The sequence below is a fragment of the Alkalihalobacillus sp. MEB130 genome (genome assembly GCF_032335535.1).
Classification (GTDB): domain Bacteria; phylum Bacillota; class Bacilli; order Bacillales; family Bacillaceae_D; genus Halalkalibacter.
In genome coordinates, this window is the sequence record NZ_JAOANA010000021.1 from 1 (window position 1) to 83,513 (window position 83,513).

Genomic DNA, 83,513 nt, shown 5'->3' on the forward strand with positions numbered 1-83,513 from the left:
TGTGGACGGGATAAGTGCTGAAAGCATCTAAGCATGAAGCCCCCCTCAAGATGAGATTTCCCATGGAGTTAATCCAGTAAGACCCCTTAGAGATGATGAGGTTGATAGGTCTGGTGTGGAAGCGTGGCGACACGTGGAGCTGACAGATACTAATCGGTCGAGGACTTATCCAATATATTCTTGAAACGTTTCTATTACGCATTATCTAGTTTTGAGAGAGCTATCTCAAATGTGAACTACGATAACCTTTTGGTAATCCGATGTTCAATATATAGTCTGGTGGCGATAGCGAAGAGGTCACACTCGTTCCCATGCCGAACACGATCGTTAAGCTCTTTTGCGCCGATGGTAGTTGGGGGCTTCCCCCTGTGAGAGTAGGACGTTGCCAGGCAGATAAAAGACAATCCATTGGATTGTCTTTTTTTGTGCGCATAAACTAAATGTTCAGGCGCTGAAGAGCACTGTTCCGGAGGAACAGCACCTTCTTCAAATAAGCCGATGATTACATCGTGAGTAAACTTCTCCCGAAACAACATCATGTCCCCCTGTGAGACGAACCCTTTCTCTTCGTAACACGACGTGGGACACTTCCGAGAAATCACTTCATGGAAATCATCCTCGTAGAAGAGAAAGGGTGAGTCCGAGCTGTTTCTCTTCGTAATACAACGTGAGATCGACCTAAGAGACACTTCATGCCCATCTTCCCCGTAGAAGAGAAATAGCGAGCCAGGACGTTGCCAGGCAGAAAAAAACCAATTCAATGGTGAAGTGTTTTTTTATGCATGAACAAAATGTTCAAGGCACTGAAGAGCGCTGTTCCTGAGAAACAGCATCTTCTACACTAAGCCGACGGTTACATCGTGATTATACTACTTGGAATACATCATGTTCCCCTGTGAGACGAACCCTTATCCCTTCGTAACACGACATGAGATACTTGCAGCTAGAGAAATAAGAAACATTAAAAAAAGCGAATCACATTATAGTAATTCGCTTTGAGCCGAAGTGTTTGGAACATGGGAGATTAATACTGCATGGCTTCTGCGATTGTTTCGTACGTTAAGCCTAAACCGTCTTCGACGATCACTCGAAGTTCAACCTCATTCAAATCCTGAACTTCGCCTTCCAAATCTACATAATTATGATAATTCAGGTACTCGCTGTATTCGTCGCTATGAAAATCTTGAGATCCAGCCAATAAATCAAACTCTCTGTTCACAGTACCATTAACATATAAAAAGGCTTTGGCTGTTTTTATTTTAAAGGACTCTTTGGAACCCGTCAGATTTAATTCTGCTTCGATTAAATTGTGAATATTCACGTTAAAATCGACATGCCCATTCTCGCTATAATGCAAATAAGCATCTGTCATAATTCGCGTATCAAGTAGTTGCTTGAATTCTAAATTTAATAAGGTCTCGCTTCGCTTACCTTCTGTTGAGCTGGCAAGTATTTGAGTTTCATAGTTGCCTCTCAGAGGAAATGTGTATTCAAGGGAGTAATTTAACCCGTTCCGATTCGTAACTTCCAGTTCAGTCCAATCCTTGGAATCGACCTCTCGGTACATAAATGATAGTTGCTCTTGTTCTGAAAGCTCGCGCACTCCCCATTCCAATAGTACTTTGATAGTGTTTTTCTCAAAATCAACATTCAGTATTTTATATTCTTTTTTCATGACCCATAATTGTTCTTGTAAAAATTCATCCATTTTCATTTCCACTTGAGAAGAAACAGTATGTACGGAATTGGAAATTTCTCGAACATCATCTTGCAAACTATTAAGTGTATGAAGCTGTTGATCAATGCGGGTAACCTGATTATAGTTCACTGCAGATAGGATAATGAGAATGGCAATAGCTGCACTAACAAGTATGAAATACGGTTTAATAATGCATCCCCCCTAGGTTTATAGATTTACAATCTCTGCTAAAGTTCCGCTTTTGTTAGAGTGTTCAAGTCAACTAAAGGAAAAAAGGTTTGGTACCCAATTATACCCTCCTTATTTTACCATTTTATAATGAAGGATTATATAAAAACTAACAAACACAAAGCCAATAATCCATCTGATCACTTAAAGAGAATGTGTCTTACTTTATGAAGCGTTAAGCTATGGAATTGGAAAAGCAGCCATTAGTATTAACCTTGTAACTGATACAAACGATGCTTACTCAAATGATCAAGCAACAAACGAGTGGAGTGGAGCTTGTTATTTCATTTATACATGGAACGATGCTGTAATTTCCATTACTAAGTAGAGAAAAAGAGTTAAGAAAAGAAGCATAGGCGGTTGCTTATGCTTCTTTAAGATACTGGCCGTTTGAATCCTATCTTGTTGTAGGATCTTTGTACGTGTCGATAATTGATTTTAATCGTTCTAATTCCTTGTTGTTCATAGAATGGATTCGACTAACCTCGTTTTTTAAGTACGTGATCGTATGGTCTTGCTCTTCTTCCTTTTCTCTATTTTCTTGCATGAAGTAAGAAGCAATCGAACTAGTGACCATCCCAAGTAGGCCAATTCCAAAGAGCATTAAAACGATAGCAATCAATCGCCCGACAATTGTAACGGGGGAAATGTCACCATAACCGACAGTCGTAGCAGTTACTATGGCCCACCAAACGGCATCCGTATAAGTTGGAATGGATGGTTCAAGCAATTGAATCGGAATGGCAGCAACAAAAATAAGAATAAAAAGTGTAGCAAGCACTCTGTCTAGATGATTGGTTCGTATTACTTGGTAGAAAGGCTTTAAATAATGGCTGATGATTGCAAAGGCTCTCAATAAACGAACTAGACGAGCTAATCGGGCCAGTCGAAAAATATTATCTAATGGAATAATCGCAATAATATCAAATGGGTTACGTTTAACATACTCCCACTTATTTTCACTGACGATAAAGCGTACACTAACATCCACAACAAAGATCATCCAAATATAATAATCTAGATTTTGAATGAATGGATTTTCGCTCATCATAAAAATGACAGAAGTTAAAGCTAACAGTGCCATAGCTATTTCATATGTAAACAAAATTTTCGGATGGATGGTTGCTTTTTTCATGCGAGATCATCCTTTTCTTCATGAATTAAACCTTATTCATTCCGGTGTATGTATTACTTTTACCAATTGAACAGTTTTGCATGTATGAATAAAATGATTGAGACAAAGAGGGGGGCTCTTCCCAATTTAATCGCACCTAATATGAATGGAAAGACAAGTTCAAGGTCGAAGCACTTTCTACTTTTTATATAACCTTTACTAAACGTAAAACAAGGGCAGTTGCTCGAGTCTTGCGTTATTTTCATTTGACCAACATTATAGCTTGCATGTTTTATGCTTGTTACAAATAAACTGGTTGAAAATTCCAATTATTCAACCCAACCTTTATTGATAATGGTAAAATTAAGAAAAGGTGTTGTGGAGGAGAGGGAATGACAAATGAACAAAAAGTTCAAGAGCTAGAAGAACGAATACAGAAATTGGAGAGTGAAGTCGGACGATTGACTGAGCTGGTGAAGGAAACGAAAGACTCTAAGGCAAAAGAAAGAGAGAAAGCTCCTATTCAGCCTAGAATAGCACCGAATAGACCCATTCAACACCCACGACCTAAAAAGGACATCGACTATGAAAGATTAATTGGGCAAGTATGGTTGCCAAGAATTTTTATTATTGTGCTGTTACTTGGGGTTTTATGGGGGTTCAAAGCGTTAATTGATGTTGGTGTGATTAATGAAATAGTCCGGGTTCTATTAGGATACGTAGCATCTGCTTTGTTGCTTTGGTTTGGGTATCATCAGTTTAGGCATAAGCGAAACACTCTTGGGCAAGTGTTGTATGGCGGAGCGATTGTGGTTTTGATCTTAAGTACGTTTGCTGGGAATGCTTTATATGGATTGATTCCTGGGTTTATAGCGTTTGTACTTAATGTGTTGTGGGTAGGAGCAGGAATCTATTTCGCTCATACACATAAATCTCAATCAATAGCAGTATTGTCATCCATTGCTGGTTTCTTCGTTCCTTTTTTAGTGCAAGGTACATCAACAAATGTGTATTTGTTTGTTGGCTATGAAATTTTATTTTTCCTTGGACTGCTTTATTTTGCTTTGCTAAAAGCTTATGTCACTCTTTACTATGTATCTACAATATTCCTGCATGTATCCCTACTAGCTTATTTAATGTTCACGGGTGATGGCAGTACATTTATTTTAGCTGGGGTCATTATTCAACACATCTTCTTACTAGGTGCTTTCTTCTTACGAAACGTGTTTGTCAACAAGCAAAAGGCTATGTTAGTAAGTAGTTTCGTTTTGACACATATTTGGGTAGCCTCAACTAGCCATTTTGATCAAGCGATCTTTCTTGTTGTTGCCTTTTTGATGTATGTTGGTTTCTCTTACGTACAAAGGAAAACAGATAACCTTCATGTGTTTATGCCGATTGCAACGTATGCGCTCGCGATGTTACTGGCTGATGTGTTCCGTTTTGAGTATATGAGTGTGTTCTTGCTTATTCAAGGTATGGTGGCGTTATATGTTGGATTCTTTACAAGAGCGAAATTGCAAATTGTATTTGCCTGCATTGTATACGCATTTGGTGCTATGATAACCATTTTTACACCCATTTCTAGCGTGGCTTCATATGAGACTATTGCTTGGATTATTCTAATTGGAAGCATGATTGCTTTAAGAGAGTTGATTTCTTTCTTTCAGGCAACTTTTAAAAAGTCATACGACTATAAAGCAATGCTGAATTTTTTATTTGGTAGTACGGCTTTGTTGATTTTAGCTTTTATTACACAGATAGGGAATGTGGCCACTGCCGATTACGCACAAACGGTTCAGAACGTTACGGTCTCAGTACTCTGGGCTAGTTATGCGATTGTAGGGGTAGTTTTAGGGGTACTGAAAGACAGTAAGTATGTCCGCCTGCTTGGTGTTGCTTTGCTGTTCTTAACGTTATTAAAAGTCATCTTTATCGACATTGAAGCAATCTCCATTTTTGTTCGAGCGATCTTATTTATTGGATTGGGCGCCGTTGGTGTAGCACTTTCTAGGTTGTTTTATAAAAAGTAACGGTTGACCAACGTTTCGTATAACAAGGAAAAAATACTCGGAAAGTAACATGGTAACTCCGTAATGGGGGCGGGATGTTACTTTTCTTTGTGTTCATTCATACTAAAGTCAGATATACTAGTAATCTACTAAATGTTTTTAGACTCCTAGAAAAACAAGAAAGGTGTTATATGATGTATGTTACATAATCCAACTGGAAAAGAACGGTTAGCTTTAGCTTTTCTGCTCGGGATGCTTGCTGTATTAGGACCGCTTAATATAGATATGTATTTACCGAGTTTTCCTGAAATAGCTGATGATTTAGGAGCTCGTGCTTCTCTTGTACAACTAAGTTTAACTGCTTGTTTGATTGGACTTGCCGTTGGTCAGGTCGTTGTAGGGCCCATTAGTGATGCGCAGGGTAGAAAGAAACCGTTATTAATTTCGCTCTTTTTATTTGCGCTCGCTTCTCTTCTTTGTGCTTTGGCTTCGAATATTTTTGTGTTGGTTATCGCGCGCTTTTTGCAAGGTTTTACAGCGGCAGCGGGAGTTGTGATTTCACGTGCGGTTGTCCGTGATGTGTTTAGTGGGCGTGAATTGACAAAGTTCTTTGCACTATTAATGGTCATTAATGCAGTTGCGCCAATGGCTGCACCCATTGCTGGAGGAGCTATTTTGCTTTTGCCTTTTGCAAGCTGGAATACGATTTTTTATTTTTTAAGTTTGATTGGTCTTTTGATTGTGTTGGTCGTTGCCATGAAATTAAAGGAGACTTTACCCGCGGAAAAACGAATTCCTAGTACAGTAGGGCATTCTGTAAGGACGATGGGGAGCTTGTGTAAAGATCGATCGTTTATTGGATATGCATTAACGGTTGGATTCATTCATGGTGGAAGTTTTGCGTATGTAGCCGGAACGCCTTTTGTGTATCAGGGAATATACGAAGTGTCGCCTCAAGTATTTAGTGTGTTATTTGGAATCAATGGCTTAGCCATTATTTTGGGAAGCTTTATCATTGGACGCTTCGGGGGAATCGTGCATGAAAGAACGTTGCTGCAAATCGGCGTTTTAGTTGCGGTAAGTGCAACCTTATTCTTGCTCATGATGACGGTAATCCAAGGCCCATTGGCGACTCTTGTCATTCCGATCTTTATATACATGACGTCCATGGGGATGATTACAACCAGTACATTTACACTGGCGATGGAACACCAAGGACATCGTGCAGGAAGTGCTAGTGCGTTGTTAGGAACGTTCTCATTAGTGATTGGATCCATGGTCTCGCCGCTTGTTGGAATGAATGAATCAACGGCTATACCAATGGGGTTCATTTTATTTGTTACTTCGTTAATTGGCTCTGCTGCGTTTTTTCTATTGACAAAGAAACAACAGGACGTAATGAGGATGGAAAGGAAAGTCGAAGGAAGATAGAGGCAAGATTCCGCACTCACTTGAACTTTTATACATTCTTACCAAGTAGGCGGATAAACTATTATCGATATTAATTTGGAGGGGAACTCATATGAGACTTATGTTTTCGATTTTGTTTGCAGTATTGTTAACCATTACCGGTTGTGGAGCGAATAATGAGGCGGTGGAAGATCCGGTTCAAGACCCAGCCCAAGAGGAGACGCCTGCTGATACACAAGATGATGTAGAAGAAGGTGTTGAAGAACCATATGTCACCATTGTACTAAGTCAAGATGATCAAGAAAATGTAGTAAGTGAGAATACGGTATCGTTTGAAGAAGGCCAAACACTTATGGATGTGATGCAGGAACATTATGAAATTACAACTGCGTATGAAGGAGCTTTTATATCTGGTATAAACGGAATAGAATCAGACGATGAAACATCTAGTTATTGGCTCTATACGATAAACGGGGAAGAGGCGTTAGTAGGTGCTAATGAGTATGAACTTGAGCATGAGGACATGATCCATTTTCATTACGCGTCACTTGAATAAAAGAAATGCCGATTCGTCGAATCACGTTGCTCGCCATGTTAAGTGCGCTTTGTGTAGTTGGGCGTATGGCATTTGTCCATATTCCTAATGTACAGCCAGTCACGTCTATTATTATTATAACAGCCATGTTCCTTGGACCTAGTAATGGCCTCATTTTAGGGTTCATTAGTACAGTGTTGACGAATATGGCTTTAGGAACAGGAATTTGGACCGTTTGGCAAATTGTTTCTTGGTCTCTGATCGGTCTCGTATCAGGTTGGCTTGGACGTGCTCATTCTAAATGGGGTATTCCATTTATTTTGCTCATCATGTACGCTGGTTTTTGTGGCTATTTATATGGCTTTGTTATCTCGTTAAATATGTTGGTGATTACTGAACGTTTTTTAGCTTACTATTTAGCAGGATTGCCATTTGATACAAATCATGCGATTGGGAATATGGTTTTCTTCGCTCTTTTGTATCCTATTTTAAGTAAGATTTTAATGCATTATTTGAACAAAGGTTCATTTACTTCGGTATAATGTTGAGCATAAAAGAGGGACTTCTTTTAAGAAGTCCTCTTTCTTTTCTGGGAATGAAAAGAACTGAAATATTGCAGGAAAAGTGGCTGGAGCGCAATGGAACGAACATATGGAGAACAGTACTTCATCATTACAAAGAATGCGAAGAACAGCCGTTTGACTAAAAGGGAGGATGACGTGATGAAGTTTTCAGAACACCTGCGTAAAAATGTAGAGTCGATTTGGGAGGCAAGCTTTGACCACCCATTTGTTCGAGGAGTAGCAGATGGTTCATTGCCACTAGAGTGTTTTACATATTATGTGCAACAAGATTCTTTTTACCTTTCTCGATTTGCCCAAGTACAAGCCATTGGGGCGGCGAAAGCACTGGATTTTCATACAACATCACAAATGGCCTTTCATGCTAAATCCACGTTTGATGCAGAGCATATGTTACATGAAGATTTTGCAAAAGATTTAGGACTAGAAAAAAATAACGAAGGTCATATGGCAGAAGAGCCTGCACCAACCGCTGTCGCTTACACAAATCATCTATTCTCTGTCGCGTATAAGGGGTCTTTAGGAGAGGTCCTTGCAGCGATTCTTCCATGCTACTGGTTGTACTGGGAAATTGGAGAGAGATATAAAGGATCGACACCAGGACATCCTGTTTACCAAAAGTGGATTGATACGTACGGAGATGAATGGTTTGGAACATTGGTGAAAGAACAAATTACTCGTTTGGATGATTGGGCTGAACATGCTTCGGATGAGGAGAAGCAACGAATGGAAACTATTTTTATGAGAAGCAGCCAGTATGAGTATCTGTTTTGGGAAATGGCTTATTCACAGGAAAAGTGGCCGGTGTGATGAGGTTGAATCGGTTATTGCGATAAAAAAGAGCGACATCTGTGTGTAGGTAAGAGCAATCCGCAGAAAATGAGGGGAAGTTGTCCTCATAATTTTAGAAAAATTAATAATAATAACTGTAACGAAAAGGGGGAAAGTGAAATGATGAGTTCAATGATCAACCATATTTTCTGGATTGCTTCTGTATTTAATTGGGGAAGAAGAGTGCAACAGCTAGTTGGATCGAGAAATAATCGTGGTGGAATGTCATTTTTATTACTGGGTTTAGTGGTTGGAGTGACTGCTTCCCTATTGCTTGATAGTCGAGAAAGTAACTTTTAACAAATAAGTTGTTAGGAAAGGGAGAAGTAACGTTGTCGAGAAGAGAGAAAGAGCGAACGGCAGCGTCAAAAGGAGAAAGTAGCGTCGTCGGAAGAGGAAAAGGTGAACCGCCTGACAAAAGGATCTGGAATAAGCATGTAATCGGACTTCATTCAAAAAAGAAGGGGAAATGAATGCCTCTGTCGAATATGGGACATCATAATCGACTAATTGGATAAGAGAGATTTGAAGGGGCGATTCGATATGAGTGAAAAGGGTTTTTTTGGTGAATACGGAGGAAGTTATTTGCCAGAGGATTTGGCAAAAGTATTAGAAATTCTTGATGAACAATTTGAGCAGTATCGAGATGATCCGGACTTTATAAGCGAGTTTCACTATTATTTACGAGAGTTTGTTGGGCGCGAAAATCCGTTAACATTTGCTAAAAATTTAACAGAGCAAGTGGGTGGTGCAAAAATTTACTTAAAACGAGAAGATTTAAATCATACGGGAGCGCATAAAATCAACAATGCGATCGGACAAATTTTATTAGCGAAACGTATGGGCGCTACAAGAATTATTGCTGAAACAGGAGCTGGGCAACATGGTGTCGCTACGGCAACAGCCTGCTCCATCTTTGGCATTGATTGCACGATCTATATGGGAAAACTTGATACAGAACGCCAAGCATTAAATGTATTTCGAATGGAATTGCTTGGAGCAAAAGTCGTTCCGGTTGATCAGGGACAAGGCAGGTTAAAAGATGCCGTTGATGCGGCGTTAGCCGATTTAGTTGAAAACTATCAAAATACGTTTTACTTACTTGGATCAGCAGTAGGACCGCATCCGTTTCCAACAATGGTCAAATATTTTCAATCGGTTATTAGTGAAGAAGCGAAGCGACAAATTCTTGAGAAAGAAGGAAAGCTACCAACGGCTGTTGTTGCTGTGGCAGGCGGTGGAAGCAATGCAATTGGGGCATTTGCTCACTTTATTGACGAAAAAAGTGTTCGCTTAGTAGGGGTTGAGCCAGCCGAGGCACCAACGTTAACAGAAGGAGTTCCTGCGGTAATTCATGGATTTAAATGTCTCACTTTATTAGATGAAAACGGCGAGCCAAAGCCTACGTATTCCATTGCAGCAGGTCTTGACTATCCAGGAATTGGTCCGGAACACAGTTATTTAAAAGAAACAGGTCGGGCTGAATACGCAACGGTTACGGGAGAAGAAGCATTAGAGTGGTTCCAAAAGCTTTCTAAAATGGAGGGAATTATCCCTGCTTTAGAGAGCGCGCATGCCGTGGCTCATGCCGTTAAACTAGCGAAAGAGCTAACAAAGGATGATGTAATGATTGTAAACTTGTCAGGTAGAGGCGATAAAGACGTTCAGCAAGTTTATAACATGCTTCATCAATCATGATTCGTTCCACCCTGATATTTAGGTAGAGGCTTGTATATAAGATTTTCTTATTGATGCAATCTGAAGCTATTTTCCCCTCTTTATAACTAAAAAAAGGAATAATCTTACTATTTGTCTCATTATATAGAAGGAAGAAAGAAGTTTAAGTTAGTTTAAGTTAGTTTAATAGTGGGAATATTCAAAATAATACCTTGTGGAATATGTGAAAATATGGTATGTTTTAAAAACAAACTAAATAAAAAGTAATGGACAGAGTATATAAGAGATCATCCATTCTAAATTTATTTCTAACCCTTCTTTGGGGTGGGTTAGGGGTTTTTTTAGAATTGGTGATCTCTTTTTATTTTGCTTAGGGGAGGAAAAAAATTGGTCACGAAGCCATTAATAATCGCGCATCGAGGGGCATCGGGTGTATCTCCTGAGAACACAATTGCTTCGTTTTTGTTAGGAGTAAAACAAGGATGTGAGGGAATTGAATTAGACGTTCAGCTATCAAAAGATGGAGAATTTGTTGTCATTCATGATTACTCTCTTTATCGGACGACGAATGGTACAGGGTATGTCAACGAGAACAACGTGAGTGACTTGAAGAAGTTAGATGCAGGAAGTTGGTTTCACAAGAAGTATGCAGGGGAAAGAATCCCGTTACTTGAAGAGGTGTTTCTGCATGTCCCGACGAATATAATACTAAATTTGGAAATTAAGTATAGATCAGACAGAAAAGGAGGAGATGAAGAAAAACTGCTAAAGCTAGTTGAAAGGTATGGAAGGTTAGACCAAGTTGTATTTTCTTCTTTTAACCATAAAGCTCTTTACCGTTTGAAACAATTAAACAGTCATGCCAAAATTGGGTTGCTTTATGCTTCTAATTTAGTGAATCATGTGAAGTTAATAAAGACGTTTGGACTTCCATGTTATTCTTTACATCCACACTATCAAACAATTGATTTAGAAGACCTAATTGAAGCCAAACAAGCAGGTATGAATGTGTTTATTTGGACCGTTAACGAAGAAGAAGACGTAAAAAAACTCATCCATCCAAGCGTGACAGGAATTATCACGGACTATCCAGGTAAAGTGAAACAGCAGATAGAGAACTTTATAACGTAACCTTTAATTGAAAGCGCATACAAATATCGTGCCGTTACATGCTATTTTTTTTTAAAAGGAGGGGTCCAGTGAGTATGAATCCAAATTTGCAACAGCCAGACGTTTCCACCAATTCTAACAAACCATTAGATAAGAAACGAAAAAAGCGAGTGAAAGAGTGGAAGCTTTTTGGGGAAGGAATGGTTTATTTATTTCCTGCACTATTAATTTTAGGAGTTTTCCTTTTTTATCCGATGGTCAAAACCCTCTACTATAGTTTCTTCATTACGAATCCAAGAGGAGATACGGTTGTGTTTGTTGGTCTTGAACATTATATCGAACTCTTTAAATCTTCCAACTTTCAAAATAGCTTGATACAAACATTGAAATTCGTCCTTTATACTGTGCCAACAGGTGTGATCATTGCTTTATTTTTGGCTGTTATTGCAAATGAGAAAGTAAAGGGGATTGAATTTTTCCGTGTTATTTTCTCTTCTACGCTAGGTGTGTCGGTCGCAGCCGGAGCGAGTATTTGGTTATTTATGTTTCATCCGAGTATTGGAGTATTTAATAATATCGTTCAAACCTTAGGATTGGAGGCTATTCCTTGGTTAACTTCTAGGCAATGGGCTTTAATTTCTGTATCAGTGACAACCATTTGGATGGGGATTGGTTTTAATTTTATTATTCTTTTAGGTGGCTTGCAAAATATATCTCAAGATTTGTATGAAAGTGCTTTGATAGATGGGGCGGGGTATTTTGCAAGGTTATTTAAAATAACGATCCCAATGTTGTCACCAACCTTGTTTTTTGTTGTGACGGTTACGTTAATTAACTCATTTCAATCATTTGGACAGATTCATATTTTAACTGGTGGGGGACCGAACGAGGCGACGAATATTATTGTTTACTCTATATACAAAGAAGCATTTGAATTCTCAAGGTTTGGAACAGCAAGTGCTCAAGCCATCGTTCTATTTTTCTTCATTTTAGTATTTACTGTATTGCAATTTAAAGTTGGTGAAAAGAAGGTGCATTACCAATGATGAAAAAGATCATCACATACACCCTGTTACTAGTATCTGCTTTCGTTATCTTTTTTCCTATACTTTTTGCGTTAGTGGCGAGTTTTCTAACACCTTCACAACTAAATAGTGGTAACTATATTCCAACATCGATAAGTTTTGCCAACTATCTAAAAGTTTTTCAGGATGTTCCGCTTTTGCAATTTTTAATTAACAGTTTTATCGTGTCTTCAGCTGTTACTGTTGGTCAGTTGCTGTTATGTAGTTTAGCTGCGTATGCGATTGTTTTTATTCCGTTTAAAGGGCGTAATTTGGTTTTCTTTCTATTTCTATCAACGTTGTTAATTCCTTGGGAGGCAGCGATGATTCCCAACTTTGTTACGATTTTAAACTTAGGGTGGCTTAATAGTTACTTAGCTTTAACGGTTCCATTTATTACAACGGCTTTTGGTATTTTCTTGTTGCGTCAACATTTCAAGACGATTCCGCGTGAATTGTATGAATCGGCTCAGATTGATGGTTGCTCACGTTTACGTTTTTATTGGTCGTTTGCTTTGCCTTTATCAGGGCCGATGCTAAGTGCTTTAGGTATTTATGCTTTTTTAACAACATGGAATATGTATTTATGGCCGTTGCTTGTGACAAGTAACAATGATGCGAGAACGGTACAAATAGGGATTCGAATGATGATTTCTCAGGAGTCTGCTACTTCATGGAATACGATTATGGCTGGGGTCATTATTATTTTAATTCCGACTTTGCTTTTACTGTTCCTAGGAATCAAACAAATTCGTCGAGGTTTGATGTCAGGAGCATTGAAAGGATAAATAACAAATAGGGGGAAAAAAGATGGGGAAAAGGTGGTTTCATCATTCGTTATTCGTTGTTTTTGCCTTTGTGTTGCTAACGGTGGTCACAGCTTGTGGCAATAGTTCAAATGAAGCTCAGACTACAGAAGACGGAAAGATTATTGTTGACTTTTGGTATGCATTAGGTGGAAATCTAGGTCAATCCGTTGAGGAGATGGTAGATAACTTTAACAATAGTCAAGACGATATTCAAGTCAATGCCGTGTTTCAAGGAAGCTATGAAGAGTCGTTAACACAAGTGAGACAACTAGCTGGGACGAGTGAGGCCCCTGCTCTAGTCCAAGTGTTTGAAGTAGGAACGAAATATATGATTGAAAGTGGCTACACAGAGCCAATGCAAACATTCATTGATAAAGATAATTTTGATCTGTCTCTGCTTGAAGACAACATATTATCTTATTATCAAGTTGATGGAGATTTACACTCTATGCCATTTAATACATCGAACTCGATTATGGTTTATAACAAAGACATGTTTAAAGAAGCAGGGTTAGACCCTGAAAGTCCTCCAAGAACGTTCTCGGAAGTAAGAGAAGCGGCTAAAGTGCTAAATGATCACTATAATGGGCAAGTGGATGGCTTTTCGGTAATCACACATGGTTGGTTTACAGAGCAAATGATTGCCAATCAAGGTGGATTATTTGTTGATGCAGATAACGGGCGAGCAGGAGAACCAACACAAGCTCTCATAAATGAAGAGCCAGGTCAACGCTGGTTCGAGTGGTTAGCAGACATGAAACAAGATGGCACATTAGGTGATTATGGCCGTGAATGGGATGATCATCGTGCTGCGTTTTTAGCTGGAACGGTTGCTATGTATCTCGATTCAACAGCTTCATTAGCTGGAACAGTTAACAATGCTGAATTTGAAGTGGGAACAGCTTTTATGCCAACGGCTGATGGCATGGATCCTCATGGAGTCATTGTTGGGGGAGCTTCCATTTGGATGATTAGTGATATCCCTGAAGAAGTTCAACAAGCTGCATGGGAATTTGTGAAATATACAGCACAACCAGAAGTTCAAGCTAAATGGGCGGCGGACACAGGTTACTTCCCAATTACGAAAGCTGCGTATGATGAAGACGTGTTGCAACAAAGATATGCCGAGTATCCTCAATTCTTAACAGCTGTTGAACAACTTCAAAATACAACGTTAACACCTGCCACACAAGGGGCGTTAATTGGGGTATTCCCGGAAGCTCGTGAGCGTGTCGTTAATGCCGTAGAAAGCTTACATGATGGAGCAGACCCAATAGAGGCAATCAACCTAGCAAACGATGAGATTAATAGGGAATTGGAAAATTATCGCAGAGCTAATCAGTAATTAGGTAGTTGATGGAATAAGGCTGGACAAAACTAAGGTGTTTAACTGAGAATACGAACGGTTCACAATTTTAGCGGAAGAAATATACGTAGACTCCTGTGGGATCGAAGGCAAGGGTGAGACCCCACAGTGCGTAAGCACGAGGAGGCTCACCAGCCACCCACGGAAAGCGAAGTATATTTCTGGAGCGATTACTTGTATTAACTATCGTAGCGTTCGGATTTCTCATCACCCAAAACTCTTTTGTCCCAGCCTCTTTTCCTCTTTTTTAATCAATCTATTAGACGGAAAAAAGGACTGGTACGATGAGTAGATCCATTGTTGATTTAGTAGAGTCTCAAGTGATTGCTTCGATTGGAAATTCGAATTCAGAAAGTTATTCGAATTTAATTGAGACCGCAGTGAAAAGTCAATCCAATATCGTTTTTATTATGAAAGGCGATCTGTTATCAACAGGAGAACACATTCGGCAATTTAAAGAGGCAGGGAAGTCTGTCTTTATTCATATGGATTTTATTGAAGGTCTATCGAACAATAAAGGTGGGGTCCGGTTCGTCTCAAAGGAATGGGAGCCCGATGGCATCATAACAACGAAAAATCAAGTAATTCCGATTGCCAAACAAGCAGGTTTGCTAACGATTCAGCGTTCTTTTATGATCGATTATAATGCATTTGATCGGACGGTAGCGATGCATCATTCATTGCGACCAGATGCTATTGAAGTGCTTCCTGGGATTATTCCAAGGGTGATTCATGAATTAACGGAAAAAATAGAACTGCCAATTATTGCAGGTGGGCTTATCAAAGAAAAGGAAGAAATTATGGAGGCACTCTCTGCGGGTGCTTTAGCAACTTCAGTAGGAGATCCATCTCTTTGGAATATAGGAATTTAATTATCATGCAAGGGAGATTATAGAGAATCCCACAGAGCCAAAACGGTAGTCTCTGCGTCTGTGGGGTTCTTTTCTATATCTTAGATTTCTAAGAAAGGTGGGGAATGATATGCGAAGTAGTTTGAGATCTTTTACGGATGCCATAACGGACATTCAAAAACAAATCGCTGAAATGGGAAAACTAACAAAACAAGAGTTATTTTTAGCCGTTGGTTCGTTAGTTGTGGAGAATGAAGAGAATAGAAAAGAAGTATATCAATTAGATAAACTCGTTGATCATTACGATGAAAGCATTCATTCATCCATTTTGCAGTTAATAACAATTCAGCCTCCTTTGCCACAGGAATTAAAGATGTTATCTACGATGATACGTATCTCTAGAGAATATGAAAGAATAGGAGATCAAGCAGTCAATATTGCTGACATTGCTCAGTTTTCAAAAATGAAGGTTCGCTCTAAAACATTTGCGATGATTCGTGACATGTCAGCGATTACGACTATGATGGTAGCTGCGAGCATAGAATTATTGATAACAAAGAATGGTGAAATAATTGAGACGATTGTCAGACAAGAGGAGGAGGTGGATCAGTTTTTTCGCGAAATTCAACATCACATCGTTTCAGAGATGCAGCGAGATTCTGCACAAATTGACACGCTTGCTAATCTATTGTTAGTCAATCGCTTTCTTGAACGGACTGCCGATCATGTTGTAAATGTGACACGGCAAGTGGAAAGAAATAACGTCTGGGGGGGTTAGAATGGGGTGGATCACCGAATTAGTTATGGGGGTGTTAGGTGGCATAGGTGTTTTTTTATATGGAATGTATGTTGCGAGTGAAGGATTAAAAAAATCAGCATCACAAAGGTTGAAGTTCTTTTTGAGCAAAGTGACGAAAAACCAATTGTACGGCTCATTTGCAGGAATTGTGCTTGCTGCTGTTCTTCAATCTTCTAGTGCAGCAACTGTGATGATTGTTGGGTTTGTGAATGCGGGACTCATTACATTGCGGCGGGCGATGGGCATTATGCTCGGTTCCGCTATTGGTACGACGATCACGGTTCAACTCATTGCCTTTAAAATTACCGATTATGCTCTAGTATTTATCGCTTTTGGAGTATTTCTCTTTTTTATTTCCTCGCACAATGTAAAGGTAATAGGAAGTATTATATTAGGATTTGGCTTTGTGTTTTTTGGTATGGGGATGATTACGGATGCAATGCAGCCAATTCAAGAGAATCCTGAATTTGCTCATCTTTTCTTCTATTTAACAGATAACCTCGTTGTGACGGTTTTTGTTGCTTTGATTTTTACAGCCATCATTCAAAATAGTGCAGCAACGATTGCCATTGCAATGACATTAGCAGCCTCTGGTTCACTTACCATTGAAGCAGCAATTGCGATTGTTTATGGAGCCAATATAGGAACCGTTGTGACAGCTCTTATTTCAAGCATTAATGCCTCAAAAGATGCGCAACGTACTGCAGTTGCTCATGCCATTTTTAAGATAATTGGAGTTTTGTTTTTTCTACCATTTACCCAGTTGTTTGTTTATTTATTAGAACTTTCAGGTGGAGATATCGAAAGGCAAATTGCGAATGCGCATACGATTTTTAACATCGTGAATTTGGTTTTGTTGTTGCCATTTTGTAATAAATTTGCTGATTGGATGGTTTTACTTCTTCCTGAAAAGAAAAAAGCGCCGAAATTTGTGAAATATATAGAGAAAGACAGTCTTGAAAATCCGACCGTGGCCCTTGTCCAAACCAAAAAAGAACTAGGCCATATGGCTAGATTAATAGATGTACAAATGCTTAAAAATCTAGAATTTTTGATAAAAGAGGCTAATTCAGCTAGTCGCCAAGCTGTCATTACTTGTGAAAAGGCCATAGATGATTTATATAGACATGTGTACCATCACCTTCAAAACATTACGAAAAAAGACCTTTCAGACGACGAGTCGACGGAGAGTTTGAAATATCTTTATATTAATAACGATTTAGAAGGAATTTCTGATTCGTTTCAGCAAATTGCGATAACGACTACGAAATTAGACGAAGTTAGCTTGACGGACTGGGAAATTGACGGAATTTCTCAGTTATACAATGAAGTAGTAGAGAGTTATCAGACAGTTATGGAAGCATTTGATGAGAATGATGAGAAAAAGGCTATGGAAGTTATGAATCGAAATCCTATGATTCAAAGGCTCGAAAAAAATCTACGGTTTGATCATTTTCAACATAGTCAAAATGAAAGCAGCCGGGTTAGTTCCATTTATGTTGATATTATGAATGAATTGCTACGTGTAAATCACCATATCGCGAATATTTCATATACCATAATTGGTATGGTGTAGATGTCTAGAAACCAGCCGCGATTTCAGGTGTGGCTGTGCCAGTATCTAGTAGCAGTCGTTCTTAGATAGAAAAGAGATAGGCCTTTGGTAAAGTCCTATCTCTTTCTATTGAGTATTCTTTTGTTTAATACACTTTGTCTTCGATCTCAATTCCGCTCGGTTTATAATGAAGTTTAATATTGGTTATACACTCTGAAGCACCAGCCTCTGTTCCGACATGTTGTGCTTTTTTTATAATCTCCAATACTTCATTAAGGTCTCCCTCGATCACCGTCTCCATTGGTCCAATATAAAATTCAAGACCAGATTCTTTCACTAAATTAAGGACTTCGGGAATGACACCATCGGTATGCATATCTTTTCCGTTCGGCAAAATTTGAAACCCAGCTGTAACTGTAGACATAGTAGAACCAGTCCTTTCTAAAATTGTTTTGGATTAGTTGCTTCGCAGTCTTTAGAGAATAGTAATGTTATCGCGAAAAGGTTCCATGGACCTATGTGTAGTTAGTAAGCCAACTGTAGCACCAACTACTACTTCGGTAACTGTACGAAGAACACACTTTTATGACGGTTCAAATGAATCAACTCTTTTGTGTGTCTATTCATTGGATACCCAGATTGAAAGTGAGTAAACATAATTTAATAGGGAGAGGGAACGCGGAAGGGAGAATGCTGATGTGGCACTTGCAATACATCTCCAACCTTACCCGTTTTACATACGTTATGTTATGCTAGTGTAAAGTAAAATAAATGAACGTTGGGAGTGTGAGAATTGAAGTATTTAAATCCTGTTATACCGGGCTTTTATCCAGATCCAAGTGTGGTAAAAGTGGGTGAAAGCGATTTTTACTTAGTAACGAGCTCATTTGAATATTTTCCCGGAATCCCCATTTTTCATAGTAAAGACCTGTTGCATTGGGAACAAATTGGTAGTGTGTTAACGAGAGAAAGTCAATTTAATTTAGAAGTTTCTAGAAGTTCAGGTGGTGTATTTGCCCCGACGATCCGCTATCAAGATGGACTTTTTTATGTCATTGTCACAGATGTTACAGGGATAGGGAATTTCTTTGTGACAGCAGAAGAACCAACCGGACCCTGGTCGGACCCTATTAGTATTCCTTATGGAAACATTGACCCTTCTTTAATGTTTGATGAGGATGGAACCGTTTACGTCAGCATTCAGAATGGCGAGGGGAAAGAATCTCATATTATTCAATACGAGATAGATTGTAAGACAGGAGAGGCTTTAACTGATCCGGTTGTGATCTTTGAAGGGGACGGTGGGCAGTGGACAGAAGCACCTCATTTATACAAAATAAATGGAATGTACTATCTCCTTTGTGCTTGTGGAGGGACGGGGGAGGATCATCGAGCCATTATAGCTAGAAGTGCCAAACCTTACGGACCTTATGAACTCTTAGAATGCCCAATCTTAACACATAACAAGTTGCCTGAACATCCGATTCAAAATATTGGACATGCGGATTTTGTTGAGGATGTAAACAATCAGTGGTGGGCGGTCTTTTTAGGGACAAGACCCGTTCATCAAAGGTATACAATATTAGGAAGAGAGACATTCTTAGCTCCTGTCAACTGGACAGAAGATGGATGGCCTGTTATTGATCAAAATGAAGGTCATGTCAGCGAGATTATGAATTCAAAGCGTTTACTTGAAGGTTCGAATATGAAAGAACACGTTGTAAACTTCGATGATTTTAATGAAGATATGTTGGCGAAATCATGGTTCCATTTACGAAAGAAGAAGGATGAAAGCTATTCATTGATCGAGCGAAAAGGGTGGCTCCGGTTATTTGGAACGGCTGATCATTTACATACTGAAAATGGTGTTCCGACGTTACTGTGTAAGCCACAACAGCATGTGAGAATGGAATTTAGTAGCATGCTAGGTTTTAGCCCTGCTCAGGATGGCGAAGAAGCCGGTTTGGTAGCTAGGTTGCATGAAGATGCCCATTATGAAATCGGTGTGAAACGAATCAATGGGGAAACAATCATATTTGCTTCTGTAACCATTCAAGGAGAGACAAAAGAAATAGGCAGAAACTCTTTCCATTCTTCCAATATCCATTTACGTATTCGCTCAGATGAGGAACAATACTATTTTGATTTTGCTCAAACAGAGGATGAATGGAAAACTCTTGGAACTTCACCAATTAAGTATTTATCCAAAGAAGAAAATGGCGGTTACGGAAAAGTGTTTACAGGTGTTTGCTTAGGTTTATATGCAACGGGAAATGGGAAAGAGAGCCTAAGTCCTGCATACTTTGATTGGGTGAATTATACTGGGATCACCTCATTAATCAACTAGCTGTTTTTAGGGCATGGACTCCCAATGTCGGTGAGATGGCAGAAAGGAAATGAAGTATCCGATATGTATTATTAAACGGGGAGATTTCTCGGCAATTTAGATATTGTCCATATTAAAAACGAACTAGACTTAAAAGAGTTTAGTTCGTTTTTAGTTAAAACATTCTTATATAAAAAAAAGAGCTTTTAATCGAGTTTTTTGAGAGTTTTATTATTTTGTACGTTGTTTAAGCAATGAGTACAACAGCCCATTTCTCCGTCAAACTTAAACCAAATTTTGCAGGATATACAACGTTTATGAAGCACATTGTTAATAAGAAGATCATATCCGTATGGTGTGATTTTCTTTACAATTTTCATAACTGCCTCCTACTAATAAGGTACATGATATGGGCAATATATGAAAGGACGACCCTTTTAGTGCATGGTTTTAATGATATACTTTAAAAAAAATTAAGAACAGGATAATTGAGCTAAAAATGTTGAGAACTTTTTTTCACTGTTTCATGATATTGATCAAACATAAGGCTTTGATAATGTTTGATGAGATCTCGAAATTCTCTATCAGTTAAAATGGATCCGTTTTTTTCGTTTCCAACAAATATTTCCGGTACAATAACGATACTGGGCTTCAACTGGTTTTTCCTTTCCTGAGTTAAGGTATTTTCCATTCTTTCCACCACCGTAATTTTTTCTTTGGTAAACACTTTTTCGTGTATACTAAAGTCTATTCAGACATTAACCTAAGTGTAAGGGGCAAATGTCCCGTTCCGAATTTTTTTCATTAAATTTTCTTTACAGAAGTTCCTATGATTTTTATGGTGTTCGAATCAATCTAATTCCTCCATCTCTATAAAACAATGAATCATATAGAATAGTAATAAAAAAGATAAAAAACGAAGCGAAGAGGTTTTCTCATCGCTTCGTTTTTTTATAGAGAAGGTGTCTTGGTGTCCATGTCAACTTTTGTCCTTTTACTATCAATCCATCCCCAGAAGGTAACGAGAAGCGGTCCTGAAATATTGTGCCAAACTGAGAAAAGCGCACTTGGTAACGCAGCTAAAGGTGAGAAATGCACAGTTGCAAGAGACGCACCAAGCCCCGAGTTCTGCATACCAACTTCAATGGAGATCGCTCTTCGTTTCGCTTCATCTAACCCAACAAGTTTTGCCGTAATATATCCTAGAGCTAACCCAACTGAGTTATGAAGCATGACGGCAGCAAAAAGCAATAACCCAGTCGTAGCAATGTTCTCCTTATTTCCGCCAACTACAGCTGAAACAATAGCTAGAATCGCAACGATTGAGATTAAAGGAAGAACAGTCACACTTTTATCAACAAAATTAGGTAATAATCTTCTTAAAATAATGCCTAATGCAATAGGTATGATAATCACTTTCACAATCGAAACAAACATGGCGCCCGCATCAACAGGTAACCATTGGTCAGCTAAAATAAACAAAATAAATGGAGTAAGGATAGGTGCTAGTAATGTTGAAATAGAAGTCATCGCGACTGAAACGGGCACATCTCCTTTAGCCAAATATACCATCACGTTGGATGCTGTTCCGCCTGGACAAGCACCTACTAACACAAGACCAGCTGCGAGTTCAGGAGGTAAATTTAAAGCGATGGCTATACCGAACGCAACAAGTGGCATAATCACAAATTGTGCTATAACCCCAATCACTACCGGAACAGGCTTCTTAAGAACAACTCCAAAATCAGATAATTTTAATGTTAGGCCCATACCAAACATGATGATCCCTAGTAATAACGTAATATGTGGTGCAATCCATGTGAAGGTAGTTGGTGACACAAAAGCAATCATACTGATAAAAATAACAATTACCGCAAAGTATTTACTTGCAAACTTGCTAAATAGATGCAGAACATTCAAATCTCATTCCCCCATACATTCTTTTTTAAAGAAAATTGTAACACTTTAAAGGAGAGAAATATAGGGAAAAATGGTAGAAAATTAGAAAAAACAAAAAGGGTACTGTTGTGAAGAAGTCTAACACTAGACAGATCTTTCCAACACGATGTGATAAGGTTTACACAAGATAGCACGCTCCTATGTTAATCGATTAAATTTCACATACCAAAATAAGTAGTTGTTTTAAATGAATTATTTTCGAGTAGCCGTCTCGATATTTGTACACACTAATATAACATAAACCTATCAAACGACTATTTATCGAGGGTAAAAATTTATGAACAAAACGTTAAGTGATTTACTGAAATCCTTAGACATACAAGGTGACAAGAACGTTGAAATTACGGGAATTCAACTTGATTCAAGAAAAGTAAAAGATGGAAACCTATTTGTTGCGGTTTCTGGATATGAATCAGATGGTCATACATTTATCCAATCAGCCATTGATAATGGAGCTGTTGCTATTATAGGGGAGAAGAATCTCAAGGAGAGGTTGTCGGTTCCCTATTTCCAAGTACATGATTCAAGAGAAGCATTATCAGTATTGGCCAATTTCTTCTACGACATGCCTCATACCAAACATAAAATGATCGGCATTACAGGGACAAACGGAAAAACGACAACCTCGTATATGTTACACCATATATTGAAACATAATGGTAAAACGGCTGCTAGGTTAGGAACGGTAGAATATGTGATAAATGGAGACATGAGAGAATCAAACTTAACTACCCCAGATACTGTTTTATTACAAGAAATGCTTCATGAAAGTGAAGATGAATATGTGGTTATGGAAGTTTCATCACACGGTTTAGACCAGTATCGCGTGCACGGTCCAATGTTTGATTATGCGCTTTTTACGAATTTGAGTCACGAACATCTAGATTATCACAAAGACCTAGAAAATTATTATGGAACGAAGAAAAGGTTATTTCAATGTTTAAAGAATGAAGGCAAAGGAATTGTTGGGACATATGGTTCATGGGGAGAGAGATTATATGAAGAATTAGCGGAAGAATTCATTCCTTCCATTTCCTTTGGTCAGTCAAAAGAGGTAGAATCGATTTTTTTAAAATCATTTCAAACTCTACCTAATGTAACGGTTGTCATTGATGACAATGGAGATGAATATGTGATCAAAATGAAAATTCAAGGTGAACACAATGTTTATAATGCGATAGGAAGTTATATATGTGCAAGAGAGATAGGACTTTCTCCTACAGATGTAGTAGAGGCATTAGAAACATTTGAGGGTGTGCCAGGGCGATTTGAAACAGTAAAGTTACTAAATGGCTCTAAGGCGTTCATTGATTATGCTCACACACCAGATGGACTTCAGTACGCATTAAAAACGGCGAAAGAATGCACAGATCGATATCTTTATCATATCTTTGGTTTTAGAGCGAAAAGAGATGGTTCTAAAAGAGAAACAATGGTTGAAATCAGTCAAAGCCATAGTGACTATGTATTCCTAACATTAGATGACTTGAATGGAACGGAAAAAGAAGATATGGTGGCAGAGTTAAGAGAACTAAGCAAGCCATATCCAAATATCGTTGTGATAGATGATAGAACTGAGGCCATTGCTCATGTTTTATCTCTATTGAAAAAAGGGGATGGCTTAATTATTACAGGAAAAGGGCCGGAGAATTATAGGGAAGAGTACCGTTATCAAACACGTAACGATCGAGAAACAATCTTGAAATGTATGGAAGGGAATGCGAGATAGGGTTTTTAGTCAAAGGGCGTAACTCGTGTTTATAGATTTACTATATCTCTACTCAAAAAACAACCATTTTCTTACGAGGTCACGGAGCTTTTTTCTGTGGCCTTTTTCTTACCTGGTTTTTTTTTGAGTAGTTTCTTTTCCGACATTATGCAGGAAAAAAACATCTTTTATCCTGCATGCTATATGTTTTTTTATTCAGATGTAAAAACTATAATGGTACCATAAAAGGATTTTGAAAGCGTTTTACAAAGATGGAGTTTTAATGGCTAGAGTAATTGGGTTATTTATTCTTATCAGAAGCTTATAGGAGGTACTTATGTCATCCAACGACAATAAAGATCGTAATGAATTACCATATTGGCCAATGGGTCCTTTTAAATTACGACTACCTTTTTTTCATTATCGACTTGAAAAACCAGAAATTATCCAAGGGTTTGTTTTATTTTCGATCGGTTTAAGCATTATCCCACTTTTACAAAATCAGGTTGGCATGTCTTATGAAGCAGCACTAGCTATTGTCATTGTTATGCACATCACGATGATTATGCAAACAGCTCTAGGCTCGCCTTTTGTTCCAGGACTAATCACGCCATTAATTCCACTAATTGTGTTATTTCTTGCTGATTTCGAGCCAGGGCCAGAAGCAATACAAGCTTTAGTTGCCGTGCAACTCTTAGTAGCATTTATTTTTTTATTGCTGGGCATTACGGGCTTAGGCAAAATATTAGTAAAGAAACTATCACAATCATTAAAGGCAGGTATTTTAATTGGTGCTGGTTTAGCAGCATTTATTGGGGAATTTGAGCCTGGTGGTAGAGTGGCCGAAACACCCATTTCTTTAATAATCGGTGGAGCGATCTGTTTATTCATTATGTTTTCTCCCACTTTTAAAACACTTTATCAAAAGAGTTCTATTGCAAGGTTTATTGCGAACTTTGGAATTATGCCTGCTATATTGGTAGCCATTGCTATAGGCTGGTTAGTAAAGGAATATCCTACCCCTTCGGTGGAATGGGGGATTACGACTCCAAACTTTGTTGAGTTGTGGAATTATACTCCTTTTGTTATTGGCTTTCCTAGTTTAGATGTGTTTGTACTTGCACTCCCCATTGCGATTTTGGGTTACATTATTGCCTACGGAGATATTATCGTTGGAACAACTTTAATCGAGCGAGCAGAAAAGTATAGAAAAGATGAAGTTATTGATAATAATGTTACGACGCTTCATTTTATTACGTTTATCAGAAATTTAATGCATGCACTTATTGCCCCACACCCTGGTTTAGCTGGACCAATTTTTACGGCAGGAACAGCTTCTATTGTTGAACGGTATACGTATGGTAAGAAGGCAATGCAATCCATCTTTTCTGGTACGAATACGTTAGTTCTTTCATTATTTGTTTCTTGCTTTGTACTGCCTCTTGTCTCGTTCTTTCAACCGTTTTTACCTATCGCTCTATCCATTACATTAATTTTAACAGGGTATTTATGTATAACATTAGGAATGGAGCAGGTGACGACGAATGTGGCCCGTGGGGTTGCGATTATCATGGCAGTTGTCTTAGCTGTATACGGAGCAGCTCATGCGCTGGTTGTCGGACTAGTTCTCTACTTTGTTATTGAAAAAGGTTGGTTTGCAACGACAAAAGAGCACGAGAAAGATGAAAAGAAAGCTAGTTAACACATTAGCTGTAGTACTATTATATTTGCCTTTTGGGAACGATAGTGAAATGCTTATTTACGAAAATGGTCTTCATGGAATATAGTAAGAGCCTGTTTTGATGAATTTATTTCTCAGAACAGGCTCTTTCCAGTTTAAAGGGACTATTCCAACAAATCAAATTATTTGAAAGAATTTCAGCGGAAGCAGCAGTAACAGGTGACTACAGTAGAACCTTTTTTATAGTAATGGAGGAGACATCTAAACGAACAAAGTTGCTGTTGTAAGAGCCAATAGGTGCTGTGGTAAAAAATGTATGAACAACCTAAACTCCCTTTCAAAAAATAAGCTTGACTATATACCCTTGTGGGTATATAGTGTGAATAGAAACATCATCTATTTCATTGGTTTAGGATGTAGCAAAAGGAGGGAGATTCATGGAGTACAATGACAAAATGAAAAATAGAGTGAAACGTGTAGAAGGACAAGTTAAAGCCATTCTTAGAATGATGGAAGAGGGGAAGGACTGCAGGGATCTTGTTGTTCAAATGTCAGCTGCACGAAATGCATTGGACCGAACAATTGGTCTAGTCGTAAGTACTAACTTAGAGCATTGTGTCCGCGAACAAATAGAAAAAGGTGAAAACACAGAAGCGCTTATTCAGGAAGCTGTAAATTTATTAGTGAAAAGCAGATAAAAAACATTGATTGACAGAGGTGAATGATGTCAATTACAATACCCCTATAGGTTTATGGGGGTGTGAGAAAACGAATTAGAATGCTATTGACAAATTTTTTTACTCTTTTATAATACCTTTAGAGGTATATGTATAAAAAATTTAGATTAGAAAAGGGTAAGTTATTTATTTTTTTTGGAGAAACAATACCTATACAGGTATATGTAAAAACAAAGGAGTGGACAAAACATGACAGCAAAGAAAAAAACGACAATTATTTTATTTAGTGGGGATTATGACAAAGCGATGGCTGCTTTTATTATCGCAAATGGAGCTGCCGCCTATGATCATGAAGTAACGATCTTCTCAACATTTTGGGGACTAAACGCCTTCAGAAAAGATCAACATGTATCAGTTAAAAAAGGATTCTTAGAAAAAATGTTTGCGAAAATGATGCCACGAGGCGTTGATAATATGGGGCTTTCCAATATGAATTTTGCAGGAATGGGACCGAAAATGATTAAGCATGTTATGAAAAAACACAATGCCATGCCATTACCTGATCTAGTTGAAATGGCGCAAGAGCAAGGCGTGAAACTAGTTGCTTGTACAATGACAATGGATCTATTAGGACTACAAAAAGAAGAGTTGATTGATGGCTTAGAGTACGCTGGTGTAGCTGCATATTTAGCTGATGCAGAAGAAGGAAATGTAAACTTATTTATTTAACCCAAGGGGGTATTTGGATTGGATTTAGTCATAAATATCTTATTTGTTCTTATAGTAGCATTCTTTTTAATCAATAAGTTATTGCCTGTTAAAGGTGTAAGACAAATTTCAACGAGTGATCTAAAAAAAGAATTAAAGAGAAAAGATGTTCAATTTATTGATGTTAGAACACCAGGTGAATTTTCTAGAAACAACATTAACACGTTCAAAAATATCCCACTCCATGACCTTTCTCAAAAAGCAAGCCAGTTATCAAAAGAAAAAGAGGTTGTTGTTATTTGCCAGAGTGGAATACGCAGTAATAAGACAACAAAATTATTAAGAAAAATGGGTTTTCAAAAAATCACAAACGTAAAAGGCGGTATGAGCGCTTGGAACTAACGTTAGGAGGAGATTCGTTATGAAAGAAATCACACCAAAAGAAGTAGAACGTCACGTTAATCCAAACATTATCGATGTTCGTGAAACGGATGAGGTAGCAGCGGGGCACATACCTGGGAGTGTAAATATTCCACTTGGATTACTAGAGTTTCGTCTACATGAACTAGACAAAACGAAAGAATATATTATGGTTTGTCGCTCTGGTGCTAGAAGTGGAAGAGCCACTGAGTTTTTGTCAGATCATGGGTTTCATGCTACTAATATGGTTGGAGGCATTATGAACTGGGAAGGGAACGTTCAGTAAATTTTTTTGAAGTTCATTATACCTGTATGGGTATCTATTTTGAGGAGGATTATTAATGGAAACGATAAAATTTGATCAACAAGTAGATGCAAAAGGATTAGCATGTCCGATGCCAATCGTTCGTACAAAAAAAGCGATGAATGATCTTGAACCAGGAAAAGTATTAGAAGTTCAAGCAACAGATAAAGGGTCAACTGCTGATATGAAAGCATGGGCACAGAGTACTGGACATCAATATCTAGGAACGGTTGAAGAGGGAGAAGTGCTAAAACATTATCTTCGTAAGGCGACTGGCGAAGAGAAAGAAGAGAAGAAACACCCACATGTTGTAAACAACGAGGAACTTCAAGCGAAATTAGTTAACAATGAAGATATCTTAGTGTTAGATGTACGTGAATCAGCTGAATATGCTTTCCAACATATTCCTGGTTCGAAATCGATCCCACTTGATGAACTTGAGAATCGTTTAAGTGAGGTAAGCACAGATCAGAAAATCTATGTTGTATGTCGTACTGGAAGCCGTAGTGATCTAGCCGCACAAAAGTTAACAAAAGCAGGATTTAAAAAAGTGATGAATGTCGTACCTGGCATGAGTGAATGGGGTCATCCTACAGATAGTGTGAATTAAAACTCGCTAAGAATGCGGATCTAACGTTAACCTGTTTATAAAATTTTTTAAACACTACTATACTATTGGGGGTATAAAGATGTCAGTAAAAGCAATGAACTCAAAAGAAGTAGCGAGAAAAGTAATCGAAAAGAAAGAGCTATTTATTCTAGATGTTCGTAATGAAGGGGATTTCGCTGATTGGAAAATTGAAGGAGAAAACTTTGATTACTTTAATATTCCTTACTTTGAACTATTAGATGGCGTAGAAGAAATCATGGATAAAATTCCAGCAGATAAAGAAGTAATCGTTGTGTGTGCGAAAGAAGGTTCTTCCATCATGGTAGCTGAAATGATATCAGATGAAGGAGTAGACGTTTCTTACCTTGAAGGTGGAATGAAGGCTTGGAGTGAGTATCTAGAACCAGTAAAAGTAGGCGACTTGAAAGATGGCGGTCAGTTGTATCAATTTGTCCGTCTAGGTAAAGGATGCCTGTCCTATATGGTTGTCTCAAATGGGGAAGCTGCCATTATCGATGCAACACGTATGGCCGATGTGTATGTAAATTTTGCGAATGATATCGGAGCGAACATTACACATGTATTTGATACACATTTGCACGCTGACCATATCTCAGGTGGAAGAAAAATTGCGGAAGCAACAGGTGCAACGTACTGGTTGCCTCCCAAGGATGCGGGTGAAGTGTTGTTTGAATATGCAGCACTTGAAGGCGGAAATAACGTAGTGATTGGAAATTCAACGATTAACATTCATGCATTATACTCACCTGGGCACACAATTGGGTCAACTTCCTTTGTGATCGATGAAAAATATCTATTATCTGGAGATATTTTATTCATCGATTCAATTGGAAGACCCGACCTAGCAGGTCTTGCAGAAGATTGGGTAGGAGATTTACGAGAGTCACTTTATAAGCGTTATAGAGAACTATCCGAAGAGTTAGTGGTTTTGCCAGCACACTTTATGATCATTGATGAGTTAAATGTAGATGGAAGTGTTGCCGAGAAGCTAGGCACACTATTCGCCGAAAATCATGGACTAAATATTGAAGATGAAAATGAGTTTCGATCACTTGTAACAGAAAACTTACCGCCACAACCAAACTCATACCAAGAAATTCGTGAAACCAATATGGGGAAAATCATGCCAGATGAAGATAAGCAACGTGAAATGGAAATTGGGCCAAACCGTTGTGCGGTTAGATAACCAGTATTAAAAAAACAAAAAATTAATGGAGGTATTATGATGAATTCAGATAAAGTATTAGACGCAAAAGGATTAGCTTGTCCAATGCCAATTGTAAGAACAAAGAAAGCGATGATGGAACTCGAGTCAGGTCAAGTGCTAGAAATCCATGCAACGGATAAAGGAGCAAAAAATGACCTAGCAGCATGGGCAAAGTCTAGTGGTCATGAGTTAGTATCTGATATAGAAGCAGATGGTGTATTTACATTCTGGATTAAAAAAGGCTATTAGATACGGAACTGGTTTGGGAGAGGACATTGAAAAGGTTGGTTTTTACCTTTTTAATGTCCTTAAGCAATGTGCGAAGCTATTGCCGTGTTTATAGCCATCTATGAGTGGATTTCTCATACCACATGCTCAACATGTTGAGCCATTGTTACTCAATCAGAGCTTCAAAAAGGTTGGTTTTTACCTTTTTGAAGGCAACGTTCTTTTCCTTTAAAAGGAGGTAGTTGTTAATGGATTTTGCTTTTATTATTACAATCTTTTTAATCGGTTTCATAGGGTCCTATATTTCAGGAATGTTAGGAATTGGCGGATCAATTATTAAATATCCGATGTTGTTATATATTCCGCCATTGGTTGGCTTAGCTGCTTTTAGTGCTCATGAGGTTTCAGGTATTAGTGCCATTCAAGTGTTCTTTGCGACAATGGGGGGAGTCTGGGCTTATCGCAAAGGTGGATACTTAAATAAAACCTTAATTATTTATATGGGTTCAGCTATTCTCATTGGTAGCTTTGTTGGTGGGTATGGATCAAAACTCATGTCAGAGGATGGAATGAACCTCGTTTACGGTATATTAGCGTTACTAGCAGCCGTGATGATGTTTATTCCAAAAAGGGGACTGGATGATGTTCCACTTGATCAAGTAACTTTTAATAAATGGGTAGCGACTTCCTTTGCATTCATTGTAGGAGTGGGGTCTGGAATTGTCGGTGCAGCAGGGGCATTTTTATTAGTCCCCATCATGCTTGTGATATTGAAAATTCCAACACGTATGACCATTGCTACTTCCTTAGCTGTTACGTTCATTTCATCTATTGGAGCAGCTGTTGGAAAAATCACAACAGGACAAATTGATTATTTTCCAGCCTTTATAATGATTGTGGCGAGTTTACTAGCCTCTCCACTAGGTGCAATAGCAGGGAAGAAGATGAATGCAAAGATTTTGCAAGTGGTATTAGCTGTATTGATTGCTGCAACAGCAGTGAAAATCTGGATAGACATCTTATAATACCAAGCCACTGAAAAGGTAAATAATTAAACACCTTATAACGATAAAGGTTAGGTAAATACACATTTTTACCGTACAAGTTGATGTCCAGTGATGAATGCATATGATGGTGTATGCCTAAAAGAAAAGGAGTGTTACCTGTGTACTTCAATCATCATATGCAAATGTTGGCTCACCATCCATATGATATGAATGTGTTTTATCCAATCCAAAATCAACAACTAGATTATGATGAAAGATTTTTCGGTCCAATGTTTCCACCTTTAGGAGGGGGACCTGGTTTCCCGGTTCCACCATCACCACCACCTACTGGTCAAGGGCAAGAGGCTGGACCACCGACTACACCACCACCAGCTTTTGTTCCCGCTCAAACACAACAAGTAGAAGCATTTGCTGTCGATCCAGGTAGTATTAGAAGATGCTTATTTAGATTTACGTACGTGTGGTTAAGAAATCGTCAGCAATTTTGGTTCTATCCAACATTTATTGGTAGAAGGTCTATTTCGGGATTTAGGTGGACTGGGTCTAGATGGGTCTATTTCGGAATTAGTCTACAAGAAATTCAATCGTTTACTTGTGTATAATGATAGATTCTTACAATATTTCTATTCAATTTTAAATGGTAGGCAAGGATCCCCTAAATCTCTAACTTTGATAAGAAGAGTGAAAAGGGGATCCTTGTTTTTTGATTCATTAAATGAGATCCGTCCTTCTTATGCTTTTTCTTTTTCGAACAGCCTAGGCTCCTGGGAGAGTAAGAAGGTTGGTGCTTTTTTACAAGTTTGTTACCAACTGTGGTGGAATCTATAACATTCGCGAGTATCGATGAAAATTGGAAATGCTCATTTGAAAGAAAGGAACTGTACATAAGCTGGTCATTGCAGTTATATCAACTGTTTTGTTATAAAAGGTCGAGGGTAAATCATGAATTTTGCATTTCCTTTTACTCTAGTTTTTACCAATGAGATTGAAAGTTGTACATGTTACATTTTAAGAGAAGGTACATCAACAAAACATTCCTTAGGAGGAAAAAAGATGAAAAAATTATTGGTTACAGCTTCTCTTGCTACAGCCTTACTTGCTACTAATTTTAGCGGACAGGTTGATGCAAGTGAGCACGTTCAAGTTAAAACGATTCATGTAAATGAATTCAATCAAGAAACATTAGACTGGTATAAAGAAATCTATGAATCATACGTACGCCAGTTTAAGCAACTACAACAGAATCCAAACAACGTAGAACAAGAAAAGTCTTTTGAAGAAGTACAACCTGAAGTTCATAATGAAAGGGAAGTAATAAATCCTTCAGTTGAAGAAGTACAGAAAGAAGTAACACAGGAAGAGCAGCAAATGGTTGATCTCGTCAATCAAGAAAGAGCTCAACGTGGATTAGCTCCTTTACAAATTAACGAACAACTAACCGAAGTAGCTAGAGTAAAAGCCCAAGATATGATCGATCATCAATATTTCTCGCATCAATCGCCAACTTACGGTTCTCCTTTTGATATGCTAACTCAATTTGATGTAAGCTATCGCACAGCTGGAGAAAACTTAGCTGGGAATCAGACGGTTGAAGCAGCACATCAAGCATTAATGAACTCTGACGGTCATAGAGCTAATATCCTAAATGCAGACTATGGGGAAGTAGGAATTGGGATTATCGAAGGTGGTCCATACGGAAAAATGTTTGTTCAATTATTTAAAGATTAAGAGTTCTTAAGGTAATTGAAAAGAGAAGCTCTCACACTTAGTGTTGCCACAGATATCTGTTAAAAAAACAGATATCTGTTTTTTTGTGCCTTGATTGCGTGAAAGGCTCATTTATTAACAAGGGACAAGCAGTTGATCATAGTTTGATAAGAGGAGGGAACTGAAAGGAAGGGGGGAGGGAAGTGAAGATGTTAGTACTCAAGTACGTTGTAGCTTTATTTGGTCTTTATTTTCTATACGCGTTCGTCACTGGAGTTCTCCTATTTATGTCTCAACCTATTGCCGAACATAATGGCTCCGAGAACCTAATGATGGAAGGAGAGAATAAAGGTCATTCCCAAGATAGAGTGGTACTAGTCGAGGAACGAGAGGAAGCTGGTATTGCGCGTTTGAACCTTATTGAAAATGCCCAGTCTTCGCTTGATATCGCTTATCATACGCTACACGAAGGGATAGCCAGTGATCTTTTCTTTGCAAGTATAATAGATGCAGCAGATCGAGGAGTACAAGTTCGATTCATCCTTGATGGAGTTCTGCACAATTTAAGAGGGAATAATAAAGCTGTTATATTTGCATTTGCCTCTCACCCAAATATTGAACTGAAGTTTTATGAGCCTTTTCATGCTCTTCAACCTTGGACATGGAACAATCGGCTTCACGATAAATTGCTAATTGTTGACAACGAACTTGCTATGATTGGTGGAAGAAATATAGGGGATTCTTATTTTGCACGACCAGGGTATGAGGGGGCAAAAAATGACCGAGATGTTGTCATTATAAATACAGAACCTGAAAATCAAGACACTAGTGTGTTAATTGAAATGAAAAAGTACTTTAATCTCGTTTGGCATCATCCCTATACAAAAGATTCAGCGACTCATGTATCTGAAAGACAAAGGCAAAAGGGCCTACAGAGAATGCAAGAACTTGAAAGGACAAAAGATCAACATGTTGATCTTTTTAACCGTAACATAGATTGGGTAGCTATTTCTGTGCCAACGAATAGAATCACGTTTCTGCATAACCCTATTGAGCGACTTAACAAAGAACCGATCGTTTGGAGGAAGATTCAATTTTTGATAGATCAGGCAGAAGAATCGATCTATATACAAAGTCCCTATATCATCCCAACAAAAAAGATGATAGATGAAAGTACAATGAGAGGGATTTCGGCAAAGGAGATCACCATATTAACCAATTCACTTGCTGCCACACCTAATGTGTTAGCTTATTCGGGATATATGCACCATCGAGTACAGATTGCTAGGTCTAATGTCGATTTGTATGAATTTCAGGGACCTAAGGAGTCCCTGCATACAAAAACATATTTATTCGATAAGAGGTATAGTGTAATTGGGTCATTTAACATTGATTCAAGAAGTGCTTATCTTAGTACTGAATCCGTCGTGGTCATTGATAGTACAGAGTTTGCAGAGCAGGTAGAGAAAAAAATGAACATGTACCTTAATCAAGAAAGCCTGTTGGTGTTAGACGATGGTTCTTATCAATATCATCCATGGATAGAAGAAAAAAAGCCCTCTTGTTTCAAGAGAGGATTAACGAAAGCATTGTCTTTTGTTACGCGGTATTTTCAGTACATGTTGTGAGCATGCGTATGAAAACAATCATTCAAATGTTATCATTACAGTAGAGATTAATTAAATGAAATAGGGGACGAGTAATGAGAACTGAAAAGGAAAAAATGTTAGCTGGAGAAATGTACAACCCTGCTGATCCAGTATTGATAAGGGATCGTGAGGAAGCAAGAAGAAAAGTGAGAATCTATAATCAAACAGTAGAAACAGAAGGAGAAAAACGAACTCAATTATTAAAGGAATTACTTGGTTCAACCGGACAAAACGTATATATGGAGCCAAATATCAGATTTGACTATGGCTATAATACTTATGTAGGAGAAAACTTCTTTGCGAACTTTGATTGTACGATTCTAGATGTGTGCGAAGTGCGATTTGGAGATAATTGTATGCTCGCACCTGGAGTACAAATCTATACGGCCACACATCCCTTAAACCCAATAGAACGTAATTCAGGTAAGGAGTACGCAAAACCAATTACGTTTGGAAACAATGTCTGGATTGGTGGAAGTGCCGTTATCAATCCAGGAGTCACAATAGGAGACAATGTTGTGATTGCATCAGGTGCAGTTGTTACTAAAGATGTACCAGCGAATGTAGTAGTGGGCGGCAATCCAGCCAAGATCATAAAAAAGATTGAGATCTAAGCTAATTCCTAAAGTGCGTGGGAGCTATTCTTCAGTTGGAGAACGATCTAGGAGTCAATGAAGGACAAAGCCGTGCAGAAAAGTAGAAGAAATGTCCTTCATAAAGGTAATGAAGGACAAAGCCGTGCAGAAATCTAGAGGAAATGTCCTTCATAAAGGTAATGAAGGACAAAGCCGTGCAGAAATCTAGAGGAAATGTCCTTCATAAAGGCAATGAAGGACAAAGCATTGCAGAAAAGTAGAAGAAATGTCCTTCAAAAAAATTATCTATTAATATAAAGAGTAGCAATCCTTAAAAACTGGGATTGCTCTTTTTTCTTGAGTTGAATTCTATATTGAATTAATTGTGTAAACACCCTTTATTGGTTTCTAAAAAAGGTGTAACAGAATTAAATATAGAACTAAAACATAACAAACTTAAAGTTGGTGATATCAGTGTTTTCTAATAACAAAAAAAGTCAATATGACAATGTTAAACAGTTCATTAAGTCTATTCATTCAATTCCCAAAAAGCAATCAACCTTGTTAATTGGTATAGATGGTTGTGGGGGTTCGGGCAAAAGTACATTAGCAGATAAACTAATATCGGAATGTTCTAATGTAACAGTTGTTCATATGGATGATTTTTATTTACCATCCTCGCAGCTTGTAAATACACAGCCAGAGAAAAAATCAGTTGGGGCAGATTTTGATTGGATACGTTTATTAAACCATGTTCTAGAACCAATTAGTCAAGACAAAGAGGGGCATTATCAGCGATATGACTGGGAGACGGATAAACTATCTGAATGGCATATTGTTCCCGTTGGCGGGATTGTAATAGTTGAGGGTGTTTATTCCATTCGCAATGAATTAGTAAGTAAATATGATTTCACTATTTGGGTGAATTGTCCACGAGAAGTCAGGCTTTCACGAGGTCTTGAAAGAGATGGTGAAGAGGCTCGTGAAATGTGGGAACATAATTGGATGATTTCAGAAGACCTTTATGTAGAAAAACATAAACCTTTTGAACGAGCGGACCTCATTGTTAACGGGTTTGCTAATTGCTGATTTAGGAAATTTCATTGTTGCTAAATTGAGAAAAACAAATGAGAATTGGCCTGTATTGTTGCTTTCATTTAAGCGATGATACAGGCTTTAGCGTTTTCGTATATTACCCACTGAACATAGCTTAAATTTGATTATCTCGCATGTTTACGTTAAAATATAAATCGTAATGATTACGATTATTAAAAATCTAGAGGTTTGAAAAAAACAAGGAAAGGTTGATGTGTCTGTCATTAAGTGTAATGGAACATGAAACAAGAATCACGGAAACAAGTCAATTGTAAAATCATAATCGTAAGCGATACTCGTACAACAGACAAGGATAAAAGTGGATGTCGATTCGAGAATGTTTAGAAAAAATAGGGGCATGTAGGAGGTATTTATGAAAAAAACCATTCCCGTAACTGTACTAAGTGGCTACCTTGGTTCTGGTAAAACAACATTACTCAATCATATTTTGAAAAACCGTGAAGGGCTCAAAGTGGCTGTCATTGTAAACGACATGAGTGAGGTAAACATTGACGCGGAACTAGTTAAACAAGGTGGGGAATTATCTAGAACCGAAGAAAAATTAGTCGAGATGTCAAATGGATGTATTTGTTGCACGCTTAGAGAAGATTTGCTAATTGAAGTTGAAAAATTAGCTCTGGCAGGAAATATTGATTATATTGTAATTGAATCAACAGGTATTAGTGAACCCACTCCCGTAGCCCAAACATTTTCATATATAGATGAGGAGTTAAATATTGATTTAACAAAATTTTGCCGCTTGGACACGATGGCAACTGTAGTGGACGCGAATCGTTTTTGGCACGACTTTCGTTCAGGAGATAGTTTGCTAGATCGAAAGGAATCATTAGGGGAGGAAGATAAAAGAGAGATAGCCGACTTACTTATTGATCAAATCGAATTTTGTGATGTGCTAATCATAAATAAATGTGATCTTGTATCAGAAGACGAATTACAAAAATTAGAACAAGTACTTAGGACATTGCAACCAAAAGCAAAATTGATTCGAACAATACATGCAAAGGTGGATCCAAAAGAAATTTTAAATACACATTTATTTAATTTTGAAGAAGCGAGTAACTCAGCCGGATGGATTCGTGAGTTAACCGAAGGCCATGAACAACATACACCTGAGACAGAAGAGTATGGGATTTCCTCTTTTGTGTACATGAGAAGAGAACCATTTCACTCCGTACGTTTTCAAAATTGGGTTCATTCAATGCCTGGTACTATTGTCAGGGCGAAAGGCATTGCATGGTGTTCAACAAGAAATAACCTAGCGCTATTACTGTCACAAGCAGGTCCTTCGGTTACAATTGAACCTGTTTCTTACTGGGTTGCAAGTCTTCCGGCTGCTGAGCAAAAGAAAATACTAAAGGATAACCCTCATTTACTTGAAGAGTGGGATGTAGAATTTGGTGATAGGCATACCAAACTGGTATTCATAGGAACTGAGCTAGACAAAGATGAAATTACAAGGGAATTAGACGATTGTTTGTTAACGGATACTGAATTCACAACAGATTGGAAATCACTAGAGGATCCGTTTGAGTGGAATTTGCAAAAGGCATAAGAGGAAGTAGGGATTACATTATACGGAAAGGGACTCGATGCGACGAGTTCTTTTTTTTACCAAAACAATATATAAATAAGAATGATTACGGTTTGTGTTCAGTAGAATAGAGAAGTAAATAATAATAGGGGGAGTCGAATTGTCTAAAATACCTGTGTTTGTTTTGAGTGGATTTCTCGGTAGCGGAAAGACAACACTCTTAGAGCGTCTACTAGAGGAGTCCGTAAACCGAAGTCTTAAAACAGCTGTTTTAATGAATGAAATTGGAAAGACGGATACGGATGGTAGAATTCTGTTAGGAAAAAGTCAAATGATTGAGAAGTTATTAGATGGGTGCATTTGCTGCAATAAAAAAAGCGAAGTCGTTCAATGTATGAATACATTGCTTAACTTAAAGCCTGATGTGATTTTCATTGAATTGACTGGTGTTGCCAATCCCGAAGAAGTAGCGGATTCATTAACAGAGCCCGAGCTAATCAATCATGTATATTTAGAAAAAGTGATTTCATTAATTGATGCAGAACATATTCTTTCTTAAAATAGTATATTTGAATCTGATCGTGAGCTTGTAAGAACAACGAGAAAGCAAATAGAGGTTGCTGATCTACTTATCGTTAATAAAACGGATCTAGTTTCTGAATCTAAAAAGCAAAAGATAAACAAGCTTCTAATGAAACAAAATCCAACTTCTCAGATTACTTTTGCAACATTTAGTAACGTCGAATTATCTCCCTTATTTGACCATTTAAAATCTTCGTCAGTAAAGGTCAATGTAAGAATAAAAAAGGCTAACCAATCAGGTCATCACGAGCATACACATAACTCCTACTCTAAAATCAAAAGCATTACCTTGCCACTCGTCTCTACTACAACTTCGTTAGAAATTGAAAAGTTCTTACAAAAGTGGAAAAACAATCTTCTACGAGCAAAAGGCTATGTAAGCCTTAAAGATGGTACATATCTTATGCAACATGCGATGAAACGTGTAAGTTGGGAGCGTTCAACTTATAATGGTGATCATTATTTAGTATTGATCGGGATGCATCTAAATGAGGATGAAATAAAAGAGGAATGGAGACGCCTAGTTCAGAAAATAAAGGTTTAATAATGGGTAAAAAGAGGAGCTGCTGTAAAGCTCCTTTTTATTATAAATCGTAATCATTATTATTTGTCCTCATTAAGGCCACTTGTCCGCATATACATTTAATAAATAAAAGATGGAGGATAGGTAACATATATGCGGACCCCAAAAAATTCTACAGAAATAGTCGGTTTTATTTTGATAGGAATGGCAGTTTTGGTGATATCATTTAACGATCGTTTTACTGTAACGACTCTCTTACTACCTGAATCTTTGTTAACGTTTAATATGATATTTCTTAGTATATTAATTGAAGCCATTCCTTTTGTATTAATTGGTGTCTTTATTGCTGGAATGATTCAGATATTTGTTACCGAAGAACATCTTAAGAAGTTAATACCGAAAAACCCATTTTTAGCGGTTTTGACTAGCTGCTTACTTGGGGCTTTGTTTCCCGCTTGTGAGTGTGGAATTGTCCCAATTGTCCGTCGTTTGATAGCTAAAGGAGTTCCTCTTTTTGCTGGAGTGGGTTTTCTACTTACAGGTCCATTAATTAATCCAATAGTTGTATTTTCAACGTATATGGCTTTTGGAGAAGACCTGAGAATGGCATTATTAAGAATGGGGTTAGGGCTAGGAATAGCAATCATCATTACAGCATTCATCTTAGTTCTCTTTCAAACCAATCAATTAAAAAGAACCAAAGGTGAAACAAATGAACAGGTATCTACCCAAAAGCAACCTATTGGAAGCCGTCTGAAGGCGATGCTTGAGCATGCTATTGATGAGTTCTTTGATATGGGCAAGTTTCTAATTATGGGTGCAATGTTAGCAGCGTTTGTCCAAACGTATATTGCAACTAAGTCAATCCTTGGTTTAGGAGAGGGAATCCTTGCTTCCACACTTGTCATGATGGGACTCGCTTACTTACTGTCGTTGTGTTCTGAGGCAGATGCGTTTATAGCTGCTTCTTTTCGTCACCTTTTTCCACAAACCTCTTTGCTTGGTTTTTTAATTTATGGTCCAATGCTAGATTTGAAAAATACAATCATGATGATGGCTGTTTTTAAGATACGTTTTGTACTAGTTCTTATGATTATCATTACTGGTACTGTACTTGGAGTTTTACTTTTCGTGCATCCATGGGTCTAGAGGGGGAGAAAGTTATTATACATATACAAGTGAGGCAAATGCTTAAGGCAATCGTGTTACTTCTTTTTGCTGTATTTATCTTCATTCTGCATGAAACAGGGGAAATTACTAGATTTATAAACCCTAATTATCTCTCTTTTAGTCAAGTAGCCTCCGTTCTATTTCTATTTTTATTTTTTATCCAAGTACCTAGGATTTTTACTGCGCGACACAATGAGCACGATCATAGTCAATGCGGTCCTTGGGGATGTAGTCATGAAAATGATGAGGGGAGAGTAACAGCAAAAACGATAATTGCTTACGGTATCATCATACTACCGCTTCTTACAGGCTTTCTTCTCCCGTACAAAGACTTTGGTGCCGCAGAAGCACTAAACCGAGGAGTTCATTATTCTAGCCATGACCATAGCCATATTGATGGGCATGGGGAGTTAAACAATCCTCATGAGAAACTAGTAATGGAAATGTTAAAGGAATCAGTTCTTAAAGTCGATAATGAGAATTTTGGTAGTTATTTAGGGGCGATTACTTCATCTCCTGCAAATTTCAAGGGGAAGCCAATTGAAATCGAAGGGTTCATACTAAAGGATGATTTGCTGGCTAATAATCTTATAGTGATTACTAGATTTCTTGTGACTCATTGTGTGGCTGATGCTCATGCAGTCGGGCTTGTTATTGATAAAGGAGCAACTTTAGGAATGGAAGAAAACACATGGATTTGTGTAAGAGGAGAATTAGATGTGAAAGAGAGTAGTGATCATTTGCTGATTCCTGTTATAAGAGTGAATAGTTGGGAAGAAATTCAAGCTCCTATAGAACCGTATATATATCCTTAATTTTAAAATAGATGAGTAAAAAAGAAGGAAAAAGGTAAATCACTACCTTTTTCCAACGTTTTAGTAAGCTATTTTATTTTCATATGTTATTTGTAAACAATCATTTAGCATTTTTTCAATCTCTTCTTGATTCACCTCAGACCCAATGAATAGGAACTCCGTTAGAACATCCTTTTGATTAGTGAAATAGAACTCATTTGTATCAACTTGTATCGATGATCCTACTTGAGAAATGCAATGTAATTCTTGTGTAGAGAGATTGTAGCATCTTCCTTTCATACGAAACACATCACTAGGAATCTTAGTGAAAAATTGTTCTAAAAGTCTAAAATCAACAGGGAAAACGCTCTTATAAACAAACGTATCAATCCCATATTGACCGATAACTTGTAAGGATCTTCTTGATGAGAAAAGTTTGATTTGATCGTTATATAGTTGTTTCGCTTCTTCTTCTATGTTATAGAAAGTCCCTTTATGCTCATTTTGGTACTCCACTTCCTTAAGGCGTTCTACAACTGCGTTTGGTTGTAAGTTTTGTATGAACACGGATATTTCGCCTACTCGCTCATGAGAAAGCTCATCTGTATTGGTCAAATAAATCGCCTCAGCGTGCTCCAGCTGATGAATAAGTGTCTCACCAAACGTATATTCAATTGAGATTTCAGAATCAAATTCATTCACTTCAATGGCGTGTTCGGAAAAATAAGTAAACCAAAAATCCCTTGCGTTTATGATGTGAATATGGGACATTACCAAGCTAGTTAGCCTTGCACTTAGAGATGCTAAACTTGCAAACAGAGTATCAACATGTGAGATAGGATAAATATCTAAAATAATCTCGTCGGTATGATTGGTGTGAAATTCGTCTTCAAGTGTATAGATCAGATTGGTTATCGTATTTATCTCCAAGTGATGAACAGCCTCACTAATAAAGTGTGTAAGTGAAAAGGGATCTTCTTCTGAACGTAATGCTAACTGAACATCGGTAGGGCGGAAGAGAATCACTTTACGGTTGTTCGGGTTCTTTTCTTGCATTTTTCTAATTACATCACATTTATCTTTTAAAGAAAAGCCTGTTATAACGGTTAGAGTTTTTTGTTTTGCCAATCTGAACACATCCTATATTTCTTGAATTTTTACCAACTAGATTTTTTTACACCCGGAACTTGCCCTTTGTGGGCGAGCTCTCTAAAAGCAATCCTTGAAAGTTTAAATTTACGAAGAACACCTCGAGGTCGTCCTGTCAACTCACATCTTCTCGTTAAACGACTTGGCGCTGAATCCCGTGGAAGTTTACTGAGGGCGACGTAATCTCCTTTCTCCTTCAGTTCACGCCTTTTTTCTGCATATCGTGCTACAAGCTCTTGTCTTTTCATTTCCTTAGCAACTTTTGATTTTTTGGCCATGTTAGCAACCACCTTTCATCGATAATCATAATCATTACGATTTAAATAATAAAGGAAAAGAAGGTTGAAGTAAAGTTTTTTGGTGAGTATATCGTAAGTTTTTTAGTTTATGGGGTGATGGAGTGATTGATAAAATGGGTATAGAAGCAAAGATGTCCGACGGAAAATGGGCACCTACAATGATTCTGTTAATGGTAATCGGAAAAGAATATATATGGAATTTGTTGTTGACAAGATAGATTCATTGCTGTAATCTCAAAAATGTTGTTAACTAAATACCTCGTTAGGTGAGGCTCCTGTGCTGGAGATACGCTGCTGCCCAAAAATGTCCAAAGACGCCAATGGGTCAACAGGAACCATCGACATAAGGTGGTTTTTAATGTAGCTGGAATTTTTTCCTATGCCGCACAGTGCTAAAGCTCTACGAATGGAGGAAACTGGACGCTTATTTGCTATGTCTTTACTTTGACATGTATTTGTTAGAGTGGGACTCTGCTTAATTTTGCTTTGGAAAGACACCTTCATTAATAAGAAGGTGTCTTTTTGTTTTTCTTTATGAGTATACGAGGTAATGGTTGATGAAATTTGGTGAATGGAGGTGGTGTGGAATGGATAGTAATCCGGAACCCGAATCGATGCATAAGTGGGCAATTCAGAAAAAGAATACACGTAACGGGGGTTCAACCACATCTTGTCTTTCACTGAAGAAATTAGGTGAACTCCCCATATAAGGAGGAGCATGATGGTTAAATTAGATGAACAGAATCGTGAGCAATATGAACAGCTCATTTTAGATACGCTTCAAGCTGAGGATCGTGAACAATTTCGTGAAACATTTTTAGAATTACACCCTACTGATCAAGTAGATATTTTTGTGAAATTAGACGATGTTACACGGAAACGAGTGTACGAATACGTAACTCCAGAGAACTTTTCTCATATTTTCGAAGGGTTAGAAATAGACCAGCAAAAACGAATTTACCAAGAACTTGATGAAAGCTATTCTTCAGAGATGTTTAATAATATGTTTGCAGATGATGTTGCTGACTTTTTGACGGTTATGACAGGTGGGAAAGCAGAAGATATCTTGCAAAAAATGAATAAAGAAGAAGCTGAAGATGTCAAAGAATTAATGTCTTATGCTCCAGAGACTGCTGGTGCCGTTATGACAAAAGAATTTGTTAGTATTTCATCAACAGATATCGTTTTAAATGTGATTGAGAAACTAAGAAATGATGCACCGGATGCTGAAACGATCTATTATTTGTATGTAGTTAATGAGTTAGAAAAGCTAGTCGGTGTTATTTCATTAAGAGATCTCATTACGGCACAACCAGAGGAATTAATTGAAAATATCATGAGTACAAGGGTTGTGTCTGTACAGGATGACATGGACCAAGAAGATGTAGCAAAACTGATAAAAAAGTATGATTTCTTAGCGGCTCCAGTTGTCTCCAAACAAAATCATTTAGTTGGGATTGTTACGTTTGATGATGTCATTGATATACTTGAAGAAGAAGCAACAGAAGATTTAGGCGAAATTTCCGCAGCCAAAGGCGCAACTGATGTCAATGTTAGTGCATTTACGGCTGCCAAGAAGCGTTCACCATGGATTATTATGCTTATGTTTTTTGGTTTAATTACAGCAGGGGTCATTGGGCAATTTGAAGAAACGTTAGAAGAGATTGTTTTATTAGCGGTCTTTATACCACTCATTATGGATTCCGCTGGTAATACAGGTACACAATCCTTAGCAGTTGCCGTTCGTGGTCTAGCGCTTGGAACAATTAAAAGAGGAAGCATCGGAAAGATGGTCAAGCGGGAGTTAGGTACTGGTGTCATGCTCGGATTAATTTGTATGATTGTTTTAAGTATAACAGTGACAATCATGTATCAACATTGGATGTTAGCATTAATTGTTGGGTTCTCTATTTTCTGTACTTTAAGTGTTGCGACTGTAATTGGAGCAACGGTCCCACTTGTGATTAATAAATTGAAGTTAGATCCTGCTATTGCTTCCGGACCATTCATTACAACGGTTAATGATATTCTTGGTTTATTAATTTATTTCTCTATTGCAACGGCTCTACTTGATTTCTTATAAAACTTGAAAAATGCTTCGTTAGGTGAGGCTCCTGTATGGAGATATGCTGCTACCCAGAAATGTCGAGAGACGCCAATGGGTCAACAGAAACTATCGATCAAGGTGGTTTTTAATGTAGCTGGACATTTCCTATGCCATACAGTGCTAAAACTCAACGATTGAAGTGGATAGCTTATGTATTGGAAAGGCACCCTCAATCGTTTTGGGTGTCTTTTACTTTTATGGGTAATCTAAGAAAGTCATAAGTGAAGAAGGTGGATACAATGATGAATGAATTAGAATTAGTTCTTAAATTATCTCTCGCATTATTTTTTGGTTTGTTAATTGGAATTGATCGGCAATTAAAACACAAACCACTCGGCTTAAAAACATGTATGATCATTTGCGTTGCTAGTTGTATGGTAACAATTGTTTCAATCGAATCATTTCACAAATTTGCTACTCCTACGTATCACGCAATGGATCCGATGCGGCTCACTGCGCAAATTGTAAGTGGGGTTGGTTTTCTAGGGGCTGGTGTGATTCTACGTAGAAATAATGACGTCATTTCAGGGTTAACAAGTGCTGCGGTGATCTGGGCAGCATCTGGACTGGGGATTGCTGTTGGTGCGGGTTTTTATTTATTGCCATCTATAGCGGTCATTCTATTTATATTAGCCATTAACTTTATTCCAACTGTAATCAAAATAGTAGGGCCAGCAGCATTAAGTCAACGAGATGTTCTTGTGAAAGTAGTGATGGAACCTAATTTTAAATTAACCGAGCTGGTTAAAGCCATTGAACGAAAAGGGCAAGGTCTTAATGAACACGAAAAAAGCGATATTATTATTAGAAATTTAAAGCTGAAAGATCTTGATAATGGGAATCAACAAATTGACTTGAAATTATCAGCTCCCGAAAAACAGTATACAACAGAAATTTATTATTTAATTAAAAAAATTGATCATGTAATTTCAGTAGAGATCGAACATTGATTGTTAGCTTCGTTAGGAAAGGAGGTTTGGTGTGATGAAAAAAATAAGCATGAAAAATCGTGAAGAATACACGTATTATCTATTTATGTATTTAAAGAACAAACAAAAAGATTTATTTAGAGAAGATTTTTTAAATTTGCATCCAACAGATCAAGTTGAGATTTTTAAACAATTAAGTCCAGACAAACGAAAAAAAGTGTATCATTATTTAACGGCTGACGAGTTTGCTGAATTATTTATAGGGCTTCGTTTACACGAGCAAAAACAGGTTTTTACAGAACTTGAGGATGACTTTGCCCTTAAGATGCTAGTTGAACTACCAGCTGATGAGATTACCGATTTTTTTAGTGAAATTCCTGAGCATATCTCAACATTTTTATTAAACAAAATGGAAAAGACCGAAGCTGAAAATATTAAGTTGCTCCTTACGTATAAGCATGATTCTGCGGGTTCGCTTATGACCACGGAGTTCATTAAGGTTTCCCCTAATGCTTCGGTGTCACAAGTCATGGAACAACTCCGCTTGGAAGGTATGGATGCAGAAACCATCTATTATATTTATGTAGTTGATGAGTTAGATAAGCTTATTGGTGTCGTTTCATTACGTGAATTAATATCGAATTCGTCAGATGTAACCGTTGATCAAGTGATGAAAGAACAAGTCGTTTCCGTTTCCCCAACAACCGACCAAGAACAAGTTTCTACTATTATTAAAGATTACAATCTTCTGGCTCTACCTGTCATTACAGCAGAAGACAAAATCATAGGAATCGTAACCGTCGATGATGTTATGGATGTAATGGAAGAAGAAATCACTGAAGATTTAGGGGAGTTCGCAGCTGTTAAAGGTGCCCTCGATTTAGACGTAACCTCACTTACAGCGGCGAAAAAAAGGTTACCTTGGCTGATTCTTTTATTATTTATTGGAATGTTTACAGCGGGGCTAATTGGAGTCTTTGAAGCAACATTAGCTGAAGTGGCTGTGTTAGCCGTGTTTATTCCTTTAATTGCAGATATGGCAGGGAATACAGGTACTCAATCGTTAGCCGTTGTTGTTCGGGGTTTGGCCCTTAATAAGTTAGATCGAAAAGCTGTTATTCGTTTAATCAAAAGAGAGGCTGTTACTGGCTTGATATTGGGTATTGTATGTGGTGTACTTGTTTCGGTTATTGCTTTACTAATCCCTCAAGGAAGTACAGTACTTGGTTTTATAATCGGGACGTCTCTGTTTGTGACGATTCTTTTTTCGACAATATCTGGAACAGTCATTCCTCTAATTATTAATAAGTTAAAAATAGATCCTGCTGTAGCATCCGGCCCCTTTATTACAACCATTAATGACATTCTAGGGTTGTTCATTTACTTCTCCATTGCTACATCATTATTGCATTATTTGTAAAGATTTCCGAAATGCACTAGCTAATAGTTTATCAGCACTTTTCACTAATACGACTAATAGGTAGAATTAACAATTTCAAAAGTAAAGTGGTGATACCGCAACTGAGAGGGGAAAAGATTTGGATGATTTCATGGCACATGTAAGTAGAGAAACATAAACCTTTTGAACGAGTAGACCTCATATGTGAAGGGAATCAGTAAATAAAAACCTCCTTTATTATGAAGATGAATTTCTCTACATAGCAAAGCACTAATGAAATGCAGTTGACCCAATACCCTTATAGGTATAAAATGTACCTATAAGGGTATTTTTAGTGGGAGGAATATGCATCTATGAGGAATGAAGAAAAAATTTGTTCAACTAACCAGTGAGGAATTAATAAAGGGACAACAGATGGTAAAAAGGCTAAAATATCGCCTCCAATATGACCAGCTGTTTATCTTTGGTTCCTGGTAGGAGCTATATTTATTATCTATAGTATTATGGGTACTGTACTCTCAATTTTTTAGGGGATATAGTTAATTATGGATCGTACTTTATTTAGCTAAAGAGTCATGGGAAAGTGCATGTGAAAATGCACTTTTTTTGTTTTATTTACTTCTTAAACGTTTCTTAATATTCACAAAGTATAACTGGAGATAAAGGAGGAGCATTATGGAGGAGTTTTTAATTATTGGCTCAGTTCGTTTGCCTATCAAATGGATCTTTATCGGGGTTGCACTAGTAGCAGCCTATCTAGCAATGAACATTCGTTTAAGTCGATTAAATCTAGAAAAGAAAGCATTATTAGATACTGTATTTAATGCGTTACTTTACGGATTTATTGTTTGGAAACTAAGTTATGTATTGTTTAATCCTGGTCATGCTTTTGCCTATCCACTAGGGATTCTTTATTTTGATGGTGGTCAAAAAGGAATGGTGTTAGGAATTCTAATGGGCTTCATTTATATTTACTTTCAATCTACTAAGCAGAGCTTAGGAATAGTAACGTATGTGAATCTTACTTTCAGTGGTTGGCTTGCAGGGAGCGCAACTTATTTTATTTACCTATTCCACACAAATTATATTTACTACTCTGGTCAAATTTTTTTAGCTGGGTGGCTAATGTTTGTTATGTCGAGGAATAAAGAAGTAGATCTTAGAAAAGGGTTATCCAACAGCCTATTAATGTATAGTCTAGGTCAAATCTTTTTAGGTTATTTGACTCATATAAAACCAGTTATTCTTGGGTTCACAAATCTCCAAATTGGTTTTATCCTGTTAGCTCTACTAATGCTAATCGTACAGAAAAGGAAAAGGGGTGAGAAGAATCGATAATTTATCCATTTTAGTAGCATTTACTGCAGGACTGCTTTCTTTCTTATCACCCTGTGTATTTCCGTTACTTCCTGCTTACATTGCTACGTTAACTGGTTCTACAGTCTCTGATAAGGTCAATGTAAACAAGAAACTAGTATTTACTAGATCAATAAGCTTTATTTTGGGATTTAGTATCATCTTCGTACTTTTAGGAGTATCCGCAAGTTTCATAGGTCAATTGTTCATGGAAAATAGAAATATTGTTGAAAAAATAAGTGGACTTCTTATTATCATCTTTGGACTCCAAATGGTAGGCCTTTTACAACTCAAATTCCTCATGAGGGAAAAAAGAATACATATGCAATCTAAAAGGGCAGGTGCAGGACCTTCCTTTTTAATTGGAATGGCTTTTGCATTTGGATGGACTCCATGTGTAGGTGTTGTGTTATCGTCTATTTTATTATTAGCAGCTTCGCTTGAAACAGTAAGTAGTGGTGTGATCTTATTGTCAGTGTACTCATTAGGATTGGGGATTCCATTTTTAATGGTATCAATACTTGTGACCTATTCATTGAAAGTTGTAAGGAATATTAATTCAATCTTACCTAAATTGAGTGTAGTTAATGGTTGGATTTTAATCGGTTTAGGTTTGCTTCTATTTACAGGTCAATTTCAAAGGATTAGTGCTTGGCTTGCAACTTTCACCTATTTTGGTTAAGGAAAGGAAAATAAAAGATGAAAAAACAAAAAAATTTGATTGTGATCCTCCTTTTAGTTGGGCTAATAGGATGGGGTTTAATGGATGTACGTGGACAAAGTGGGAATGAACCGAATAGTGAAACGACTGTAGTAGATGTTGAAGTAGGATTAAACCAAGGAAATTTGGCACCGGACTTTGAATTAGAAACATTAGAAGGAGAGCCATTGAAGTTATCAGACTTTAGAGGGGAAAAAGTAATCCTAAACTTATGGGCAACTTGGTGCCCGCCATGTCGAGCTGAAATGCCCCATATGCAAGACTACTATGAGAAACATAAGAATGATGGAGTTACAATATTGGCAGTTAATTTAACAACTCAAGAGCGAAATAAAGATGCGGTAAGGCCTTTTGTGTATGAGGAATTTCAATTGACATTTCCAGTTGTATTAGATGTCGATGGTGATATCGGAGCGATGTATCAAGCTTATTCTATACCAACAACTTATGTCATTGATACTGAGGGGTTCGTTCAAAATAAAGTGATTGGGCCCATGTCTTATGAAATGATGGAGACAATGATAAACAATATTAATTAATACGAGATGTGGAGGTTCGGAGTGAACACTAAGGGCAAATCTATTTTAATTGTAGAAGATGATCATAAAATAAGACAATTAATTAAGATCTATCTTGAAAAAGAAGGTTATGATGTGTGGGAGGCGGGAGACGGCAAACAAGGCATAGACATGTTTGAGCGGTACGATCCGTGTTTTACGATCATTGATTTAATGCTTCCTGAAGTCAGTGGAGAAGAGGTTTGTAAATGGATTAGGACAGAGAAGAAAAGTGATAGTCCGATTATCATGGTTACAGCCAAGGTGGAAGAAAAAGATCGGATTAATGGACTCAGAATGGGGGCGGATGACTATATAACAAAGCCATTTAGTCCAAATGAACTTGTTGCTCGCGTCGAAACGGTGCTGCGTCGAACAGAGAATCGTTGTAATAAAATTAGTTTTCAAGGGATCACAGTGAAGCCTTTAAAAGGAGAAGTGAATTTTAATGGAACGAAACTTTCTTTAACAAATAATGAAAGCAAATTACTATACATGTTCATGAAGCACCCGAATCAAATTCTATCAAGAGAACAGATGATCGAGGAACTTTATCCAAATGTTGAGAAAGATATTACGAATCGGACAATTGATGTCCATATCCGAAATCTTAGGGAAAAACTAGAGCAAGTAGACGCTCCAGATTGTATTAAAACAGTTCGGGGCATGGGGTATCAGTTTGTTGCCTTTTAAACAAATCGTAAAAAGAATGTTAAAAATGAACCTTATGTTAAAGCTAACGGTGATAAATAGCATCGTTGTCGGACTGGTCATTTGGATTGTTGGTGTATCTGTAAAAGATTTTGCTTGCTATTTAATTGAAAAAGAAAATTCTCTTTCAGCTGAACAAAGGTTAGCTTTTACAAATCAATTGGATTCTTACCTCGTTTACGCTGTTATTCTCTCCATATTCATTGCTGCGGTCGTTCATTTTTATTTTATTCGTTTGTTATTATATCCACTAGGTACTTTAACGGAGGCGATAAAAAAGATTGCAAAAGGGAACGATCCAGCGATTATTTATAACAAAAACTCTGATGAAATCGGTCAATTAACAAGGCACTTTAATGAAATGATAATGAAAATAAAAAAAGTAGAGGATTCTCGTGAGAAAATGACTCAAGATGTTGCTCATGAGTTAAGAACTCCTTTAACCAATATCAATGGCTATTTAGAGGCATTAAGATCGGGAGTAATAAGTGGAAATCAAGAGCTATACGATTCTCTTTTCGAAGAATCGATGAGGCTTACAAGTCTTGTTGAACAATTGCAACAACTTAATATTTGGGAAAATGAATATGGCAGCTCTGTAAATTATGAGTGCTTATCTATTCGTCTTCTTATTGAAAGCCAAGTTGAAATGTTTCGCTTAGAACTTCAGAAACAATCGATCCAAATCAAGGTTAGCGTAGAAGATAAACAGTTACACGCTGAGAAAGAGGCCTTGAAACAGGTCTTAACAAATTTAATTGAAAACGTCCTCAATTATGATAAGGGGGGATGGATGGAGATTATAGGGTTTATGAGTGAAAAAGGCTATCAAGTTCAAGTGAAAAATGAAGGGCTACCTATTCCAGTTGAAGATCAGAACCAACCTTTTGAACGTTTTTATCGAGCTGACCTTTCACGGAATCGTAATTTAGGAGGGTCTGGGTTAGGACTATCGATTGTCAAAGAGATTATCAAAATTCATAACGGAGAAGTAGGCCTAAAAACGAGTCAAAATGTTCATACCTTTTGGTTTACGTTACCAATTGAAAATGATAGAACGTTTTCTGGATAAAGTTGTTTTTTTAGGAGGCTGTCAATGAGTTATAAGGAGCAAAAAAAAGACGAGTGGACACTCACATTACTTCATACAAATGATAGTCATGGACATTTATTACCTATTGAAATATCTAGTTTAGACATTTCTTCTCAATTGCGCTTGTGTCACTCATTTCCTCTATATAAAAAGTTAGGTGGTTTCGCCTATTTAGCTGAAGCAGTTAATCGTATTCGGCAAGAAAATGATCATGTACTTCTACTTGAAGCAGGAGATGTATTCTGTGATAGTGAGATTGCGAACATAACAAAAGGCAGTTTTTACATTAAATTGATGAACCAATTAGGGTATGATGCAATGACACCAGGAAACCATGATGTAGATTATGGAATAGAGGTTTTAAAACAAAGAGCAAATGAAGCGAACTTTCCTATGTTAGCAGCTAATTTATTAGAAGAGGAAACAGAAGCACCTTTATTAGGCAATCCTTATATGGTGAAAGAGATCAATGGTTTTAAAATAGGTATCTACGGTCTGACTTATCATTTAACACCCGAAACAACATCAAAAAAGAATACAAGTGGCGCTAAATACACGTTTAGTTTAGAAACAATACAGTCGGACATTAATCGATTAAAAAATAGGGGAGTTAACTGCGTAATTATATTGTCGCATTTAGGATCAGATTTAGATAGAAAGATGGCAGAAAACATAGAAGGAATTGATGTAATTGTAGGAGGGCATTCTCATGAACCCATTCCAAAGGAGATAAGAAATGGTGTCATCATTTCTCAGTCTACACCATACTATACTGGACTTGGGGTACTAAGGTTGCAATTTAATCGTAGCTCATTAGTAGGAGCAGAAGGAAGTATTATCCCTATTATCCCTGAGAACTTTCAACCGAATGTAAATATACAAAGAATGATAAATGAAATGCGGTTTGAGCACAAAGATCGACTAGAGCAGGATGTCGGAAGTATTACATCTCCTATGATTCGTAATTATAAGCGAGAATCGCCTGCTGAAACGTTCTTTGGCAATATTCTACGTACTAAGACAACTAGTGATATCTCAATATTACCCGGAATAGGGTTTGGGGTAACGATCCCTCCTGGGCCTATCACACTCGAACAATTGACGAACTTGCTACCTCATCGTTCATCTATTTATACCGTACAATTAAAAGGTAGAGATATTGTAGCAGCTTTAGAACAAAGTATTTTAAACCAAATTCATCCAGATGTAGAAGAACGAGTTGGTGGTCTTATTCAAGTAACAGGACTTGCTTTTGTTTATCAATATTCCTCTAAGTTGAAAAACTTAGTTCTAAATGTAAGAGTGAATAATCAACCAATCGCCCTTGATCAATTCTATAAAGTTGTTTTGAACCAGTTGATGTTTGAAGGTGGCCATAAGTACTCATCTTTAAAAAAAGGACAGAATGTGTGTAAATGGGAACAAACAGATATGGAGATGGTGATCGACTGGATGCATAGTAATCCGTCATTACCTGTATATGAAGAAGGGTGGAGTAAACCATTACGTATACCAGATTCCCAGAAATTTCAAAAGAGGTGTTTTCCATTAGAGAATAGTAATATTGAGGAGTGAAACCGATGAAAGTGACTAATCTCACTCTATTTACGATGTCAGCTTGTCCCTTAGGTAGAACGATGAGGCATGTTTTGGAAGAGGTTACTACCTTGTTACCTGAGCAAACATTTTCGATTGTGTTTATTGATCAAGAACCTGAGTTAACGAATGAGGCACGGATAAGTAATAATCCTACTACGTTGTTTCGAGATAAAAATGGAAAAGAAGTTAATCGGGTTGAGGGATTTATGGAAACAGACGAGGTAATACAACTCATTAAAACTAAAAAAACCTATACAGCCTTACCAAGCGGAGCCAAAAGAGAGAAGAGTGTAGAATCTTACACTATCTATTTACTCAATAGTGATGCACTTGAAGCGGTAGACATAGATTTTACTAATCCAACACCCGTGAAAACGCCTCGTATCACAGCAATCAATTTGCTATTAGAAGCTGATTTACAACCATTAACTAACCCGTTTCCAGATAGTGCTACTTTAGAATTAGTTGAGTTTGAAGAAGATTTATCACGAGTTTATATTAACCATGAAGAAAAAACAATTTCAGAAGATAACGCGTACAAGATGAAAAAGTGTCTACTACAAACATTACACTCATACGGCACTAAAAAAATTGAGCTGGTTCTAAAAAAAGATTATAAAAAACATAATAGTTTCTAATTTATCGTAAAAGACCTTAAACATTGTTTGAGGTCTTTTATAATTATTTAATTTGTAAAAAGATTTTAACGCATTGCGTTCCTCATTAATGTCATTAGCGGTCCTAATACCTGACCCTCTGATTAGTGGTAATGGAGGACACCAACCCCGCACAGAGTGTTGCAGTAAAAAATAACTAATCACTCCTGAAAATAAATGCCACCTTCTGTTGCTCGTAAACCCTAGAAAGGTTCCGAGGAGAACGAAAGACGCTGCTGAAGCTTCTAAAACTCGTTCCGTATCCCATTCTTGATCTATCAAGTGTATCAAGTCGCCTCATTATATCTTCCTTGTCCTTATATCGATATCTCTTCATATTATGCTGTGTTTCTAGTGCAATCTTTTCGTTCACTTTTACTGGTGTGTTAACTGCACTCTTCTTGAAGTTGGGGGAAGGAATCCCATATAAGTGCACCTATTTCCACCAAATCACAAAATCTATTCGCGGAATAGGAGTAAAAGCGGAATTAAATTATTGGGTTAAAGAACTGAATTTAGCAAAGTGCTCTTTAAACCTGAAGAAGTAAAAATGTCTGCCTTTTGAAATGATAACTATGTATCACTCTTTTTTTATCTGCATTTAGAGGAGGAAATATACAATATGTCAACAAAAATATTGATTGAAGAAATTACACCAACCGAAGTATCACATCGCATAAATGAAGGCAAGCGTGATAGCATCATTGACGTTCGTGAACATGATGAAATAGCAGAAGGAGCCATTCCTGGTATACACCATATTCCACTTGGAGAGCTTGAGGATCGACTTAGTGAAATTGATAAAAGCAAAGAACATATCTTAGTTTGCCGCTCCAGTGCTAGAAGTGGAAGAGCTGCTGAATTCTTGAAAGGCAAAGGATATAAGGTGAAGAATATGGCAGGTGGAATGCTGGATTGGGAAGGTGATTTAGATAGAAAATAATCTTGTTAGGGAGGTGAACAAATTGGAAGTAACAGTAAATAAAACTTTAGATGCAAAAGGCCTTGCATGTCCAATGCCAATTGTTAAAACAAAAAAGGAAATGAATGCGCTTGAACCTGGTCAAGTCATGGAAGTACAAGCGACTGATAAAGGTTCAACCGCCGATATAAAAGCATGGGCAAAAAGTACAGGGAATCAATACCTTGGAACGATTGAAGAGGGAGATACGTTAAAACATTACCTTCGAAAAGCAAGTTCGGAAGAAGAAAAATCGCAAACCAAACATCCTCATGTTGTGACGCTTGATGAACTTTCTAAAAAAATCGAAGGTGATGAAAAAATCACCATTTTGGATGTGAGAGAATCTGCAGAATATGCTTTTGGTCATATTCCGGGAGCTGTTCATATTCCGTTAGGAGAGCTTGAAGAGCGCTTTGAAGAGTTAGATAAAAATGATGAACTCCATGTTGTATGTCGCACGGGCAGCAGAAGTGATTTCGCCGCACAAAAACTTGTTGAAAAAGGATTCAATCATGTGAGAAATGTGGTACCTGGTATGAAAGAATGGACGGGCCCAACAAATAAACTTCATTAAAAAAGGGAGAGAGTATCATTGAAAATGGCAATTATCGCTGCAAATGGTGGAATGTTTGATGCTTACAAAGTTTTTAATATTGCAACAGCAGCCGCTGCTACAGATGCTGAGGTTGAAATATTTTTCACTTTTGAAGGATTAAATTTAATTCATAAAGAGGCACATAAAAACCTTCCCATGCCTGCAGGTACAGAACATTTCCAAGAAGGCTTTAAGAAAAACAATGTCCCACCAGTTGATGAACTTGTTTCGATGGCAACAGAAATGGGTGTAAAAATGATTGCTTGTCAAATGACAATGGATGTTATGAGTTTAGAGAAGGAACATTTTATTGAAGGAATTGATGTTGGTGGTGCCGTTACATTTTTGACGTATGCAAAAGATGCTGACGTGACCCTGACATTTTAATAAAGAATTATAGGAGGGGAAACCATGACGACAACAACTGCGATTAAAGGAATCAAGGTTAAAGAGTTAACAAAAAAGATTCTTAATGGCGATCAAATTTTTATTTTAGACGTAAGAAACACAGGTGATTTTGACGATTGGAAAATTGAAGGGGAAAACGTCCATATTATTAACAAGCCTTACTTTGATTTAATTGACAGTCTTGATCCGATTATGGAACAACTGCCTAATGATCAACCGATCTATGTTATTTGTGCAAAGGGAGGTTCGTCTGAATTTGTCGCTGAACAAATTGCAGAAGCTGGGTATGATCATGTTTATTCTATTGAAGGCGGAATGAAAGCTTGGAGTGAACATTTAGAGCCCATAAAAATTGGTGATTTAACAGGTGGCGGCGCAATTCATCAGTTTGTTCGGATTGGAAAAGGGTGCTTATCCTATTTAATTGAATCAAATGGAGAAGCAGCTATCATTGATGCAGCGCGTATGATTGAACCTTATGAACAATTTATTAGCGAACATAACTTGCAGCTAACTCACCTACTAGACACGCATCTTCATGCTGATCATATTTCCGGCGGACGAATGTTAGCTGAAAAGGTAGGTGGTGAGTATCACTTACCACCAAAGGATGCTGATGAAGTAACGTATACCTATACAAAGCTAGAAGATGGAAATGAGATCAAGGTTGGGAAAGCGGTAATCAAAGCTATTTATTCACCTGGACATACGATAGGGAGTACGTCCTTTATTGTCGATGATCAATATCTTTTAACTGGAGACATTTTATTTATCGATTCAATTGGCCGTCCTGATTTAGCTGGAAAAGCTGAAGATTGGGTGGCGGATCTTAGACAAACCCTTTATGACCGGTACAAACAATTAACAGATAATCTGATTGTACTACCTGCCCACTACATGGGAATTAATGAAATGAACAAAGATGGAAGTGTTTCAGAAGAATTAGGTAAATTGTATAAAGAAAATCACGGATTAAATATCAAAGATGAAATTGAATTTAGAAAAACCGTTTCAGAAAATTTACCGCCACAGCCGAACGCTTATCAGGAAATTCGAGAGATGAATATGGGCAAGATCCATCCTGATCTTGAGGAACAACGGGAGATGGAGATTGGGCCAAATCGCTGTGCAGTACGTTAAGGAGGAATGACAAGATGGATGTGACGAAAGTTTTAGATGCAAAAGGTCTAGCGTGTCCCTTGCCAATTGTGAGAACAAAAAAGGCGATGGATGAATTACAATCAGGTGAAGTGTTAGAGGTTCAAGCTACAGATAAAGGTGCAAAAAATGACCTTACAGCATGGGCAAGTTCAGGAGGGCATGAATTAGTAAGTGACAAAGAAGAGAATGGAGTCTTTACATTCTATATTAAGAAATCCTAATTAAGAAGGGTGCTATGCACCTTTCTACATACGATTCATTAACAACAGAAAGGAGGCAATAGATGTGATTAAAAAATTTATTCCTGCATTGGAGTGGATCCCCAATTATCAGAGAACAGATCTGAGAGGAGATATGTCCGCTGGCTTAATTGTAGCAGTGATGTTAATACCTCAAGGAATGGCTTATGCTATGTTAGCTGGACTTCCTCCTGTCATTGGTCTATACGCGTCTACCATTCCGATTATTGTTTATGCACTATTTGGAACATCTCGTCAATTGGCCGTAGGACCAGTTGCAATGGACTCTCTATTAGTTTTAGCGGGTGTATCTGTTTTAGCTGAACCAGGTACAGCAGAATTTATCTCATTAACCCTCTTATTGATGTTAATGGTCGGACTTATTTTATTTTTAATGGGATTGTTCCGACTTGGCTTCCTAGTTAATTTTTTATCGAATGCGGTTATAAGTGGTTTTACATCAGCTGCCGCTATTACGATTGGACTCAGCCAACTAAAGCACTTAATTGGCGTGAATATAGTTGCAGACCAGAATGTATTCACCATTGTTTGGGAAGCAATCGTAAGAGTAGTGGAGATCAATGTCGTTACCCTTTCGATTGGTATAATAAGTATATTGTTATTAATTGGTTTAAAACGTCTCCCTAAAGTGCCAGCCCCTCTTGTTGTTGTAGCGTTAAGCATTTTACTTGTGTTTTTCTTAAGGCTCGATCTCTTAGGTGTAAAGATTGTGGGTGAAGTACCAAGAGGGCTTCCTCCAATAAGTTTACCTGTTCTTTCGCTTAGTTCAATCATCTCACTACTGCCGATAGCTTTAACGATTTCATTTATTGCCTTTATGGAGGCTATCTCAGTCTCAAAAGCAATTGCTACAAAAGAAAAATATAAAATTGTACCGAATCAAGAGTTAGTCGGAATTGGATTAGCGAATGTAGCCGGATCCTTCTTTTCAGCCTATCCAGTAACAGGCGGTTTTTCGAGGTCAGCTGTTAATTATCAAGCTGGTGCTCGTACACCATTAGCTTCACTGCTTACAGCCGCATTAATTATCCTCACTTTGCTTTTTTTCACTGGGTTATTTTATTACCTTCCTAATGCAGTTTTAGCAGCCATCATTATGGTTGCTGTCTACAAGTTAATTGATATAAAGGAAGCAAAACGGTTATTTTGGATTCGAAAAGTAGACGGTTGGACTTGGGTGGTCACATTTGCAGCGACTCTTGTGCTTGGAATTAAAGTAGGCATTCTGCTTGGAATTGCATTTTCCTTGCTTGTGTTTCTTGCTAGAAGTGCATACCCTCATGTTGCCGAGTTAGGTTTTTTAACAGAAGAGAATGTTTTTAGAAACATTAAACGTTATCCTGAGGCCAAAGTGGATCCCGATGTGATGATTTTTAGAACGGATGCTTCTCTTTATTTTGCCAATATGACCTTTTTGGAAGATAAATTATGTGAGCGAGTTGGGGAAAAACCCGAAACGAAATGGATTATCCTCGATTTTTCAGGTGTCAATTCAATTGACGCTGTTGCCATTCATTCTTTAGAAGAAGTAATGGAGTCGTGTGGCAAAGGTGGAATTGAGTTTTTATTTGCAGGGATTAAAGGCCCTGTGATGGATTTATTGAAGAAGGCAGATTGGGATAAGAGGTATGGCGATAATCTTAACTATTTATCCATTAACCAAGCTTTAAAAGCAATCAGAAAATAGGTGAAAGCTATGCAAAATTTAGAGTTACGTAAACGAAATGAAGAATTTAAAAGAAAGATAAAAGATTATGATTCAACTTTCTTTGATGAATTAAAGAAGGGGCAAGCTCCACAATTTTTTGTGCTGTTCTGTAGCGATTCACGAGTAAGCCCTTCTGTGGTCACACAAATGCCTTTAGGGCATATGTGTGACCATTGAAATATTGCTAACCAAGTTCTATTAAGGATGAGTTTTTCAGTGGGGGAGTCAAAGCAGCTTGGTCGGGCAATAATGAAGAAGAGCTCCAAGGTTGGATTAGCAAGGTTAGAAAAAGTTTACCGGATTATAACTTGTTAAAAGATGTTTCGATGAATGAGTTAACTAGAGAAAATGTATTATCACAAGTTAAACTACAACAGCATCCAATCTATAAAAAATATGGCAAGGTGTACAAATGATTGGTTGCTTGTTTCATGTAGAGTCCGGAGAGCTTGAAAGGGTTTATCCTTTATAAAGATATATATAAATGAGTTTAATGTTTGACAACAAGACCGACATACATCGCTGTATACCCTGCGCGGTATGAAAAGACGAAAAAGGAGAGATATCATGTTTGATTACACAATTGAAACATCGAACACGATGGAAGAAACAATTGAAAAGTTGAAAGCAACTCTTATGGAAGAAAAGTTTGGTGTCTTATGGGAGTTTGACATTCAAGCAAAGCTCCAAGAGAATGGGGTAGAATTCAATGAACCGTATAAAGTTTTGGAAGTGTGTAATCCTCATGAAGCAAAAAGAGTATTAGACAAAAATAAAATGGTTGGTTACTTTCTCCCTTGTAAAATAGTTGTTTATACAAACCAAGGAAAAACAAAAATTGGAATGCCGAAGCCATCTGCTTTAATTCAAAATGTAAATGATGAGCAATTGAATGAGATTGCCTTAGACATTGAAAAAAGATTGATGTCCGCTATAGATAAAAGTATTTAAGGGAAACAGCCAATTTAAGTCTCTTGTGAAAGGTCATGACTTTTCATTAAGAGACTTCTTTATTGCTTGCTAAAAAATAATTATAATTTAAAAATTACGCTTGACTATATACCTAGTAGGGTATATTATATGAGTATAAACAACGAGGAGGGCAGATCATTGATAAAAAAATATTGGCATATCATAATCCCTATAACCATATTAATTGGCTTTTTTGGATATAAATTATCGCTTAATGCAGGGATAGATGAAATGACCACGGAACAATTAGCCATTTTAATGAATGAGCAACATGAAGATGTTTTCTTTGTAGACGTTCGTGAGTCTCATGAATTTAAGGAAGGATATATAGATGGTATGATGAATATTCCTTTAAGTACACTAGATGATCAAACCGAACTTATTCCTAAAGATCAAACAATCGTCATCATCTGCCGCAGTGGGAACAGAAGTCTTCAAGCTGCAAATGCATTAAAGGATCTTGGGTATCAAGATTTAGTCAGTGTAAAAGGCGGAATGCTTAAGTGGGAAGGCGAGGTTACAAAATAACTTCATAGGTGCTTATATGACGACATTCTTAATCGTATTAACAATTATCTTTACTCGCTCCTTATATAAAAGATATGTACCAGTTCTTGGTTTAAGCTGTGTTGAACTGGAGAAAATAAATGATCAATATCATACTATTGTTCTTGATGTAAGGGATTCTTCTATTGTTTATAAATCTCGGGTAGCAGGAGCTGTTAATATTCCATTAGCCTATTTAAAAAGGAACTACGATCTTTTTGAGGGGAACAGCATTTATATCATAGGTTCAGAGATGATTGATGTAAATGTAAGTGCCAGGTTCTTGAAGAATAAGGGTGCAAGAGTTAAAGGGTATTATCTGTATAATAATAAACAACCAACTAGGTTTAACTGTAGAAAAAGGAGGGAAATCCATGGAGTACAATGACAAAATGAAAAACAGAGTAAAACGTGTAGAAGGACAAGTCAGAGCGATTCTTAGAATGATGGAAGAGGGGAAGGACTGTAAGGATCTTGTCGTTCAGATGTCAGCCGCAAGAAATGCGTTGGACCGAACGATTGGTTTAGTCGTAAGCACTAACTTAGAGCAGTGTGTTCGCGAGCAAATTGAAAAAGGTGAAGAAACAGAAGCGTTTATTCAAGAAGCTGTGAACTTATTAGTGAAAAGCCGATAATAAAAAAAGATGATTGACAGGGGTGAGTGAGATCAATTACAATACCCCTATAGGTTTAACTGAGTCTTGAGAAACGAATTGAAATGTTGTTGACAAATTTTTTTATTCTTTTATAATACCTATAGAGGTATATGTATAAAACAAAAAGGGAGGCTATCTAAATGAAGGCAGATAAAGTTCTTGATGCAAAAGGACTAGCTTGTCCGATGCCTATTGTTAAAACGAAGAAGGCAATAAGTGAGATGGAATCAGGTCAGGTTTTAGAGATTCATGCGACTGATAAAGGGGCCAAAAATGACTTCTTGGCTTGGGCTAAATCCGGTGGGCATGAATTACTTTCAGACACTGAAGAAGATCATGTTTTGAAGTTTTGGATTAAAAAAGGCTAGACTACCTATTTTTTTGAATAGTCTTATACCTATACAGGTATATGTTAAAAACACAAAAGGAGTGAACAACATGACAGACAAAAAGAAAACAACAATTATTTTATTTAGTGGTGACTATGATAAAGCAATGGCAGCTTTTATTATCGCAAACGGTGCTGCAGCCTATGATCATGAAGTAACAATTTTCTCAACATTTTGGGGGCTAAACGCTTTTAGAAAAGATGAACACGTACCAGTGAAAAAAGGATTTTTAGAAAAAATGTTTGCGAAAATGATGCCACGAGGCGCTGATAGCATGGGTCTTTCTAATATGAATTTTGCCGGAATGGGACCAAAAATGATTAAGCATGTTATGAAAAAACACAATGCAATGCCATTACCTGATTTAGTCGAAATGGCACAAGAACAAGGCGTAAAGTTAGTTGCTTGTACAATGACAATGGATCTATTAGGACTACAAAAAGAAGAGTTGATTGATGGTTTAGAATATGCTGGTGTAGCCGCATATTTAGCTGATGCAGAAGAAGGAAATGTGAATTTATTTATTTAATAAGTTTTACCCAAGGGGGTACAATAATGGACGTAATCATTAATGTAATAGTTGTTGGCTTAGTAGCATTCTTTTTAGTTAATAAGTTCATGCCTGTTAAAGGTGTAAAACAAATTTCAACGAGTGACCTTAAAAAAGAGTTAAAGAGAAAAGATGTTCAATTTATTGATGTAAGAACACCAGGTGAGTTTTCTAGAAACAAAATTAACACGTTTAAAAATATCCCACTTCATGAGCTTTCTCAAAAAGCAAGCCAGTTATCAAAAGAGAAAGATGTTGTAGTCATTTGTCAGAGTGGAATGCGCAGCAATAAGGCAACAAAACTTTTGAGAAAAATGGGTTTTCAAAAAATTACAAATGTAAAAGGCGGTATGAGCGCTTGGAACTAACGTTAGGAGGAGATCAGTTATGAAAGAAATCACACCAAAAGAAGTAGAACGTCTCGTTAACCCCAATATTATTGATGTTCGTGAAACGGATGAGGTAGCAGCAGGACATATTCCTGGAAGTGTAAACATCCCGCTTGGATTACTAGAATTTCGTCTACATGAACTAGACAAAACGAAAGAATATATTATTGTTTGTCGCTCTGGTGCTAGAAGTGGAAGAGCCACTGAGTTTCTGTCCAGTCACGGGTTTCATGCTACCAATATGGTTGGAGGTATGATGAACTGGGAAGGGAACGTTCAGTAAATTTTTTTGAAGTTTATTATACCTATATAGGTATTTATTCTAAGGAGGACTATTTATGGAAAATATTAAATTTGATCAACTAGTAGATGCAAAAGGATTAGCATGTCCAATGCCAATCGTTCGTACAAAAAAAGCGATGAATGAACTCGAACCAGGAAAAGTATTAGAAATTCAAGCAACAGATAAAGGATCAACTGCTGATATTAAGGCGTGGGCACAGAGCACTGGACATCAATATTTAGGAACGCTTGAAGAGGATGAAGTGTTAAAACATTATCTGCGTAAGGCGACTGGGGAAGAAAAAGAAGAGAAGAAACACCCACATGTTGTAAACAACGAGGAACTTCAAGCGAAATTAGCTAACAATGAAGGTATTCTAGTGTTAGATGTACGCGAATCAGCTGAATATGCCTTCAATCATATTCCTGGTGCAAAATCCATTCCGCTTGGTGAACTTGAGAATCGTTTAAATGAACTAAGCGAGGATGCAGATATTTTTGTTGTGTGTCGTACTGGAAGCCGTAGTGATTTAGCCGCACAAAAGTTAACAGAAGCTGGATTTAAAACTGTTATTAATGTCGTACCTGGCATGAGCGAATGGGGTAACCCAACAGATAGTCTTAATAAATAGGAGGGGTCAATCATGAATCAGATTACTGTTTATACTTCTAATCACTGTCGTTATTGTGTGATGTTAAAAAACTTTTTATCAGATCAAAACATTTCCTATCAAGAAGTGAATGTAGAAACAAATCCTGCCATTATGCAGCAACTTGTAGAAAAAACAGGTCAATTAGGGGTTCCACAAACGGAAGTGAACGGCCAGTGGGTTGTTGGTTATGATCCAAATAGCATTATGTCAGCATTGAGAAAATAATAGGAGGTTGAGAGAAGATGAGTAGAAAATTAGCGATTATAGCAAGCAATGGTGGGTTATTTGATGCCTACAAAGTATTCAATGTAGCAACAGCTGCAGCTGCAACAGACCAAGAGGTAGCTATATTCTTTACCTTTGAAGGTCTAAACCTAATTCATAAAGAAGCATACGGTCAATTACCAATGCCAGGGGGGAAAGAGCATTACCAAAAGGGTTTTGAGAAAGCAAATGTTCCAGCGATCCCTGAACTCGTGGCAATGGCACAAGAAATGGGTGTTAAATTGATTGGTTGTCAAATGACAATGGATGTTATGGAACTAGAAAAAGGTGCATTTGTTGATGGAATTGAAGTGGGTGGAGCCGTTACATTCTTAGAATTCGCCAAGGATGCGGATGTAACATTAACGTTTTAATTAAAATTTTTTTAAACTTAAACATACTATAGGGGGTATATTAAATGTCAGTAAAAGCGATGAATTCAAAAGAAGTAGCAAGAAAAGTAATTGAAAAGAAAGAGCTATTTATTCTAGACGTTCGTAATGAAGGGGATTTCGCTGATTGGAAAATTGAAGGAGAGAACTTTGATTACTTTAATATTCCTTATTTTGAACTATTAGATGGCGTAGAAGAAATCATGGATAAAATTCCAGCAGATAAAGAAGTATTAGTTGTTTGTGCGAAAGAAGGTTCTTCCATGATGGTAGCAGAGATGTTGTCTGATGAAGGACTAGATGTTTCTTATCTTGAAGGCGGAATGAAGACTTGGAGTGAATATTTAGAGCCAGTTAAAGTAGGGGATCTAAAAAACGGTGGTGAGCTATATCAATTTGTACGTCTAGGGAAAGGCTGTCTATCTTATATGGTTGTTTCCAATGGAGAAGCAGCCATAATCGATGCGACACGTATGGCAGATGTGTATGTGAACTTTGCTAAAGAAATCAATGCAAAAATCACACACGTATTTGATACTCATCTACATGCTGACCACATCTCAGGTGGAAGAAAAATTGCAGAAGCAACTGGTGCAACGTACTGGTTACCTCCAAAAGACGCAGGTGAAGTAGTGTTTGAATATGCAGCACTTGAAGGCGGAAATGACGTACAAATCGGGAATTCAACGATCAACATTCATGCTCTATACTCACCTGGCCATACAATTGGTTCGACTTCATTTGTTATCGATGAGAAATATCTATTATCCGGAGATATTCTTTTCATTGATTCCATTGGAAGACCTGACCTAGCGGGACTCGCTGAAGATTGGGTAGGAGATTTACGTGAGTCACTTTATAAGCGTTATAGAGAACTATCAGAAGAGTTAATTGTTTTACCGGCTCACTTTATGATCATCGAAGAGTTAAATGAAGATGGAACTGTGGCTCGGAAATTAGGGACACTGTTCGCCGAAAATCATGGACTAAATATTGAAGATGAAAATGAGTTTAGATCAATGGTGACAGAGAACCTACCACCACAACCAAACTCGTATCAAGAAATTCGTGAAACAAATATGGGGAAAATCACTCCAGATGAAGAAAAACAACGTGAAATGGAAATTGGTCCAAACCGTTGTGCAGTAAGATAACAAACGATAAAAAAATAGAAATTAATAACTGGAGGCTTTATAAATGAATTCAGATAAAGTATTAGACGCAAAAGGATTAGCATGTCCAATGCCAATTGTAAGAACAAAGAAAGCTATGACAGAACTTGAATCAGGGCAAGTGCTAGAAATTCACGCAACAGATAAAGGAGCAAAAAATGACCTAGCAGCATGGGCGAAATCTGGTGGTCATGAGTTAGTATCAGATACGGAAGAAGATGGCGTATTAAAATTCTGGATCAAAAAAGGCTAATAGTTATGGGAACCGGTTTGGTTCCCTCTTTTCCTTTAAAAGGAGGTAGTTTTAATGGATTTTGCTTTTATTATTACAATCTTTCTGATTGGTTTCATAGGGTCTTATATCTCAGGAATGTTAGGAATTGGCGGATCAATTATTAAATATCCCATGCTGTTATATATTCCGCCATTGTTTGGTTTAGCTGCTTTTAGTGCGCATGAGGTTTCGGGTATTAGTGCCATTCAAGTGTTCTTTGCAACCATTGGTGGAGTGTGGGCTTATCGTAAAGGTGGATACTTAAATAAGACGTTAATTATTTATATGGGATCAGCTATTTTAATTGGTAGTTTTGTTGGTGGTTATGGATCAAAACTGATGTCAGAAGGCGGAATTAATCTTATTTACGGTATTTTAGCATTAATTGCCGCAATCATGATGTTTATCCCTAAAAAGGGAATTGATCATGTTCCATTGGATCAAGTGACATTTAATAAATGGTTAGCAGCAAACTTTGCATTAATTGTCGGGATTGGAGCAGGAATTGTTGGTGCAGCTGGGGCATTCTTGTTAGTACCGATCATGCTTGTTGTATTAAAGATTCCAACCCGTATGACTATAGCTTCCTCTTTAGCTATTACCTTTATCTCATCCATTGGAGCAACGGTCGGGAAGATTACAACTGGACAAATTGATTATTTTCCAGCTTTTATTATGATTGTGGCAAGTCTTATTGCCTCTCCACTAGGTGCAATGGCAGGAAAGAAGATGAATACAAAGATTCTACAAGTAATATTAGCTGTATTGATTGCTGCAACAGCAGTGAAGATTTGGATAGACATCTTATAAAAACAGCGCCATTGTAAATCATAAGATTAAACTATAACGTTTTAAATACTAAGGAGGGTATATAAGATGGTTAAAATAACACCCAAAGCAGTTGAAAAAATTTTAAATGAAGTTCAAGATACAATTAAACAAGGGGCTGAACCCTGCATCCGTTTAACGATGGGAATTGGTTGAGGAGGTCCACAACTTCGTCTGGTTCTGGAAGAATCAGCATTAGAAAATGATGAAATTATTGAGCAGGATGGTATCCAGTTTTTAATCTCTGAGAAAGATAAGGTTTATTTCAATGATGTGAAAATAGATTATACGAAAAATGTATTAGGTACAGGTCAATTTGTCGTGATTAGATAATCGTTGATTCGCCCTATATGTCTATTCTGACTATAGGGTTTTACTATTTGTAAAATACATTTTAGGAGAATAGAAAATGAACCCATGGAACACGCGTTTTCAAGAAGAGAGCTACGTATATGGAACAGAACCAAACGTGTTTTTAGCGGAAATGCAGAGAAAATTTCCATTATCAGGTGACGCTCTTGCTATTGCAGAAGGAGAAGGACGCAATGCCGTTTTCTTAGCTGAACAAGGAATGAACGTGTCAGCTTGGGATTACGCTGAATCAGGCTTATTAAAAATGAATAAGTTGGCAAATAGCAGAGGTGTAAGGGTTGATACAAAACTGGTTGATTTAAATGAAGCTGTTTGGAAACAAAACAAATGGGATGAGATCGTCTGTATTTTTGGTCACTTTCCAGAAGTGTTACGCAAGAAAACACTACAAGGAGTAAAAGAGTCAGTTAAACCAGGTGGTTATTTTATTACGGAAGTCTATTCGCATTATCAAATACCATACAATAGTGGTGGACCTCAAAACTTAGAGCTTTTATACAAACCCGAAGAATTTCTAAATGTCTTTTCTGATTGGCGTATTGTTCACTTTTTTATGGGAGAGGTTGTCCGACATGAGGGAGACTTACATAATGGCTTGTCTCATGTTATTCAATTTGTCGGGCAAAAAACAGAGTGAATTCAAAAGCCAATAATGATTTTTTCTTTAGTAGTTACACGAAAGAATAGATTAGGTGTAGATCCTATTCTATTCTTTTTTTGATGCAATAAATACTAAAAAGTTTTTAAACTAATCAAATGCCCTTTTTTAATTAAGTATATTCATTAGAAGTCCATTCTCTAGGCATAGGCATATGATAAATTTGATAAACCTTTGAAGGGAATGAACGTAATGTATTATTCTAACACGACTCCAAATCCTTATTACGCTAATGCTAACGCACCCATTTATAATCCAAACTTTATGACAAGGAGTCATCATGGGCAGGATGATCAAGTTTTTGAAGCAATACTAAGAGGGATCAAGAGAGAGGCCGCGCTTATTAAGTTTTATAGACAGTTAGCCAATGCTGCACCGTCTAAAAAGCATAAAAATGACATTCTTCAGGCTTTAGAAGGGAACAAAGCCCAATTAACACATTTCACCAATCTTTATACCAATCTTACTGGTATCCAACCTATGTACCAGATCGATCACGTTCCTTTTCATAGTTATAGAGATGGTTTACAAAAGGCTTATGAGCTGGAATTAGAGGGGTATGAAGATTATCAAAAGAGTGCCCAGCTCATGGGGCATCCACAAATTCAAAATGTGTTTAGATGGGCTCTAATTGGTGAACAAGAGAACGCTACACGATTTGGTTCATTAGATGCAGAACTTACAAGTGAAATAATAGATTATGGGGCAGAACCGTTTGTAGTAGATATTGAAGAAGTGACTAATCAAAATAACAATTTCCGTACCGCTTTATGGACAGGAGATCATTTGCAAGTCACTTTGATGAGTATTGATGTTGGAGAGGATATTGGTTTAGAAATTCATCCAACTCTTGATCAATTCTTACGTATTGAACAAGGGCAAGGAATTGTTCAAATGGGTGATAGCAAAAATCGATTAGACTTTGAAGAAATAGTATATGATGATTATGCAATTGTGATACCTGCTGGTAAGTGGCACAATTTGACCAATACTGGTAATCAACCACTTAAGCTGTACTCTATCTATGCTCCACCTCAGCATCCATATGGAACCATTCATGAAACCAAAGCTATTGCCATTGCTGCTGAAGAAGAACATGGGCATTGATATACATTAATAAAGAAAGATAAGAGCTTGAAAAAACGACCAGATGTTCGATTAGGTTGTTTTTCAAGCTCTTTTATATTCAATATTATAGTGTTAGTTTCGAATTGTCTCTACAAAAGTTTCTAAAGCTGGATGATATTCTTTTTCGTAATGACCTTCGGGGCAATGTTTAACAATTCGTCCTATTAAAGCTTCAGACTTATCGTGTTTTAGTGTTTGTTTACAAGTCGGACATGTATCTTTAAAGAGACTAATAATAGTCATTTGCAAATACCTCCAATTCCTATTAGTTTAGTGTGATTATACTTTATTTTTATCTTTTTATCTAGATCTTTTTCCTTCGTAGGTTGGCTTTATAAAATTAAAATAAAAAAGGCTAAACTATGATTTAAATCACATCAATTAAGAGAGTAACCTAGTAATATACTATATAGGGTATATACCCTGTGAGGTAATCTTTTAACTGACTAGGGGGAAAAAATAATGATGAGCAAAAAAATAGTTATTGTCGGTGGAGTTGCAGGCGGTGCAACAGCAGCAGCTCGCTTAAGAAGAATAGATGAAACATCCAAGATTGTCCTATTTGAAAAAGGAGAATATATCTCGTTCGCTAACTGTGGTTTGCCTTATTACATTGGCGAGACGATTAAAGATCGCCAAAAACTATTAGTGCAAACAGTAGAAGGAATGTCCAAAAAATTCAATTTAGACATCCGTAACCTTAGTGAGGTTATTGGAATTAATCGTGAAGGTAAAACGGTACATGTCCAAGACCTTAAAACTGGGAATACGTATGAGGAATCTTATGATGAACTGGTGCTTTCACCAGGGGCACGTCCAATCGTTCCACCAATTCCGGGATTGAATGAAGCAAAGGCTATTTTTACTTTGAGAAACATACCAGATACAGACAAAATTAAATCGTATGTCGATAACGAAAAACCAAAGCGTGCGGTTGTAGTTGGTGGTGGATTTATCGGTTTAGAAATGGCAGAGAACCTTTATGAACGGGGGATAGATGTCACCGTTATTGAAATGGCTAACCAAGTGATGGCCCCGCTAGATTATGAAATGGCATCCATCATTCATACGCATCTTGAAGAAAAGGGAGTCAATCTTGTTTTAAGCGATGGGGTCGAGTCTTTTGAAAGCGAAGGAAAGATTGTTGTTACAAATAACGGTAAGCGAATGGAGACAGACCTCATTATCTTATCGATTGGCGTTCGTCCAGAGAATGAACTTGCTGTTAACGCTGGCCTTCATGTAGGCGAACGTGGAGGAATACAAGTTAATGATTATTTACAAACAAACGACCCAAATATTTATGCGATTGGTGATGCTATTGAAGTAAAGGATTATATTAACGGGAAGCCGACGATGATTCCACTCGCATGGCCAGCGAACAGACAAGGCAGACTTGTGGCGGATAATATTTACGGAAAGAAAGCTAAGTATAACGGTACACTTGGAACATCTATTGCTAAAGTTATAGACTATACTGTGGCGACTACTGGAAATAATGAAAAAACGTTAAAGCGTTTAGGGATACCGTACGAAGTTATCCATCTTCATCCTGGCTCGCATGCCGGCTATTACCCAGGAGCAGCACCGATTGCATTAAAACTAGTGTTTGATAAAGAAACAGGCAAAATCTATGGAGCGCAAGCGGTTGGAAAGGATGGAGTCGATAAAAGAATTGATGTGATTGCAACAGCAATTAAAGGTGGATTGTCTGTCATAGACCTTGCTGACTTAGAACTAGCTTATGCACCTCCATATTCTTCAGCAAAGGATCCTGTCAATATGCTAGGTTATGCAGCAACCAACATTGTGGAAGGTGTACTTGAAACCGTTCAGTGGCACGAAATTGATGAAATCGTGGCAGAGGGAGCTATGTTAGTCGATGTACGTACACCTATCGAGTTAGAAATGGGCTTTATTGAAGGGGCCATTAATATTCCTGTTGATGATATCAGGGAGCGGTTAACAGAACTTCCGAAAGATGAAACGATTTATGTTAATTGCCAAGTAGGCTTACGAGGTTATTTAGCTTCACGTATTCTTCAGGAAAATGGGTTTAAAGTGAAAAATTTAGATGGTGGCTGGAAAACTTACTCTTCAGTGTATGGCAATAGAAAGAGAGATTGTGACATGAAAATGGACGACTCTGGCGTGGCAGAGGGTAATTGTCTAGAGTTTAGAGCAGATGTGAAAATAGATGCTAGCGGCCTTCAGTGCCCAGGACCTATTATGAGTGTAGCGAAAGCAGTAAAAGAAATGGGGAAAGGACAAATTTTAGAAGTAACAGCGACTGATTCACAATTTGTCAGGGATTTACCTTCATGGTGCGAGCACAATGGCCATACTTTACTAGAGGAAAAGAAAGATGGAAAACTGATCAGAGCTTATGTTCAGAAAAATGAATGTCTGAAAATTTAACCCTAAAGGATAATTCAATGTCACTTTTGTATTGCTTTTGAACAGGAAATTAAAAAATGGCACCTTTTTCGGCACCATTTATGATTTTCTTTCGGTGTTCTCCCTTAGTATAATAAGGGAGAACACCGAAGCCCTTGATATGTAAGATTGGCGGGACTGTGTAGGAATCGAACCTACCGGAGACGGCACGCGCCTCCCAAGCGGTTTTGAAGACCGTGCTATCGGTTCTGAAAATTCTGTAAACTCGAAAACCCTTGCTATATAAGGGATAATCCCCTTTTAATTTAAATTTTAGTAACTAGAAATCCATCGTAACTACACGGTCTGTGGCCAGTATGTGTCACGGTCTTCATTATAGCATATAACAATATATTTATTTGCAAAAAATCATACTTAACTTCATCTCAAGTTTATATTGTTACAAACAGCACCAATCAAAAGGACATTTTGTAATAACAAAGATTGAATTGCGTCACGCAAGGATACCCTATTAGAGTTATTTCATAGTTAAACGCTTCTTTTTTACTTTCTTTTTCTGGATTAATTTCTCTCTTACACTAGCATATAATAAAAGCCTTTCTATGAATTGTGATCCAGTTGAAGAAGTAAAAGATTCTCCTTCTGGTAAGGACCCAAGGTATATTTGGCCATTGCAGATTAATTCGGGAGCATAATGTTGAACCTTATCTATTACTTCTTTATTTGTATAACCATTCCGTCTTCCGTTGTGAAAAATATTATATATTTTTTGATCTTTGTTGTACCTAAAAAATTTATCAATGTTTAACTGAAGAATGTGTGTAGAAACACCGGATTGATCTACTGCCACACATAGATAGCTATTTCCAGTCCGGTTACCATATACTGGATCATTTTTGAATATAGGTGTTCCAAATATTCCTATTCTGTAGATTGAATGATTACCATTTATATCCTCAACAATAAAACTTCTGTAATAGCCAGGGAAGTTACCACCACTTGCATTTCCAAATGAAAAGGTCCCGTAAGAGAGGTCTTCCTTAATTGAGGTACTATATTTAGAGCTTGATAATATTTCGCCACATAGAATATAGTTTTGTAACTCAGAAATAAATCCGTGCATTTCCTCGGGTGTCCCTTCACCTATATACCCCACATCCAATAAATGATTCACATAACGCTCGTATGTAGTTAGATCATATGGGAGGCGCTTTAATTCACGAAACTTTGTATATTCAACCTTCCCTTTTAAAAGCTCTGAATATGTATGAATATCATCAGTAAGAAGGACTAGGTTCTCTCCGTCTACTTCATATAAATCAATATATTTTCCATTAGATACTCCAACGTATTTAGCTTTGAGAATATTATTATAAGATTTTACTTGTTCTATAGTGTGTTCAGTTAATTCAATGTGTTTAGCCTTTAACTCTAAAACTAAAAGTGCTTGTTCATTGTCGTGCCGGTCTATATTCCAAACAACTATATCTGCTCTTTTTTTAGAAGTCGGATCAATATGATTAAGAGGATATTCAGTACTAATTGCAGAGGGAGGTATCTCCATTTCGTTTATTAAATAATTAATGAGATGCTGCCTTACTTCTTCTTCCGGAGTATATTGTAGAAATATCTGTCGGCATGGATCGTACAACAATTTCTTTCTTTTACTTTTATAAGTATTCATATTAATTACTTCCCTTGTAGAATTTTATTGGATATCTGTCTACTCTTCCAACATCAATTTTTTCAATGAAACCTTTTGGAAGAGACCAGAGTTCCGTAGTTAAAGTAGATTGAGGTTGTCTTGATACGTCAAAGAATATGATTTTATCTTTGAAGTCAAGATTATATAGAGCTAAAAAAGTAGTAAGCATAGGTTCTTCAGATTGATCGGTACTCTCATTAAGTATTGCATAAATCTCGTATGGGTTCGTTAGAAGGAGGTCTTTTAATTCTTCTACTGAATTAGGTTGTTCCATAAGATAATAGTTTTTATTGTTATGTGTGAATTGTTTAGGATACATTATTTCACCTTTTTCATTTTGTTGTTAGATAATGGTAATATAATAACATAGAATTAAAGAATATTTATAGCTTAGGAATACACTGAATAAATACCGTGGTAAATATGTTATCTACTTGGTTAATAATAGTTGTTGGAGGTGATAAATTATGTGCGGGAGGTTTTCTTTGACAGCAACTAAAGAAGAAATTGAAGAGCAACTGCTCGTAGAACTATTTGAATATCATCCAAGATTCAATATAGCTCCTAGTCAGCCTGTCTTAAGTGTTATTTCGGATGGAGAAAAAAGAAGAGCTGGTTATTTAAGGTGGGGACTTGTACCTGTTTGGGCAAAGGACCCCAAAATTGGGTATAAGATGATTAATGCTCGTGGTGAAACGGTTGATGAAAAACCAGCTTTTAAACGATTACTTATTCGCCGCCGTTGTTTAATTGTGGCTGATGGTTTCTATGAATGGAAGCGAACGGAAGAAAATAAGAAGCCTTATAGAATTACAGTTAATGAGGGCATCTTAACATTTGCAGGCTTGTGGGATAGATGGAAATCTAATGACAAGGAAATTGTTTCTTGTACAATCCTTACAACTAAACCTAACGAGTTTATGAAGGGAATCCATGATAGGATGCCAGTTATCTTGGGTGGAGAAGATAGAAATGTTTGGTTGGATCCGGGTGTGAAGGATAAACAGATATTAAAGAACCTTATAAAGCCATACCCAACTCAAGGCATGAATGCATACGAGGTTTCGACTTTGGTTAATAGTCCAAAGAATGAGACGCAAGAGTGCATAAGATCTTTAGTAGAGTAAATAATCTTGTAACTTTTTTGTTTATCATGTTACAGGTTAAGGATTCTATAGTGGAGGCGGATAACATGGATAAGCCATTTGAGATTAGTACCATAAATGATCAAGAGATAATATCAGCCATACAAGAAAATGGTTGGTACATTGAAAAGGTAGAAAAAACGGCTGAAAGATGCCTTGAAGCTGTAAAGCAAGATGGTTGTACATTAAGATTAATCCCAAAAAGGTTACATACTTTAGCTTTGTGTCTTGAGGCGGTTAAACAAAATGCATCAGCTATAAAATATGTGTCAAGAAAAATAATGACAGATGATATTTGTATAGAAGCTGTCAGAAATAGGGGAACAATAATAGCCAATTCCAGGTATATTCCTGATTTGTTCCGAACAAAAAAACTTTATCTTGAGGCAATAAAGCAAAACGGCAAAGCCCTTGAATATGTGCCTGATAAGTATAAGTCGGAAAGATTTTGTAGATTAGCTATTATGCAAAATGGTTTAGCACTCGAATTTGTTCCGAAGAATATTCTGTCAAAAGAATTATTCTTGCTAGCAGTTGAGCAAGACGGATTGGCCTTGGAATATGTCCCATATAAAAACAGAAGCAAAGAAATATGTAATGCTGCTCTTAATAATGATGTATTAGCATTAGAGTATGTACCTAACAGATATAAAAAGACGGAGTTGTGCAAAGAGGCAATCAACTCAAGTTGGGAAGCTTTTCTTTTTGTGCCTGAGAGTATGTATACTTTTAATAATTGCCTTGAGTTATTTGAAAGGGTATTAAGGGAATGTGGCGATCCTTCTGTGATGTCGTATAGTGACCGCTCTTGTGTTAGAGAGATAGCAAAACGCTTGCCAGATACTATAAACAACGATATTCAAATTATCAAACTGGCAAGACAATTACGGATAAGGGAATTTAAGAGAAAATACTTCGATAGTGAAACACATAGATTTATAACAATAGAAAGAATAAGTTATAGAGAAGAGGATGAAGTAAGAGAATTTGATTTATTTGTTGACTTTTATAAATATATAGATGGGGATTTGAGAAATGCAAATCTGCATGATTATGATTTTAAAGAGGAGAGTCTGGCCAATTTTAATATTGAAGGTGCCTATATTAGTAGCGCTGTATTAATCGAACAGCACTTATATAACGATTCTTTTTACGATAAGAACATCAAAGATTTCGAACGCAACACGGAACTTATGATTTCTAAAGAAAATGAGGTAGTAGAATCTATCTCTGTTCTTCATGATATCGGTTTGGTTTCAAATGATTCACTAAATGACAATTCTCACAAGATATATTATATCAGCGATATCCATCTAAATCATAAGCTTCTAAAAGCATTCCCAATAAGTGCAACTGAATTGGAAGTTAAGATGTATATCAGACATTTAGTAAAAAAAATGGTCGATACTGCTACAGATCATTCTTATGAGGACTACTTATTATTAGCTGGCGATATATCTTTTAACTTTGAAATATCAACATTGTTTTATACAGAATTAGTCAAGTATCTGAAGTCAAAACGTTGGAATCCTCTTCAAATAGTAGTAGTGCTTGGGAATCACGAATTATGGGATTTCAATCGACACGGGAGCACACATGCCAAATTGCTTACATTGGATGAAATTATTCAGCAATACCGGGATTTGTTTTCAAGTCTAGGCATATGCTTTTTGCAAAATGATTTGTTGCTTTCAAACGGAGAGATTATTTCAGAAGAGCAATTGGAATCCATTGACCAGGAAGAGTTAAAGCAAATGTGCTTGAAAAGTGCTTTTGTAATACTGGGAGGATTAGGGTTTACCGGATTAAATTCACAATTTAACGCCACGCAAGGAATTTATCGGCAAACCATTATGTCTTTAGATGAGGACATTAAACAGACAAACCAATTTAATTTCATTTACAATAAAGTTAAAAGTGTTTTAAGCAACGATAAAGCTATTGTTTTAACTCATACACCTAAAGTAGACTGGTCGAATGAAGACTACAATCGGAACTGGATATATGTGAATGGACATACTCATCGAAATGATTACTGTTGTGATGAGGAGAAAACTTTTTATTCGGACAATCAAATTGGTTATTATTCTAAAAACATAGGTTTAAAGCATTTTAAATTATCGAGAGTTTATGATATTTTTAAGTACTATTCTAACGGAATTTATTCTATTTCAAGAGAGCAATATTTGGACTTTAACCGGGGTCTCGGGATTAATGTGATTTTTAATAGAACAGGAACTATACTTATGCTTAAAAACAATAATGTATATTGTTTTATACTTGAAGACCAGGATAAAGGGAAAATATATTTGTTAAATGGTGGGAGAATTAATAACTTAGAACATAACGACATCAATTATTATTTTGAGAAAATGGCGTATTATTCAGATGCTATCAGAGGGTTATTTAGCGATTACAATCAAGCATTAAAATCTATAGCTGATAGTATTAAAAAAATTGGTGGTAGTGGGACAATTCACGGCTGTATCGTTGATATAGATTTCTTTAATCACATTTATGTGAATCCGGAAGACGGAAGCGTAACCCCGTATTTTGCCTTGTCGATTGTGGATAAGTATATCTATCCAAATGTCAAATCGCTTTTGTTAGCTCAAAGAAAAGATTTATATGATAATTATATGAAACTTTTAAAAGGAGAGAGCGAGGGCGACAAGCTGTTGAAAGGTCAAATTAAAGCAGGAAGCATTGAAATATCAAGATTTATATCGGATACTTATATGTATAGACCATCAAGAATAATGAAGTCATTACAGTACCTGACAGAAGTTAATGTTATAAGGATTTGGAACGATCGTATTTTCGAAACTCAATTTCAAAGCCAGAAAAAGGAAAACGACTTGTGTGCTAATAATGACGATACTTTGTTGCTGTCCGCTAAACGACAGGAGTAACAATTAACGCCTGTCAAAGACAGTAAGTGTAAGCGCAGAAGTGTTGATAGATCCTTGGTTGGACAAGGACTATCATTTTTGTTTGGATCTTTTGCTGAGCAGTACACCGATACATATTGAAAAATTAAAGAGACGATTACGATTATAAGTGAGCGTCTCTCTGCTGCGCAGTAGACGGAAACTGTGCAGTAAAGATCTATATTTTCAGGCTACTTTGTGAAAGGATTTGCTATTAAAAGGCTATGTGAAAAAGACCCTTAATGGGTCTTAAAGTGGTCTCATTAAAATTAAGAATTAACTCCAAGTTGCCGTAGAATGTCATGTACATCAACGTGTGATCTTTTTTCAATAATTTTGCCGTCTGCTATTCGTAATAGCATCATAAGAGAGAATTTAACGTTTTTTTCCGTTGCAGGAACTCCAAGGAACGGTATATCTGTGTGTGTACCTTCAAATATTAAATATACAGCTACTTGATTATCTTCAGCCATTATCGCTTTGATTGGCATTTTGAAGTTTGGAAATGCATCAAAGTTTTTCTTTTCAGATTCTACAAGACCTTCTATCCCAGGGAAAGGTTTATCAAGTTGCGGGTAAAACACAAAGTCTTTATGGCAGAAACCTTGAAGTGCTTCATAGTTCTCCTGTTCAATCGTTTCATAAAAACGACGAACTAAATCTTTGTTAGCTTCAACTGACATCGTATGTCTCCTTTGGTTTTAAAATGTGTAACTTTCTCCGTCATTTGGCACTAAAATATTAGAGGAGATCCCTTTTTCGTTAGCAAAGCTTTTTAATTTTTCTCTTGATAAAGTCCAATGATTCACAGCTTCCATGTGGACAGAGATAATTTTTGCCTTAGGAGCAGCCTTATAAACTTCATAGACATCATCTTTCCCCATTACTAAAGAACCACCTACTAAGAATTGATTATCTCCAGCATTTACGACAATAACTTCAGGTTTATGTGTGTTAATTACTTCTTGAACTGCATCATACCAAACCGTATCTCCAGCAACATATAATGTTTTCTCCGCTGAGTGTTTAAAAACAACCCCACATACGAGACCAGCTGCTTTTAAGATTTCGCCTCTTCCGTGTTCGCCTTTTGTTTTCCTCAATTTGATATTTTCAAAAACAGCATCCTCTTGTAAAACTTCGACATTCTGGAAACCAGCGTTGCGTATTTCTGTTGCATCTTCTTCATTTTGGGAAAATAGTTTAATGTCCTTTGGCAACGCTTCTATTGCAGCAGGATCCCAGTGATCAGGATGCAGATGAGTGACGATGACAGCATCAATATCTTGAATGATAGATTCTATGGATGTTGGTAAACTTACCAAAGGATTGCTCTGATCTTGTCTTGGTGCTTCAGGTAATCCTACCGCAGGTCCAAAGGCAGGCAAAGTTCCTTTTTGTGCTAACATTGGATCGATTAAGAACTTTTTCCCTGCGTATTCAACGACGATTGTTGCATTTCTAATTAGTTGTATTTTCATCTATGAAAACTCCTTCTCTTTATAAATTCCTTTTAACAATGTATATTCTATATGATGACTCATTGACGAATACATAGATTAAATAAAGTCTTTTGGACGTTTGACTTTATTTATGAAAGGAGTTAAAGGAAATGTTAGATAGGACGGATCTTCTTATCTTAGATGAACTTTCGAAGAACAGTCGGATAACAATGAAGGAATTAGGCGAAAAAATCCACTTGACTGGACCAGCTACATCAGCAAGAGTGGCTAAATTAGAGGATAGTGGGGTAATTGAGGGGTATACCATTAAAATTAACCAAATAAAAATGGGGTATTCTGTGCATGCTATCATTCACATTTATCTTAAAGACACCAATCATCACCCTTATTTATCATTCATAAAAAAACAAGGTCAATATGTCATAAACAACTACAAGGTTAGTGGAGAAAGTTGTTATCTTCTCGAATGTAAATTTCCAACAAATGAAATTCTAGATCAATTTTTGACTGAAATGAGCCAATATGTGAGTTATAAATTATCAATTGTTATTAATAAATAGTACATCAAACAAAGGGTGTTTTTTGCAAAAATGTACCTAGCCACTGGGATACTTCATTTAAAGAAGAACAACTAACAATACAAAGTCATTGCTGCGAAGTACAACGATACTGCGTAATAACTCCTTTAACGAATACCAATTTCGGAACTTTTTAGGCTGAGTAGAGTTAAACTTAAAATTGTCGATTCCTCCTCTATATTAAGGAATCGACTTTAATTTAAGAAACAGAGAAGTCTTATTGACTTTAGTGATAGGATTTAAATGAGAGTGGATTATATTTCTTTTTTTCACACAGGTCAATTATAGTTGCTGCAAATTGTTGAATACCGAGATTGATCTTTTGTTCATTTACTTGTGAAATGCTTAGTCGAATTGCTTTCTTTTTGTTTTCGGCTAAGTACATTCTTGAAGCATTGTCTACATATATATGTTTTTCATGTAGCAGGTAAATCAATTTGTCAATATCTATTTGGGAAGGCAAAAAGATCGTGAGATAAAAACCACTTTTTGGTTTTGTAAATTGTACATAGTTAGGTAAATACAATGAACAGGCTTCTAATAATGTATTCATTTTTTTAATGTACAATTTTTTTACGCTTTCTAAATGATATTGGAACATACCGTTTTTTAAATAGATTTCTAATGCCCCTTGTGAAAGTGGTGATGTATTGAAATCAGTACTAAATTTATTATGAATGAATGAGGGAATCATTTTTTCAGGGAGTACAACTGTAGCAATACGTAGTCCGGGCAAAAATACTTTTGAAAAACTCTTAACATAAATGACTCTTCCGTTGGGTTCGTACGCAAACAAAGGGTCTGCTTTTGAATCCGTATCTAATTCTGCTAAGTAATCATCCTCTACAATGTACACATCGTATTTTTCTGCAAGAGCAACGATTTTTTTCTTTTCCTCATTTGTGTAATGATGTCCCAGTGGGTTGTGGCATCTTGGTATGATGTAAAAGAATTTAATATCATTGGTTCGAAACAAATTCTCAAGTCTTTCAAAATCAATCCCTTCCATTGTTAATTCGATTCCTAACGTTGTAATCTGATTTAATTGTAAGGAATCTATCATACCAAAGTATGTAGGTAGCTCAATTAATACATTCTTTTTCCCATTAGGAAACGGCATGACGGACAGAATATGAAGCGCTTGTTGTGATCCAGAAGTAATGACAAGTCGATTAGGTTTCGTGAACACCTGTAAATGTTTTAAATACTCCGCAAGCTCCTTCCTTAAAAAAAGAAGTCCCTGTTGCTCACTATAAGTAAATAATTCTTCTTTATAATGGTCAATCGCCTGATTGATACAATGCTGAAAGTCTTCATAAGGCATGATACGTTTATCTGGGCCAGCAGATAAAAAATCAATATCAATTTCATGGGGAATAGATGCTTGATAATAATCAACTACGTAATAGCCACTTTTGGGTTTAGCATAGACAATATGCTGTTTTTCCAATTCGAGTAATGCCTTAACCACCGTATTTTTACTACATTGAAATTGTTCAGCTAGTAGCCGAATCGATGGTAGTTTATCTCCTGTCTGTAATTTCTCATCCTCAATTTGTTGTTTCACCCATTCTGAAATGCCACTATATTTCGTAGTCATATATATTCTCCTTAGTGATCTGTCCCATGACAGATGGGGAATTCTCTTATTTTAATAAGAGTTGATATTCATTACAATCATATTTAATTAGCTTAATCCTTTAACTAAAATTATGGAGTATTTTTTTATGACTGTGAAGGGGGATTTAAATGGAGAATAGTATTAAAAGAGGAATGATATTAGGATTTATTGGAATCGTATGTTTCAGTCTTACATTACCGGCTACAAGCATTGCCGTACCTTATTTTGGTGAGGTGATTGTTGGATTAGGTAGAACCGTTATTGCAGCTATTATCGTAGGGACTATTTTTATTATAAAAAAGCAATCGTTACCGAATAAAAGACAATTCAAAAGTTTACTTATTGTCGCTGTTGGAGCTGTACTTGCCTTTCCGTTATTAACTACATTTGCAATGAAATCACTGCCTGTATCACATGGTGCAATTGAATTGGCTTTATTACCGCTTGCGACAGCGGGCTTTGCTATGTGGCGTGGGGGTGAGCGACCTTCAAAACGCTATTGGATCGCTTGTACAATTGGTGCGATAACCATCATTATATATGCTATATATTTAGGATTAGGGCAATTGCAAATAGGCGATATTGCATTAATTGTAGCTGTAATTGTACTTGGTTTAAGTTATGCGGAGGGTGGGAAATTATCAAAAGAACTTGGTAGTTGGCAAGTTATTGCTTGGGCTATATTAATTGGTGCCCCGTTTTTTATTATTCCTGTCGCTTGTAGCATATCAGTTGATATGCTACAAGCGCCTATCGAAGCTTGGATCAGTTTGTTTTATTTAGGTGTTGTAAGCCAGTTTTTAGCATATGTTGCATGGTATGGTGGGATGTCTATAGGAGGCGTTGCAAAAGTAGGGCAGATTCAATACTTACAACCCTTTTTAATGATAGGATTTTCTGTAGTATTCTTAGGAGAATCGATTACTTGGCTAACGATTGTTTTAGCTACTATAGTTGTTATATGCGTAATTATCGGGAAGAATGCACCCGTGATAAAGAAGGAGTTACATTTTGAAGATAATGTCTCTTCATCATAGAATTAATGATTTTTATTATCTAACTTATACAAAGTGATACTGATCTTTAATCTTCCACAATCAAAGAGCTAATGTTGAATAAACAATTAGAAAATAATAGATATATTTATTGCGTAGTTCAACGATACTATGCAATAGAAAATGATACCCGCTCCTGTTTCCGACCAGAGGCGGATTCTTCATTTTTATATTTTATTTTAAAAGGAGAGAGTGCAGAATCGCTTCAGCTTAATTTTAATAATAAGACATACAATCCCCAAGTGCAAAAAATGAAAAGGACAATTAAATAAATGGGACTGATGAGGGGAATTGCCGGGACAATTAATTAATTCACCTACATTTACAGAACATGATCTCAAAGAACTAACATTGGTGGAATAAAGGCAATTACATAAATAAGAATAGAAGATGAACAGAACAGAGAAGCGGGTATATTAGGTTGATTAACAATTGAATTTCTCTAAGTGTCAAGTTTTAGAAAACTTAGATACCTTCATCAGACTGTTATCTCTTGGGTTTCAATTAGGTGTAGTCAAATGATACAAAATAGATTTATTGATATAAGGGACTTAATAGTATCTAATATACAACATCTCATTAATAGAGGGAGAATTAAATTGCGATAAGGATATGCTAGAATTTAGAGTAACAAACAAAATTTATACAATATACTTAAACTATTTCATGATAGGATAATAATAAAATGACTCTTGATGAGATATCTGTGAGATTACTAAATAAGCAGCTCTACTTTATATAGAGCAATCAAACATTAAAAAATTACGAGTAAGAAATCCAGGAGACCTGATAACAGGAAGAGCAATTAGAAAATCTAGTACTCCACAAGAATAACAGTAATATAAAAATAATTTTCAATTGAGAAAAACACATGGTTAACGGGAGAAAACTATTGGATAATTAGTGGTAAGGGAATTTTTCGGGGGAATATAAATGATACAGATAAAGAATCCGCATAGTCGATTTAGATTAAGTATGAAAGAAAAGTTCGAAAAGAAATTAACTGAATTTACTGTACCCTATATTAAGAAGATTCCTTTGGATGAGAATTGGAAGGTGAATTCAAAATATATTCCTAAAGTACTAGAATCAGCAAGAATTAATGTAGAAGGTTGGGAAAGAGAACATATTAGTACATCTAAAATCCCTCAAGACATCGACTTAGATTTGCTTTCTGTTTATGTAGCTGAATACATACCCATTGAGGACGTGGATAAGCTAAACAAAGGACTAAAAAAACTGGTGAAAAACTATCCATTTCGTTTTCAACATGGACAAGCTGAGCGAGTAGATGAATTTTGCAATCAGGTTAAAAAGAGCATTCATGGAGGACGTTGGAATAACTTTGGTTTTATAGATCTTTCTGTGGAGAAAAATGTTTCTGAAGTTGTAAAAAACATACACATTTATGCAACACACTTGTCGTCCTCCTCAATTATTTTGCAATTTATTATAACTCCTTCCGATGAGTATATTAGACAGTATAAAAAGCTAATTGTAAGTGATATAAAAGAGGGTCATTCATTTGACCTTAGGTTTAAGAATCTTTTAAAGTTTTGGGGAGGGAAAAGCTTATCATATGAAATTGTAAAGAATCAGAAGTTAGAAGATTTGATAATAGAACTAAAATGGAGGACAATGAAAGAAATCAGTAAATACTTCCCCTTATATTTCACAAATAAGAAACTGATTCCTCCTAGTGTCGAAGTCTACAAGGTAAATCAAAATTCTTGTACTTTTAAGCATGCTGAAAATGAGAAAAGAAGTTCGTTCTGGGATTCAATCGGAATGGATAGTACTTTTAGTGATATATCTAAGGATGGGTACTGGCAACTATTTTCCGAAGGAAGAAGACCCCACTTAATTGATAGTTCATTAAAGGTTATTTGTAATTCAACAATTAGACGGGAACCAATGTATCATTCACTTGATTTTCAAATTGTTTATATGCTAGAAGAATTTGCAAATTTACTTCTACCGATTATGGTGATGAGAGAGTATGCGGTAGATACCAGTGAGAAGGTTGCTATTCAACAAAATAAAACTTTTTCATCTATTAAAAAGGCCAAGCCTAATTATCATAAATTGATAAATATAAGGTATGAATTAGAACGAAACTTGCAAATCCTCAAGAGATTTAGAAATGAAATTGGTGATAAGTACTTCAATAGAGTGAAATCTAAAATAAATACAATCTCTGAATTTGAACCATCAAGACCTAGGTATATCAGTATGAGTGCTACTGAAATGGTTGTGGATAACACTAAGTATATTGTTGATAAAACATATGAACATTCTCAACACTTTGCAAAAATTATAGACGACACCGTTCAATTGCTTGAAATTAAAACAAACAACTCTCTAAGAAGAAGGTCTTTTGCACTTTCAATTATTACAGTTGTATTATCAATTGCAGCAACTATCTTTGCAGGCCTGTCAATGTTCTATCAGCTAAGTGATGAAAAGCAGAGTAAGTTAATTAATCTTTTTAGTCCAATTATAAACATATTGAAATTCTTCTTTTGAAAAGAATATAATATATTCGGATTCATTTGACTATTATAAATTTTAGTAACTAAATAAAAAATCAGGCGGTTGATTGAATATGACAAAGAAAATGGACCCTTTAGAAAAGGCGATAGCTCAAATCGATTGGGGCAAAGAAAATCTGGATAAACAAGAATGGTTAAGAGGGAATTACGAACTTGGTTGGATAGACACTGATAATGATGTCCATGTGTATGTATATGAACATATTTATCGACCGGCAATAAGAATCTATCTTGATCAAGAAGGAAATATGTTACAAGGTTACTTAGACTGTTCAGATTATGAAGAAGAAATCAGGTTACATGAGGACTTAGATTTAGGTGATTTTGAGTTACTAGATGATGAAGATTGGCCAGAGGACGAAGAAGATTTTATATTTATAGAAGAGGAGAATCCTGAAGAAAAACTAGCTTGGGCTTTGTGGTTAATTAATAAACAGGCTAAAGCATATAGAGATGAAGTGAAATTTAACTCCCCTAGATTACCTAGAGAAGCTATAAACTACTACAATATTATGAAAGAGAACTATTATACTTTGAAACATATTACTTTAAAAAGGCTTCATAAAAAGAATAAATTAACCTATAAAGGTATACATAAGTGTATTTTGCAAGACAAAAGTGCAGAAAAATGCAAGAAATAGTGCAGAGTTTTGCCACCCAATAATTTAATTATCTTGCCTTTGATAAAGCGTTCGAAAGCCTGTAGCTTCCGCCACTATATGTTAA

At 36.8% G+C, this 83,513-nt stretch carries 89 protein-coding genes, 2 rRNA genes, 1 pseudogene and 2 riboswitches; of the genes and pseudogenes, 79 read left to right on the forward strand and 13 right to left on the reverse strand.

The features are described 5' to 3' along the window. Both N0O92_RS18220 and rrf read left to right on the forward strand, forming a co-directional pair. A 23S ribosomal RNA gene (locus N0O92_RS18220) occupies positions 1-173 on the forward strand; the annotation flags it as partial. 102 nt (positions 174-275) lie between these two features. Further along, positions 276-391, forward strand: a 5S ribosomal RNA gene (gene rrf, locus N0O92_RS18225). A 633-nt stretch (positions 392-1,024) separates the two neighbouring features. Here the strand turns inward: rrf and N0O92_RS18230 are convergent. After that, positions 1,025-1,708 carry a hypothetical protein gene (locus N0O92_RS18230; protein WP_315616098.1) on the reverse strand — a complete coding sequence of 228 codons (684 nt, stop codon included), beginning with the start codon at positions 1,706-1,708 and terminating at the stop codon, positions 1,025-1,027. 616 nt (positions 1,709-2,324) lie between these two features. Then, a complete protein-coding gene (locus N0O92_RS18235) occupies positions 2,325-3,062 on the reverse strand; it encodes a potassium channel family protein (RefSeq protein ID WP_315616099.1) in 738 nt (245 codons plus the stop codon). A gap of 371 nt (positions 3,063-3,433) precedes the next feature. On the opposite strand from N0O92_RS18235, the gene N0O92_RS18240 reads away from it, so the two are divergent. From N0O92_RS18240 to N0O92_RS18310, 15 genes are all read left to right on the forward strand, one after another. Continuing rightward, positions 3,434-5,074, forward strand: coding sequence for a DUF2339 domain-containing protein (locus N0O92_RS18240; RefSeq protein ID WP_315616100.1), 1,641 nt, complete (start codon positions 3,434-3,436; stop codon positions 5,072-5,074). Between the two features lie 177 nt (positions 5,075-5,251). Further along, the gene (locus N0O92_RS18245) at positions 5,252-6,484 is read left to right on the forward strand and encodes a Bcr/CflA family efflux MFS transporter (RefSeq protein WP_315616101.1); all 1,233 of its coding nucleotides are present in this window, start codon (positions 5,252-5,254) and stop codon (positions 6,482-6,484) included. A 91-nt stretch (positions 6,485-6,575) separates the two neighbouring features. After that, positions 6,576-7,019 carry a DUF4430 domain-containing protein gene (locus N0O92_RS18250; RefSeq protein WP_315616102.1) on the forward strand — a complete coding sequence of 148 codons (444 nt, stop codon included), beginning with the start codon at positions 6,576-6,578 and terminating at the stop codon, positions 7,017-7,019. A 5-nt stretch (positions 7,020-7,024) separates the two neighbouring features. Beyond that, entirely contained in the window at positions 7,025-7,540 is a 516-nt protein-coding gene (locus N0O92_RS18255; protein ID WP_315616103.1) for an ECF transporter S component, read from the forward strand. Between the two features lie 180 nt (positions 7,541-7,720). Further along, the gene (gene tenA / locus N0O92_RS18260; protein WP_315616104.1) at positions 7,721-8,389 is read left to right on the forward strand and encodes a thiaminase II; all 669 of its coding nucleotides are present in this window, start codon (positions 7,721-7,723) and stop codon (positions 8,387-8,389) included. Positions 8,390-8,530: 141 nt separating this feature from the next. After that, positions 8,531-8,710, forward strand: coding sequence for a hypothetical protein (locus N0O92_RS18265; RefSeq protein WP_315616105.1), 180 nt, complete (start codon positions 8,531-8,533; stop codon positions 8,708-8,710). A 32-nt stretch (positions 8,711-8,742) separates the two neighbouring features. Further along, positions 8,743-8,883: a hypothetical protein gene (locus N0O92_RS18270; protein WP_315616106.1), complete on the forward strand. Its 141-nt coding sequence runs from the start codon at positions 8,743-8,745 to the stop codon at positions 8,881-8,883. 70 nt (positions 8,884-8,953) lie between these two features. Beyond that, positions 8,954-10,108: a tryptophan synthase subunit beta gene (trpB, locus tag N0O92_RS18275; protein WP_315616107.1), complete on the forward strand. Its 1,155-nt coding sequence runs from the start codon at positions 8,954-8,956 to the stop codon at positions 10,106-10,108. 366 nt (positions 10,109-10,474) lie between these two features. Further along, positions 10,475-11,218 carry a glycerophosphodiester phosphodiesterase gene (locus N0O92_RS18280; RefSeq protein WP_315616108.1) on the forward strand — a complete coding sequence of 248 codons (744 nt, stop codon included), beginning with the start codon at positions 10,475-10,477 and terminating at the stop codon, positions 11,216-11,218. A gap of 74 nt (positions 11,219-11,292) precedes the next feature. After that, on the forward strand, positions 11,293-12,243 hold the full coding sequence (locus N0O92_RS18285) for a carbohydrate ABC transporter permease (protein WP_396334548.1): 951 nt from the start codon (positions 11,293-11,295) through the stop codon (positions 12,241-12,243). Then, on the forward strand, positions 12,240-13,049 hold the full coding sequence (locus N0O92_RS18290) for a carbohydrate ABC transporter permease (RefSeq protein ID WP_315616109.1): 810 nt from the start codon (positions 12,240-12,242) through the stop codon (positions 13,047-13,049). Before N0O92_RS18285 ends, N0O92_RS18290 begins: the two co-directional genes overlap by 4 nt. Positions 13,050-13,071: 22 nt before the next feature. After that, a complete protein-coding gene (locus tag N0O92_RS18295; RefSeq protein ID WP_315616110.1) occupies positions 13,072-14,415 on the forward strand; it encodes an ABC transporter substrate-binding protein in 1,344 nt (447 codons plus the stop codon). A gap of 305 nt (positions 14,416-14,720) precedes the next feature. Continuing rightward, the gene (locus N0O92_RS18300) at positions 14,721-15,308 is read left to right on the forward strand and encodes a glycerol-3-phosphate responsive antiterminator (protein WP_315616111.1); all 588 of its coding nucleotides are present in this window, start codon (positions 14,721-14,723) and stop codon (positions 15,306-15,308) included. A 109-nt stretch (positions 15,309-15,417) separates the two neighbouring features. After that, positions 15,418-16,065: a phosphate signaling complex protein PhoU gene (gene phoU, locus N0O92_RS18305; protein ID WP_315616112.1), complete on the forward strand. Its 648-nt coding sequence runs from the start codon at positions 15,418-15,420 to the stop codon at positions 16,063-16,065. A gap of 1 nt (position 16,066) precedes the next feature. Beyond that, positions 16,067-17,662: a Na/Pi cotransporter family protein gene (locus N0O92_RS18310; protein ID WP_315616113.1), complete on the forward strand. Its 1,596-nt coding sequence runs from the start codon at positions 16,067-16,069 to the stop codon at positions 17,660-17,662. A gap of 124 nt (positions 17,663-17,786) precedes the next feature. Here N0O92_RS18310 and N0O92_RS18315 read toward each other — a convergent pair whose 3' ends face one another. Beyond that, positions 17,787-18,065, reverse strand: coding sequence for a thiamine-binding protein (locus N0O92_RS18315; RefSeq protein ID WP_315616114.1), 279 nt, complete (start codon positions 18,063-18,065; stop codon positions 17,787-17,789). 369 nt (positions 18,066-18,434) lie between these two features. Here N0O92_RS18315 and N0O92_RS18320 point away from each other — a divergent pair, with 369 nt between their 5' ends. Continuing rightward, positions 18,435-19,988, forward strand: coding sequence for a glycoside hydrolase family 43 protein (locus tag N0O92_RS18320; RefSeq protein WP_315616115.1), 1,554 nt, complete (start codon positions 18,435-18,437; stop codon positions 19,986-19,988). 930 nt (positions 19,989-20,918) lie between these two features. On the opposite strand, the gene N0O92_RS18325 is transcribed toward N0O92_RS18320, so the two are convergent. Continuing rightward, on the reverse strand, positions 20,919-21,887 hold the full coding sequence (locus N0O92_RS18325) for a bile acid:sodium symporter family protein (protein WP_315616116.1): 969 nt from the start codon (positions 21,885-21,887) through the stop codon (positions 20,919-20,921). Positions 21,888-22,203: 316 nt separating this feature from the next. On the opposite strand from N0O92_RS18325, the gene N0O92_RS18330 reads away from it, so the two are divergent. The 20 genes and pseudogenes from N0O92_RS18330 (at position 22,204) to N0O92_RS18425 (ending at position 40,165) form a co-directional block, all read left to right on the forward strand. Continuing rightward, positions 22,204-23,655, forward strand: coding sequence for a UDP-N-acetylmuramoyl-L-alanyl-D-glutamate--2,6-diaminopimelate ligase (locus tag N0O92_RS18330; RefSeq protein WP_315616117.1), 1,452 nt, complete (start codon positions 22,204-22,206; stop codon positions 23,653-23,655). A 316-nt stretch (positions 23,656-23,971) separates the two neighbouring features. Then, positions 23,972-25,336, forward strand: a complete 1,365-nt coding sequence (locus N0O92_RS18335) for a xanthine/uracil/vitamin C permease (RefSeq protein WP_315616118.1) — start codon at positions 23,972-23,974, stop codon at positions 25,334-25,336. Positions 25,337-25,752: 416 nt separating this feature from the next. Next, entirely contained in the window at positions 25,753-26,013 is a 261-nt protein-coding gene (locus N0O92_RS18340) for a metal-sensitive transcriptional regulator (protein WP_315616119.1), read from the forward strand. Between the two features lie 228 nt (positions 26,014-26,241). Beyond that, complete coding sequence (locus N0O92_RS18345; protein ID WP_315616120.1) at positions 26,242-26,721, forward strand: DsrE/DsrF/DrsH-like family protein; 480 nt, start codon at positions 26,242-26,244, stop codon at positions 26,719-26,721. Between the two features lie 18 nt (positions 26,722-26,739). After that, positions 26,740-27,102, forward strand: coding sequence for a rhodanese-like domain-containing protein (locus N0O92_RS18350; RefSeq protein ID WP_315616121.1), 363 nt, complete (start codon positions 26,740-26,742; stop codon positions 27,100-27,102). A gap of 19 nt (positions 27,103-27,121) precedes the next feature. Next, positions 27,122-27,406: a rhodanese-like domain-containing protein gene (locus N0O92_RS18355; protein ID WP_315616122.1), complete on the forward strand. Its 285-nt coding sequence runs from the start codon at positions 27,122-27,124 to the stop codon at positions 27,404-27,406. Positions 27,407-27,461: 55 nt separating this feature from the next. Then, the gene (locus tag N0O92_RS18360; protein WP_315616123.1) at positions 27,462-28,034 is read left to right on the forward strand and encodes a sulfurtransferase TusA family protein; all 573 of its coding nucleotides are present in this window, start codon (positions 27,462-27,464) and stop codon (positions 28,032-28,034) included. A gap of 79 nt (positions 28,035-28,113) precedes the next feature. Further along, positions 28,114-29,241 carry an MBL fold metallo-hydrolase gene (locus tag N0O92_RS18365; protein ID WP_315616124.1) on the forward strand — a complete coding sequence of 376 codons (1,128 nt, stop codon included), beginning with the start codon at positions 28,114-28,116 and terminating at the stop codon, positions 29,239-29,241. 39 nt (positions 29,242-29,280) lie between these two features. Next, a complete protein-coding gene (locus tag N0O92_RS18370) occupies positions 29,281-29,511 on the forward strand; it encodes a sulfurtransferase TusA family protein (protein ID WP_315616125.1) in 231 nt (76 codons plus the stop codon). A 227-nt stretch (positions 29,512-29,738) separates the two neighbouring features. After that, entirely contained in the window at positions 29,739-30,515 is a 777-nt protein-coding gene (locus tag N0O92_RS18375) for a sulfite exporter TauE/SafE family protein (protein ID WP_315616126.1), read from the forward strand. Positions 30,516-30,679: 164 nt separating this feature from the next. Beyond that, positions 30,680-31,099 carry a hypothetical protein gene (locus tag N0O92_RS18380; protein ID WP_315616174.1) on the forward strand — a complete coding sequence of 140 codons (420 nt, stop codon included), beginning with the start codon at positions 30,680-30,682 and terminating at the stop codon, positions 31,097-31,099. Between the two features lie 451 nt (positions 31,100-31,550). Then, entirely contained in the window at positions 31,551-32,225 is a 675-nt protein-coding gene (locus N0O92_RS18385; RefSeq protein WP_315616127.1) for a CAP domain-containing protein, read from the forward strand. Between the two features lie 188 nt (positions 32,226-32,413). After that, complete coding sequence (locus N0O92_RS18390) at positions 32,414-33,832, forward strand: phospholipase D-like domain-containing protein (protein WP_315616128.1); 1,419 nt, start codon at positions 32,414-32,416, stop codon at positions 33,830-33,832. A gap of 74 nt (positions 33,833-33,906) precedes the next feature. Beyond that, positions 33,907-34,467, forward strand: a complete 561-nt coding sequence (locus N0O92_RS18395) for a sugar O-acetyltransferase (protein ID WP_315616129.1) — start codon at positions 33,907-33,909, stop codon at positions 34,465-34,467. A gap of 483 nt (positions 34,468-34,950) precedes the next feature. Next, positions 34,951-35,517, forward strand: coding sequence for a uridine kinase family protein (locus tag N0O92_RS18400; protein WP_315616175.1), 567 nt, complete (start codon positions 34,951-34,953; stop codon positions 35,515-35,517). Positions 35,518-35,896: 379 nt separating this feature from the next. Further along, positions 35,897-37,096 (forward strand): GTP-binding protein, encoded by a 1,200-nt coding sequence (locus N0O92_RS18405; RefSeq protein WP_315616130.1) that lies wholly within the window; start codon positions 35,897-35,899, stop codon positions 37,094-37,096. Between the two features lie 154 nt (positions 37,097-37,250). Next, positions 37,251-37,781 (forward strand): annotated as a pseudogene (locus tag N0O92_RS18410) (GTP-binding protein); the annotation flags it as partial. Next, positions 37,767-38,201, forward strand: a complete 435-nt coding sequence (locus N0O92_RS18415) for a GTP-binding protein (RefSeq protein WP_315616176.1) — start codon at positions 37,767-37,769, stop codon at positions 38,199-38,201. The pseudogene N0O92_RS18410 and the gene N0O92_RS18415, both read left to right, overlap by 15 nt. A gap of 183 nt (positions 38,202-38,384) precedes the next feature. Next, positions 38,385-39,329: a permease gene (locus N0O92_RS18420; protein WP_315616177.1), complete on the forward strand. Its 945-nt coding sequence runs from the start codon at positions 38,385-38,387 to the stop codon at positions 39,327-39,329. A 38-nt stretch (positions 39,330-39,367) separates the two neighbouring features. After that, positions 39,368-40,165 carry a TIGR03943 family putative permease subunit gene (locus N0O92_RS18425; protein ID WP_315616131.1) on the forward strand — a complete coding sequence of 266 codons (798 nt, stop codon included), beginning with the start codon at positions 39,368-39,370 and terminating at the stop codon, positions 40,163-40,165. 60 nt (positions 40,166-40,225) lie between these two features. Here N0O92_RS18425 and N0O92_RS18430 read toward each other — a convergent pair whose 3' ends face one another. Together N0O92_RS18430 and rpsN are read right to left on the reverse strand one after the other, a co-directional pair. Further along, on the reverse strand, positions 40,226-41,272 hold the full coding sequence (locus tag N0O92_RS18430) for a GTP-binding protein (RefSeq protein WP_315616132.1): 1,047 nt from the start codon (positions 41,270-41,272) through the stop codon (positions 40,226-40,228). A gap of 29 nt (positions 41,273-41,301) precedes the next feature. Beyond that, entirely contained in the window at positions 41,302-41,571 is a 270-nt protein-coding gene (gene rpsN, locus N0O92_RS18435) for a 30S ribosomal protein S14 (RefSeq protein ID WP_315616133.1), read from the reverse strand. A 272-nt stretch (positions 41,572-41,843) separates the two neighbouring features. Next, positions 41,844-42,011, forward strand: a riboswitch (M-box (ykoK) riboswitch). Positions 42,012-42,313: 302 nt separating this feature from the next. Here rpsN and mgtE (N0O92_RS18440) point away from each other — a divergent pair. The 10 genes from mgtE (N0O92_RS18440) (at position 42,314) to N0O92_RS18485 (ending at position 52,702) form a co-directional block, all read left to right on the forward strand. Beyond that, a complete protein-coding gene (gene mgtE, locus N0O92_RS18440) occupies positions 42,314-43,675 on the forward strand; it encodes a magnesium transporter (RefSeq protein WP_315616134.1) in 1,362 nt (453 codons plus the stop codon). Between the two features lie 7 nt (positions 43,676-43,682). Beyond that, a riboswitch (M-box (ykoK) riboswitch) is annotated at positions 43,683-43,845 on the forward strand. 93 nt (positions 43,846-43,938) lie between these two features. After that, the gene (locus tag N0O92_RS18445) at positions 43,939-44,649 is read left to right on the forward strand and encodes an MgtC/SapB family protein (RefSeq protein WP_315616135.1); all 711 of its coding nucleotides are present in this window, start codon (positions 43,939-43,941) and stop codon (positions 44,647-44,649) included. A gap of 34 nt (positions 44,650-44,683) precedes the next feature. Then, positions 44,684-46,048 carry a magnesium transporter gene (gene mgtE, locus N0O92_RS18450; protein ID WP_315616136.1) on the forward strand — a complete coding sequence of 455 codons (1,365 nt, stop codon included), beginning with the start codon at positions 44,684-44,686 and terminating at the stop codon, positions 46,046-46,048. 654 nt (positions 46,049-46,702) lie between these two features. Further along, entirely contained in the window at positions 46,703-47,365 is a 663-nt protein-coding gene (locus tag N0O92_RS18455) for a hypothetical protein (protein ID WP_315616137.1), read from the forward strand. Further along, positions 47,349-48,065 (forward strand): cytochrome c biogenesis CcdA family protein, encoded by a 717-nt coding sequence (locus N0O92_RS18460; RefSeq protein WP_315616138.1) that lies wholly within the window; start codon positions 47,349-47,351, stop codon positions 48,063-48,065. The genes N0O92_RS18455 and N0O92_RS18460 overlap by 17 nt, the downstream gene beginning before the upstream one ends. Before the next feature lie 17 nt (positions 48,066-48,082). Next, on the forward strand, positions 48,083-48,643 hold the full coding sequence (locus N0O92_RS18465) for a peroxiredoxin family protein (RefSeq protein WP_315616139.1): 561 nt from the start codon (positions 48,083-48,085) through the stop codon (positions 48,641-48,643). A 21-nt stretch (positions 48,644-48,664) separates the two neighbouring features. Beyond that, positions 48,665-49,354, forward strand: coding sequence for a response regulator transcription factor (locus N0O92_RS18470; RefSeq protein WP_173401240.1), 690 nt, complete (start codon positions 48,665-48,667; stop codon positions 49,352-49,354). Further along, a complete protein-coding gene (locus tag N0O92_RS18475) occupies positions 49,344-50,444 on the forward strand; it encodes a sensor histidine kinase (RefSeq protein WP_315616140.1) in 1,101 nt (366 codons plus the stop codon). The genes N0O92_RS18470 and N0O92_RS18475 overlap by 11 nt, the downstream gene beginning before the upstream one ends. A 24-nt stretch (positions 50,445-50,468) precedes the next feature. Further along, positions 50,469-52,040: a bifunctional metallophosphatase/5'-nucleotidase gene (locus N0O92_RS18480; protein ID WP_315616141.1), complete on the forward strand. Its 1,572-nt coding sequence runs from the start codon at positions 50,469-50,471 to the stop codon at positions 52,038-52,040. Positions 52,041-52,045: 5 nt separating this feature from the next. Further along, positions 52,046-52,702 (forward strand): thioredoxin family protein, encoded by a 657-nt coding sequence (locus N0O92_RS18485; RefSeq protein ID WP_315616142.1) that lies wholly within the window; start codon positions 52,046-52,048, stop codon positions 52,700-52,702. Here the strand turns inward: N0O92_RS18485 and N0O92_RS18490 are convergent. Then, positions 52,667-53,011: a YgaP-like transmembrane domain gene (locus N0O92_RS18490; protein WP_315616143.1), complete on the reverse strand. Its 345-nt coding sequence runs from the start codon at positions 53,009-53,011 to the stop codon at positions 52,667-52,669. The two genes, N0O92_RS18485 and N0O92_RS18490, sit on opposite strands and share 36 nt — an antisense overlap. Positions 53,012-53,342: 331 nt before the next feature. On the opposite strand from N0O92_RS18490, the gene N0O92_RS18495 reads away from it, so the two are divergent. The 24 genes from N0O92_RS18495 (at position 53,343) to N0O92_RS18610 (ending at position 67,320) form a co-directional block, all read left to right on the forward strand. Next, positions 53,343-53,663: a rhodanese-like domain-containing protein gene (locus N0O92_RS18495; protein ID WP_315616144.1), complete on the forward strand. Its 321-nt coding sequence runs from the start codon at positions 53,343-53,345 to the stop codon at positions 53,661-53,663. Positions 53,664-53,685: 22 nt separating this feature from the next. Then, complete coding sequence (locus N0O92_RS18500) at positions 53,686-54,258, forward strand: sulfurtransferase TusA family protein (protein WP_315616145.1); 573 nt, start codon at positions 53,686-53,688, stop codon at positions 54,256-54,258. Positions 54,259-54,276: 18 nt separating this feature from the next. Next, complete coding sequence (locus tag N0O92_RS18505) at positions 54,277-54,666, forward strand: DsrE/DsrF/DrsH-like family protein (protein WP_315616146.1); 390 nt, start codon at positions 54,277-54,279, stop codon at positions 54,664-54,666. Between the two features lie 24 nt (positions 54,667-54,690). After that, entirely contained in the window at positions 54,691-55,827 is a 1,137-nt protein-coding gene (locus N0O92_RS18510; RefSeq protein ID WP_315616147.1) for an MBL fold metallo-hydrolase, read from the forward strand. Positions 55,828-55,841: 14 nt separating this feature from the next. After that, positions 55,842-56,069, forward strand: a complete 228-nt coding sequence (locus N0O92_RS18515; protein WP_315616148.1) for a sulfurtransferase TusA family protein — start codon at positions 55,842-55,844, stop codon at positions 56,067-56,069. A gap of 64 nt (positions 56,070-56,133) precedes the next feature. Further along, positions 56,134-57,795 carry a SulP family inorganic anion transporter gene (locus N0O92_RS18520; protein WP_315616149.1) on the forward strand — a complete coding sequence of 554 codons (1,662 nt, stop codon included), beginning with the start codon at positions 56,134-56,136 and terminating at the stop codon, positions 57,793-57,795. Between the two features lie 9 nt (positions 57,796-57,804). Continuing rightward, the gene (locus tag N0O92_RS18525; RefSeq protein ID WP_315616150.1) at positions 57,805-57,993 is read left to right on the forward strand and encodes a hypothetical protein; all 189 of its coding nucleotides are present in this window, start codon (positions 57,805-57,807) and stop codon (positions 57,991-57,993) included. 390 nt (positions 57,994-58,383) lie between these two features. Beyond that, positions 58,384-58,767: a DUF302 domain-containing protein gene (locus N0O92_RS18530; protein WP_315616151.1), complete on the forward strand. Its 384-nt coding sequence runs from the start codon at positions 58,384-58,386 to the stop codon at positions 58,765-58,767. 159 nt (positions 58,768-58,926) lie between these two features. Then, a complete protein-coding gene (locus tag N0O92_RS18535; RefSeq protein ID WP_315616152.1) occupies positions 58,927-59,316 on the forward strand; it encodes a rhodanese-like domain-containing protein in 390 nt (129 codons plus the stop codon). Between the two features lie 16 nt (positions 59,317-59,332). Further along, positions 59,333-59,722 (forward strand): rhodanese-like domain-containing protein, encoded by a 390-nt coding sequence (locus N0O92_RS18540; protein ID WP_315616153.1) that lies wholly within the window; start codon positions 59,333-59,335, stop codon positions 59,720-59,722. Further along, the gene (locus N0O92_RS18545; protein WP_315616154.1) at positions 59,709-59,969 is read left to right on the forward strand and encodes a metal-sensitive transcriptional regulator; all 261 of its coding nucleotides are present in this window, start codon (positions 59,709-59,711) and stop codon (positions 59,967-59,969) included. The genes N0O92_RS18540 and N0O92_RS18545 overlap by 14 nt, the downstream gene beginning before the upstream one ends. Before the next feature lie 161 nt (positions 59,970-60,130). Further along, positions 60,131-60,358 carry a sulfurtransferase TusA family protein gene (locus N0O92_RS18550; RefSeq protein ID WP_315616155.1) on the forward strand — a complete coding sequence of 76 codons (228 nt, stop codon included), beginning with the start codon at positions 60,131-60,133 and terminating at the stop codon, positions 60,356-60,358. A 70-nt stretch (positions 60,359-60,428) separates the two neighbouring features. Beyond that, entirely contained in the window at positions 60,429-60,908 is a 480-nt protein-coding gene (locus N0O92_RS18555) for a DsrE/DsrF/DrsH-like family protein (protein WP_315616156.1), read from the forward strand. Positions 60,909-60,934: 26 nt separating this feature from the next. Then, on the forward strand, positions 60,935-61,297 hold the full coding sequence (locus N0O92_RS18560) for a rhodanese-like domain-containing protein (RefSeq protein ID WP_315616157.1): 363 nt from the start codon (positions 60,935-60,937) through the stop codon (positions 61,295-61,297). 19 nt (positions 61,298-61,316) lie between these two features. After that, the gene (locus N0O92_RS18565; protein ID WP_004427588.1) at positions 61,317-61,601 is read left to right on the forward strand and encodes a rhodanese-like domain-containing protein; all 285 of its coding nucleotides are present in this window, start codon (positions 61,317-61,319) and stop codon (positions 61,599-61,601) included. A gap of 55 nt (positions 61,602-61,656) precedes the next feature. Next, on the forward strand, positions 61,657-62,232 hold the full coding sequence (locus N0O92_RS18570) for a sulfurtransferase TusA family protein (RefSeq protein WP_315616158.1): 576 nt from the start codon (positions 61,657-61,659) through the stop codon (positions 62,230-62,232). Between the two features lie 12 nt (positions 62,233-62,244). Further along, entirely contained in the window at positions 62,245-62,478 is a 234-nt protein-coding gene (locus N0O92_RS18575) for a glutaredoxin family protein (RefSeq protein ID WP_035661034.1), read from the forward strand. A gap of 17 nt (positions 62,479-62,495) precedes the next feature. Then, the gene (locus N0O92_RS18580) at positions 62,496-62,891 is read left to right on the forward strand and encodes a DsrE/DsrF/DrsH-like family protein (protein WP_315616159.1); all 396 of its coding nucleotides are present in this window, start codon (positions 62,496-62,498) and stop codon (positions 62,889-62,891) included. A gap of 44 nt (positions 62,892-62,935) precedes the next feature. Beyond that, positions 62,936-64,063: an MBL fold metallo-hydrolase gene (locus N0O92_RS18585; protein WP_315616160.1), complete on the forward strand. Its 1,128-nt coding sequence runs from the start codon at positions 62,936-62,938 to the stop codon at positions 64,061-64,063. Positions 64,064-64,106: 43 nt separating this feature from the next. Beyond that, positions 64,107-64,334 (forward strand): sulfurtransferase TusA family protein, encoded by a 228-nt coding sequence (locus N0O92_RS18590; protein WP_315616161.1) that lies wholly within the window; start codon positions 64,107-64,109, stop codon positions 64,332-64,334. A gap of 54 nt (positions 64,335-64,388) precedes the next feature. Beyond that, on the forward strand, positions 64,389-65,165 hold the full coding sequence (locus N0O92_RS18595; protein ID WP_315616162.1) for a sulfite exporter TauE/SafE family protein: 777 nt from the start codon (positions 64,389-64,391) through the stop codon (positions 65,163-65,165). 198 nt (positions 65,166-65,363) lie between these two features. After that, positions 65,364-65,516, forward strand: a complete 153-nt coding sequence (locus N0O92_RS18600) for a hypothetical protein (protein ID WP_315616178.1) — start codon at positions 65,364-65,366, stop codon at positions 65,514-65,516. A gap of 76 nt (positions 65,517-65,592) precedes the next feature. Next, complete coding sequence (locus tag N0O92_RS18605; RefSeq protein ID WP_315616163.1) at positions 65,593-66,192, forward strand: class I SAM-dependent methyltransferase; 600 nt, start codon at positions 65,593-65,595, stop codon at positions 66,190-66,192. A 213-nt stretch (positions 66,193-66,405) separates the two neighbouring features. Next, positions 66,406-67,320, forward strand: coding sequence for a cupin domain-containing protein (locus tag N0O92_RS18610; RefSeq protein ID WP_315616164.1), 915 nt, complete (start codon positions 66,406-66,408; stop codon positions 67,318-67,320). A gap of 93 nt (positions 67,321-67,413) precedes the next feature. On the opposite strand, the gene N0O92_RS18615 is transcribed toward N0O92_RS18610, so the two are convergent. Next, positions 67,414-67,584 (reverse strand): hypothetical protein, encoded by a 171-nt coding sequence (locus N0O92_RS18615; RefSeq protein ID WP_315616165.1) that lies wholly within the window; start codon positions 67,582-67,584, stop codon positions 67,414-67,416. Between the two features lie 222 nt (positions 67,585-67,806). On the opposite strand from N0O92_RS18615, the gene cdr reads away from it, so the two are divergent. After that, positions 67,807-69,759: a CoA-disulfide reductase gene (cdr, locus tag N0O92_RS18620; protein ID WP_315616179.1), complete on the forward strand. Its 1,953-nt coding sequence runs from the start codon at positions 67,807-67,809 to the stop codon at positions 69,757-69,759. 496 nt (positions 69,760-70,255) lie between these two features. Here cdr and N0O92_RS18625 read toward each other — a convergent pair whose 3' ends face one another. Together N0O92_RS18625 and N0O92_RS18630 are read right to left on the reverse strand one after the other, a co-directional pair. Then, positions 70,256-71,422, reverse strand: coding sequence for a type I restriction enzyme HsdR N-terminal domain-containing protein (locus N0O92_RS18625; RefSeq protein WP_250096217.1), 1,167 nt, complete (start codon positions 71,420-71,422; stop codon positions 70,256-70,258). Between the two features lies 1 nt (position 71,423). Then, on the reverse strand, positions 71,424-71,762 hold the full coding sequence (locus N0O92_RS18630; protein WP_250096218.1) for a hypothetical protein: 339 nt from the start codon (positions 71,760-71,762) through the stop codon (positions 71,424-71,426). Between the two features lie 148 nt (positions 71,763-71,910). On the opposite strand from N0O92_RS18630, the gene N0O92_RS18635 reads away from it, so the two are divergent. Both N0O92_RS18635 and N0O92_RS18640 read left to right on the forward strand, forming a co-directional pair. Beyond that, on the forward strand, positions 71,911-72,570 hold the full coding sequence (locus N0O92_RS18635; protein ID WP_250096219.1) for an SOS response-associated peptidase: 660 nt from the start codon (positions 71,911-71,913) through the stop codon (positions 72,568-72,570). A 65-nt stretch (positions 72,571-72,635) separates the two neighbouring features. After that, positions 72,636-75,500, forward strand: a complete 2,865-nt coding sequence (locus N0O92_RS18640) for a DUF4116 domain-containing protein (protein WP_315616166.1) — start codon at positions 72,636-72,638, stop codon at positions 75,498-75,500. Between the two features lie 287 nt (positions 75,501-75,787). Here the strand turns inward: N0O92_RS18640 and N0O92_RS18645 are convergent, their stop codons facing one another. Both N0O92_RS18645 and N0O92_RS18650 read right to left on the reverse strand, forming a co-directional pair. Continuing rightward, positions 75,788-76,201 (reverse strand): ester cyclase, encoded by a 414-nt coding sequence (locus N0O92_RS18645; protein WP_315616167.1) that lies wholly within the window; start codon positions 76,199-76,201, stop codon positions 75,788-75,790. Positions 76,202-76,219: 18 nt separating this feature from the next. After that, positions 76,220-76,999 (reverse strand): MBL fold metallo-hydrolase, encoded by a 780-nt coding sequence (locus tag N0O92_RS18650; RefSeq protein ID WP_315616168.1) that lies wholly within the window; start codon positions 76,997-76,999, stop codon positions 76,220-76,222. Positions 77,000-77,130: 131 nt separating this feature from the next. On the opposite strand from N0O92_RS18650, the gene N0O92_RS18655 reads away from it, so the two are divergent. Beyond that, entirely contained in the window at positions 77,131-77,541 is a 411-nt protein-coding gene (locus N0O92_RS18655; RefSeq protein WP_315616169.1) for an Lrp/AsnC family transcriptional regulator, read from the forward strand. 244 nt (positions 77,542-77,785) lie between these two features. On the opposite strand, the gene N0O92_RS18660 is transcribed toward N0O92_RS18655, so the two are convergent. Beyond that, on the reverse strand, positions 77,786-79,159 hold the full coding sequence (locus N0O92_RS18660; RefSeq protein WP_315616170.1) for an aminotransferase-like domain-containing protein: 1,374 nt from the start codon (positions 79,157-79,159) through the stop codon (positions 77,786-77,788). Positions 79,160-79,308: 149 nt separating this feature from the next. On the opposite strand from N0O92_RS18660, the gene N0O92_RS18665 reads away from it, so the two are divergent. From N0O92_RS18665 to N0O92_RS18675, 3 genes are all read left to right on the forward strand, one after another. Beyond that, positions 79,309-80,217 (forward strand): DMT family transporter, encoded by a 909-nt coding sequence (locus tag N0O92_RS18665; protein ID WP_315616171.1) that lies wholly within the window; start codon positions 79,309-79,311, stop codon positions 80,215-80,217. A gap of 951 nt (positions 80,218-81,168) precedes the next feature. Further along, on the forward strand, positions 81,169-82,761 hold the full coding sequence (locus N0O92_RS18670) for a hypothetical protein (protein ID WP_250096247.1): 1,593 nt from the start codon (positions 81,169-81,171) through the stop codon (positions 82,759-82,761). A gap of 79 nt (positions 82,762-82,840) precedes the next feature. Beyond that, on the forward strand, positions 82,841-83,428 hold the full coding sequence (locus tag N0O92_RS18675; RefSeq protein ID WP_315616172.1) for a hypothetical protein: 588 nt from the start codon (positions 82,841-82,843) through the stop codon (positions 83,426-83,428). Positions 83,429-83,513 lie beyond the last annotated feature (85 nt).

Coding starts and splice junctions, on each gene's coding strand:
- N0O92_RS18300 (WP_315616111.1), top strand. CDS start 14,721: ATGAGTAGATCCATTGTTGATTTAGTAGAGTCTCAAGTGATTGCTTCG.
- N0O92_RS18610 (WP_315616164.1), top strand. CDS start 66,406: ATGTATTATTCTAACACGACTCCAAATCCTTATTACGCTAATGCTAAC.
- N0O92_RS18360 (WP_315616123.1), top strand. CDS start 27,462: ATGGAAACGATAAAATTTGATCAACAAGTAGATGCAAAAGGATTAGCA.
- N0O92_RS18315 (WP_315616114.1), bottom strand. CDS start 18,065: ATGTCTACAGTTACAGCTGGGTTTCAAATTTTGCCGAACGGAAAAGAT.
- trpB (WP_315616107.1), top strand. CDS start 8,954: ATGAGTGAAAAGGGTTTTTTTGGTGAATACGGAGGAAGTTATTTGCCA.
- N0O92_RS18355 (WP_315616122.1), top strand. CDS start 27,122: ATGAAAGAAATCACACCAAAAGAAGTAGAACGTCACGTTAATCCAAAC.
- mgtE (WP_315616134.1), top strand. CDS start 42,314: ATGGTTAAATTAGATGAACAGAATCGTGAGCAATATGAACAGCTCATT.
- N0O92_RS18295 (WP_315616110.1), top strand. CDS start 13,072: ATGGGGAAAAGGTGGTTTCATCATTCGTTATTCGTTGTTTTTGCCTTT.
- N0O92_RS18640 (WP_315616166.1), top strand. CDS start 72,636: ATGGATAAGCCATTTGAGATTAGTACCATAAATGATCAAGAGATAATA.
- tenA (WP_315616104.1), top strand. CDS start 7,721: ATGAAGTTTTCAGAACACCTGCGTAAAAATGTAGAGTCGATTTGGGAG.
- N0O92_RS18245 (WP_315616101.1), top strand. CDS start 5,252: ATGTTACATAATCCAACTGGAAAAGAACGGTTAGCTTTAGCTTTTCTG.
- N0O92_RS18665 (WP_315616171.1), top strand. CDS start 79,309: ATGGAGAATAGTATTAAAAGAGGAATGATATTAGGATTTATTGGAATC.
- N0O92_RS18635 (WP_250096219.1), top strand. CDS start 71,911: ATGTGCGGGAGGTTTTCTTTGACAGCAACTAAAGAAGAAATTGAAGAG.
- N0O92_RS18235 (WP_315616099.1), bottom strand. CDS start 3,062: ATGAAAAAAGCAACCATCCATCCGAAAATTTTGTTTACATATGAAATA.
- N0O92_RS18660 (WP_315616170.1), bottom strand. CDS start 79,159: ATGACTACGAAATATAGTGGCATTTCAGAATGGGTGAAACAACAAATT.
- N0O92_RS18515 (WP_315616148.1), top strand. CDS start 55,842: ATGGATGTGACGAAAGTTTTAGATGCAAAAGGTCTAGCGTGTCCCTTG.
- N0O92_RS18495 (WP_315616144.1), top strand. CDS start 53,343: ATGTCAACAAAAATATTGATTGAAGAAATTACACCAACCGAAGTATCA.
- N0O92_RS18240 (WP_315616100.1), top strand. CDS start 3,434: ATGACAAATGAACAAAAAGTTCAAGAGCTAGAAGAACGAATACAGAAA.
- N0O92_RS18655 (WP_315616169.1), top strand. CDS start 77,131: ATGTTAGATAGGACGGATCTTCTTATCTTAGATGAACTTTCGAAGAAC.
- N0O92_RS18445 (WP_315616135.1), top strand. CDS start 43,939: ATGATGAATGAATTAGAATTAGTTCTTAAATTATCTCTCGCATTATTT.
- N0O92_RS18555 (WP_315616156.1), top strand. CDS start 60,429: ATGACAGACAAAAAGAAAACAACAATTATTTTATTTAGTGGTGACTAT.
- N0O92_RS18670 (WP_250096247.1), top strand. CDS start 81,169: ATGATACAGATAAAGAATCCGCATAGTCGATTTAGATTAAGTATGAAA.
- N0O92_RS18675 (WP_315616172.1), top strand. CDS start 82,841: ATGACAAAGAAAATGGACCCTTTAGAAAAGGCGATAGCTCAAATCGAT.
- N0O92_RS18630 (WP_250096218.1), bottom strand. CDS start 71,762: ATGTATCCTAAACAATTCACACATAACAATAAAAACTATTATCTTATG.
- N0O92_RS18290 (WP_315616109.1), top strand. CDS start 12,240: ATGATGAAAAAGATCATCACATACACCCTGTTACTAGTATCTGCTTTC.
- N0O92_RS18540 (WP_315616153.1), top strand. CDS start 59,333: ATGACGACATTCTTAATCGTATTAACAATTATCTTTACTCGCTCCTTA.
- N0O92_RS18390 (WP_315616128.1), top strand. CDS start 32,414: ATGTTAGTACTCAAGTACGTTGTAGCTTTATTTGGTCTTTATTTTCTA.
- N0O92_RS18420 (WP_315616177.1), top strand. CDS start 38,385: ATGGCAGTTTTGGTGATATCATTTAACGATCGTTTTACTGTAACGACT.
- N0O92_RS18330 (WP_315616117.1), top strand. CDS start 22,204: ATGAACAAAACGTTAAGTGATTTACTGAAATCCTTAGACATACAAGGT.
- phoU (WP_315616112.1), top strand. CDS start 15,418: ATGCGAAGTAGTTTGAGATCTTTTACGGATGCCATAACGGACATTCAA.
- N0O92_RS18550 (WP_315616155.1), top strand. CDS start 60,131: ATGAAGGCAGATAAAGTTCTTGATGCAAAAGGACTAGCTTGTCCGATG.
- N0O92_RS18310 (WP_315616113.1), top strand. CDS start 16,067: ATGGGGTGGATCACCGAATTAGTTATGGGGGTGTTAGGTGGCATAGGT.
- N0O92_RS18370 (WP_315616125.1), top strand. CDS start 29,281: ATGAATTCAGATAAAGTATTAGACGCAAAAGGATTAGCTTGTCCAATG.
- N0O92_RS18595 (WP_315616162.1), top strand. CDS start 64,389: ATGGATTTTGCTTTTATTATTACAATCTTTCTGATTGGTTTCATAGGG.
- N0O92_RS18405 (WP_315616130.1), top strand. CDS start 35,897: ATGAAAAAAACCATTCCCGTAACTGTACTAAGTGGCTACCTTGGTTCT.
- N0O92_RS18365 (WP_315616124.1), top strand. CDS start 28,114: ATGTCAGTAAAAGCAATGAACTCAAAAGAAGTAGCGAGAAAAGTAATC.
- N0O92_RS18570 (WP_315616158.1), top strand. CDS start 61,657: ATGGAAAATATTAAATTTGATCAACTAGTAGATGCAAAAGGATTAGCA.
- N0O92_RS18265 (WP_315616105.1), top strand. CDS start 8,531: ATGATGAGTTCAATGATCAACCATATTTTCTGGATTGCTTCTGTATTT.
- N0O92_RS18530 (WP_315616151.1), top strand. CDS start 58,384: ATGTTTGATTACACAATTGAAACATCGAACACGATGGAAGAAACAATT.
- N0O92_RS18285 (WP_396334548.1), top strand. CDS start 11,293: ATGAATCCAAATTTGCAACAGCCAGACGTTTCCACCAATTCTAACAAA.
- N0O92_RS18545 (WP_315616154.1), top strand. CDS start 59,709: ATGGAGTACAATGACAAAATGAAAAACAGAGTAAAACGTGTAGAAGGA.
- N0O92_RS18650 (WP_315616168.1), bottom strand. CDS start 76,999: ATGAAAATACAACTAATTAGAAATGCAACAATCGTCGTTGAATACGCA.
- N0O92_RS18375 (WP_315616126.1), top strand. CDS start 29,739: ATGGATTTTGCTTTTATTATTACAATCTTTTTAATCGGTTTCATAGGG.
- cdr (WP_315616179.1), top strand. CDS start 67,807: ATGAGCAAAAAAATAGTTATTGTCGGTGGAGTTGCAGGCGGTGCAACA.
- N0O92_RS18585 (WP_315616160.1), top strand. CDS start 62,936: ATGTCAGTAAAAGCGATGAATTCAAAAGAAGTAGCAAGAAAAGTAATT.
- N0O92_RS18575 (WP_035661034.1), top strand. CDS start 62,245: ATGAATCAGATTACTGTTTATACTTCTAATCACTGTCGTTATTGTGTG.
- N0O92_RS18560 (WP_315616157.1), top strand. CDS start 60,935: ATGGACGTAATCATTAATGTAATAGTTGTTGGCTTAGTAGCATTCTTT.
- N0O92_RS18580 (WP_315616159.1), top strand. CDS start 62,496: ATGAGTAGAAAATTAGCGATTATAGCAAGCAATGGTGGGTTATTTGAT.
- N0O92_RS18340 (WP_315616119.1), top strand. CDS start 25,753: ATGGAGTACAATGACAAAATGAAAAATAGAGTGAAACGTGTAGAAGGA.
- N0O92_RS18590 (WP_315616161.1), top strand. CDS start 64,107: ATGAATTCAGATAAAGTATTAGACGCAAAAGGATTAGCATGTCCAATG.
- N0O92_RS18250 (WP_315616102.1), top strand. CDS start 6,576: ATGAGACTTATGTTTTCGATTTTGTTTGCAGTATTGTTAACCATTACC.
- N0O92_RS18425 (WP_315616131.1), top strand. CDS start 39,368: ATGCTTAAGGCAATCGTGTTACTTCTTTTTGCTGTATTTATCTTCATT.
- N0O92_RS18525 (WP_315616150.1), top strand. CDS start 57,805: ATGCAAAATTTAGAGTTACGTAAACGAAATGAAGAATTTAAAAGAAAG.
- N0O92_RS18485 (WP_315616142.1), top strand. CDS start 52,046: ATGAAAGTGACTAATCTCACTCTATTTACGATGTCAGCTTGTCCCTTA.
- rpsN (WP_315616133.1), bottom strand. CDS start 41,571: ATGGCCAAAAAATCAAAAGTTGCTAAGGAAATGAAAAGACAAGAGCTT.
- N0O92_RS18255 (WP_315616103.1), top strand. CDS start 7,025: ATGCCGATTCGTCGAATCACGTTGCTCGCCATGTTAAGTGCGCTTTGT.
- N0O92_RS18625 (WP_250096217.1), bottom strand. CDS start 71,422: ATGAATACTTATAAAAGTAAAAGAAAGAAATTGTTGTACGATCCATGC.
- N0O92_RS18465 (WP_315616139.1), top strand. CDS start 48,083: ATGAAAAAACAAAAAAATTTGATTGTGATCCTCCTTTTAGTTGGGCTA.
- N0O92_RS18380 (WP_315616174.1), top strand. CDS start 30,680: ATGTTGGCTCACCATCCATATGATATGAATGTGTTTTATCCAATCCAA.
- N0O92_RS18335 (WP_315616118.1), top strand. CDS start 23,972: ATGTCATCCAACGACAATAAAGATCGTAATGAATTACCATATTGGCCA.
- N0O92_RS18415 (WP_315616176.1), top strand. CDS start 37,767: ATGAAACAAAATCCAACTTCTCAGATTACTTTTGCAACATTTAGTAAC.
- N0O92_RS18345 (WP_315616120.1), top strand. CDS start 26,242: ATGACAGCAAAGAAAAAAACGACAATTATTTTATTTAGTGGGGATTAT.
- N0O92_RS18480 (WP_315616141.1), top strand. CDS start 50,469: ATGAGTTATAAGGAGCAAAAAAAAGACGAGTGGACACTCACATTACTT.
- mgtE (WP_315616136.1), top strand. CDS start 44,684: ATGAAAAAAATAAGCATGAAAAATCGTGAAGAATACACGTATTATCTA.
- N0O92_RS18510 (WP_315616147.1), top strand. CDS start 54,691: ATGACGACAACAACTGCGATTAAAGGAATCAAGGTTAAAGAGTTAACA.
- N0O92_RS18565 (WP_004427588.1), top strand. CDS start 61,317: ATGAAAGAAATCACACCAAAAGAAGTAGAACGTCTCGTTAACCCCAAT.
- N0O92_RS18455 (WP_315616137.1), top strand. CDS start 46,703: ATGGAGGAGTTTTTAATTATTGGCTCAGTTCGTTTGCCTATCAAATGG.
- N0O92_RS18230 (WP_315616098.1), bottom strand. CDS start 1,708: ATGGATGAATTTTTACAAGAACAATTATGGGTCATGAAAAAAGAATAT.
- N0O92_RS18385 (WP_315616127.1), top strand. CDS start 31,551: ATGAAAAAATTATTGGTTACAGCTTCTCTTGCTACAGCCTTACTTGCT.
- N0O92_RS18615 (WP_315616165.1), bottom strand. CDS start 67,584: ATGACTATTATTAGTCTCTTTAAAGATACATGTCCGACTTGTAAACAA.
- N0O92_RS18395 (WP_315616129.1), top strand. CDS start 33,907: ATGAGAACTGAAAAGGAAAAAATGTTAGCTGGAGAAATGTACAACCCT.
- N0O92_RS18645 (WP_315616167.1), bottom strand. CDS start 76,201: ATGTCAGTTGAAGCTAACAAAGATTTAGTTCGTCGTTTTTATGAAACG.
- N0O92_RS18605 (WP_315616163.1), top strand. CDS start 65,593: ATGAACCCATGGAACACGCGTTTTCAAGAAGAGAGCTACGTATATGGA.